Genomic DNA, 113,807 nt, shown 5'->3' on the forward strand with positions numbered 1-113,807 from the left:
GGGGGTCCCCGTATTAAACGGGTCTCACCCGGCGCTCCGGGGGGTGAGGAAAGCAGTCCGGACACGCACCTCCGCAGGCCCCGGCACCCGGCCGACGACAACGCACCCGCAACCCCGCCGGAGGCGCACCCCGGCAGCCAACCGCGAAACCGCAACCCGCACCGCAACCCCAGCCCCCGCCGGCAGGCGCACCCCCGGCGGCACGCGCAGCGCCCCCCATGCACCCGTGACCCCCGCCGCGCGCGTCCGCCCCCCACCCCCTCCCTCCCTAGTCTCAACCCCAACTCGGGCGTTCCGGGGGCCTGATGCGGGAATCAGCCCCCACCCAGCCGCGCCGACCTCGGGGAGGGGCACGTGCTCAGCACCGCACTCAGCACCGCGCACCACGCAGACGTCGTCATCATCGGAGCCGGCCTCGCGGGTCTGGCCGCGGCTCATCATCTGACCAGCGCCGGGGTGAGAGTCAGCGTCCTGGAGGCCGCCCCCCACGTGGGCGGTCGCATGGCCACCGACCGGGTCGACGGCTTCCGGCTCGACCGCGGCGGGCGGCTGCTCACCACCTCGTATCCGGAGTTGCTGCGCACACCGGGTCTGGAGGGCGCCGCCCTGCGGATGTTCTCGCCGGGTGTGGTCGTGCACAGCGACGGACGGAACTACCGGACCGGGGCCGTAGGGAGCGCGCGGAGCGCACTGACAGTGGCACGCGCCCTGGCGAGCGCCCCCCGTCCACCGCTCGGCGGCGCGGTCGACCAGGCCCGGCTGGGCGCGGTCCTGGGCCGCCTCGCGGCGACGCCGACCTCCCGGCTGCTGGCCCGCCCCGAACGCACCGCGCTGGAGGCCCTGTCGGTCCGCGGTCTGCCCGTACGTACGGTCAACGGCTTTGTCCGCCCGCTGCTGTCCGCGCTGCTCTGCGACCCGGAGCTGACGACGTCGAGCCGGTGCGCGGATCTCGCGCTGCGCGCGTTCGCCCGGGGCAGGCTGTGTGTCACCGCCGGCGGCGCCTCCGTACTGCCCGAGTTGCTGGCGCGGGCGCTGCCGGAGGGCACGGTCCGTACGGACGTGTGTGTGACAGACGCGTCGATATCCGGCGTCTCCACCAAGGAGCACGGCGAGATCAGCTGCCGCTCGCTCGTGGTGGCGACCGGCGCGCGGGCCGCGGCCGAGCTGCTGCCGGGGTTGCGGGTGCCGGACTTCCACGCGGTGACGGTGCTGCACCACACCGCGCCTACGGCCCCGTTGACCGATCCGGCGCTGCTGCTGGACGCCGACCGGAGCGGACCGGTGGCGCATACGGCCGTGATGAGCGCGGTGGACCCCTCGCGCGCGCCTGAGGGCCGCGCACTGATCTCGTCGACGGTACTCGGGCCCCCTCCTCCGGCCGCGGTTCTCGACCGCACGGTCCGCGCGCAGCTCGCGCGGCTCTACGGGACGCCGACCGACGACTGGGAGCTGCTGGCCGTCCGTCACGACCCGGAGGCGGTGCCCGCGATGCCCCCGCCGCACGATCTGCGCCGTCCGGTAAGGCTGTTGTCGGGGCTGTACGTGTGCGGCGATCACCGCGATACGAACACGGTCCAGGGCGCGCTGTTCTCGGGCCGCCGCGCCGCCCACGCGATCCTGCGCGATCTGGGCGTACGCCCCGCGTACGGACCGGCGCGGCTGACGGCGGTGGCGTAGTCCGGCCCACGCGCACCCGCGAAGGCTCCGGTCCCGTCCGGGCGCCGACTCACCTCGGACGGGACCGGCTCAACTCCGGTGAGGCGCGGCCCTGTTCAGCCGAGCGCCGCGACCCGGTCGCGGTAGTTCCGTACGGCCGCCGCGTCGCGGTACGGCTCCAGCCGTCGTTCGAAGTCCCGTACGTACTCCACCGCCCGCGCCGACCGCATCTCGGTGGCCTGCCGCGCCGCCTCCGCACCCAGCAGACATGCCTGGTCCAGCTCGCCGAGGCCCAGACGGCCGCAGGCGAGCACGACACGGCAGAAGAGACGGCTGCGCGCGAACGCCGGGGAGCGCAGCTGGAGTGAGCGCTCGGCGTGCTGCACGGCGGCGCGGTACTGCTGGAGGTCGCGGTGGCAGTGCCCGAACTCGTCGGCGAGCTGCGCCTCGTCGAAGAAGCGGGCCCAGTGCGGTACGTCGTCGCCGGGGCGCGCCGTCTCCAGCGCGCGTTCCGCCCGTACGAGCGAGGCCGTACAGGCCCGCACCTCACCGAGGACGCCGTGCCCCCGGGCCTCGGCGGAGTGCAGCAGCGCCTGGACGACCGGGGGTGCGGACGCGCCGATGCCCTGCTGGGCGACACGGGCCAGCTGGACGGCTTCCCGGCCGTGGCCGAGATAGACCGCCTGGCGGCTCATGGTGGTCAGGACGTACGAACCGTACGCCCGGTCGCCCGCCGCCTGGGCGAGCCGCAGGGCCTGGACGAAGTAACGCTGGGCGAGGCCGTGCGCGGCGATGTCGTACGAGGTCCAGCCCGCGAGCCGGGTCAGATCGGCCGCGGCGGCGAAGAGTCTGCGCCCGGTGGTCTCCCCGTACAGACCGCGCAGCATCGGCTCGGCCTCGTGCTCCAGATAGCGGACGAGCGCCTGCCGGGCGTGGCCGCCGCCATAGGCGTGGTCGAGGGTGCGGAAGAGGTCACCGACCGAGCGCAGGGCCTCGATGTCCCCGGCGGTGACCCGCTGGCCGGCGGCGCGTTCGGTGCGCTGCCGGGGGACGGCCTGGGACGCGGCTCGTCCCTGGGTGGGCACGCGGGAGCCGTTCTGCGGGACGGCGGCCGGGTGGGCCACCCGCTCGTCGGGGCGTCCGATCAGCCAGTCACGGCTGGGGACGACCAGCCCGGCCGGGGTGAACGCGATCTTGCGCAGTTCGCTGTGGCTGCCGGAGTCCTTGCGCCAGAGTCCGCCGACGATGTCGACGGCTTCCTCGGGGGTGGAGGCGAATTCGAGGCCCGCGTAGACGGGGGCGCAGGCGTCCAGGCCGAGATCCTGGGCGGAGAGCCGGCGGCCGAGACGGCGGGTGAAGACCTCGGCGATCAGTGCGGGGGTGGTGCCGCGTGGTTGCTGTCCGCGCAGCCAGCGCGTCACCGACGTCTTGTCGTACCGCAGATCGAGGCCGTGCTCAAGACCGAGCTGATCCACCCGGCGGGCGAGACCTGCGTGGGAGAAACCGGCTTCTGAGATGAGCGCGGCGAGCTGGCGGTTGGGGATGCGCTGCGGAGGTCGTTCCGACATCAGCTGTACGGTCTCCTGCCTTCCGGGCCCGGGGAGCAGCCCTCATGGAACGGCGCGAATTTAGTAGCAGTGACCCGTTTCACCGGCAGCTTCGCCCCATATTCATCCGTTCGTGTGAGGATCGATGGCGTTGCCTGACAAGCGGGCGGCGGCGGTGCGGCAGGGGCCGGGTGGGCGACCTGGCGGAGGTCCGGAGGAGGCCCGGCAGGGGCCGGCGGGGGCCCGGCCGGGGCCCGGAGGAGGCCCCATGGCGTCCGGCCGGGGACCCGGCGGGAGGTGCCCGGAAGCACCTGCCCGGCTCGCCGCCGAGGGCCCGCCGTACAGTGGCGAAGGCGCGATATGTGCACGGTGAAGGTTCTGAAGGAGGCACTGCCGTGAGTGAGCTGCGGTACATCCGCCTGGGGTTCGGCGCGGAATCCGTCGAGTACCAGGAGGCATGGCAGGAGCAGCGCCGGGTACACGCGGCCCGCTTCGCGGACGAGATCCCCGACACCTGTCTGCTGCTTGAGCATCCGCCGGTCTATACGGCCGGACGGCGTACGGCGGACAGTGAACGCCCCCTGGACGGCACCCCCGTCGTCGATGTCGACCGCGGCGGGAAGATCACCTGGCACGGCCCCGGCCAGCTGGTGGGCTACCCGATCCTGAAGCTGCCGCGCCCGGTGGATGTCGTGGCGCACGTCCGCCGGCTCGAAGAGGCCCTGATCCGTGCGGCCGCCGAGTTCGGTCTGGAGACCTCCCGGGTGGAGGGCCGCAGCGGGGTGTGGGTGCTCGGGGATCCGGTGGCGGAGCGGCCGGCCGTGGGCAGGCTCTCGCTGGACTTCGATCCACGGGTGGCGGACGAGGAGTTCGACCCGCGGCTGAACGGTCCGGAGTACGCACCGTCCAACGCGGGCCAGCGCCGGGAGGACCGCAAGCTCGCGGCGATCGGTATCCGGGTGGCCAAGGGCGTGACCATGCACGGCTTCTCGTTCAATGTGAATCCGGACAACACCTGGTTCGACCGGATCGTGCCGTGCGGCATACGGGACGCGGGCGTCACCTCGCTGGCGTACGAGCTGGGCCGGGAGATCACGGTGGAGGAGGTCGTCCCGGTGGTGGAGAGGCAGCTGCGGGACGTACTGGAGCACGCGGAGCCGAAGCCGCGCGAGCGGGAGAGCGTACGGGAGAGCGAACGCGCGAACGAACGCGCGAACGCTTAGGGCGTGCGCGGCCTGGGGCGCGCACAGCCTGGGGGTTGGGCCGGCTCCTGGGCCGACCGGGGAATGTGTCCCTCTGGCCATGGGTTGGCCACACGTAATGCCACGCAAATATCGGGCGTAACCTGGTGTTCGCCGAAGAATCGAATGCCGCGCCAGCAGAGAGAGGTGCCGGACGTGTCCGCTGTCGCACCCGACGGACGCAAGATGCTGCGCCTGGAGGTCCGGAACAGCCAGACCCCCATCGAGCGCAAGCCCGAGTGGATCAAGACCCGGGCGAAAATGGGTCCCGAGTACAAGCAGCTGCAGAACCTCGTGAAGAGCGAGGGGCTGCACACGGTCTGCCAGGAGGCGGGCTGTCCGAACATCTTCGAGTGCTGGGAGGACCGCGAGGCGACCTTCCTCATCGGCGGTGACCAGTGCACCCGGCGTTGTGACTTCTGTCAGATCGACACGGGCAAGCCGGACGCGCTGGACCGCGACGAGCCGCGCCGCGTGGGTGAGTCCGTCGTCACGATGGACCTGAACTACGCCACGATCACCGGCGTCGCGCGCGACGACCTGGAGGACGGCGGCGCCTGGCTGTACGCGGAGACCGTGCGCCAGATCCACGCGCAGACGGCGGGGCGCGAGAGCGGCGCCACCAAGGTCGAGCTGCTCGTCCCGGACTTCAACGCCGTACCGGAGCAGCTGGCCGAGGTCTTCTCCTCCCGGCCCGAGGTGCTGGCGCACAATGTCGAGACGGTGCCGCGGATCTTCAAGCGGATCCGGCCCGGATTCCGGTACGAGCGCTCCCTCGAAGTGATCACGCGTGCCCGTGAGGCGGGTCTGATCACCAAGTCCAATCTGATCCTGGGGATGGGCGAGGAGCGCGCCGAGGTCAGCGAGGCGCTGCGGCAGCTGCACGAGGCGGGCTGCGAGCTGATCACGATCACGCAGTATCTGCGGCCGTCCGTACGACACCATCCGGTCGAACGCTGGGTGAAGCCGCACGAGTTCGTCGAGCTGAAGGACGAGGCCGAGGAGATCGGCTTCTCGGGTGTGATGTCGGGACCGCTGGTGCGGTCGTCGTATCGCGCGGGCCGGCTGTACCAGCAGGCGATGGAGCGGCGCGGCGCGGCGGTCAGCGCCCAGGCCCTGTAAGGGATTCGGGCCTCGGCCAGGCTGTGTGAATCCGAGCACAAGCGACTACCCGGCAGTAGCGACGAGTCGTCCGGCGGCCCGTACTTCCCCGCAGGTCATGGGGGTGTACGGGCCGCTTCCGCGTGTGCGGGGGCGGCCCGGGGGCCGCGTCAGGGTTTCATTCGCGTTTGACCGGTCGGTCACGCACTGGTAACACCAGTGAGTGACCCTGAATACACGTTCCGCGTACAGGTGTCCGCGCTTTCGCCTCTACGTTCACGTTCGCCTTCACCGCTCCTGAAGGGACCGCCGCCATGCCGGTCGCGCCGGTACGACCCGTCACCGAAGTGGTGGCGGCAGCCACCCCCCGCACCGGCATGGTGCTGCCCTCGGTCTCCACCGCGCTGCGCGCCGTGGAGTACCTGCTCCTGAGCGGCGGCCAGCGCACGGCCCGCCGTAACGCCTGGACGGCCGTGCTGGAGGACCGCCGCAGGGCCAGGGACCGGGTCGAGGCGGAGCATGTACTGGAGGCGGTGTCGGAGGCCACTTCCCACGCCACGTAAACTTCTGGCATGGCGAGGAAGGAAAACGCAGACACTGCTGCGAACCCCGGGCGACTGAAGCAGATCGCCCTTACCTACAAGATGACCCGGCGGGCCGACTCGAAGGTCGGTCTTGTCGTCGCGGGTGTGGGAATCGTCACCTTCGGTGTCTTCCTCGCGGTCGGCTTCTTGATCAACCACCCCATCTATCTGGGCATCCTGGGCTTCATCCTGGCGTTCCTCGCGATGGCGATCATCTTCGGCCGCCGCGCCGAACGGGCCGCCTTCGGACAGATGGAGGGCCAGCCGGGAGCGGCGGCGGCCGTCCTGGAGAACGTCGGACGCGGCTGGACCACCACGCCGGCGGTGGCGATGAACCGCAGCCAGGACGTCGTCCACCGGGCCGTCGGCAAGGCGGGCATCGTGCTGGTGGGCGAGGGCAACCCGAACCGGGTGAAGGGGCTGCTGGCGGCCGAGAAGAAGCGGATGGCACGCATCGTGGTGGACGTGCCGGTGCACGACATCATCGTCGGTGACGGCGAGGGCCAGGTGCCGCTGAAGAAGGTCCGTACGACGATGCTGAAGCTGCCCCGGGTGCTGGCCGGCCCGCAGGTGACGGCGGCCAACGACCGGCTGCGGGCGATGGGCGACCTGATGAGCAATATGCCGTTGCCCAAGGGGCCGATGCCGAAGGGGATGCGGATGCCGAAGGGCGGCGGAAAGCCGCGCTGATCGCCGCGTACACGTTCAGAGGGTGGTCCGGAACGCGAGTTCCGGACCACCCTCTTCTATGTGCTCATTGGCCGGACCGGACTCTAGATCCGCACCTGTACGGCGCGGGCGAGGCGGTCGTGGAGCCCGCGGGCGTCGCGGTCCCAGATCAGCGCGGGGATGGCCAGGCAGAGCAGCACGCCGCGTACGAACGCGCGGCCGAAACCGATCCGCTCGCCGCTCTCGGTGATGACCCGCAGGCCGAAGAGGCGCTTGCCGGGTGTGAAGCCGACCGTACCGAGGGTGAGCACGCTGAGTACGAGAAGGACGCCGAGGGCCCAGTTGCCCGATGCCTGCCAGTCACCCCCTGCGAGCAGCCCGTATGCGATCAGCATGCACAGCGCCCAGTCGACGAGGAGGGCGCCGAAACGCCGGCCGAGCGGGGCGACGGAGCCCGGTCCGTGCTCCGGCAGACCGAGCCGCTCGCCCCGGTAGCCGAAGTCGACGCCCATGTCCTCGGCCGCCGCGCGCGGGCCGGAGAGCCACGATCCGATTACTCGCCTGTTGTCCACCTGTCCACGGTACTGCGACCCGTTTTCGGCCCTCGGAACGGGGGTGGCCCCGGGCCGGGAACGGGGGGTGCGCGGGCGCCGGCGGAGGCGTCGTACGCCCCGGCGCGCACCCGGGCTGGTTAACTTCGGCGAAACAAATGGGTCATGCTGGAGAAATCCCGGAAACCTATGGTCGGGTCCAGCGTGTGCCACCGCACTGGCCGCACGACCGATAACCCCCGCCCCTCCCCGGGTCGGGAGGAGGAGGAGCTGGATGTTCCAGAACGCCGACGAGGCCAAGAAGTTCATCGCGGACGAGGACGTCAAGTTCGTCGACGTCCGCTTCTGCGACCTTCCTGGCGTGATGCAGCACTTCACGATCCCGGCGAAGGCGTTCGACCCGGCTGAGGAGCTGGCCTTCGACGGCTCGTCGATCCGTGGCTTCCAGGCCATCCACGAGTCGGACATGGCGCTGCGCGCGGACCTGTCGACGGCCCGGGTGGACCCCTTCCGTCGTGACAAGACGCTGAACCTCAACTTCTTCATCCACGACCCGATCACGGGCGAGCAGTACAGCCGCGACCCGCGCAACATCGCCAAGAAGGCCGAGGCGTACCTCGCCTCCACCGGCGTCGCGGACACCGCGTACTTCGGCCCCGAGGCCGAGTTCTACGTCTTCGACAGCGTGCGTTTCAACACCACCGCGAACGAGGGCTTCTACCACATCGACTCCGAGGCCGGCGCCTGGAACACCGGTGCGCTTGAGGACAACCGCGGTTACAAGGTCCGCTACAAGGGCGGCTACTTCCCGGCCCCGCCGGTCGACCACTTCGCCGACCTGCGTGCCGAGATCTCCCTGGAGCTGGAGGCGTCCGGCCTCCAGGTCGAGCGCCAGCACCACGAGGTCGGCACGGCCGGCCAGGCGGAGATCAACTACAAGTTCAACACGCTGCTCGCCGCGGCCGACGACCTGATGCTCTTCAAGTACATCGTGAAGAACGTCGCCTGGCGCAACGGCAAGACCGCGACGTTCATGCCCAAGCCGATCTTCGGCGACAACGGCTCCGGCATGCACGTACACCAGTCCCTGTGGCAGGGCGGCACCCCGCTCTTCTACGACGAGCAGGGCTACGCGGGCCTCTCGGACACCGCCCGCTACTACATCGGCGGCATCCTCAAGCACGCCCCGTCGCTGCTGGCCTTCACCAACCCGACGGTGAACTCGTACCACCGCCTGGTCCCCGGCTTCGAGGCCCCGGTCAACCTGGTCTACTCGCAGCGCAACCGCTCGGCGGCCATGCGCATCCCGATCACGGGCTCGAACCCGAAGGCCAAGCGCGTCGAATTCCGCGCCCCGGACCCGTCCTCGAACCCGTACCTGGCCTTCTCGGCCCTCCTCCTCGCGGGCCTGGACGGCATCAAGAACAAGATCGAGCCGGCCGAGCCGATCGACAAGGACCTCTACGAGCTCGCCCCCGAGGAGCACGCGGGCGTCCCCCAGGTCCCGACGTCCCTCCCGGCCGTCCTGGACGCGCTGGAGGCGGACAACGAGTACCTCCAGGTCGGCGGTGTCTTCACCTCGGACCTGATCGAGACGTGGATCGACTACAAGCGCACGAAGGAAATCGCCCCGATCCAACTGCGCCCGCACCCGCACGAGTTCGAGCTGTACTTCGACATCTAAGAGGCGGGGCCGGGCGCCCTGGGCGGAAGTCTGGAAACCAGCTATGACCTGCGGAATCACTTCTCGGCAGTTCTCTCTGTTCCCGCTTGTTTTCCATCGCCTTGTGCACCGCGTGTGCACCCGTCCAGCCAAAACCTGACCTCCCGTCAGCACAGCAGTGGGGCCGCACTCCGTCCGGAGTGGCGGCCCCACTGGTTTGTAAGCGCCGTCAAGACAAAGAACCTGTTCGGCCTGCCTTCTTGGTCTCCTGGTAACGGGCAGGGTCAGTGACCTGCGGGGATGGGTGCCGCAGGTCGAAGTCGGGGTATTCGGTGACGCGGAGGACCTGCCCGTCGCGGTCTCGTCGGTGTCCTTGACGCGGGCGGTGCGGTCGGTCATCAGGAGGGAACGCTCCTTGAGAATGGTGCGGCCATCAAACGGCTGATCTCGGCGGCCGAGTACGAGCTCAAGAGGTGGTTGATCCGGAGCGGGCTTCTTGGGGGATGCGATCTGCTGGCTCAGTCGTGCCTCTGAGGCACCGGCACGAGCGAGCGTGGAACCTCGGCTGAAGCGTCGGAATCGGATGTGCGGACTTCGCTCTCCGAAGCGGGCTCGGACATGGGCGCTGCAAGGCGGGGAAGGTGCCGCAAGGCGGTGGGGATTCTGCCTGTCGCCAAGTAGGGGATCTGTACCACGAGGTACATCAGCGGAGCGAGGAGAAGCAGGTACTCGGCGCCGAGCCCAAGGGCCTTGAATCCCGCGATCAGCCCGACTCCGGTGAGGAAAGCCAGGAGGTGAGCCATGACCATACGCCACGGCAGTGGCCCCTCTACGGGCACGGACTCTGCAGGCGCAGATTCTGCCGAAGGGACCATGCTCAAGGGCTCCTGACGCCCAAGGGCATCGATCAGGTGCACGATGTGCTCGGCGAGCACCCTTACCTGGGGACGATCACGAAGGCTGACCTCGAATGCGCTCCCCAACTGCTGGGACATGGCCACGCACTGCGTCAACTGAGACACAGGAGAAGGAGGGAGACGGAAACTACCCGACGCCCTCGCTCGGCCAGGCCCCAGACCTTCAGCTCGGCCTCGCCCCACTGCTTTGGATGTTGGACTCCCAGCCCGTTCAGCGCGCCTTCGGCTTCGCGGATCAGAGTCCGTACCTGGGTGTCCGTGCGGCCCCGTAGGAAGGACATTTGGTTGAGCAGTCGTCCTGGCTTTCTGACAGGGCGGGCCACAAAGACGAAACCGGCCAGAACTGCGGTGGGGGTCACAACAGTGGCTAGAGCTGACATGGCCGCATAGAAGTGAAAGAGGAGCTTCAATACCGGTCCCTTTAGTCCCTACGGGGTATGGAACCCTCTACCTCCAGCCGTCGACGGAAACCTCCGGGCCTCCCGTGAGGTACCGGTGGAGGGCGCTTGAGGTGGTGTCCACGAAGTTCTCGGGGATCGAGTCGGCGTCGACCCAGCAGACCTGGGCGTGCTTGCGTGGCTCGCGGTTTTCGGGTTCGCCGGTCCACTCATGGGCGGCGAAGACGACCGTGAGGAAGCCGTTGGGGGCTTCGACGCCCCAGGCCCCGTGGATGATGTGGGCGACCTTGAGGGACCCGGGCTTCACTGTGAGGCCGGTCTCTTCGTACAGCTCCCGGACTGCGGTCTCGGTGATGGGTTCGCCGGGCTCGCTCTTGCCGACGGGGAGGTCCCACATGCCCTGGGCGAACTTGGCGTTCTCGCTGCGCTGGAGGAGGACGACGCGGTTGGTGGCCTTGTCGTGAACGATCACGGCGGCGACCAGCAGGGTCATGGATTCCATGGCGGGCTTGAGGGCCTTCGGCTGGTCGTTGGTCTGCTGGGCCACGGTGTTCCCTTCGCCGGGCGGGTTGTTGGGCATGTTAGGCGAGGGCTTCGCGGGCGCGGCGGGCGAGATCGGCGGCGCCGGGTACCTTGCGCCGCTGGTAGACCGCGACGGTGGAGCGGATCGACGTGATCGCCTTGCGGGTGCGGTCGGAGGTCGTGCCCTCCATGAGGGTCAGTGCCTGGGACCAGGCCGCTACGGCCTCGTCGGCGCGGGCCTGGGTGGCGAGGCTGTCGCCGAGGTCGGCGTGGGTGAGGGCGTGGACGCGCTTGTACTTCTTGGGGTCCCAGCGGGTGAGGGCGTCGCGGTGCTGCTGTTCGGTGCCGACGTGGTCGGCAAGGTCGGTCAGCGTGCGGGCGGTATGGCTGGCCACGGTGCCGGCGGCGGGGCCGCTGACGCGGGAGTAACTGGGCTGGGGGCCGTCGTCCCGTAGGAGCGCGTCTTCGGCGGCGAGCAGGGCACGTGCGGCCAGAGGGTTCTCGTTGATGGCGGCATAAGCGCGGGCGTGGGTGATGTGGAGTAGCGCTTCAGTCTGGCCGTCGATGTGGCCGACGCCTTGGGCGAGGGCGGCTTCGGCGAGGTCGACGCAGTGGTGGGGCTGTTTGAGGCTGAGGGCTTGGTGGGCGAGGGCGCGCATCATCCAGGCGGCGTGGCCGTGGGGGTCGGCTTCGCAGGCGAGCTGGTAGCCGACCTGGTAGTAGCGCTGGGCAGCGCCTTCGTGGCCGAGATCGTGGTGTTTCCAGCCTGTTGTCGCCGCAGAGACTGTGTCCCATGCAGGTCGTGTCGCTTTAGGGGGCGGCGGTTGCTCCAGCCCGTGTCCCGTTGGCACGGTCCATCGTGTCGCTTTCCATGGCAATGATCACCATATCAGGTGACGAAGGTCACTCTTGGTGGCCTGTCGCTGGGCGGGCTGGGAGGCCGCCCCCGCGCGCGTCGGGGGTCGCAGGCGCAGGGGCGGCCGGCCTTGGGGTCAACGCAGTGCTTGGGCGACGCGCTGGCCCAACCTCTCGTCGTGGAGGGTGCCGACCGTTCGCCAGGCAGCGTCGGAGACTTCTTCGGCCTGGAGTTCGCCGATGTCGGCGGTGGTGCGGAAGAGGAAGCGGAAGTCGAAGTGCTGGTGGGCGGGCTCACCCTTGGCGGGGTTGGCGTCGATGGGGTGGATGTCGATGTGGAGCGGAGTCTCACCGTGCGGGGTGACGACGTGGGGCGGGATGCCGGTCTCCTCTGCGAGTTCGCGGCCGGCGGCCTGCAGGAGCGTCTCGTCCGAGGGCTCCAGATGACCGCCGGGCAAAAGCCACTTCTGGGTCACGTTGTGGAGAATGTGCAGGATGCGGCCGTCGGGGCCGACGAGGACGGCCCCTGCGGTGACGTGGCCGGGCAGAGTCTTGCGGTTGGTGAGATCGTCGCCGTCGTCCAAGAGACCGAGGACGACGCCGAGTTCGCGCTTGTCCTCGGGGTGTTCGTCGAGGTAGGTGGCAATAGTGGTGCGGATGTGGTTGGCCGTGATGGTCATGGTGATCACCTGTTGAAGTAGGAGAGCCAGGTCGCCGCGATGGCTTCGCGGTCGGGTGCGGGGACCTTATGGATGCCGGGGGCGAGGTCGCCGCGGGTGAGCATCCTGATCGCGGCGAGGATCTCGGCCTGGACCAGGAAGATGAACGGCCCAACGCTGGCGCCGTGGATGAAGTTGACGGCGTTGCCGCCGTTCGCCAGATAGAAGTAGTGGCCGGTGGTCTGGTAGCGGGTGACGTGGTCGCCGACCTGGGTGCGGGTGTAGACGTCGGGGAGTCCGGCGAGGTCGAGTTCGTCCTCGCTGCTGGTGACGGTGGCGACGTAGGCGCCGTTGCGCAGGTGGGAGAAGTCCTCGCCGTGCAGGGAGACGGCGCCGGTCGCGCAGAGGACCAGGCCGGCGCCGGTCAGGGCGGCTTCGCGGTCGCGTGCGACGGCGAAGCCCTGGGAGAGGGCCTGGGTGCGGCGGACGGGGTCGATGTCGAAGACGGTGACCTGGACGCCCTTGGCATGCAGGAGCCGGGCGATCGAGCTGCCGAGCTTGCCGAAGCCGATCACCAGGGCGGGGCGGCCATGGAGGATGTCACCGCGATCGCGCATGACGGCCTCGGTGGAAAAGACGACCGACTGGCCGACGAGGAAATCCTCGGGGTCCTTCAACGGGGAGCGGGCGACGGAGACGACGGGGCAGGGCAGTTTGTCGAGGTCCTCGTAGCGGCGGTGCCCGTTCTCGGTGTCCTCGATCACCCCGGCGAGCTGGCCGGTGAACCGGCTGTGGACCTCGGCGAGGCTGGGGGCGAAGTAGCCGCCGACGTCCAGCAGGGTGACCGTCTGGTCGGCGGCACGGGATTCGAAGTAGTCCAGAGCGTAGTCGGCCTGGGCGAACATTTCGCGGGTGAGGGTGTCGACCATGTGCGTCTGCTCGACCTCGCGCTTCGCGGCCGGGTGGACGGACTTCGGCTTGGGCAGCACCGCGGTGAGCCGGGTCATCGCGGCGACAGCGCGGACGAACGCGGGACGCTCGGCCAGCAGGTGCGTGATGAGGAACGACGCCGTCTCCTCACCCGGGGCGAACTGGGCGGCGATCCGGGCGAAGTAGGCGTCCAGCCGGGCGCGTTCGAAGGTTTCCATGGCAGTTCCCTCTCATCCGTTCCGTCCGGGGGTCGTGCGAGGAGATGCGGGTTCAGCGAGTGCGGGCGCGTCCGAACAGCAGCCGGTCGGCTGCGAGCGCTGCATCCAGGTAGGCGTCGACCTTGGCGGCGCCAGCGGACTGCGGCAGGGGGTCCAGCCCGAGTAGGAGGATTGCCTCACCGCTGCGGGCGACCTGTTCGGTCCAGGACCGACGGGTGGGCAGCCGCAGCCGCCGGGAGGCGCCGGGGAAGTGCACCAGCACCTGGTCGCCGACGATCTGCAGGCAGCGCTCCAGTTCCGGGATGACCTCCCGGGCCCCGGCCAGGCCGCCCAGGCCGGCGGACAGCCGCCGCATCCGGGCCTCGGTCGTCTCAGCGGTGCCCGAGCCGGGCAGGGCCGGGGTGTGGGTGATCAGGATGTGCGCGATCTCGCGGCCGTCCGGGCGGGTGCCGGGCCAGGTCCAGGCTGCGAGCGACACCAGCAGCCGCAGCTCAGGGCCGGGCGGAGTGAGCAGGACGCTCATGCTGTCGTGCCTCCCGTGGCCTTGAAGCAGGACCAGACGATCTTCCCGGCCGGAGCGCGGTCCTCGACTCCCCAGCCGTCGGCAAGCGCGTTCACCAGGATCAGCCCGCGTCCGGAGGTGTCCGTGCCGGCGGCCTGTCGGGCTTCCGGGTGCTGGCGGCGGCTGTCGTGCACTTCCAGGCATACGACATCCTCGTCGGCGTTGAGCTTGACCAGGAAGCCGTGTCCGGGGGCAGTGCCGTGGACCAGGGCGTTGGTGGCGAGTTCGGAGACGCAGAGCCGGATGTCCTCGGCGCGGTCCGGCAGACCCCAGTCGGCCAGGGCCTCAGAGGTGAAGGACCGTGCCTGGCCGACCGACTCGGGCCGCGCGTCGAAGAACTGCTGGGTCGTCTTGGTCATCACGGTGGTCCTCATGACTCGGCGTCCAGGACGCGGGTGGTGCCGGGGTGACGGCGGCGGACGGAACCGCTGCGGGAGATGGAGTGGTGGGCCGTGCGGGGCTTGCGGACCAGCAGCAGCCGCGAGCCGACCGCCTCGATCCGCCGCCCGCGTTCAGCGGCTATGGCCTTCGGCCCCAGGTGCGACATGGCCGGGGCGATGACGCCGTAGACGTCCGGCAGCGCGAGCACGTCCAGTAGCCCGGTGAACGCCGCTGAGGCGGGCCCGGCGGACGCGTCGCGGTCGGTGAAGACGCCGGACAATTGCAGTTCGTGGCTGCGGCAGTACTCGGCGAGCGAGGCGACCAGGGCGTCCTGCCGCGCTTGGGAGACCCGCACCAGCCGCAGGAAGCCGTAAACGACCGGGCCGCTGACCGGGCGATGCTCCGTGAGGGGTTCCATGCTCAGGACCGTCCAAAAGACTCGACAAGTGATGACGCTCTGATCGTGGCGTCCGGCCAACTCGCGGCCAATCACCGGCCGTTCTACTTCCGTTCCACTTCCGTCCTGCCGACTGCACGGATCTGCTTCGATGACCGGTGGAAGGGAGTGACGCGTGGCGACCGTGCACCACTGGACCGGCCTGGAGGCCAGGGCCCTGCGGCTCGCCCTGCGACTGAGCGTGCGGGCCTTCGCCCAGCAGCTCGGCCTGGCCGTCGCGACCGTTTCCAAGTGGGAGAGCAAGCTCGCTGACACCGAGCCCAGACCCGACACCCAGGCCATCCTCGACACCGCCCTCGGCCGCGCGGACGCCGCTGTCCACCTGCGGTTCGAAACGCTCCTGTCCGAGATGACCAGCCCGGTGCAGAACGCCGGCCGACGCCGCGTCACCGCCTCCGGCCCCCGGGCCTGGGAGTACGAGTCCTGGGCCGACGACCTCGACCGCGTCGTGGTCGCCCTGTCCCGGCAGAACTTCGCCTTCGCCGACAGCCTCCTCACCCGGTGGCTGAGCCGGTTCAAGGCCCCCGAGCTGGACGAGAAGGGCCTGTATCTCTTCGCCCGCTCCACCGCCCTGCTCGGCGATCTCAAGCGCGACCAGGGCGTTGTCCTGGGCCCGCTGTCCGCCCAGCACTCCTATGCCGGCGCCCGCGCGGCCTTTACCCAGCTCGACATCCCCCGCCGCGTCGCCCAGCTCGACTTGGCCCTCGCGGTCGTCACCGAGATGTCCGGGAAGCTGGAGATCGCCGCCCGCAACTACGAGACGCTCGCCGTCGATGAACGGCTCTCCCGCCGCGACCGGGCCCGCGCGAGGCTGTGGGTGGGGACCGCGCTGAGCAAGGACGGCCAGCACGACTATGCGACCCGCGTCATGCAGGTGGCGACCCGCGACTTCGAGGACCTCACCGAACCGGACGACTGGTCGGTGGCCCACCAGAAACTCGCCCTCGCCCGCCGCGGCGCCGGCGACCTTACCCGGGCCCTGCACTTCATCGACATCGCCCGCAGCAGCGGGACGCCCGACTCACCGATGCAACGCGTGCGACTGGACACCGCTCATGGCCACATCCTGCTCTCCGATGCGGCGACCCAGGATGATGGACTCCTCGTCCTCGACCAGGCCGCCAAGGTGGCCGCGCAGTACGGACTTGTGCACCAACTGCGCAGTATCGAGGGCATCAAGGCCATGAGCGAGGGGCCGGTCGGCCCCCGGCAACGATGAACCAGGGAGAAACGCGTGAGCAACGACCAGCAGGGCATCACCGAGGACCAGTGGCGCCAGGCCAAGCTGATCTGGAACTACCACCAGATGCAGCACGAGCTGCGGCCCGTCGACGTGGCGATCGGGCTGGGCAGCCACGACCTCGGCGTCGCGGCCCACTCCGCCGAGCTGTACCGCTCCGGGCTCTTCCCGACCCTGGTGTTCACCGGCGGCAACAGTCCCACCACCGCCAAGGTCTTCCCGCGCGGGGAGGCCGTCCACTTCCGCGAGCACGCCATCGACCTCGGCGTCCCTGCCGAGGCGATCCTGCTGGAACCGAACGCGGGCAACACCGGACAGAACATCACCCTCTCGCGGGAGGTCCTCGTCGCCGCAGGCATCACCCCGGCGTCGGTGCTGCTGGTCTCCAAGCCCTATATGGAAAGGCGGTCGTTCGCGACCGCCCGCAAGCTGTGGCCCGACGTCGAGATCCTCTGCGCGTCGGAGCCGCTGGAGTTCGACGACTATCTGAAGTCCATCGGCGACGAGAAACTCGTCTTGGACATGCTCGTCGGCGACCTCCAGCGGGTCATCGAGTATCCAAAGCTCGGATTCGCCATCGAGCAGGAGGTCCCGGAGGACGTGCATGCAGCGTACGAGTCCCTCATCCGCGACGGCTTCACCAGCCGCCTCATCAACCCCTGACCTGCCCGAGCCGGGCGGGTTGTGTGCCATCCACCAGCCGAATTTCCTGCCCCGGCTGACCACGCTGGCCAAGCTGTTCGCGGCGGACTACTGGATCGTCCTGGACGACGTGCAGTTCACCCGCCGCGACTACCAGCACCGAGCCCGCCTTGCGAACCTCGACGACCCCGCCGGTCAGCAGTGGCTTACCATCCCCACCCGCCTGCCGAGCGGACGGCCCACCCTCATCCGCGACGCCGTGATCGACGACCCGGACCTGGCCCGCCGCAGGACCGAGGGGATGCTGCGGCAGCACTATGGGGCCAGCCCTCACTGGCGCGCCCTCGCCGAGGCGCTGGATCCGGTGCTGGATGCATTCGACACCGGCAAGACCGCGACGGTTGCCGAGACCTCCACCCGCGTCCTGCTGGACCTGTTGGGCTGGGAGGGCCAGGTCCTCACCAGCAGCCGTCTGTCGGCCCGGCCGGGCCGCTCCGTCCGGCTCGCGGACCTTTCCGCGGCGACCGGCGCCCGCGCGTATCTGTGCGGGACCGGTGGCATGACCTATCTCGACCCCGCCCCGTTCACGGTTCAGAACATCGCCGTGGCCTCGTTCCGGCCGCCCACCACCGGCATCTGGTCCTCCGGCCGCCGCCTCAGTGCCCTGTGGGCCTTGGCCACCCTGGGCCCGAACGCCGTAGCAGGCCGCCTCCGGGCACTCGCCGCCCACCGCGGCCGGCTCCAGATGGCAGCCGCCCCCTCCTCATGGAGGGGGGCGTACCACCGAACGTGGCCCTGGCAAGACTTCCGTGAAGCCGGGATGAGCCCCCGTGCGCCGGTAACACTCCGTCACCGGTAGTCGCAGTATCGGCGAGCGCCCCCTGGGCAGCGGTCCGCCTCAGTGATCCTCGACGATGAAGCAGGCCCGCTCGTAGAGTTCGTCGAACGTGATTACCTCGACGTCCTGGATGGATGTCCGGTATAGCTCGAAGGAGCTCATCTTCTCCGGGTTCACAGCGCCGTTGTGGGTGAACTCGCGCAGGCTCCCGATCACCACGACCTGTCGCGGGCGGGTGGTGGACAGTTCGGTGCCTGTCGGGGTGCCGTCTTCCTCGTAGATCCGGGTGAGGAACTGGCTGGAGATGAGCTGTTGGGCCTTGCTGGCCGTCTTTTGCACCTGCGCCACACCGCCGCCGAGTTCCTTGGATGCCTGGTAGACGCCCGCGCGGTACGGGGTCTTGGAGAGCAGTTCGGTGTCGTGGGTCTTGATCTCGCAGAAGAGCATGCTGCTGATCAGGCCCTTGGACCGCATGATGGCGTCGATGCGTTTCCCGGCTCCGCCGAAGATGTTGGCGCCGGTGGTGATGCGTTCCAGTTTGCCGTCGTTGATGGATTCGCAGGCGATGAGGTTGAGGCCGTAGCCGAATATCCACTGATTCGCCTCGAAGAACGCCTGCCAGACCGCCTCCGCCCCGCGTGTCGTTGCCAGGCTCTCCTCCTGCCGGAAGTAGTCCGGATCGGTCAGCAGTCGCTCGAACCTCTGGAGCTGTTCCTTGCGGTTGCTGATCAGCCGGATGTCCTCCTCTGTGAGCCCGCCGCCGATGGCTGTCCTGACCGCACCGAGAACCGTCGTCCGGTCCTGGCCGGTCAGCAGCTGTGCCAGTTGGGCCTCGTCGCCGGCCACGAGCTGGAGGGAACTGCCGGGTGTGCTCAGGTCAGTGCAGCCCTGGAGGAAGTTGATGACTTTCCAGAAGTTCTCGTGGACGTCCCCGGTGTCGACAAGCGCCTTGACGGCCCGCGTGGTCCCGGTCTCAGGCACTGTCTGCGTGGTGGAGACTTCCCCAGCCTTCTTCTTGTCCTTCTTCCAGAGCTTGATCCTCGGCGTGAAGGTGTCGCCCTTCTTGATGATGGTGACGCTGCACAGGGTCGCTACCTGCGGACGGTCGTCGAGGACGAAGTCGGTGATCATCCGGCTGGCGCGGGTGTCGTAGAGGTAGTGGAACCCGTTGCTGTCCTGCGAACCGCGGATCTCTAGGTCGGTGAAGTTCCTGCGGGTGACATCGAACTCGGTGGTGGAGAAGGGGAGCCGGATGCCTCGAACGGTGGGGGTGGCGGGCTCTGCGGCTTGGGTCCGCCAGTCCGGTGGGATGTTGGGCAGCGGACGGGTGTCGCCTTCGACCACGAGGTCCTGGACGTCGATGCGCCCGAGCTGGATGAGCACGGACCGCAGCGTCTGCCAAACCACCTCCTTCGCCTCCGGGGTGCAGTTGGGCAGAAGCTCGCGCTCCACCGTCAGGACCGCCTCGTAGGTGGCATCCGTCCAATTGTCACCAGGTATGGGATGGAAGAAGCCGCCGTCACGACGGAGGGTCAGGACCGCGGTGCGGAGCAGGTCGCGTGAGGTCTCCTCGCCAGCGCAGTCCAGGAGGCTGAAGGCCTGGCCGAGGACCAGGTCGAGCTTGCCCGTGTCCTCGTCCTCCAGCGGCAGCGGGACCAACGGGCCACTAGGCGGAACTCGTACCGGCTTATACAGGGGACGGCCCGAGAGGAACTCGTGCGCACGCAGACCCCATCCGTCCGGCGCCAGAAGCAGGTTCAGTTCCTGGACGTGTTTTGTGGCCTCCTCGACGTCAGCCGCCACTTCAGGGTGGACCACCCGTTCCAGAAAGCTGAGCAGCACCTCGTCCGGCCCGTCGGAGAGCTCCAAGCGGGAGTCCTCGAAGATCCAGTCGTCAGGCAGGTCATCGTTGTTGAACCGGTGCTGCTGGATATCGGCACGGACAGTCGGAAGCTGACTGTCGCCGACTGGAGTTCGGTCGTAGAGGCCCTCCAGGAACGTGACCTCGTCCAGTTCGCCCCACCAGGGGCGCGAGATCCCGCGCAGGTACTTGAAGATGTCACGCCGTGTCACCGCCGTGATGGTCGGCGGCTCCTTCGCTCTCGCGGGATCGGCCGAAGTCATGCGTCCAGGATGGATGGTTAGGCAGTAGGTCGCGGGATAATTGCGACTTTCACCTCGTCGAACACGCTGCCACCCACACTCGCTCCACCCGCACCGCCTCCAGGTGCGGAGACATAATCCGTACGAAGTCATCACATCCGCCGCGGGTCCCGCTACCCGTAACGGAGTGCTACCGGCACACGGGGGCACATCCCGGCTTCACGGAAATCTCGCCGGGACCCGAACGTCCCCAGTCGCATACGACTTCCTCGTGCACCATCGCGTACCGATGTCTGTGCTCAGCTGCACGATCCGAAGGGAGCTGAGCCGGGGCGGGCGGCGGGCAAACGCCGCACGTTGTCAGCTGCGGCAGCCTGCTCCCGTAGCTGTTCGATCTCCTGGTGCTGGGCGGCCAGCCGGGAGATCGCGAGGTTCTTGAAGGCCGTGAGCTCGGCGCGATCCGCGTCCCGTTCGACGACCCGTTCTTTCAGCTCGGCGACCTGAGCCTTCAACCTCTCGATCTGGGATGCCCTGGGGTCTGTGACGATCCCGGCTGCCTGGGCCTCCTTCACCCGCCGTTCGAACTCCTCCGCGAGGTGCTGATAGGGGCCGGGCCGTTCTCCCTTCGGATAGAAGCCCGTGCGAGTCACCCCTGCCTCGGCCGCCAAGGTCTTGAGATCGCACCCGCCACCTGGCGGGATCGCTCCGGCCAGCAGCCGGTCCATCGCCGCCTGGATCGCTGCTTCGTTCCGGGCGCGGGTCTCTGCTGTCAGGCGTCCCATCTCAGTCCTCCGTCCCGGCCGCGGGCGTCGGGTTCCCGCTGGCGGCGTCGATGTCCGCGAGGACCTTCTCCGCACGGATCAACTCCGCCTCCAGCCGGGCGCGTTCAGCCTTCTGCCCGCGCCCGAGCATCCCGATGAACACCTTGTTCTGCTCGACGGTCTTCTCCCAGACCGGGCGATGACGGGAGTGATGGGTGGCCTCCGGGCAGCGAGCCGAGTCGCACATGCCCATCAACGGCCGGTCTGCGGTCGGAGTCCCCGCGAGTTTCAGGCACAGTGCCTTGGCGGGGTCGGCGAACCAGCAGTAGTTCGCGGTCCCCAGGTGCAGGGTCTTGGCGCGTTTCGCGAGCATGCTGCGGACCTGCTGGTCGTTGATGATCACATTCGGTGCTGTCTGGAGCGCGTCGTCCAGCTTGCCATCCACACTCTGGAAGAACTCCAGCAGGTCACGGGCCCCATAACCGGACGGCTTGATCCCTGCGCGAACGTTCTCCCACTCCTCGGCGACGATGGCGAGGTTCCGCTTCTCCTCCTCCTTACCGACCTCTGCGAGGAATCGGGACTGGGATCCGCCGGGACGGTTCGCGTAGCCCTCGGTGGTGACCACCGACACATGCTTCAGGTGGATCTTCGCGGCGAGAGGGCCACCAGGTCGGTAGGCGAGTTCGACGGCGAGCGATCTTCTCAGCATTCGCAGATTCACCGGTCCGTCGGAGATCGGCGCGAGTCCGAGCCGCTGGCCGGACGGACTGTTCACCCAGCTGCGGAAGTGCTTGTAGGCGGAGGGGAACCCCGACACCGTGAACAGGTGCGGGCTGGAGGAGTCGTGCAGGCGCTCGGCCAGTTCGATCGCCTCGTAGACCTCCTCGGTCACCACCCATTCGTCGTCAGTGCCGCCGAGCCCTTGACCCTTGATCAGTTTGCCGCCGATCCGGAAGCGTCGCAGTCCCGGTAGGACTCCTGTGGTGGACGGCGGCACCCCATCAGGAGTTCAGCGAGCTCGCTGGCTCTCATTCCGCTAACGGCCGCCGTCAAGAGCAGGCAGGCCGACCGCATGCGCGCGACCAGAGGGCCCGCGTCCAGCTCGCCCAGCGGTGCCGTCCAGGGGACGGTTCCCTGGCCATCCGCCCTCGGAACGCGAACAGCGTCACGGCCGAACGGCGCCTCGACGCCGACCGCGGCCACGGCCCGCTCCAAGTCCTCGCGCAGAAAGTGCACCCAGGGCAGCGGGAAGCTGCCGATGCCGGCGTCCCTGGCCACGGCGGAGAAATTGACCGGCAGCAATGGGTCAGTGGAGGCGAAGGTGCCGTTGTTGCGTCGCCGTGCGATCTGGTGGGAAGGCAGCCGGTCCGGGGGCCTGCCCTCGGAGATGCGGTGCTCGATGGAGGCAAGGAGAGCGTCTCGGGTCGGAGCGTCCAGCGGGCACTGGGCGGCCCCAGGCGTGCCGTCCGTCTTCGTTGTTCGCCTCCTTCCGCTGTCGTAGACGGGTCTCGCCAGAGCGGCGCGCTCTCGGCGAGCCTCGGAGACCTGGCCGACGAGCTCGACCACATGCGGGCCGAGGGCCTGCACCAGGTAGAGGCAGGCTGCCAGCAAGGGCTGGAGGACTTCCGGAGAAACCACAGGGGTCGAGTTCTCCCCGTTGGCCGGCCGCTTCCTTCCTGCCACGAGTGATCCCAGCTGGCCGTTGAACGGCCGGAGCCCGCCGGCGAACCGGTCAGTGGTGAACAACTCGTTGTAGCGGACCACGTCGGCGATCGTCTGGGCGGCAGCGGCGGCCACACTTTCCTGACGGCCCACGACCTTGCCGTCCTTGTTCCGGCGCTGGGCTCGCTCCATGACGAACGCGGAGCACAGCTGGTCGGTCACCTCGTGCAGCGCGGTGACGCCCTGTTCCGTGAGCCAGTTCAGCCATCTGACCAGTGCATCGAACTTGAGGGCGCAGGTGGCCAGGGTCCGAGGGATTCGGTTCGCCTGGGCGAGCGTCCGTACCCGTTCGTGGTCCGGCGCCATGAGCGCGAGCAGCCGTGACGACCTCGCCGCGTTCAAGGCGGGCTGGATCGAGCAGGTCTACGCCCACCGTGTGAACCCTGCCACGTAACTCACCTCCCGATCAGGCTCCGGGGCGGGCCGGTATCTCTCGCCCGCCCCTGACGCCTCCAGCCGACCGGAGCCCCCATGAGCCGGAATCCCAGCGCCGAACTCCTCGACAACCTGTTCACCGTGGCCGGCCAGTCCACCGCCGTACGGGAGGAGGTGCGCGTGTGGTCCATGTCCGGAGTCGAGCGTGTGACGTTCCCCGACGGCACCACGGCCATCTTCAAGTACGCCAAGAGGCCGTTCGACAGCGAGGACCAGGCCCTCCGCCTGGCCCACACCCTCGGCGTTCCCGTCCCCCAGGTCCACGCCTCCGCCGTTCTGGACGGCTGGCTCGGCATGCTCATGGAGGACCTCGGGCCATCTGTCCGCGAGGCCGATGACCTGGACGGTGTCGCCGCGGCTGTGGTCCTGCACGGCACCCGTACGGCTTCCCCCTTGCCCGTCCTCGACAAGGAGCGGTTGCGCATGCTGCCGGCCCGGGCGCTGGAGCATCTCGAACGGCTGCGCAAGGCCGACCGGTGGCAGGACGCCGACGACATCGAGGACGCGCTCGACCGGATCGCCCAGGCCGCCGACGCCCGCTCGGCCGGAGCGACGCTGGCGCCCTTCGGCTGGGCGCACTCCGAGTTCCACCCCACCAGCCTCCACATCGGTAAGCACGGCTGGAGGCTGCTCGACTTCGCCCGCGCCTTCACTGGTCCCGGCCTGCTCGACCTCGCCAGCTGGCACGGCACCATCGAGCCTCCCCACCCCGTGCGCCTGCGCGTCTTCCTGGAGCGGTACGTCACCGCCGGCGGCACCCCCGACGCCCTCGCCCCGCGCGGCGGGCTCACCGCCGAGAACTGGGCCCTGGGCTGGCACCGCATGTGGGCCGTCGAGTGGTTCGTGGAGCAGTCCATCCGCTGGATCAACGACCCGGCCACCGACCCCGCCTACCTCAAGGCCGTCCGCCGCCACCTCACCGATGTCCTCCACCTCCTGGAGATCTGACGTGCTCGCCCAGGCTTCCCCATGGCACACCCACGCCTTCCAGCGCACCGCCGCCCAGCTCGCCGAACCCCTGGCCGTACCCGCCCGGATGGAGTGGACCACGAGGCCCGGCCAAGGTCCCGGCGCCGAGATCCTCGGGCCCGACCTGTGCGGCGAGCGGCTTCTAGAACTCGGTTGCGGCCCCGGCCACAACGCCGCCAACCTCGCCACCCGCCACGGGGCTCACGTCACCGGCGTCGACCTGGTTGGCCTCCAGGTTCGACGCGCCCGCTCCCACTACGGACGGCTGAACAACCTCACCTGAACACCTGGCCGCGGCCCGGGCGTGGGCGGGGCGGCTGCTCGACGTGCGGACTGGTGCGACCGCTGCTCCGGGCGGAACCGAAGCAGTCTGACGCGAATCCGTGGCAGAAGAATCGATGCCCTCGCCACGACTCATGGCGAGGGCATCTGACGGGATCAGCGGTGCCGACCGCGTTCTTCGGGCCTTACGTTCCCTGGTGCGGCCGGCTTTTGTGGCGCGGCTGACCTGGACGAGGTGCCGCCGACGGTGCTTCGCCTGCGCGCTGCTTGCACGCGCCTGTTCGGATCGGCGGTGACGCGCCACATCAGCGCCGGAGAGGTCTGCCAGCACGGGCTCGCTGGTCTGCTGGCAGCCGGTCCGCAGGTGGAGGAGCGCCTGCTCAGCTGCGGCGGCCTGCTGCTGGTGGCCACGCTGTGCGTGCCAGTTGGCGGCGGCGCGGGCCAGGTGGAGGGCGGCAAAGATGAGGGCGCTCGACGGAACGCTCCGATCGGGGCGCCCTTACGCGTCCTTGTCCAGGCGGATCACGGCCGCGGGGCAGCGGGCTGCCGCGTCGAGTACCGCCTCGCGCTGCTCGGACGGGGGGGACCTCGTCGAGTACGACGACCACGCCGTCGTCGTCCTGGTCGAACACCTCAGGGGCGGCCAGCACACAGACCCCCGCCGCCACGCACTTCTCGGTCTCGGTGTGAATACGCATCAGAGCACCTTTTCCCAGGTCACGAGGCGCGTTGCGCACCCCGCACACGATCACGTCGTTCTTGAGAGCCACGAAGTCCGGTCAGGACACCGGGCGCAGCCCGTTCAGTGGGCCGCGGGCAGTACCTCGTCCCAGGCGACCGGGAGCGCGGCGGGCCCGGTCACCACGGTGTCGGTCTTGAATTCGATCTGTTCGAAGGGAACGGCCAGCCGCAGGCTGGGGATCCGGCGCAGCAGTGTTTCGAGCACGGTCTTCAGTTCGAGCCGGGCCAGTTGCTGGCCGGCGCACTGGTGCGGGCCGTGGCCGAATCCGATGTGCCGGCCGGCCTCGCGGGTCACGTCGAGCCGGTCGGCCTCCGGGAACTGCTCCGGGTCGTGATTGGCGGACTGGATGGCGGCGATGACGAACTCGCCTGCCGCGACGGGCTGTCCGCCGATCTCGGTGTCGCGGGCGACCTCCCGCATGATGCCCACCCCGACACCGAGGAACCGCACCAGTTCCTCCACCGCGCCCGGCACCAGCCCGGGGTCGTTTCGCAGGGCCGTGAGCTGGTCGGGGTGGTGCAGGAGTGCCAGCACGCCGTAACTGATCATGCTGGCCGTGGTGTCGAAGCCCGCGACGAGCAGACCCGCCGCCGTCATGACCAACTCGGTGTCGGTGAACGGCTGGTCGCCGCGGTCGCCCCGTTCGATCAGGTTGCTGAGGATGTCACCACCGGGCTCACGTCGCCGCCGGGGCACGAGGGTGTACAGGTAGTCGAAGAGCGCATCGAATGCGGCGGCCTTCTCCTCCGGGTCGGCGGTCGCGGTGAAGAGCGCGGCCCCCGCCCTCTGGAACAGCGTGTGGTCGGTGGCGGGAACTCCCAGCAGTTCGGCGATGACGGTGGAGGTGAGCGGTACGGCGAACTGCTGGTAGAGGTCCACCGGCGGGGCCGATTCGCCGAGCGCGTCCAGCCGTTCGTCCACGATCCGCTGCACCGTGGGGCGGAGCCGTTCGATGCGTTTGACCATGGAGAGTTCGGGCCCCAGGATCCGGCGGAACCGCAGGTGATCGGCCCCGTCCATCCGGGAGAACGCGCCCTCCGTCACGGGCGCGTCGGGCGGCATGTCGGCGAGGATGTGGGCCGCCTGTCCCGAACGGTTGCTGAAGCGCTCCGGATCGCCGAGTACGTCGCGTACGTCGGCGTAGCGAGTGACGAGCCACGCCTCGATGCCCGTGGGGCCGACAACCCGCGCTACGGGGAGGTCTGTCCTGAACCGGGCGACCTCGGGCGCCGGCCGGAAGGGGCATTCCTGTTCGCGTGGCAGCGGCAGCGGGAGCGGAGCCTCGGCGCCGGAGAGGGTGTGGTGAGCGGAAACAGCCATGGCATTCCCGTCGGTCGTGGGGGTATTCATGCACGACATGAAAAATGTCTGCGGCAGACAAATTAGCACCCGTGACGGCGCTCCGCGCGAGACCGCTGAAGATGGCCGGATCAGTTGCGGCGGGGAAGGCCCGGGGGTACTTTGCGGCGATGCGTCATCCCGAGGAAAGGTCTGGGCTGTTCGTGAGGACGAATGTCCCGGAGACGGCGGGGCTGCGGGAACGGAAGAAGCTGCTCACGCGCCGGGCGCTGATGGAAGCGGCGACCGGGCTGTATGAGCGGAAGGGTTTTCACGCGACGTCCTTGGAGGACATCGCCGCGGTGGTGAATGTCTCGCCCCGGACCCTGACCCGCTACTTCGGCTCGAAGGAAGGCGTGATTCTGGGGTACGAGGACGACGACAACGCCGCCTTGCTGCGTGAACTCGCCGCGCGCCCGGCCGCGGAATCCCCGCTGGAGGCACTGCGGGCCGCCACCCTCGCCGTGATCGACGGCAGTTCAGGAGAGGACGGCGAGCGCTATCTGCGAGTCCAGCGCTTGATCATGGCCAACCCGCCCCTGCTGGCCAAAAGCCTGGAACGGACCACGGAGCAGTGCCACGTGCTGGCGGGTGTGCTCGCCGGACGCATGGGAGTGGACCCCGACACGGACATGTACCCGCGGCTGGTCGTCGGAGTGGTCGGGGCGGCGGTGCAGACCGCGAAAGAGCGCTGGCTGCGCGTGCCGGGCGAGCCGGCGGAGCGGTTGACGGATTTGTTCCGGGAGGCCCTCGACCTTCTGGGGCCATGGCCCGCTCCACCGGCGAAGGCTGCCTCGTAGGTACGGGCGACCTGGACGGGCTGTAGGGCAGGGCTGCTGTCCGCCCCGTCCCGAGCCCCGTGAGGTGTCCGGCGACCATTCGCGGTTACCTTCTACGGCTGCTCCAGATGATGGCGGCGGCCAGGATCAGTGCCGCGCGGGTGTGGTGCGATGTGGTTGGGGGCTGGTTGCGGCCGGGTTTCGTTCCGCTTGTCGCGCTATGCGGGGTGAGGCCGTCGCCCGCGAGGTTGCGCAGGATTTCGCGTCCCTGTTGAAGGCTTCCGGGAGCGGCGATCATGAGTTCGAGTGCGGTACGGGCGGCCTGCTGCTCGGAAAGGGTCTCCTGGGCGAGGCCGAACATGATGGTGCGCAGGTTCTCTTCGAAGACGTCCGTGATGGACAGTTCGGGACACAGGTGACGGATGGATCCTTCGAGGTTGGCGAAGGATTTTCCGAGGAGGGCGATGACGGGGCTGGACTGGATACCTCGGCGGGTGGCGTGGGTGAGAACGGCGGTGAGGGTGACACCGAAGTTGAGTCCTTCCAGCGAGGCGGAGGTGACCTTCGGGACGAGGGCGGCCATGTCGGTGCGGAAGCCGGCCAGGTCGGCCCAGGCGGTGGGGTGTCCCATCTCGGTCCAGGTTTTCGCCAGGCCGGTGCCGTCGTTGGCGGCCACGTTGAGCAGGGCCAGGACGAGGCTCCTGCTGACGTTGGCATCGACGCGGCCGACCATGCCCCAGTCGATCAGGTGGGCCGGGTGCCCGGGCGCGACGAAGACGTTTCCCGGGTGGGGGTCGGCGTGGAAGTAGCGGTCGAGGAAGAAGCCCCGGAACATGAACGCCATCAGGTCCCGCCCGATGCCGGTGCGCTCGTCGGTCGTGAACGTCTCGGGACCGGCGTCCCGGATCGATGTGCCGGGGGCGAGGGACTGCACCAGGACCCGCCGGGTGGGGTCGAGCAGGATCTCGGGAACGGTCAGGTGCTTGAAGTCCTCGGTCAGGCGGCGGGCTGTGCGCATGTTGGCGGCCTCCTTGCGGAAGTCGCTCTCGCCCTCCATGGCGTCGAAGAGCACACCGAGCATGGCCGGCAGGTCGATCACCGTGGTGAACCGGGGTGCGGCCCGGGCGATCATGCGGGCCGCCCGCCGCAGGACGGCCATGTCCTGGGCCATGACCGTCTCCACGCCGGGGCGCTGGATCTTCACCGCGGCCGGTGTGCCGTTGGGCAGAACGGCGCGGTAGACCTGGGCCAGCGACGCCGCCCCGAGCGGCGTACCGGTGTCGATCTCGCGGAACAGGCGCGGCCAGCGGGCGCCGAAGTCCTGGGCCAGGACGGGCTCGAACACGTGGAACGGCACCGGGGTGACCTGGTCATGGAGCTGTTCGAACTCCGCGATCATCGCAGGGGGCACGAAGTCGGGGCGGGTGGAGAGCATCCACCCCCTCCTGTGCGTCACCGGCTGGGCGTCGATCACCGACCGGGCGCCGCCGCCCGCGGTCTGGCGGGTGGCCGCCTCCCTGGAGCTGTTCCACGCCTTCGCCCTCATCCACGACGACATCATGGACAAGTCCGACACCCGTCGCGGCCGGCCCACCGCCCACCGCGCCCTGGCCGCCCACCACGCACACCACCCGGACGCCGACGCCCTCGGGGTGAACACCGCGATCCTGCTGGGCGACCTCGCCCTCGGCTGGTCCTACGAACTCCTGCACACCAACGACACCCGGCTCCACCGGACCTGGAAGCTGCTGAACGCGCTACGCACCGAAACCCTGACCGGCCAGTACCTGGACCTGACCGCGACAGGAGATCCGACGGCCGACGTGGACACGGCGTGGCGCATCATCCGCTACAAGACGGCCAAGTACACCATCGAGCGTCCCCTGCATCTGGGCGCGGCCCCGGCCGACGCCGACCCCACCCAACTGCGGTCCCTGTCCGCCTACGCGATCCCGCTCGGTGAAGCGTTCCCGCTGCGCGACGACCTCCTCGGCGTCTACGGCAACCCCGAGCAGAGCGGCAAGTCCACCCTGGACGACCTGCGCGAGGGCAAGCACACCGTGCTGGTCGCCACCGCCCTCGACCGGGCGACCCCTGCCCAGCGGCGCACTCTGAAAGGCCTCCTGGGCGCCCCCTCCCTCGACCAGGCCGCGGCGGACACGCTGCGAGCGGTACTGATCGCCACGGGGGCGGCGGCCGCCGTCGAACAGATGATCACCGACCGGCTCCACGCCGCCCAACGAGCACTGGACGGCAGCGCCCTGCGGCCCGCCGCCACCACAGCACTGTGCCGTCCCGCCGCCTCGACGGCTGTCCGTGCGTCCTGGCAAAGAGACGACGGCCCGTCTGCGATCGGCCTCACCAGCCACCTGCTCCGCGTCATGGAGTCCCCCGCCACCGAGCCGACGGAGGGTCAGACCGGCCCGGTCGCCGCGCTGCGGTCACTGATGGCCTCGGTACAGGCCGTCGCCACCCCGACCCAGCTCTCCCGGTTCGTCGAGGCCCACCGCAAATGGTTCCACGATCTGCTCTCCTACAACCGCGAACTGCTCATCGACGGAACCACCCGCAACATCGTAATGCTGCTCGCCCGCCTGAACAACTGCCCGCCCGAACAGGCCGTCCACCAAGCCGTGGCCCTGCGAGACCGCCTGACGACACTGTTCCTGCGGCTGCGCGAGCAGGAGGACCCCAAGCTGAGCGCCCCCGGAAGGGCCTACGTCGCGGACCTCGCCCACGCGATCCGGTCCAACCTCGACTGGGGCTCGCACTCCCCCCGCTACACCGTCGTGACCCCGCGTACCCAGCTCCCCCCGCCGAATCCCGCCCCCATTCCCCTGACACTCACCGACCACCCCAGCGACCCCAGCACCGAACCCCTGCCCCACCCCTCGATCGCCTGGTGGTGGCAACAACTGCGCACGTGATCGGCCCCGGAGTCCTCTCCCTGATTCCCGATGCCCCCACCAGGAACTGCCCGCGTTCAGCGGAGCTGCCGAGGATGTCAGCTACCGGGCCGGGCAGGGCCGTTGGCCGCTGGGCCCTCGATTGGGTCCGCGGGCCCTGCGTTTGGGCCCGGGCTCACCCTTAGGCTGCTGTCGCTTGGGGGAACGGGTGGTGACGTCGGCGAGGAGAGCAGATGAAGGGCTCCGGCAGGTTTCAGATATGGCATGAGCATGACGGAGCGCGAAGTGGCCGGCGGCTTGGTGGGCTTGGGGACAGAGGTCAGAGCGGTGCCGAGTACGCCGCGATGGTCGGTGTCGTCTCACTGGTCGTGGCGGCGATCGTCGGTCTGAGCGTGCCCGCCGACGAGGCGACCGGGCTGAAGAGCGCGGTGTGCCGAATACTCCACCCGCTCAGCGGCGCCGAGGCGTGCTCCACGGGCGACTACGCGGGCGACGACAGTGACGGGGGCGACGGAGGGGGTGACGGAGGCGGGGGTCCCGGCGATCCCTTCGTACCCAACGGCGACCCCTTCGAGCCCGCGAAGTGTCTCCTGTCCCAGGACCAGACCAAGGACACCGTCGTCATCCAGGTGGCCTTCATCAAGATCAGCGCCTCGGAGACGGTCAAACTCCAGCAGTGGTCCGACGGAACCGTCACTCTGGAGCGGGTGAATGAGACCGGGGGCGGGGTAACGGCCAGCATCTCCGCGGGGATTCCGGGACTGAAGGACTGGGGCGGCAGCGCTTCGCTGAGCGGCAGCTATATGGCGGGCAGCGGTAACGGCGGGCAGTGGCTGTTCAACGGGAACAAGACCGGCGATCCCCAGGCGGATCTGGCGGCCAACCTGGAGGACGCACAGCAGTTCGCCGCGTACCTCAAGGCGAACGACGGTTGCAAATACCAGAGCGGCTACAACCCCGGGGCGGCGATGGCAGCCTGCCAAGGGGACGCGGCCGCCAAGAAACCCGATCTCGCCCCGGAGTTGGCGCCGGACGTCGACATCACCAAGACCTCCACCGAGGCATCCGGTGGAGTGAGCTTCGGCAAGTCCTTCAAGAGCAACGGCAAGAGCGGCAAGGACACCAAGGGCGGTAAGGACGGCAAGGGCGCCGACGGCCCCAAGGACCTCGGCAGCATCTCCTTCGAAGGGCTGTCCGGCTCGATGACCGAGGACGTGGTCGTCATGCGCGCCAAGACCGGCCCGGACGCCGGCAAGATCACATTCGTCTACACCTTCTCCGTCAGCGGCACGGCCGGCGGCGTCGCACAGGCCAAGGGCAGCAGGATGCAGCAGGTCGCGGTCACCTACGACGCCGCCGCCTACGACCAGGAGGAGAAGGACGGCAAACCACACCGCCCGCAGAAACTGACGATCACCACCAGCCAGGAATCCGGCGACGGACCCGGCATCCAGACCGGCGCGGGAGCCAACGCCGGCCCCGTGACCATCGACATCGGCGGCGGCGGCGGAACCATCAACTCACAGATCCACACCGAGTCCGCCGAGGTCACCCTCGACAACGACGCCGACAGCACCGCCGTCGAGGACTGGCTGCGCGGACGCGGCGACACCCCCGCAAGCAACCCACTGCCCACCCCCTCCGACGCCGCCGAAGCACTGGACGACGACGCGGGCCCCATCGAACGCCTCCTGCACGACAAGGGCAAACTCACCCGCCTCGACTACAACGCCAACACCGACTGGTGGAACGCCTCACTCGGCATCGGCTTCGGCATCTCCGCCGGACAGCTCACCCTCGGCTTCAAACTCTTCGGCATCGACATCACCCATGAGCAGAAGACGCAGACGATCACCGGCGACCCGACCTACGCCACCGGCCCGCAGAGCGGCGGCGCCCGCCCCTGGATGGAGTGGAAGAACTGCACACGGACCAAGCCCATCCCCACGTGAGATCGGCACGGGCCGCGCAAAGCGCGGCCGTGCGGCCGGACCTCGCTCAAGCCATGGTCTCCGGCGCGATCTCGGCGATCAGTCCCTCGACGCGCTTCTTGATCTCGTCGCGGATCGGGCGTACGGCCTCGACGCCCCGGCCCGCCGGGTCGTCCAGCGTCCAGTTCAGGTAACGCTTGCCCGGGAAGACCGGGCAGGTGTCGCCGCAGCCCATGGTGATACAGACGTCGGACTCCTTGACGGCGTCCACGGTGAGGATCTTGGGGGTCTCGGCGGAGATGTCGATACCCACCTCCGCCATCGCCGCGATCGCGGCCGGGTTGACCGCGTCGCCGGGGTTGGAGCCCGCCGAGCGGACCTCGACGCGATCTCCGGCGAGGTGGGTCAGCCAGGCGGCTGCCATCTGGGAACGGCCGGCGTTGTGGACACAGACGAACAGCACAGAAGGCTTGTCGGACATCAGGCGGTCTCTCTTGTCTCGCATGTCTCGCGACGAGGTCAGGCGCACATGACATCAGCACCAGATGGCATCAGCCACCACCGATGTGAGAGTATCAGCCCATGATGACGTCAGTCGACACTGACCTGATCCGGGTGCTGGCAGACCCGCTCAGGCTCCGGATCGTGACCCTGCTCGCCCACGAGACCCTTTGCACCACGCACCTGGTCGAGGAGACCGGTGCCAAGCAGACCAACCTCTCCAACCACCTGCGCGTGCTGCGCGAAGCCAGGGTGGTGGAGACGGAACCGTGCGGACGCTTCACGTACTACAAGCTCCGACCGGACGTCATCGAAGCCGTGGCAGGTTCCTTCACCGATCTGGCCACGGCCGCCCGTGCCACCCGAGCGGCCGGCACGAAGAGGGCCTGTCCGTGACCAGCACCCAACCGAACACCACCGCCCCCGCCGCCCCCACCGCCCCCACCGCCCCCACCGCCCCCACCGGGACGGGAGACGACTCGGTCGTCGCGAAGCTCTCGACCCTCGACCGCTTCCTGGCCGTGTGGATCCTCCTCGCCATGGGTCTCGGCCTGGGCCTGGGCCGGCTGATCCCGGGGCTGAACGACGCTCTCGCCAAGGTGGAGATCGGCGGCATCTCCCTGCCGATCGCCGTGGGCCTGCTGATCATGATGTATCCGGTCCTGGCCAAGGTCCGTTACGACAAGCTCGACGCGGTCACCGGCGACCGCAAGCTGATGGTGTCCTCGCTGGTCATCAACTGGATCGTCGGCCCGGCCGTGATGTTCGCGCTGGCCTGGATCTTCCTCCCCGACCTGCCGGAGTACCGCACCGGCCTGATCATCGTCGGCCTCGCCCGCTGCATCGCGATGGTCATCATCTGGAACGACCTGGCCCGCGGCGACCGCGAAGCCGCCGCCGTCCTCGTCGCCCTCAACTCCGTGTTCCAGGTCATCGCGTTCGGCCTGCTGGGCTGGCTCTACCTCGACCTGCTGCCCAACTGGCTGGGCCTGGGCGGCGGTCAGAGCCTGGACATCTCGATGGGAAAGATCGCTCTGAACGTGGTCGTCTTCCTCGGCGTCCCCTTGCTGGCCGGCTTCCTCACCCGCCGTATCGGCGAGAAGAAGATGGGCCGCGAAGGCTACGAGGCGACGTTCCTGCCGAAGATCGGCCCCTGGGCCCTCTACGGTCTGCTCTTCACCATCGTCATCCTCTTCGCGCTCCAGGGGAGGACGATCACCTCGCGGCCGCTCGACGTCGCCCGCATCGCACTCCCGCTCCTGGTCTACTTCGCCGTCATGTGGGCGGGATCCTTCCTGCTCGGCAAGACGCTCGGGCTCGCCTACGACCGCACCGCCACGCTGGCGTTCACCGCGGCCGGCAATAACTTCGAACTCGCCATCGCGGTCGCCATCGCCACCTTCGGCGTCACCAGCGGCCAGGCACTCTCCGGAGTCGTCGGCCCGCTCATCGAGGTACCCGTACTGATCGGGCTCGTCTACGTATCGCTCGCCTGGCGAAAGAGATTCGCCGCCACGGCCCTCACCACCCCCGCGCGACAGTACTGACGCACGGCGCGCGCCCGGGCCGGGGGTATCCCGGGCCGGGCCGGGCCGGGCCGACCCGGGCCGGGATAGGGCATCCGTGCCCGAGTCAGCCGTGCTGGTGCTGGACGAGCTCGGGCGGTGTCCTGCTCATGTACCAGCCCTCGACACGGGGTCCGACCAGGTCGGACGGCCAGCCCGCCGTCTCGACGGCGGCATCGTAGACGGCGTCACCGAACGCCACGATGGCCTGGTGCGGGTCCGCTGTCTCCCTGAGCACGGCCCACGGCAGACGAACCAGACCGGCGTCGGGATGCCAGGCGGCGCCCTCAACACCCCAGGACCGGCCTCCGAGACCGTCCGGCTGGGGCCAGATGTACGCGTACATGCCGACGTTCGGCGCCTTGGCGTCCCCGAAGGAGAATCCCACCGACACGTACGCGTCGAGCTGGGCGTTCTGCATGAACGGCGGCTGGTGGGGCGGCGGCACGGTGGGCTGCGCCCGGAAACGCGTGGCTGACAGGTCGAAGCCGCCCCACATCACACCGACTCGGGGGCGGTGCCCCAGGAAGGGGGCCTGCCACGCCTCAAGCCCGTCAGCGGCAAGGTTCAGCGCTGTCCAGATCAGCCGGGCCGCATGGCCGTCCCAGGTGCGTTCGACCTGATCGTCCTCGAAGCGCGGCGGGGCATCCGGAATCTCACAGATCAACGAGGTGCGCGGTCGGTGGATGCCGAGCTCTTCCGCCGCGTCGCAGAACGACGCGTAGAACGTGGCGACCGATCCCTTGGACAACGGCACCGTCCGCGAGCCGTTGTCGGCCTCGATGACCACGCCACCGTCGAGCAAGTCGTAGTGCACCGCGAAGGTCACGCCTCGCTGCCGAAGGGTTGGCGTACTGAGCCCCCGGGGGGTGACATCGAGAACGATGTTTCCCCAGCCGACTTCGAAGGGCTCGTCGAGGGTGTACTTGCCCGCGACCTGTACCACCCGGTTCACGTAGTCGACCATGGGCGCCAGGTCCTCATGGACCAGCGTCGGCCACGCGTTGAGACGTTCGCTCACGGGGAGCCTCCCAGCGTGTCGATGGGATCAGCGGGACGTGGCGGCAGGCGCTGCGCCCGCTCCCACCGTGCGGCGACGGGCGGGCCTCACCGCGATCCAGTACCAATTCTCACACGCGGGTCAGGGTCCTGCCCGCTCCGTGAACAGAGCCACCACGGCCGCGGAACAGAGCCACCACGGCCGCGGCTGAACACCGACGGCGGTACTCACGCCGCGGGCTGTTTCAGCAGCTGGCCCATCGCCGCCAGGACGGACGGCGCGACGCGGTAGTACACCCAGGTCCCGCGCCGCTCCGAGGTGAGCAGGCCCGCCTCGCGGAGCTTCTTCAGGTGATGGGAGACGGTCGGCTGGGACACCCCGACGTCCGAGATGTCGCAGACGCACGCCTCGCCGCCCTCGTGCGAGGCGACCAGCGAGAACAGCCGCAGCCGTACGGGGTCGCCGAGCGCCTTGAACATCGCGGCGGTACGCACCGCTTCCTCGGCCGTGAGCGCCCGCTCGGACAACGGCGGGCAGCATGGCGCCACGTCCGGCTCGACGAGCGGCAGCACTCTCGTATTCGACATACGTCTATGTTGACACACATCGAATCAGCCGCGCCGCGACGTCGGCGCGCTCCACGGCAAATCCCCTTGCTTCGACGAATGTCTATGTTGACAGTCATCGAAACAGCTGGAACCCTGACGCCGTAAGCCATCGACAAACATCGAAACAAGAGGGAGTCGCCGTGACTGTGCCGATGACCGAGGCGCCCGCCACCGGCCTGCCCACCGTGGTGATCGGAGCAGGCCCGATCGGCCTGGCCGCCGCCGCCCACCTGGTCGCACGCGGCGTCGAGCCGCTGGTCCTGGAGGCCGGGGACGGTGCGGGCAGCGCCGTACGCGAGTGGAGCCACGTCCGCCTCTTCTCCGCCTGGGCCGAGGTGGTCGACCCGGCCGCCGAGAAGCTTCTCTCCCCCACCGGCTGGACCGCGCCCGACGGCGCCACGTACCCGACCGGCGGTGACTGGGCCGCCCTCTATCTCCAGCCGCTCGCCGACGCCCTCGGCACCAGGGTCCGCTTCGGCGCCCGCGTCACCGGCGTATCCCGCCTCGGCCGCGACCGCGTCGTGGACGCCGACCGCGAGCGGCAGCCCTTCACCGTCCACATCGTCCACACGGACGGCACCGAGGAGCGGATCACCGCGCGCGCCGTCATCGACGCCTCCGGCACCTGGTCCACCCCCGGCCCCATCGGCGGCGACGGACTGCCCGCGCTCGGCGAGCGCACGGCGGCCGACCGGATCTCCTACCGCGTCCCCGACCTCAAGTCCCCAGCCGTACGGGCCCGGTACGCGGGCAGGCGTACCGCCGTCATCGGCTCCGGCGCGTCCGCCTTCACCGCCCTGGCCTCCTTGGCCGACCTCGCCAAGGAGGCCCCCGGCACGCACGCGGTATGGATTCTGCGCCGCGGCGTCAGCGGCTCCACCTTCGGCGGCGGTGAGGCCGACCAACTGCCCGCGCGCGGCGCGCTGGGGCTGGCCGCCAAGGCGGCCGTGGACAACGGATACGCCGACGCGGTCACCGGGTTCCGTACGACGAAGGTCGAGAACGACGACGAGCAGCTTGTCCTGACCGCCGAGGACGGCCGCCGCCTCGACCCGGTCGACGAGGTCATCGTCCTGACCGGCTTCCGCCCCGACCTGACCTTCCTCGAAGAGCTGCGCCTCGGCCTGGACGAGCGGCTTCAGGCACCGGTCGAGCTCGCCCCGCTGATCGACCCGAACGTCCACTCCTGCGGCACCGTCTACCCCCACGGCGCCAAGGAGCTGTCGCACCCGGAGCCGGACGTCTATCTGGTCGGCATGAAGTCCTACGGCCGGGCCCCGACGTTCCTGGCCATGACCGGTTACGAGCAGGTCCGTTCCATCGCCGCCGCCCTCGCCGGGGACCAGGAGGCCGCCGCACGCGTCGAACTGACCCTGCCGGAGAGCGGCGTATGCGGCGGCGCGGGGCTCTTCGACGAACCCGACACGTCCGCGGCGGACGGCAACGGCGGAGGTTGCTGCGCCGCCCCCACCACACTCCGGATCGGTGCCCCGGCGCCGTCCGGCGGCTGCTGACCCCCTCACCCCCCAGCAGGAGAGGTGTACGTCGTCAAAGCCAGTGGACCACCTCCTGCTCCCGGCCCGCCGCGTCGGTCCTGGTTTCTCAGCGATCGCCGCTGAGGCGCCGGACCTTGACCGCGTTGTCCGTGCGGGTGGCCGGCCGGCCGTCGGGGGCGGTCTGGGTCCGTTCGTGTTCCTCGCTCAGAAGTACCTCCCACTGGCCGTCCGGGAGTTGGAGGGATTCCAGGACCTCGTCCGGCTTGGGGAAGTACACGGCGGGGTCGGGGTTCTGCTCCCAGGAGGGGAATCCCGCGTGCCCGGCGATCAGGAGCACACCGCCGGGGGCGGTGGCCGAGGCCGCGGTCCGCAGGACCTCCTCCCGGGACGTGTCACCGCGGAAGTAGAGGAAGTGGGCGGAGACGAGGTCGAAGGTTCCGGCGGGGAAGGAGGTGGCGAGGTCGTGTCGCCGCCAGTCGATACGGTCGCCGACCCCGGCCGCCGCCGCGTGCCGGACCGCGCGGTCCAGGGCGACCTGGGAGATGTCGGTGGCGGTGACTCGCCAGCCGCGCCGGGCGAGCCAGATCGCGTCGGCTCCCTCGCCGCAGCCGAGGTCCAGGGCGCTGCCCGGTTCCAGGGCGGTGGCTTCCCGTACCAGTACGGTGTTGGGGTTTCCGCTCCAGACGCGGTCGTTCTCGCCGTAGCGGGTGTCCCAGAACGCCTCGTCCGAGATGCTTACGTGCGTCATCGGTGTGTTCTCCTTCGTATCGGAACGCTCGCGGGTGCGGATGGGGACGCCCGCGGGCGATCCGGTCGGTGATGGTCTTCCCCGTACGGGGTCACAGCCCGTGCCCGTACGGGGTCACAGCCCGTGCCCGGAGCCACCGAGCACGCGGTGCTCCGCGGCCTCCCGCTCCCGCCTCGGGGAGAAGGGATCGCGGCGGGCGGCGACGGCCCGGCGCGTGTCCTCGGCGATCAGGTCGGCGTTGACCGCCCCGGCGGCGCGTACGCCCGTGGCGGCGGCTCCGAGGACCTGCCCCATCAGATCGGTGACATTGCCGGCCACCCACACCCCCGGCACGGCCGTCGCGCCGACCGGGTCGGAGGCGATGTACGTACCGATCAACTCGCCGTCCCTCGCCAGCTCGACGGGGGCCAGGCCCAGACTCGTGAGCAGGTCCGCACGGGCGGTGAAGCGCGGCGCGACCACCAGAGCGCGGACGGGGACCGTCCGTCCGCCGGCCAGGGTGACGCCGGTGAGCCGGTCGTCCGTCACCTCCAGACCGGTCACCTCGCCGTCCACCACCGCGATGTCACGGGCGGCGAGCTGCTCGTACTCCTCCTCGCCCGGGTCGGGCGCGGTGTGCCGGAACAACGTCACCTCGCTGCTCCACTGCCGCCACATCAGTGCCTGGTGCGCGGCGAGCCGCCCGGTCGCGAGGACGCCGATCGGCTGGTCGCGTACCTCCCAGCCGTGGCAGTACGGGCAGTGAAGCACCTCGCGTCCCCACCGCTCGGCCACGCCGGGCACCGGAGGCAGTTCGTCCACCAGCCCGGTGGTCACCAGCAGCCGTCGCGCCAGGACCGTGGTCCCGTCCGCCAGAGCGACACGGAAGCCGCCGGTGTCCAGACGCTCGGCCGCCACGGCGTCGCCCGCCATGATCTCGCCGCCGTAACCGGTCACCTCCGCACGGCCCGCGGCCAGCAGCTCCGAAGGGGGTGTGCCGTCACGCGTCAGAAAGTTGTGGACGTGGGACGCCGGGGCGTTGCGCGGCCGGCCCCCGTCGATCACCAGTACCGACCGCCGTGCCCGCGCCAGGGCCAGCGCCCCGCTCAGCCCGGCGGCTCCCCCGCCCACGACCACGACGTCATGGCGGCGCTCCCCGACCCGAGGGGCGATGGTCCCGTTCTGTCTTGTTTGATCACTCATGCGCACTATTACCTCCGTTCACTGGAGATGGTCCGCCCGCACTCCGCCCTTCGACAAACCTCTTTGCTGGTTCGGCAAAGAGGGAGGGTGTGCCGGGTGTGCTCCATGTCCGGGTGGAGGCGGGTGTCCGTTGTCAGTGGGCGCTGGCACCATGACGGCATGAAGACCTACAACTGGCGCCCTTTCCTTGAGCGGTGGAGTGCGGACTGGCTCGACTCGCCCGGCGTGCGGGGGCGCGGAGACGTGGACGAGACGGTCCTCCGGGACCGGTGGCTGGGGTTCCCTGCCGCGGGGGAGGACCGGATCACCGAGCTGGAGGCGCGGTTGGGGGTGACGCTGCCGCCCACCTTCCGGTCGTTTCTGGCGACCACCGACGGGTGGCGGCCGGCGGGGACGGCCGTGAGCCGGGTGGGCGCGGCGGAGGGCGTCCACTGGTACGGGGACCCCGACGGCCTTCAGGCGGTCGATGAGGGCGCGCTGGACGAGCATGCCTCCGAGGAGGAGGTGCTGAGGGCCGGTATGTGGGGCAGGGCGCTGCGGTTGTCCGCCGCCCCCGACACGGTCGAGGTCCTGCTCGACCCCGGCGATCCGGACGCCAATGGGGAGTGGGCCGCCTATCTCCACCGGGGCGGGGCGGGCGGCGAACGGCCCGAGCGCCACGGATCGTTCATGGATCTCATGCAGGCCCTGTTCCGTGAGTTCCACCGCGCTCAGAGTGACGGTCCGGGGTTCGTGAACGAGACGACGCGCGAACTCGACGCCGATGTCGAAGAGGCGCGGTTGGCCTGTCTGGACGGTGCGGACATCGACGGAGCGCTCGAACTGCTCACCGAGGCGGACGAGTGCGGCCGGCCCCGCGCCCGTGGGCTGCGGGTCCAGATGGAGGCGATGCTGAGTGGTGGGGGGCGCGGGGGCGTCGACCGTGCGGGCAGCGGAGGCGGCTGGGGTGATGACCGTCCGGGCAGCGGGGGCGGCGGCATCGTCGGCGAATCGACGGATCTCCGTGTCGTCGGACGGATGGACGATCCGTTGTACGCGCGCGAGCTTCTGCCGCTGGCCGCGCTTGAGCACCTACGGGTGGGCCATGACGAGGCGAAGTTCCTCCGGTCCCCCGACGGGCGTGATCACGGCGGGGACGACCGGAAGCAGGCGCTGGCCCTGCTGCGGGAGATCGATGAGCGTACGTTCAGGTACGAGGCTCCCGGGCCCTTCGGCGACGCGGTCTTCTCGGCGCGTGAACAGGCGCGATGGGGCGATACGGACGGCGCGTGGCGCACGCTGGCGGCGGCCGTGGCCGGCTGGGAGCCGTACGGCGAGGAGCACTTGGCTCCCGTCGGGCTGCTCGCCGACCCCCTCCTCGGGCCGGTGATCACCGCGGAGCGCGGGCGGTACCTCCTGGAGACTCCCCGGGCCGGCGGGCAGGGCGCGGCGGACGACGGTGATGTGCCGGCTCCCCGGGCGAGGCTGGACGGGCTCGGCTGGCTCGCCGAGGACACCCGGCCACCGGCGCCGGATGCCTATCGCTTCGTCCTCGTCCACGATGTCTCGCCGCAGGAGCTGGCCGACCGGATCGGCCAGGGGCCGCTGTTGGCGCCGTGCGACGAGTCGGAGGCGGGGCAGGCCATACGGATCGGATCATGCGGCGTCTGGGGAGCGGACTCGGGGAAGTGGAGTTTCGCGTTCGAGAGCGGGCGGAATAGTACGGAGCCGCCGAGTGAGGCGGTCTCGCGGGGCACGAAGTCGGTGACGGTGTGGTGCGAGCGCGGTGGCCGGTCCGCGGCGCTCCCCGGAATCTTCCACTTCTCCTACGCGGAGGACGGGGAGCGCGTGTACGGATTCACCGTGCGCGACGGAGAGACCGAGGAGTGGGGGGTGATTCTCGACGCGCTCGACCCCGGGCATCTCTTCCCGGACGCGGGTCCCGGCTGGGACGAGGACTCCGACGGGAACTTCGACGGGGACTCCGACAGGGACTCCGACGAGGGCTCGGAGGGCAGTTGGGCCCTGGATCCCGATGACGAGTACGAGAGTCTCGACGCCATCTCGGAGGTGTTCGGGGTCTCCTTGCCGCGCTTCGCGCTGCGCCAGGGGCGACTGCACGCGATCGCGCCCTCATGACCTCGATCAGGCCGCGGTAACCGAGCGGGACCGACGATGCCCCGCTCGGCTCCTCTCCCAGAGGTGGGAGGGAAGCCGAGCGGGGCACAACGCCCGGCCCGGACCTCGCGGTTGGGCAGGTGCTGACCGTTCTAACCGATCAGGGCTCGCACCATGCGGCAGGTGGTGTCCGACGGCGGGTGGATCCCGATCCGGGCCGCCGTCCTCCGTATCCTGCCGTTGTTCGCGTTCGCCGGGTGGTACACGCCCGAGTCGAGCAGGGCGATGGCGAGGCGCATGGCCTTGAGCCGGCGGTTATGGGTCTCGTACCACTCACGGGGCCGGCCCGCGGGCAGTGGCTTGCGCTTGAGGGTTGGCTGACTCTCGAAGGGTTTCGTCGGCATGGTGGCAACGGCCATCGGCGACCTCCCGGCGCGGTGGTTGTTCCCTCACGAACTACCTCCATTTTACCGCGCCCCACTGACAATCGCCCCTGGCCAGAGGCTATTTGACGGGTACCCCGCGACCTCCGGCTCAGGAGACTAGACGCGGTCGGCCGCGATCAGGAGGTACTGGAAGGAGCCGTCCTTGTAGGAGTTGATGAACGCTTCCTCGATGCCCGTGACCAGTGAGGACGTGGCCCGCAGCTCCCAGTAGGGCAGGGTCGCGGGAGTGAGGTCGACAACGGCCTGCGGCACGAGCCGGTTGTCGGCCATGGCGCGCAGGTACTCCCGGCGGGAGTGGATGTTGCACTCGAAGTGCGCGTTGATCTGGGACACCCACTTCGAGGGCTGGCCGTAACGCGGGTTCCAGCAGCCGGTGATGGTCACGTAGCGACCGCCGACCGCGAGGACGCGGGAGTGCTCGGCGAAGAGGTCGCCCAGGTCGACGTACATACTGGACTCGTTGTTCCAGGAGGCCGCGGCCTGCCCGGTCTCGAAGGGCGTACCGAGCATGTTGCAGACGCGGGCGCGAACGTGGTCCTCGATGCCGAGCTCGCCGGCACGCCGGTTGGCGAACTCTGCCTGTTTGGCCGACAGTGTGACGCCCTCGACCTTGCACCCGAAGCGCTGGTGGGCCATGACCATCGAACCGCCGCGGCCGCACCCGGCGTCCACGAGGGTGTCGTCACGCTCGATGGGGCCGAGGTGGTCCAGGAGGAGTTCGGCCTGTGCCGACTCCAGGCGGTGGAGCTCGGCGATCAGCTTCTTCTCGTAGGCGCTGTCCTCGACGTCGCCCAGGGCGGCATGGTCGACGTCGCCGATGCCGTAGTGGTGGTGGTAAAGACCGTCGACATCGCCGAGACGCAGGTTCACCGGCCTCGCCTCGTGGTCCCAGTAGCGGGCGATGTCCCCCTGGTAGGGCGTCGCCGGAGAGGGGATGAACACGGAGGTGCTGATGCCGGTCCGGGCGGCGACAGTGGTGGTGGTGAGCTCGGCGTTGGTCACTGATGAATCCATTCTTCTTACCAGAAGTCGGGCAGGCTGTAGCGGTAGGTATTGGTCTGGTGCCAGTAGTGGTTGCCGTCGACCCACGCGGCCACCCCGCGCAGAAAGCGCCGCACGCTCGGAACGGGGCAGGCGGCGGCCAGGGCCTCGGCTTCGGCCTCGAAGTCACGCATGAGGTCGTTGTGGACCTCGACCGCCTTCAGGTAGGCCTCGCGGTCGGAAAGGTTCTCGCGTTCGGCGACCACCACCGGCAGGTTCAGATGCCGTCCGGGGGAGGCGAGTTCCTTGGTGTACGAGTACAGGTCGTTCACGATGGTGGTGGCGTTCCCGGCGAGCGCGATGACCCGCTGCGTGGCGGGCTGGGCGTGCAGGTCAGCCGGCAGTTCGTAGCCGCCGACGGTGTCGGTGATGGTCGGGCAGGGACGGAAGTTGTTGAACTGGCGCATCGCCAGGTATTCCCACACCTCGGGGACATGGTCCTGCTGGGCCCAGGCGGCCTCGGCGAGGTACCCCATGTGCAGCCGGGCCATGTCGTGCCGGAACCGGTCGGCCTGCGAGGGGCTTGCCTTCTGGAGGAAGTACTCCATGGCGGAGCGGTAGGCACGTCGGGGCGCGTCCGAATGAAGCGACTCCGCCCACTGAGGCTGGTACTCCTTCGTCGTGTGCAGGGGGTCGAGGGCGGTGTGCGCCAGCAGAAGGCGTTCACCGAGGCCGACGGGCGAGCCTCCGTGGTCCTCGCAGTAGCAGTCGTCCACCGCGTTCTCGGCGACCATCAGGCGTGTGGCGAGCATCAGGTGGTCGACGGTGGGGGCGTCCGGATGGCAGGCGACCATGTAGCGCCCCACGGAGAAGCCGTCGAACTGGTCCTCCCAGTCGTCGGGGTACAGGTCGACCTCGTCCAACGCCCAGGCCTTGATCCTGCGGCTGACCTCCTCCACCCGCACGGGGTCGGGCTCCGGCACCGGGTGGTGGTAGAGGCCCGGGACGGGGTTGCCTTCCGCCGGAGTCGATGTCAGTGCCGGGGGCGTCGGCGGCTCCTCGTACCGGGTCAGGTGCAGGCTCGCCGTGCCGAGGCCGCTGGGGCCACGCAGGATCCGTTCCAGGACGGCGTTCGGTGTCCGCGCCCCGGCGGCAGGGACGTCCACGGGGGGCGGGCCGGTGGTGGCGGCTTCGATGTCGCGGGCGCGGGCGGCGGCGTCGGCGAGTACGTACGCCCCGAACTGGCCGGCAGCTCCAGGCAGGCTCGACTGCGGAGGAAAGAACTCAGGGTCGGGCATCCATGGTTCCTTGGTGGGTGGGGTGGGTGTCCCGGATCCCGGGCATGTTCGACCGGCCCGGAGGGTCCTGACTGTCGTGGCCGCCGGGCCTTGGCCCCCGGATCAGGGCGGGTCAGTCGTTCCTTCTGGCGATCTCTACGTTCTCCAACACGCCCAGCGCGTCGGGCACAAGGATGGCGGCCGAGTAGTAGGTGCTGACGAGGTACGAGATGATCGACTTTTCATCGATGCCCATGAAGCGCACCGACAGGCCCGGTTCGTACTCCTCCGGCAGACCCGTCTGGCGCAGACCGATGACGCCTTGGTTGTCCTCGCCAGTGCGCATGACGAGGATCGAGCTGGTCTTCTCCTTGGTGATGGGGATCTTGCCGCAGGGGAGGATCGGGACCCCGCGCCAGGCCGGGACCTGCTGTCCGCCCAGGTCGACGTGGGTCGGGTAGAGACCGCGACGGTTGAACTCACGCCCGATCGCCGCGATCGCCTTGGGGTGGGCGAGGAAGAACTTGGAGCCGCGGCGCCGGCAGAGCAGTTCGTCGAGGTCGTCCGGGGTGGGCGGGCCTGAGTGGGTCTGGATGCGCTGCTTGAAGTCCGCGTTGTGGAGCAGGCCGAACTCCCGGTTGTTGATCAGCTCGTACTCCTGGCGCTCACGCAGCGCCTCGATGGTGAGCCTGAGCTGCTCCTCGGTCTGGTTCATCGGCCCGTTGTAGAGGTCGGCGACCCTCGTGTGGACCCGCAGAATGGTCTGCGCGACGGAGAGTTCGTACTCGCGCGGTTTCAACTCGTAGTCGACGAACGCGCCGGGCAGCTCGGCCTCGCCGGTGTGGCCGGCCGACAGCGCGATCTCGGCCTCGCCGTGACGATTCTGCAGCTGGCGCGGAAGTGAGCTGAACCCCTGGATGTGTGCCTGGAGGCTCGGTGCCACGGACAGCACGGCGGCGAAGTCGGCGCGGGACAGTGTGAGCAGGGTGCCGGCGGTCTCGGCTGTGACGGTGCAGTCCCACCGGGCGTCCGCGTCCAGCAGGGCGTTCTCACCGAACCTGTCGCCGTCGGCGAGTACGGCGACGGCGACTTCGTCACCGTACTTGCCGACGGAGGTCTGACTGACGCGGCCGTGGGCGATCAAATGGATCTGCTCGGCGGGCGCCCCGCGCTCGACCAGGGTTTCGCCGGCGCGGAAGTCGCGCTGGACGCACCGGTCGGCGATCGTGGTCAGCACCTCGACATCCTCGAAGCCCCTCAGCAGGGCCAGTTCGCCGAGCTCGCGAGGGATCACCCGGACGCTGGCACCGTCCTGCACGAACTCCACGCGCCCGTCGCCGACGGTGTAGCTGAGCCGACGGTTCACCCGGTAGGTGCCGCCCTTGGTCTCCACCCAGGGGAGCGTCCGCAGCAGCCAGCGAGAGGTGATCCCCTGCATCTGCGGGGCGGACTTGGTCGTGGTGGCAAGGTTGCGGGCAGCCGCCGTGCTCAGGCTGGACTGCCCGGGCGACCCCAGCTGTGCTTCCGGGCTGGTGTCAACAGTCATGGGGCGAGCGCTCCTTCGTAAGGGCGGGCGGTGGCGGACGTGCGTGCGCGGCGCCGGGAAAGAGGAATAAAGAGGGGCAAATATCCCGGAATCCGTCCAGATCTCTGGGAACAGTAACGGCCGGTGCGCCCAGTTGGCCCCGACGAGCCGTTGACATTAACTCGATACGATGATCTTGCTTGGGTAAGGGTTTATTCGGGCGGCTGACGGTATTCAGACGCGGTCGCCGGTGCGCATGACGCGCGGAGCGACAAAGCAAGGGGCCGGCCGGCCGGTCCTCAATGACCGGCCGACCGGCCTCCGGTCGAACTGTGGGCTTGGAGGCCGCGCGGCCTCTTAGACGTCGCGCGGCCTCTTACGCGCTCAGGCGTTGATCTGCTGCTCCGCCTCCGTCAGGATCTCCGTCAGCCGGAGCCCGAACCGTACGTCGCAGGCGTGCGGCTGACCCGTACGAACCGACTCCAGCAGGGCATCGATCGCCGCCCCGAACGAGGTGACCGGGTCTCCCCAGTCCTCCGGCAGCACAGCCGTACCGTGCTCGCCCCGGAGCTCGATCCCCGTACCCGCGCCCGCCTTCGGTGCGCTCAGGCTCAGCGCCACCGAGCTGGCCGCGCCGGAGACATGCCGCAGCACGAGGTGGGTGAGGTCCGGCTCGGTGCGTACCGCCGTCACGTCGGTCACCTCGCCGAGCACCGGGATCAGCGCGGACAGCGCGTGCGGGCCGACGTCCCAGAGGCCGCCCTTCTCGCGGCGCCAGGGGGAGTCGGCGTACGGGCTGGTCTCGCCCGGTGAATAGAGGGCGCCGAGCCAGTACGCGTGGGCGGAGAACCAGCCGCCCTTCGCGGCCTGCTCACCGAGCCAGCCCGTGGTGCCCGCCGCGAAGCGCAGGGTGCAGAAGACGACGGACGAGACCCCGGTGGCCGCGGCCGCGTCCGCCACCTCACGGGCCCCCGCCACGGTCGTCGCGACCGGTTTGTCCATGAGGAGATGACAGCCCGCCGCGGCGGCGCGCGCCGCGAGCGGTGCCTGGATGTCGGGCGGCAGGGCGAACGCGACGGCGTCGCTCTCGGCGAAGAGCGCGTCGAGGCCGACCTCGCCCGAGTGGGCCGTGGTGTCGTGGGCGGCGGCGAGAGCCGCGGCGGCCTCGGGGCGCCGCCCCCAGACGCCGCTGAGTTCGAGTCCGGGATGGGCGGCCAGGGCGGGGGCGTGGGTGCGCTCCGCCCAGGGGCCGGTGCCAAGGAGTCCGATGCGTAGCTTGCTCATGACGGCCAGTGTGCCGTGTCGGTACTCGCGCCCGGAGCCGGGGACGCGGCCGGAGTCGCGGACGGGGAGAGCGCGATGCGTCGCGGTGTCGAAAACCGGTGGCCGCGCGGGCAGGGGCCGGTGTTACGTTGCACAGGCCGGCCGCGGGCCTCCGGCGCGACTTCCGGGACTTGCCTCTGAAGCAGTGATTTCGCTGTTCGCGCCTCCATTCCCCGGCCGGCATCCATCAGTGGAAAGCAGGGGGAAGCAGGGAAGCAGGGGGGAAGCGTGGCGGAGACCTTCGCCGACCTGATCGCGGCCGAGGACGTACTGCTCTTCGTGAACGCGGCTGTCACGGCGACCGGGCAGCGTGAGTTCCGCTCCGGCGCTCTCGCCCAACAGCTCTCGCTCGGCTTTCTGCACGAGTACGTACGCGTCAACTACCGGCCGGTGTACGCCGCCGCGCTCGCGCTCGACATCAACGACCACAACGCCGCCCTGATCATCGAGCAGTTGCTGCGGACGCCGGGCGAGGCGAGCCGGGAGGAGAAGCGCGCGGAGGGGCGGCTGATCGCGGCCCGGCTGACGAGGCTGCCGCCGCAGCGCGTCTACCGGCTGTTCCGCGGTCTGCGGGCCGCCGGGGTCGGCAACCGCCGTACGCGCGCGATCCTGCGCGAGTGGCTGGCGGCCCGGCCGGATCTGGGGCACGACGCGGTGAAGTACCGCGGTGGGCTCAAGTCGGCGGCGCGCCACTTTCATCTGCCGCTCGGCGGTCCGGCGGTCGGCGGTCCGGCGCCCGGGCCTTCTTCGGACGAGATCGGCGACTTCCTCTTCGCGCCGGGCCGCCGCGAGCGGTACGGCCACCCCCTCCTCGACGCGTACCGCCGCGCCCACTTCGAGCAGGGCGCGCTGTACGAGCTGCCGCTCACCGTGGCCGAGGGGTTCGCGGCCAAGCACGGCATCGGCCGCGACGCGTTCCTTGAGCGGATCGGGCCCCGGATGACCCGGCTGGAACGACTGCGGACGGAGCGCGCCGCGGAGGCCCCGGCATCGGCCCCGGCCCCCGCCCCCGTACGCCGGACCGATCTGACCGTCATGCCGCTGACCCGGCTCGCGCTCTACGTCCTGTCGCTGACGCCGGACGAGCGCGTGGCCCGCCGTGCCGAGCTGACCCGCGCGCTGCGTACGGCGGCGCTGCGCGTGGCCGGGCCGCACCGGCACACCTGGGGGCGGGTCGCCGCCGTACTGGACGACAGCTACTCCTCGTACGGCTCGGACGAGAAGCGCCGTCGTCCGCTCGGAACCGCTCTGGCCTGCCACTTCCTGCTGGAAGCGCTGGCGGCGCCGGGGGCGTACGCCGCGCTCTGGACCTCGGGGTGCACCGATCCGCTGCTGGTGCGCCCCCAGGGACCGACGCCGCTCGGCACCCGGATCATCGACGCGCTTGAGCATGCGCCCGACCGGCTCGTCATCGTCTCGGACGGCTGGGACAACGCACCTCCGGGGCTGGCCGGCGAGGTCCTTCGGGTGTGGCGTACCCGGCTCGACCGGGAAGGGAGGACGAATGTGGTTCATCTGAACCCCGTATACGACGCGGACGGATTTGACGTACGCCGGCTGGCCGCGAGCGTTCCGACGGCGGGGATACGGGACGCCGAGGATCTGCCGGCGCTGGTGGAGGTCGCGCAGTTCGCGGAGGGCCGTACCGGACTGGCGGAGCTGCGGGCGTATCTCGACGGGCGCGTGCGGCGCTTCGTGGACGACGATCCGTTCTGCCGCTTCCCCGGCGAGACGGTTGCCGACCCGGCCGAATCCGACCCGGCCGATTCCGACCCGGCTGATTCCGACACGACCGATTCCGACCCGGCCGCGCCGGAAGGACGACAACGATGACCCGGCTCGATCTCACCGGTCTGACGACGCGCCCCGCCCAGGTCTGGGGCGGTATCCGTCTCGTACCCCTGGTGCGCGAGGAGCCGATGCCCGGTCTGCGGCTGCAGCCCGAGATCTACGGAGCCTTCGGCGAGGTCCAGGTGGATCCGCGCACCCGCTATGTCTCCTACATCCCGCACGGATTCGTCGCCGACTGGTCGGGCGACGGCGGTGAGGGAGCCGCGTACGGCACCCAACTCGGTGCCCGGGACAGCGGCACCCGGGACGGCGGCATCCGGGACAGCGGCACCCGGGAAGACCGCCGCCCCGAGACCGTGCCCGTACGCCGTCACCACCGGATGGTGAAGCGCGCGAAAGGCCGGAAGAGCGGTGCGGCGGCGGCCACCCGCTGCCGGTTCCTCCCGCTCCATCTGGCGATGGAGGGCTATCTCGCGCTGCACTTCGGCGGGCCGTCCATCGCCTGGGACGAGTGGTCCCGGCAGGCGGTACGGCAGGGACTGTCGCCGCGCGCCGAGGACGCTTATCTCGGGCTGACTGTCCGGGGGCTCGCGGACGCGCTGCGCGTCTTCGAGATCCATCCCGGGCAGTGCGGGGTCATGGTGTACACGGCGGATTCGCTCGCCGCGGCCTTCGTCGTGCCGCACCCCGACGACTACCGGCTTCTGCACCCGACCCTGTTGCAGGACATGTACGGGGAACTGGTGCACCAGTACGCGTTCTTCGGCGGCCCGGTGCCGGAGTTCGAGGCGCGTATCCGCGACGGCCGGTGGCTGGAGACACTCGCCGATCTGCGGGCGGCGGCGCGGGAGCGGGAGCGGGCGTGGAGCGAGGCGCACGAGACGCTGCTCGCCCGTGAACTCCTCGCCACGTCCTACTCCTTCGAACGGGTCTACCGCATGGGCCCGTACGAACTGCACCGCTTCCTGCCGCCGTTCCACCGGCCCGGCGCGGGGCAGCGGGAGACGGAGCAGCACATCGGTGAACTCATCAGTGACCACAAGGGGCGTACGGCGTATCTCAAAACGTTCCGGCTGTCGGACGCGCAGATCAGGCGGGGGCATCTGCTGAGCCGGCTGGCCGCCCACGAGTGGCGGCTCGACCGTACGGCCGAGGCGTTGGGCACCACCTACGCCGAACTGGTACGCCGGATCCGCGCCGCCGGATTCGACGCGCTGCTCAACGCGCACGCGGTCGCGCGCACGACCGCGTGCGCCGCCTCCCGCCCCGCCGCCGGACCCGCTACCGCGACAGCTACCGGACCAGCTGACGCAACAGCCGCTGAAACAAAGGAAACCTGAGTAACGCGTGGTTCACAGCAGGGCAACAACCGGGAAATCACAGATTGCGAAGCTTCGGGGCATACCTGCTGCACCCGCAAAGGATGAGGCCCGTGACCTTCAAGGCTGAGTACATCTGGATCGACGGCACCGAGCCGACCGCCAAGCTGCGCTCGAAGACGAAGATCCTCAACGATGGCGCGGAGCTGCCCGTCTGGGGCTTCGACGGGTCGAGCACCAACCAGGCCGAGGGTCACGCCTCCGACCGGGTGCTCAAGCCGGTCTTCTCCTGCCCCGACCCGATCCGGGGTGGCGACGACGTCCTCGTCATGTGCGAGGTCCTGAACATCGACATGACGCCGCACGAGTCCAACACGCGTGCGGCGCTGACCGACGTCGCGGAGAGGTTCGCGGGCCAGGAGCCGGTCTTCGGCATCGAGCAGGAGTACACCTTCTTCAAGGGCGCCCGTCCGCTGGGCTTCCCCGAGGGCGGCTTCCCGGCCGCTCAGGGCGGCTACTACTGCGGTGTCGGCGCGGACGAGATCTTCGGCCGTGACATCGTCGAGGCGCACCTCGACAACTGCCTCAAGGCGGGTCTTGGCATCTCCGGCATCAACGCCGAGGTCATGCCGGGACAGTGGGAGTTCCAGGTCGGCCCGCTGGCTCCGCTGGAGGTGGCGGACCAGCTGTGGATCGCCCGCTGGCTGCTCTACCGCACCGCCGAGGACTTCGACGTCTCCGCGACGCTCGACCCCAAGCCGGTGAAGGGCGACTGGAACGGCGCGGGCGCGCACACCAACTTCTCGACCAAGGCGATGCGCGAGGGGTACGACGCGATCATCACCGCGTGCGAGTCGCTGGGCGAGGGCTCGAAGCCGCTCGACCACGTCAAGAACTACGGCGCGGGCATCGACGACCGGCTGACCGGGCTGCACGAGACCGCCCCGTGGAACGAGTACAGCTACGGCGTCTCCGACCGCGGCGCCTCGGTCCGTATCCCGTGGCAGGTCGAGCAGGAGGGCAAGGGGTACATCGAGGACCGCCGCCCGAACGCCAACGTCGACCCGTACGTGGTGACGCGGCTGATCGTCGACACCTGCTGCACCGCGCTGGAGAAGGCCGGCCAGGTCTGACCCGTCGGGTCGTACTCAGCTCATCGCGCTCCCCGAGGGGGCGGCCGCCGTACGGGGGCCGCCCCCTCGTCGCGTTTCCCGCCGCGCGGTGTGTCGGCTGTCACGGGACCGCGCCGTATCGACAGCCGAAAGGGACCTGCTGCGCCCTTCCGGTATCTGCTTCAATGGAGGCATGGCCAGCTTCCAGCACCCCGCGACAGGTCGCTCCGACCTTGAGCCGTTCTGGCCGTCCCGGCAGCATCACGACTTCGACCGGGTGTGTTGCCGCGCGTGGAACGCGTCGGCCCTCTAAAGCCTTCTTTCCGGCCTTCGGCCGACGCGCATGACGTACATCCCGTCCGTCCCGTCGATTCGACGACTCCTCCGCGCGAAAGAGCTGACCTCCCATGGCGAATCCCCGCCCCCTCTCCTCCGCGTCCGCGTCGGCGAGCGCCACCGCGTCCGCCACCGCCACCGCGGCCGCACTGAACCAGAAGCAGCCCGCGCCGGGCCGGCACCGGCTCCGGGCCGTCGACCGCGACGAGACCGCCCCGGTCACCCGCCAGGCCCTCCCGACTCTCCCGGCGCTCCCGGCGCTCCCGGCGGGGGTGACCGCAGGGCAGGTCGTGGACTTCCTGCCGCCCGGCGCGACCTGGCTGCCCGCGCCCCAGCACACCCTGCCCTCGCTGCCGGGACATCCGCCGATGGTCGGCTATCTCGTCCTCGTACCGGCCGATCAGCACGCGGCGGTACTGGCGGCGGCCTCGGCGCCGCCCCTCACCACCGCGGAGACCGCGGGCAGCGGCGCCGGGCCCGGGTCCACCGGGTCCTTCGGGTCCGGGGCCTTCGGGTCCGGTTCCGGGTCCGGGTCCCTGGATGCCGACAGCGGGCCCGTGTCGATCGACAGCGTCCAGCGGACCGCCGTCGTGGACGGACAGCAGCTGGACCTCACGTATCTCGAATTCGAACTGCTCGCGCATCTGGTGGCCCATCCCCACCGGGTGCACACCCGCGACCAGTTGGTGACCACGGTCTGGGGCTACGGGCATGTGGGCGACGGGCGCACCGTCGATGTCCATGTGGCACGGCTGCGCCGCAAGCTGGGGACCGCCCACCGCCACAGCATCCAGACGGTACGGCGGGTCGGGTACAAGTACACGCCCTGACAGGAGCGATACGGGGAGCCCCGCCGAGCCCCGCCGAGCCGGCGGTCGGCAGGGGCTCCCCGCGAACCCGTCAGGTACGGGCCGTACGGGCCGTACCGTCTGTACGGGCGCGAGCGCGGGCCCGCAGGGCGAGCAGGCCGTCCAGCGCCAGGAAGACCAGCAGGCTGATGCCCAGCAGCGGCAGGAACCAGCCGATCAGCGCCACGGCCGCCGCGAGTGGCAGCAGCACGGTCACGGGCACCTTGCGCCAGGCACCGCGCGGTATGGCCCTGCCCGCGCTCAGCTTCCGGTCCTTGGTGGGTCGGCGCAGCCACCACATCCGGTAGCCCCAGCAGATGATCAGGATCAGCGAGAGGGCGAGCACCGCGAGTGCCAGTTGGTTGACGACCCCGAGGAAGACGCCCATATGGGCGTCGATGCCGAAGCGGGTGAGCTGGGCGAGCAACGGGTAGTCGGCGAACCGCAGTTCGTCCATGACCATGCCGTTGGCGGGGTCGATGGCGACCGAGTCGAGCCGTACCGGGAACTGGGTGTCGGTCTGCGCGACCACATAGCCGGTGCCCTCCGTCGGCAGGGTCACCGAGACCGGTCCGTCGAGACCGGCCTGACGGGCGGCGACGACCGCCAGATCGATACCGACGTCCCCACCGCTCATGCCCTCCATCCCCGGCATGTTCTCCATACCGGGCATCGACTCATGGCCCTCGTGACCGCCGCCGCCCGCTCCGCCGGTGCCCCCTTCGAGCGCGGCGGAGACGACGGGAGTGCCGCCGCCCAGCTGGTCCTTGACCGAACCGATGTGCTCGCCCGCGTACTTCGACCAGGTGAGCCCCGTGGCGGAGAGCATCACCAGCCCGGTCACGGCCCACAGTCCGAGTGACCCGTGCAGGGAGAGCGTTCTGCGCCGGCCCGTGGCCCCGCGCTCGGGGGTGAGCAGCGCGCGCTTCGAGGTGCGTTTGCGGGCGAGCCAGAGCAGTACGCCGCCGAGGGCCACCACCCACAGCCAGCTGGCGGCGAGCTCGCTGTAGACGCGCCCCGGCTCGCCGAGGTGCAGATGGCGGTGCAGCTCGGATATCCAGGTGCGCAGCGGGAGGGCGCCCGAACTGCCGTAACTGGTCAGCTCTCCCCGTACCTCCGCGGTGTACGGATTCACGAAGACTGCGAGGGACTTGCTCTCCTCGGCGTCGGGCGTGCTCATCAGGACCTGGGTGGTCGCGCCGTCCTCGGACGGCAGGCGTACGGAGGTGACCGTGCCGTCCGGGCGGGCGGCGCGGGCGGCATCGAGCTGTTCGGAGAGCGGAAGGGTGCGGTCGCCGACCGGGACCCGCAGCTCGTGGCGGTAGAGGACCTTCTCCGCCTGGAAGGAGAGCGCGTAGAGGAATCCGCTGGTGGCGGCGATCAGCAGCAACGGGGCGATGAGCAGGCCGGCGTAGAAGTGGAGCCGCAGCACGAGGGGCCGCAGGGAACTCCAGACGGAGGGGGTGCCGGCGCTGTTGCCGGTTTCGGCGTCTGTCGCGGTCTCCGGGGCTTCGCCGGGCGGGGCGGCCGGCCGGTCGTCGGTCTCGGGCCCCTGTACGGGGTCGTCAATGGCCATGACTGTCCTAGGTGTTGGCGTGGGCATGGGAAAGCGGACCCCGGGCCCGCCCGCCTACCTGCCTGCCTGCCTTGCCTAAGGTCGGACAGTGGTGGTGATGAGGGCCGTTGCCGGGGCCGTGGCGCGAGAGGTACGGCGCGCGGGCGGGCCCCGCCGCGACAAGGTGTGCGCGAGTACGACGCCCCGGAAGCGGTGCGCCGCGGGGGCGTCGGCGGCGGGCCGTACCGCCCCTTCCGGCAGCGCCGCGACGGGCAGCCGGGCCGAGGTCAGCAGCAGCCGGAGCGGGGAGAGGGCCAGGGCGCCGAGGGAGGTCGCGAGCCGGAAGAGCGCGGCCTCGCCCTGGGCCAGCCAGAGCGCGCAGACGGCCGCGGCGAGGAGATGGGCGGCGATCATCCCCGCCGGACCGTCCAGGCCGAAGGGGATACCGGTGTCGATGGGGAGGACGCCGGTCCCGGAGTGCTCTCCCATGGGCGCGCCCGCGCCGACTCCCGTCTCCATGCCCGTACCGGTGCCGATGCCCGTACCGGTGGCGGTGGCGGTGGCGCCGGTCGCGCCGTCGGTTCCATGGGTTGTGTGGCCCGGCGACACCGCGCCGCCGAACGGCAGCGCTCCGGCGAAGATCAGGTGCAGTGCGCCCTGGACGGTGAGCAGCCCGGCCCCGATCGCGCGGAACCCGCGCCGCCGGCCGCCCGCGAGCCAGGCCGCGCCGGCGGTCACTCCGAACGCCGTCCACAGCGCACCGAGCGGGATCTCATGCCCGGATGTGAACGAATGCCCCACCGCCGCCAAAGTCACGCATACCGCAGCGAAAGCGGCGGCCCTCAGGGCGCGTATCGGTGACCTGGCGTCTGTCATGGTGAGCACATGCTGCCATCCACTTGGGTGCGTACGGCAGATCCAGGAGATCCATGATTCTTCTGGCAGCGAATTCGGCTGGCCCCGAAGCGGGCACGGCGGCACAGTCGGTGCCATGAGACTCCTCATCCTCGGTGGTACGGAATTCGTCGGCCGCGCGGTCACGGAGGCGGCGCTCGCGCGCGGTTGGCGGGTGACCGTCTTCCACCGCGGCCATCACGAGGCGCCCGCCGGTGTGACCACCCTGCGCGGCGACCGCACCGCCCCCGGCGGCCTCGCGGCCCTCTCGAACCTCCCGAACCTCTCGAACCTCTCGAACCTCCCGGACCTCTCGGATCTCTCGGATCTCTCGGACGGAGCCGATGCCTGGGACGCGGTCGTCGACACCTGGTCGGCCGCGCCGTCGGCGGTGCTCTCCACCGCCCGGCTGCTGGCCGGCCGCGTCGGACGGTACGCGTACGTCTCCAGCCGCTCGGTGTACGCGAACCCCGCCCCCGCCGGACTTCCGGAGGACGGCCCCCTGGTGGAAGGCGCCTCCGCGGCCGCCGGGCAGACCGCGTACCCCCAGGACAAGCGCGGCGGCGAGCTGGCCGCCGAGGCGGTCTTCGGCGACCGGGCGCTGCTGGTCCGTGCCGGGCTGATCCTCGGGCCCGGGGAGAACATCGGCCGGCTGCCGTGGTGGCTGGGGCGGATCGCCCGGGGCGGACCCGTACTGGCGCCGGGGCCGCGCGACAACCCCTTGCAGTACATCGACGCGCGTGACCTCGCCGAATGGACCCTGGACGCCGTACGGGACGGCCTGGGCGGCCCGTACAACCTGGTGAGCCCGGCCGGGCACACCAGCATGGGTGAGCTGCTTGACGCCTGCGTACGTGTCACCGGGTCCGACGCCGAACTGCGCTGGACGGACCCCGGGACGATCCTCGCCGCCGGGATCGAGCCCTGGACCGACCTGCCGGTCTGGATCCCGCCGGGCGAGATGCACGACACCATGCACGGCAGCGATGTCTCCAAGGCGCTTGCCACGGGCCTGCGCTGCCGCCCGGTGGCCGAGACGGTGGCGGACACCTGGTCCTGGCTCGGCTCGATCGGCGGCCGGGCCCCCCAGCGGCCGGACCGCCCGCCGGTGGGCCTGGCACCGGAGCTGGAGGCCAGGGTTCTGGCCCAACAGGGCGTGGACTAAGGGCTGTCCGTCGTCCCGTTCGTCGGGCCCGCTACTCCTTCCTCCGTCCGGCTATCGCCGCCGTCAACGCGCCCCGCAGCTCGGCGACTCCGTGGTGCCACGCGCCGTCCTCGCCGTCCGCCTTGACCCAGCGGTCGCGCACTTCGGACCCGGCCACGCTCACCCGGTCCAGGGCCAGGACCGCGAGCTCCCGCAGCTCCTCGGGAAGCCGGGGCAGCGGCTCCTCAGGGCCATAGATCGACTCCACCGGCGGCCCGCCGGGGCACTGCGCGGCGACCAGCGCGGCCGCGGCGACGGCGACCGCCCCCACATCACCGTCCAGCCAACCGCCCGCACCGTCCCCGCCGTTCCCGCCGTTCCCGCCAACCCCGCCGACCCCACCATCCCCGCCGACCGCGCGCAGCAGCGCCGCCCGCACGATCTCCGTACGCCCCTCGACGGTCACTTCGTCCAGGTCGGCCGAGAAGTCCACCGCGGCGTCGTTGTCGAAGTGGCCGGTGTCCCACGTGCCCATGGTCTCCCCCTGGTCGTTCCATATCCCGCTCATCCCCGTTGCACCGATCGTGCCAGGTACCACTGACAATGCCCGGTGCCCGTCCGGGGTGTACCCAGCACCACCCCGCACCGGGGGCCGACCGGCTGCCGCCGCGGAACCTCGCGGGTCAGACTGGGTGCCAGGTCCGGCGGTCGGACCGCCGGGGGGCCGTCTGGCCGTCGGGCCGCGAAGGAGAGAAGAACGCCATGGACAGCGGTACGAGGAAGCCGGGCCCGCTGGTGTCCGCCGGGCGGGGACTGATGCTGTCGGTCGTCTCGCTCGCCGGATCGATCACGCTCTTCGTGCTGTCGGTGCTCTCCCTCGTCTTCATCCTGCTGGGCTTCGGGGTCTTCACCACGCCCTGGGTACTGACGATGGTCAGGGCGCATGCCAATCAGCGCCGGCTGCTGGCCTCGCGGTGGTCGGGCGTACGGATCCCGGTCCCGTACCGCCCCTTCCCGCCGGACGCGCGCACCGGCGTCACCGGCCGGGTGGAGCGCTGCTCGCTGATGCTGAAGGACCCGGCCACCTGGCGCGATCTCCAGTGGCTACTGGTCGACATGACGGCGGGCTTCATCACCGCCGTGCTGTCCTGGGGTCTGCTCGTCTACGCGCTGGAGGGGTTCGTACTCGCCGCGGGCCTGTGGCGGGTGTTCACCGACGACCGGTACTGGTACGGGTTCGTCCCGGTCAGCAGCCAGGCGACCGGGCTCGCCGCGGCGGGTCTCGGGGCGGTCCTGCTCGGACTCGGACTGCGCTACGACGCGGACCTGCTGCGCGGCCATTTCCTGCTGGCCAAGGCGCTGCTCGCACCCGGCAGTGACCAGGAGATGGCGCTGCGGATCGAGCGGCTCACCGAGTCCCGGCACGACGCCGTGGACACCTCGGCCGCCGAACTGCGCCGTATAGAGCGCGATCTGCATGACGGGGCGCAGGCCAGGCTGGTCGCCGTGGGTATGGACCTGGGCACCGTCGAAGCGCTCATCGAGAAGGACCCGGCCAAGGCCAAGGCGCTGATCGGCAAGGCCCGGCAGTCCTCCGCCGAGGCGCTGACCGAACTGCGCGATCTCGTACGGGGTATCCATCCGCCCGTACTGGCCGAGCGCGGTCTCGGGGACGCCGTGAAGGCGCTGGCGCTGCGGCTGCCGGTGGAGACGGAGATACAGGTGGAGCTGACGGGCCGCGCCAACGCCCCGGTCGAGTCGGCGGCGTACTTCGCGGTGAGCGAGGCGCTGACCAATGTGGTCAAGCACGCGGGCGCCGACCGGGTGTGGGTCGACATCTCGCACACCGGGGGAATGCTGCGGATCGCCGTCACGGACAACGGCGGCGGGGGCGCGGCGGTCGGAGCCGGCTCTGGGCTGAGCGGGCTCGAACGCCGACTCGGTACATTCGACGGCGTCCTGGCCGTCAGCAGTCCAGCGGGCGGTCCCACCATGGTCACCATGGAGATCCCTTGCGAGTTGTCCTAGCCGAAGATCTCTTCCTGCTGCGCGACGGTCTGGTCCGGATGCTGGAGGCGTACGACTTCGAGATCCTGGCGGCGGTGGAGAGCGGGCCCGAACTGACCAGGGCCCTGGCGGAACTTGAGCCGGATGTCGCCGTGGTCGACGTCCGGCTTCCGCCGTCCCACACGGACGAGGGCCTTCAGTGCGCGCTCGCGGCGCGCCGCGCCCGGCCCGGTCTGCCGGTCCTCGTACTGTCGCAGCATGTCGAGCAGTTGTACGCGCGCGAGCTGCTGGCGGACGGCGACGGCGGCATCGGCTATCTGCTGAAGGACAGGGTCTTCGACGCGGACCAGTTCATCGACGCCGTACGCCGGGTCGCGGCGGGCGGTACGGCGATGGATCCGCAGGTGATCTCGCAGCTGCTCTCCCGGCGGGCGCGGGACAAGCCGATCGGCGGGCTGACCCCGCGCGAGCGCGAGGTGATGGAGCTGGTGGCGCAGGGCCGCTCGAACGCCGCCATCGCCGCCCAACTCTTCGTCACGGAGCGGGCGGTGGCCAAGCACACCTCGAACATCTTCGCCAAGCTGGATCTGCCGGTGTCGGACGACGACAACCGCCGGGTGCTGGCGGTTCTCGCCTATCTGGACCGCGGCAGGTGATTGGGGGGCATCCGCCCGGTTTGGTGCTGGAGATTTCTATGAATTCCCCCGGCGGCTGAACACCCCGTAGCCGAGGTCCGTATGGAACGGAGCGCTTCGCTTCTCCCCTGCCGCGCTTTCCCGTAACCGGCGACGAAGCTTGAGGAGTTCCATGCCACGCACATCGAGAAAACGCTCCACACTGGCAAACCGGGCGATTGTCGCCTCGGCTGCCTTGCTCCTGGGCGGGGGTGGGCTGGTAGCGGTCAATGTCTACGCATCCGCGGGTGAGGGCGACTCCAACCGGTCCGCCCCCAGGAGCCAGAATGCCGCGCAGTCGATGTCGACCATCGACTGCCCGGATGTGGCGACCCAAAGCCAGTTGGCGAATGTGCCGGACGCGGCGCGTTCCGAGGTCGACCGGAATCTCGCCCTCATCGACAGCCAGATCACCGAGGCGTACAAACGGTTCGCCGATGAGAAGGCCCAGATCGAGCGGGATCCGCGATTCGCCGACAATGCCGTTCTCAATCCGCTGAAGGACAAACGGGCGGCCACTCTTGAGCGGATCGCCCTCTCGATCGGCAGGGTCGCGGAGCGGCCGCAGGGACTGGAGGGTCTCGCGCCCTGCACCTTGCGGGCCGGCACCTCCCCCGCTCAGGGCGGCCAGGGCCAGAACGGCGGGCAGAACGGCGGCCAGAACGGTGGTCAGGGTGACGGCCAGAACGGTGGCCAGCAGGGCCAGAACGGCGGCCAGGGCGACGGGCAGAATGGCGGTCAGGACGGCGGCGGCCAGAACGGTGGTCAGGACGGCGGGCAGGACGGCGGTGGTCAGGACGGCGGCCAGAGCGGCGGCGGCCAGGCCGGCAACGGCCCCGAGGCCTCCGACTTCGTCGACATCACCACCGTCCGGCCCAATGTCCAAAAGGCCAGGACCGCCCGCGGCGGCTCGAAGGGAACCTTCACCACCGACTGCGGGGTCAACGAGGCCGGAAAGTTCAATTCGGACAATGTCATCGTCGCCCCAGGTGTGAGCAATGGCGCTCACCATATGCACGACTATGTCGGCAACCAGGCCAATGACGCGTTCGCGACCGACGACTCTCTCGCGGCCGGTGAGACCAGCTGCCGTAATCAGGGCGACAAGTCCACTTATTACTGGCCGGTGCTGCGCCTCCAGAACGGCCAGGAAGAGGCCGACGCCAATGTGGACGGCGGCGGCAAGGAAGGAAATGTCGGCGAGATCCAGACGCCGTCCCAGGTGACCCTGACATTCGCCGGCAGCCCGAAGTCCAAGGTCACCGCCATGCCGCGGTTCCTGCGGATCATCACCGGTGACGCCAAGGCATTCACCAATGGTGACGCCAACGCGAATGCCTCATGGAGCTGCACCGGATTCGAGAACCGTCAGCTCAAGGACAAATACCCGATCTGCCCCGAGGGCAGCCAGGTGGTCCGCACGTTCAAGTTCCAGAGTTGCTGGGACGGCCAGAACGCGGACAGCGCCAACCACCGCACCCATGTGGCGTTCGCCGATCGGAACGGCCGCTGCCAGAACGGTTTCAAGGCGATCCCGCAGCTCCAGCAGCGCGTGGTGTACGACGTACCGCCGGGGCCCGGCTTCGCCGTGGACTCCTTCCCGGAGCAGCTGCACAAGCCCGTCACCGACCACGGCGACTTCATCAACGTCTTCGACGACAACCTGATGAAGAAGGTCGTGAACTGCGTCAACGGCGGACGCAGGTGCAGGTGAGCCGACGGCCCGCCGGCCGCTGACCCGGACGCGGGGGCCCCGGCCTCGTCCCCGGCCGGGGCCCCCGCCCCCGCCCCTCGCCTTCCCATCCCCCGCCTCCCGTACCAACCCCGTCCCCCCACATCCGCGCTGCGCGGTCAGCCCGTGCGGTGACCGGAGTGCTCCTCGTCTCCCCCACCGCCACCGCTTCCCCCCGAGTGGTGCGACGAGCCGGCCTCCACGGTCCCGCCGAGCCGGCCGCGCAGCGCCGTCACCACCTTCTGGTCACCGACCGCGATCCATTTCCTGCCGACGAGATACGAACCGCCGTAGTCCTTGGCCTCGTTGATCCACTCGCGCAGACCGCGGTCGGTGGCGAAGGTGACCAGCACGTACTTCCCGTCGTCCGTCGTGCAGTTGCCCTGCCGCAACTCGTCGGCGTCGGTCTGGATGTTCGGCTCGCACTCCGCCTTCGAGGCGATCTGTTCGAGGCTTCCCGTCGCCGTGTCCGGCGTCGTGGGAGCCTTTTCGTCGTTGCCGCCGCAGCCCGCCGTCAGCGCCAGGGCCAGGGCCGCGAGCACCACCAGGGATCGTTCTGTACGCATGCGGCCATCGTCCCCCGACACCCCGTCGCCGCGCGGCGGAACGGCCGGATTCCGGGGTGACCATCGGACCAATCGCTCGTTCTGCTCAACGTGCCCCCAGACAGCGCCGACACCTCCTCGACCGCCACATCCGCAGCCGTTCCCGCGGATACGTCCGTGACGGATGCGTCCGTGACGGATGCGTCCGTGTCCGGCGCGGCTCCTCTCTCCGCCCTCGCCGCCCTCGGCGTCGAGCAGGCCGAGGCGGCTCTCGTCGAGCACTACACCCGTCTCGTACGCCTCGCCTATCTCGTGCTGCCGCCGTCGCTCGGCCGCAACCGGCGCGTACTGACCGCGCACGCGCTCGTGCAGCGCTCGCTGCCGCGCGGGCGTACGGCGGCCCCGGCCGAGCGGTCCGCGATCCCCGCGCAGAACCGCGCCGAAGGGACCGATGGGACCGAAGGGTCCACTAGGTCCACTAGGTCCAATGGGGCCGTTGGGGCTGTTGGGGCCGTTGGGGCCATCGGCCGGACCCCGACCGGGGCGGGGCGGAATCCGGGGTACGCGTACGTACGGGGGCGCGTGCTGCGCCAGGCGCTGGACGCCGGGCGGCCGTTGCGCCGGCTCGCCCGGCCACGGCGCGCCCAACTGCCGCCGCTGCTGCCGCGCATCTGGGGGCTGCGGCTGTTCCCGCGCTCGGGCGGCGCCGATGAACTCGCCCTGGACCAGCGGCTCTCCGGTCTCTCTGGACCGGCTCGCGCGGCGTTCGTGCTGCGCGGTCTGGAGCTGCTGACCGACGAGGAGGTACGTCGGCTGCTCCACGCGGCCGGGGTCGAGGACACGGAGACCGCGCTCACCGAGGCGGCCGACGCCGCCGGGCAGCGGATCGGTACGGCGGACCCCGTCGAGCTGTTGCGCTCACCCGAGTTCGACCCCTGCTCGCTCCAGGCCAGGCCCACCGATCTGATGCGCCGCCGCCAGTACGGCAGGGCCGCGCTCGCCGCCGCCGCTGCCCTGGTGGTGTGCGGGACGCTCCTCGGCCTGCCGGGCGGCGGCCGGGGCGCGGACGACGACGCGGATTCCCCGTACGGCGGGAGCGCGGCGGTCGCGGCGGCCCTCGACCCGGCGAGGGTGCGCCGGATCGCGCCCGCCGCGTGGCAGGACTCCGCCCGTACGGACTTCTCCGTCTGGCCCGCGCGCGGGCCGCTGGCCGAGGACCGCGCGCTGCTGCGCCGGGCGTTGACGGCCTGGGCCGCGCCCGGCGCCTCCGTACAGATGTCGGCGACGCCCGCCACCCCCTCGGGCCCGCCCTTGGGGTCGCCGCAGCTGCTGTACGCGGGAAAGGTGGACGCGGCGCGGGTGGTGCTCTTCCACGACGGCCTGCGGGTCGTGCGCTACGCGGAGCCCGCGACCGGCGGGGAGGGCGTGGCCGCCCTCGACTTCGCGCGGGTCGACGGCGCGGACGCCGCCACGGCGGGGGCGCTGGTGGTCGGCCGCTCGGACGGCAATGTGCGCTATCTGACCGCGCCTTGGGTGCGCGGTACGTCGGTACGCGATCTGCTCGACCCGGCGGGGCCCGTGCGGCCTCTGCGGCGCGACGCGGACGGCGTGACCGATCCGATGGCGAGCCCGGCGATGGCCCGCGACTGCCGCGCCTGGGACACGCTTTCCGTGCGCGACGACAGCGCGAGCCCGGACAGCGCGAGCCCCGACGGCGCGAGCCCAGACAGCGCCAGCCCCGACAGCGTGACGGACGCGCGCGCCACGGACGCGGGCGCCACGGACGCGGGCGCCACGGACCGGCTGCTCACCGACCTCGGCGAACTGACACCCGCCCGGCTGACCTCGGGGCCCCCGTCGCACCCCGGCGACGTGTCGGCGCCGGCCGACCGCGCCGCCTGGGCCAGGACCGCCTGTCTGCTGCCCGCGATGCGCTCCCACGGCGTACGGTCCGTGAACTCCTGGCCGTACGCGCGGCAGCCGCTGCCCGAGTCCAACGGCACCGCGACCTGGTTCTGTACCCGCGCGGAGACCTGGCGGGGCCCGGGCAGCCGGGTGCTGGCGCAGTTCCAGGCGCCGTCGGAGAGCGCGGCGCCCGGGGCCGTCGCGGCGCGGGCGGAGAACTCACCGGCCTGCGGGGTACGGGAGTCGCGGGTGCTGGCGGGCGTGCTGTGGAAGTCACGGGGCGGCACGTGGTACGTGCTGGCCGCCGGGAGCGGCCGGCTGGAGTCGGTCGAGGTGTCGGGCGGCGTGCGGGGCAGCGGGCCGGGGAACCTGCTGGCGGTACGGGCGAAGGAGGGCGCGCGGGCGGAGCTGTACGGCAGGGCTCCGGACGGGACGCGGGTGGACGCGCTGCGCTGACGGCCCCACGGACGCGGCCTCCCGCACCCCCGGGCCACAACCCCCTGCCCCCAATCTCAGGGCAGCAGCAGCCAGTCCGCCCCCAGCGCCGCCACCAGACCCGCGCCCAGCAGCCATGTGCCCAGCCGCGTACGGCCGTGGCGGCTCAGTTCGATCACCACACCGCACAGGATCATCGCGAGCCCGTACACCCCGACCACCAGGACCGAGGTCCGTTCCGCGAGCCGGACCGCCAGCAGAGCGGCGAGACCGACCAGCAGCACCGACGCCAACGCGATCCGCACCGCGCGCGCCTGACTGGGGGTCAACCCGCCGTCGTAGGGCTCCGGTACCGGCGTGTCCATGGCCTCGTCCTGGTCAGATGCGCTCATGGTCCGGGAGCGTAACGGACACCCATCGGAGACCGCCCGTTAGGCTGTTCGTATGACGACCGGGGTGCGCCGCAGGATGGGCGTGGAAGAGCGGAAACAGCAGCTGATCGGCGTGGCGCTGGAGCTGTTCAGCCACCGCTCTCCCGAGGATGTCTCGATCGACGAGATCGCGGCCGCCGCCGGTATCTCCCGTCCGCTCGTCTACCACTACTTCCCCGGCAAGCAGAGCCTGTACGAGGCCGCCGTGCGGCGCGCCGCCGACGATCTGGCGACCCGCTTCCTGGAGCCGCGCGAAGGACCCCTCGGGGCGCGGCTGCACCGGGTCATGGGGCGCTTCTTCGACTTCGTCGACGAGCACGGCGCCGGTTTCTTCGCGCTGATGCGCGGCGGCCCCGCCGTGGGCTCCTCGACGGCCAACGCGATGATCGACGAGGTGCGGCAGGCCGCGTACGAACAGATCCTGGCCCATCTCGGGGTCGGGGACCCGCCCGCGCGGCTGGAACTGGTCGTACGGTCCTGGGTGTCGCTGGCCGAGACGAAGGCGCTGATCTGGCTGGACGGGCGACGCGTCCCGCGCGGCGAGCTGGAGTTGCAGCTGGTGCACGACTTCGCCGCGCTGGCCGCCGTGAGCGCCGCGTACGACGAGGAGATGGCGACGATCCTGCTGGGACTCGTCGCCGACGAACCGGCCGACGGCGCGTTCGGCGATCTGCTCGGCCGGCTCACGATGCTGAGTACGGAAATGCCGCCCGCCCAGCGGACTCAGGCGTAGCCCACGAGGCCGTCCGGCCGGGGCTCCTCGCGCGACTCAGGGGCTGCTCACGCATCCCGCCGGCAGGGGGCACCGGTGTGCATGCTGGACGAGGCGCCGTCGATGACGGAGCTGAGTCGGTCGCGGGCGTGGGCGAGGTCTGCGATGCGCCGGTCGAGGTGCTCGCGTTCCGCGGCCAGGCGCTGGAGGAGCTCGGGGGTGGCCTTGCCGTCGATGACGCAGGGCGTCAGTTCGGCGATGGCCTTGCTGCTCAGTCCGGCGGCGTACAGCTGGCGGATGAGGCGGATCCGGTCGACGGCGCTCTCCGTGTAGTGGCGCTGGCCGCTGCCGCTGCGCTCGGCGGTGAGCAGGCTCTGTTCCTCGTAGTACCGCAGGGCCCGGGTGGTGACGCCCGTGCGGCGGGCGAGTTCCCCGATCCGCATTCCCGCCCCCTCTCCTTCATGTGTTGTGGCTCACACGCACTTGCCTTTTACGTCAACGTCAAGTTTTACGGTAGCTCATGCGCCCACCAGTGGGCGAACAGTCCAGTTGCATCCCGTATCGGGATGAGTTGAACGACGAACGGAGTGTCCATGAGTGAGGACACTGGACCGACCCGGCGGGTGATCGGCGTCGAGGAACACGCCTGGACCCCGGACCGGCGAGACGTTCCTCGACCGCGTCAGCTTCCGCCCTGTATTCGAGGCGGCGGCCCACCTCGGTGTGCCGCTGTACATCCACCCGGCCATGCCGCCCCGAAAGCTCATCTCACCGAACCGGACCGGGACAAGCTCGGCCACCTCAACGCCGAAGGCATTCTCGGCCTCCCCCGAACCACCTCCCGCTGAAAGGCAGACACACGCATGACCACGCATCCCACGACCGGCCTCGCCGGTCCTGCCCTCACCACCACCGTGTCCGTCAAGCCGCTCGTGCTGAGCGCCCCACAGCGCGGTGAGGACCTGCACGTCCGCGTCACCGCCCCCACCACCGGTACCAGCCTGCCCGTCGTGCTCTTCGCCCACGGCTTCGGCTCCGACCTGGACGGCTACGCGCCCCTGGTCGACCACTGGGCATCCGGCGGTTTCGTTGTCATCCAGGCAACCCACCTGGACTCGAAGCGGCTCGCCCTGGCCGCCGATGACCCCCGCCGGCCCCAGATGTGGCGCTACCGAGTACAGGACATGCGGCGCATCCTCGATGAGCTCACCACCCTGGAGGCGGCCGTGCCGGGCCTGTCAGGCCGCATGGACCACAGCCGCGTCGTCGCGGCCGGGCACTCTTTCGGCGGCCAGACCGCCGGCATCCTGGTGGGCCTGCGCGTCACCGACCCGCGGACCGGCACCGCCGAGGACCTCTCCGATGCCCGGGTCATGGCCAGCATCCAGCTGGCCACCGCAGGCAAGGGCGGCGACGAGCTGACCCCCTTCGCCCACGACAACCTCCCCTGGCTGCGCGACCAGGACTTCTCCCACATCACCGCCCCCGGCCTCGTCGTCGCCGGAGACAAGGACGACCTCCCGCTCTCCACTCGGGGCCCGGCATGGACAACCGACCCCTACAGCCTCAGCCACGGCGACAAGAGCCTCCTGACCGTCCACGGCGGAGAGCACTTCCTCGGCGGCATCTCCGGCTACCAGGCAGCGGAGACCACCGACGAGAACCCCGACCGTGTCGCCCTCGTCCAGCAGGTCACCCTCGCCTACCTGCGCCACATCACCGGAACCGACCGCACCGACTGGAAGAACGCCCAAACCGTCCTCGCGTACGGCCACCCGCTGGGACACCTCGAATCCAAGTGACCCCGCCACCCTCGGACGCGCCGTCCTACCGCCCCTGATGATGACCGGAACACGACTGCTCATCCCTGGCCGTCGTCGTCCTCGTCCAGCTCCGGCGCGTCCGGGTCGCGTAGCGGGCGAAGGGCGCCGGCGGCCGGGGTCGATGCGCTGAAGCTGTAGCGGCCGAGCAGGTTCAGGTTGCGGTGCTTGAGCGGGGACAGCCGGGCGATGTCCTCCTCCCGGAGCTCGCCACGAGGCCGTCCGGCCGGGGCTCCTCGCGCGACTCAGGGGCTGCTCAAACGTCCACGCCGCGGTGAGAGACCCATGAGTGGGCCGCATCGACCATGGCCCTGAGCCACGACGCATCCGGCTTGCGCTCAGCGAAGGCACGATGCATACGCAACGTGGCGGCGGCGAAGGCATCGATCGCTTTCGGGTCGGCGTCCATCCAGGCCGCACAACGGGACGCCCAGGATTCAGCGTCCTCGGCATCATGTCCCGCCGAGATCAATTGCACGACCAGGCAAGCTGGATCGATGAACGCCGCGCCACGAGTGGGCCACGACCAGTCGACCGCCCATGTGCCTCGATCTCCGATGAGCAGGTTGCTCGGGTTGATATCGGTGTGGAGCAGCGCTTCACCCCGGAAGTGAGCGGCGTCGGCCTCACCGGAGGCGAAGCGGTTCCAGCGAGTCTCCGGCCAGTCGTGGGCCACCTCTGGTAGATCCAGTTCCCCGATCCGGTTGAGGATGTCAACCATCGCGGGGAGATCCGGTGAGCCCGGAGCGAAGTCGGCACCCCGTCCGTCGACCCAATCGAAGCCGAGCACGTTCCACGTGCCATCTTCCGCGTGCCATCGCACAGCCGGGGAGATGGGACATACGACCGGGTTGATCAGCCTTTCCCTGATGATCGAGTCACGCCGGCCTCCAGGGCGGTTACGTACGGCCTTGACGAAGAACCGGCCCTTCTCGCACTCGACCAGGGCTGTGACATCCGAGCTGAACCCACGCGCGGTGGGCCGGAAGTCGGTCAGATCTCCTGTGTGCGGGTGGAGCAGGCTCCAGAACCCCGCCCCCGGGTCGTTGCGATTCATGAGCCCTTCAGTTCCTTGGGGTGCACTCACTGCCCGGGAAGCCGGGGCTGCATTCGTCATCGTTGTCGTCGTCATCATCGTCACCCCCGGTCTCAGCCCGGATGGATGTGTTTGCCCGCCTCATGGTGGCGCCGCTCAGGACAGTGGCCAGGGGGGCGCTCATGACGTTGCCGACGCTCATCCAGCCGGAGAAGACGCACGGAGAGACCTCGCCAGTGGGAGTGATAGCTGCCCTGCCGACGCCGCATCGGCCACAGAGGTTCGCCATGTCCGGGGCCTGCCCCTGTGCGCCCCGTCCGAAGGGGCGGACGCCGTCAACGCCGATCCGGCGGACGCCCAGAGCTTCAAGGTCTCGCCGTGTCTCGGTGACAGGCTGCCCTTCTGCGCTGTTGATGATCCCGACCCGAAGGGGGATGCCCAGGCCAACGGCCCGTTCGATGTTGGTCCGGGTCCGTTCGTGGCTTCGGCGGCCGGTCATCGCCTCATGTTCCTCGGCGCGGTCCGAGTAGTACGACGTGGCGAGACTGAGTCCCTTGCTCTGAAAAAGGTCCCAGCATTCGTTCGAGACGTGTACCAGGTTGCTGTAGACCTCGACGTTCAGTCCGATGGTCAGAGCGTGGTCCACCAGGTCCGTGAAGTTCGGATGCATGGTCGGCTCGCCGCCGATGAACTGGATGTTGCGCACTCCGTAGGCGGCGGCTTGGTCGAGGACGCTGATCCAGTCCTCGCGAGTCATGATCCCGTGGGTGCCGTCAGGCCCTGACGCGTTGTAGCAGTGAGTGCAGTTGAGCTGGCACTTCCGCGTCAGGTCCAGCCATAAGAGCCGAGTAGCGGTCTTCTCGACCGACGTGGCTTCGATGCTCGTTGTCACTGTCATGACCCTTCTTGTTGGATTGTGCACTGTGCTTATGAACCGGCCCCCACCGCTCACTTGGGGCCCTCCTCCAGCCCGACCGTCTCGCGCTCCTTCGGCCGGTACATACGGAGCGGGCCGGTCATGCGCCAGGGAGGACGGCTGTCGAGGATCAGCAGCTTCTCGCCGAAGCCGACGTCCCTCATGTCTTTGATCGGGTAGTACACGCCTTCGAGGAGGATGTGGTCCCCCAACCGCACCGACTGGGGGTGCAGATCGATGGCGAACGTGTCGGTGGGCGTGCGAGTTGTGCGAGCCCAGTCCTGGTAGCTCACCATCCGAGCCACACCGCCAGCACGAGGGCGCAGCCGAGAGCGCCAACGGTCATCACGTAGGCGGTCCGCTCCGCGCGCGGGCTCACCGGTTGCCCTCCACGGCTCGCCTCTTCCTGTCGCGATCCATGTGACGGAGCCGGTAGACAGCGACAGTCGTACGGGTGGCCAGGGCCAAGCTCCGCATGTGTTCGTACGCGAAACCGGGGGGGCGTCTCCGTGGGGCGGACGTCGTCCCGGGGCAGTTCTCGGGCCTCTTTGAGTAGCGCCCGCGACTGGGCAGTCTCGATGCCCCAGATTTCGTGGGACTCAACTCCTCCGACTGCCGCACTGCCGTGCTGCGCTTGGACTCGGAAGTCTCGATGTCTACTCTCGCCTGTGACTCGATGCTCACGCTGAACCCCTTGCCTGGAGTTTGCAGTTCAGGGCGACCGCTTGGTCACTCCAGTTACTCGCTCGATCACCTTCTGTAACCAGTGAACCGCGCTGGACCAAGATCAGTTCACACAGAACTTGCACAACGGCTGTGCCGTTCAGTGCAGTTGGGGATCGCACCCACCGGCAATGGGAAGGTGGGATACATGGAGAGCACGAGCGCCGGCGAGAACATCGCCGTACTTCGCAAAGCGCGGGAGATGTCGCAGGCTCAGCTAGGCCGGGCCGCGGGGCTGAGCGTTTCCTACGTCAGCAAAATCGAGACCGGGCTTCGGCCGGTCACGCCGCCCGTCGCAGCCGCCTGCGCGAAAGCCATGGGCGTCACCACGGCTCGCATCTATGGTCAGCCTTTCCGTGACCGCCCCCTTACCGAGGCCGAGCGGCTTGACGCGCTGCGAACCGCTGTACGTCGGCACACCCTTCCCAAGGAAGACGTGCCGGACCCCAAGGTGCTGGCTCGCGACTTGAAGAAGGCAGCAGATCTGCGGGCGCAGGCTCAGTACCTCGGATTGCTCGACGTCCTGCCGAAGCTGCTTGGTCAAACGACGGCGACGGCGTTCGCCGCTGGTGGCGACGCCGTCGCGTGGGGACAGGTCGCCGACCTCTACGGCTGTGCCTATGCCGTTGCTCACCGGCTTGGGGAGCCCGACCTCGCAGACATGATCGTCTCGCGTCAGCAATGGGCTGCTCACCAGACATGGAACCCAGACGCGGAAGCCGCCGCGTCGTGGAACGAGGCCGGCACCTACCAGTCCGCCGGCCACTACGACGATGGACTCACCATCGTGGACCGAGCCATCGTCCAGTACGAGCGTCTCGACAGCAACGCAGCCTCTCGCGCGGTAGTCCTTGGTTCACTTCACCTGCGCGGAGTGGTTCTCGCCTCTCGGCACAAGGACGCCACCGCCACCGAGGCCCACCTTGTCCGGGCTCGCGACCTTGCCGCGAAGCTCCCTCAGACAGGCGATGCGCTCTTGCACAACCTGACCTTCGGGACGGGGAACACCGCGCTGTACGCGTTGGCAGCACACATCGAGCTGGACCAACCGGACCGTGCCGTCAGCATGGCTGTGCCCCTTCTGAAGAAGCCACCGGCTGGATTGAAGCCAAACCGGATAGGGCGTCTCCACATCGATGTGGCGAGGGCGCGACTGGCCGTTGGAGACGTGGCGGGCTCAGAGGAGTCCCTGAAACGGGCCTTCAAGGTCGCGCCAGAAATGACCGAGGTACACCCCATGAGCCGAGAAGTGCTCAGGGTTCTCTTCGTCATGCACCAGAGGACTCGGCCGGACCTGATGGAGATGGCGAAGCGGGTGGGGTTGACCGACTGACGCCGGTGCTCTCGACTGCCACGAGAGAAGCGAACTTCGGCCGCTCCTCGCGCAGCGGGTTCAGGCGTAACCCCTCCGTCCTCCTCCTCAGGCGTAGACCACCGTCACCTCCGTGAACCCGAGGGAACGCAGCAGGCCCTGGAGCATGCCTGTGGTGTTCTTCTCGGCGCGCGCGGTGAGTTCGCTGTCCTTGGCCGCGTCCCCGATATGGCGGGCGGCGAGCTTGTTCACGGCGTGCTCGTCGGCCGGGTTGTCGGAGAAGAGGTCCCCGAGCCGGTCGAGCAGCCCCCGTTCCTTGGACACGGCGTACGAGCGCTCCGGATCGAGCGCGGGCTCGCCGAGCCGCGCGTGCGGCAGCCGGATCGTGGCGGCCGTGCGCTCCTCGTTGACCTGGACGTTCTTCTCGCCGAGGCCACTGAAGTCGACGTAGGAGGAGACGGTGCCCGCGCCCACATAGAGGGTGCGAGTGCCCCGGATCGCGTCGGGGAGGTACTTGGCGTCCTTCTCCAGGTCTACGACGACCTGGAAGTTTCCGGAGGCCGCCTCGTACCGGTCCAGGTCCTGGATGGATTCGAGCAGGGTCGGTCCCGTGCGGTCGTTGGTCTCCTCACCGAAGAGATCACCGAACCCGGGTATCAGATCGAGCCGGCTGCCCGCGAAGAGCAGCGCAGCCACGACGACGAGTACGAGCGGCACCCGTACGCGGCTGCCCCACCGGGACAGCCGCGTACGGCTCCGGGCCTTCTCCGGATGCGCGTCGGTGGACGTCATACCTAACGGATTGCCCGTACGGCCGGGTTCACACCGCGATCCGAGCAACCTCAGGTGCGGGCAAGATCGAACCCGATCTCACAAACGAGATACCGGGGCCCTTTGCGTTGGGTCTACCGCAACGTCACTGGCCGACCGGAAGCCCAAAGCGCGGACACGTGGCCTGCGAAGCGGTCGTACAGACCGTCGTCCCCGAGCCTCCGCAAGTGCAGCATGGGCGACTCATGCCCAAGCAGACTGGACAGGTGCGGGGTGACCAACATTTCGTCGTCGAACATGAAGACGGACAGCGCAATGTGCTCGTCTGAGAAGCGAGCCTCGACGCCCGGAGCCTCCCCGAGCCTCTTGAGCGCGTCCAGGGTGATCCGGATGCGCGTCCCGACGGTAAGCGGTACACCCTCGATCTCCTCGCGGCGCCGCGTGACCTCCGAGTCCGGATCCCCGACGAGGAAGCGCACGGAACACCCGGACGCGGCCTTGGACTTGAGCCGGTCGGACAGTCGCGGGTGCTCCTGCCAGATGAAGTAGTTGGTGTACCCCGCGAACACGATGGACGTGCGCGCGTCGTCGATCAGCCGTGCCCACACCGACGTCGGGCACGCGTTCCGGTACGGGTAGGCCGACACGATCTCTCGTTCCGGGCCTACCTTGACGGCGCTACGGATAGCCTTCGGCCACAGCACGTCCGCACTCACTCCCAACGCGTCCGACACGTCTTGACGCGTCTCCGGGTGTGGGACACGGGTCGGGTCGGACAGCCATCGCTCAACCGTTTTGCTCGTCACGCCAACTGTACGAGCGAGCTTGCTACGGGTCATATTCGCGTTGGAAATAGCATCTCGTAGCGTCGTGTTCAAGGCTTCCCCCGGGGACGTTTGGGCCTCTTAGGACGATAACCCGTGGGAAGCCGAGACGTCCTCGATCTGTCGGTTCTTGTGTCCCTGGTTTTCGTCGGCTGTCTAGCTAGACAAACGGCGGAGAAACACCGCCAGCCGGACGCAAGCGTCCCGGCGCCGCACGAACGGCCCGGGACTTGGCCGACGCTGCGAGGAGCGACGACATGGAGAACATTAGCCACCGGAGGGCGAGTGCGGAACTTGAGTTGACGGGGCCCGTTCTGGCGCACGCACGGCTCATAGAGGGCGGTGTCCTGCGGGCGTACAACGCCTTCATCCGCCACGCATCGGAGTGCGGCCCCTGCAAGGCCCTCGGCGTGGACTGCGACGAAGCGGTGAGGCTCCGGCAGTCCTGGCGACAGGCCAAGGAACGGGCGGCCCAATGATGTGGATGCGGGTCTACCGGACCAACAGCACCACCGGGGATCGAACCGTCGTCAAGCCCCGCCGCCCGGTGAAGCCGGCGGAGAAGCCTGACAAGTCCTCACGATTCCCCACGTGCGGCTGCCCCCTCCACCGGAAGGATGGAGGGGCGTCCCGTGACACCTAGGACGATCATCCGGTCGGTCATGTGGACGCTCCGACAGGACACGTCCCGTGGCGCACCGGTCGCCCCCGTGTACCAGTCCGAATGCGGGACGTGCGGTGAGCGGTCCGAGGCCGAAGAGGGGTCTCGTGTGGGTTCGGAGGTGTGGGCGCTGATCCACACCGGGAGGAACCCCAGCCACCGGGACTACCGGGCTACGGTCACCACGATGTGGCGAGCGTTCCCGTCGGACCCGGCCGTCAGCGCGGACAAGGTACCCGCGGAGCTCCCGGAGCCTCCGCTCACCCCTCGTCAGACCGCAGACGCGTGGGTGCGACGCGTACGGAAATGGGCCCACGCGCAGGGCTTCTACGTGTCCGACGGCGGGGTGCTGCCGCACCTGATCACGCACGCCTACGTCACCGAGCACCCCGACGATCCGCGACCGCCACTGAGGCGCCCGTGAAGCAGTCCGACAAGGCGGCGTTCATGCCGCTTCTCAGGTGTTGCGCGGGCGTGTGGCTGCTGATCGTGGCACTCGTCGCAATGGTCCTGGCAACCGCCGCATGGCTGGTCCGGGACTGACACACAGGACTCCGTACTCCCCGCCGCCGTGGGAGCACGGACAGGGGAGGGGCCGACGCCTCGTCACGGTCGTCGGCCCTTCCCCCACACAAGCCCCCGCTCGACGTCGCGATGGGCGTCGCGCGAGGAATGGGGTCGCGTCGGCTATAAACCCGCTCACGCCCCCCGCGCCGCGAAGACCGCCACCGTCCGCGCGGGCACGGTGAACGTCCCCGAACTCCGCTCGTAACGGGACTCCTTGACCGTACGGTCCGCTCCCCCGGCCTGGATCCCGTGCAGCGCGTACGACCGACCCGCGAGCGAGGCCACCCGCTGGTCCGTCGCCGTCGGGGTCGCGTTGAAGACCACGACCAGATCACCGAGTCGCATGGTGATCACGCCCGGTGTCTCGTCGGGCCCGGACAGCGGGAAGGTCAGCGCGGACCGGACCGCGTCCGTGGAGGCGAGGCTGAACGCCGGTTCCGTGGCGCGGATCCGCAGCAGATCCTGGTACGCGGCGGAGGCGCCGTTGATCTGCGCGCAGCCGGGCGTGAGCGCCGGAGCCGTCAACAAGGGCTTGGCGTAGGGCCACTTGTCCTCGTTGTCGGCGGCGGGCGGCAGCCCCCGGCCGAAGCCGTTGCCGTCGCGGCAGTCCCAGTGGATCGCGTTGAACCAGTCCCCGCTGTCGTACGAATTGCGGTCCAGGGACTTGGAGCGCAGCAGGTCCGTGCCCGCCTGGGAGAGGGCCGGGCCCTGGGAGAGCGTGGCGGTCGCCATCGCGAGGACCTGCGCCCTCGCCCGGTCGGCGGCCGGGACCGACGGGGGCAGCTTGAAGGCGAGCGTGTCGTAGAGGGATTCGTTGTCGTGGGCGTCCGCGTAGGCCAGCGCGTCGCCGGGGACGGCCGCGTAGCCGGCCGGTGCGCCGTTGTAGTCGACCTCGGAGCCACGGACGGTACGGCCGGAGGTGTCGGTGAAGGTGTAGTCCGCGAGGCTTCCGGTCAGGCCCACCTTGATCAGGTCCTGGTAGTGCAGCAGCCGGGCCTTCTGCTCGGCGGGTGTGCCGTTGGCGGCGGAGGAGTTGGGGTCGGTGTAGAGACCGGAGGCGAAGCCCTGGACTCCGGGGTCCTCGTCGAAGGGGCTGCCGCCGCGCACCGCGTCGCGGGCCCGGTCGGAGAAGGTGGCGATCCCGGTCCCCGCCATGTTCTTCTGGGTGGCCTGGACGAAGCGGGCGTCGTCGGCGATCTCGCCGAAGTTCCATCCCTCGCCGTAGAGGATGATCTTCTTGCCGTCGACTCCGTCCTTCGCCATGGTCAGCGCGTCCAGCGCCTTCCGTACGGCGAGGATATTGGCCTTCGGGTGGTGGCCCATCAGATCGAAGCGGAAGCCGTCGACCTTGTACTCCCGGGCCCAGGTGACGACCGAGTCCACGACGAGCTTGCCCATCATGGCGTTCTCGGGCGCCGTGTTGGCGCAGCAGGTGGAGGTGGCGACGGAGCCGTCCGCCAGCAGCCGCTGGTAGTAGCCGGGCACGATCTTGTCGAGGACGGACTTGTCGGCCTGTCCGCTCGCGACGGTGTGGTTGTAGACGACGTCCATGACCGTGCGGAGCCCGGTGCCGTTCAGCGACTGCACCATCCGCCGGAACTCGACCGTACGAGGGGTCCCCTCCGGGTCCGAGGCGTACGAGCCCTCCGGCACGGTGTAGTGGAGCGGGTCGTAGCCCCAGTTGTACGCGTCCTTCGCGGCGGTCCGCGCCACGCACGCCTGCTGTTCGGCCGAGTCGGGCGCGTACACCTTCAGGTCACAGCCGGGGGTGGCCTGTTCGGAGGCCCGCTCCGGGATCGTGCCGATGTCGAAGGCCGGCAGGAGATGGATGTACGACGTGCCGGAGTCCGCCAGCCGCGCCAGCCGCTTCATGCCGTCGGAATCGCGGTCCGTGAAGGCCAGATACCGGCCCGGGTGGTCCGAGGTGCGGTCCGCGACCGAGAAGTCGCGGATGTGCAGCTCCTGGATCTGCGCGTCGCGCGGCGGGACGGCGGCGGGCTTCTTGAGCGTGGACCAGCCCCGCGGCGCCAGCTTCGGATCGGCCAGATCCACTACGAGGCTGCGGGCCGAGTCGGTGGTGAGCGCGGTCGAGTAGGGGTCGGTCACCTTGTTGGTGACGACCTTCTGGACGCTCGGCGCCCAGACGGTCACGGCGTAGCGGTAGGGCAGGCCCGCCCAGCTCCGCTCGCCCTGCACCGACCAGACGCCGGAGGCCGCGTCGCGCTTCATCGGGACCGTACGGCCGTCGAGTTCGAGCGCGACGCGCTGTGCGGTCGGTGCCCAGAGGGAGAGGACGGGACGCCCGCCGGTGAAGACCGGGCCGAGCGACGCCTTGACCGCCCGCGCGCTGTAGAGGTCGTCGAGGACGCCCTGTGTCTGTACGCCGGTGGCCGCGAGCAGCGCGCCATTGGCGGCCCGCTGGGTGGCGATCAGCTGTCCGGAGAGCGATTCGCGGGCTCTGTCCCGGTCGCGTACGTCCACGGTGAAGGCCGGATAGTCCTTGAGGTGCGGATACGCGGCCTTCTGCGCGTCGGTGAGGGCGGCGGGCGAGAGCCGCAGCCACTGCCCTTCGTCGGACAGCGCGCCGTCCTCGACGGTGATGCCGCCGTCGCGCGCGTACACCAGCTGCTGGCTGGTCGCGGCGGTCGCCTTGACCTTCCAGACGACGGTGTCCGTGTCGATCCACTGTGCCTCGGCCTTGGTGAGGTCGAGGCTCGGGCCCGAACCGAACTGCGGCAGCAGGTACTTCGGCTGTCCGGCGAGCAGCCACACCTCGTTGCCGTAGGTCGCGAGGTCCAGGGACTGGTCGGTGGGGAGGTCCTTCTCGTCGCCCTTGTGGAGGATGTAGCTGAGCGAGGTGGCGCCGGCGGCGAGCGGGACCTCGAAGGTCACGCCGTACGCGTCCGCCCGTACGGGCTGGAGCGGCTTCGACCAGTCGGTGGGCGAGGCCGCGCCCGTCCAGGTGTGCAGCCCCCAGCCGTCGTAGTCGCCGTCCGCGCGGCGGTAGTGGACGGTCGCCTTCGTGGTGTCCTGCGGCGGGTAGGCGCCGTCGGGAGCCTGCTCGGACTGGCCGTCCGCGCCCTGGGTGATCCATACCTCGCCGGTGCGCGCGAGCTCGATGGTGCGCGGCGGGCCGTCGTCCGGGGCGTCGTCCGGGGCGCCGGACTTCTCCACGGTGTACGGGAGGCTCGACGCGCCCTCGGGGACCTTGATCCAGGCGAAGGCGCCGTAGGCGTCCCGGCCGGTGAACGCGGCGGTCGTGGAGCCGGACGTCAGCCGCCAGCCCTCGTAGTCGCCGTCGGGCCGCTGGTAGTGGACGACGGCGTAGTCGCGCTCGACCGCGCTCGGCTTCTCGGGCGCGGGCGTCTGTCCGGCCGTCGAGGCGGCGGTCGCGCTCGCGGTACGGCCCGCGCTGTCGACGGCAACGGCCTTGTAGCGCAGGGGCGTTCCTGCGGCCGTGTCGATGTGGTCGGTGACCCGGTACGGGGCGTGGTCGGCGGTGCCGAGGGTCCGCCACTCGCCATTGCCGGTCTGGGCGGCGAAGACGACCCGGTTGAGCTGTCCGCCGGTGACGTCCGCGGCCAGTTCGACGGTGCCGGTGGCGCCGGGAGCCGGGGCCTTGAGGGTGATCGCGGGCTTGGCGGCGGGGGCGGGCAGCGGCTTCGCCGCCCTCAGCACGAGCGAGGAGAGCGCGGGTACGGTCACCTTCACGGTGCCGCCGCCTCCGGCGCGCACCGTACCGGCGCCGCTGCCGGTGTCCGAACCGCCGTACAGCGTACGGAAGTCGGTGCCCGCGGCCGAGCCGACCGGGATCTCGACGGTCTTGGCGTCGGCGGCGTTGTTCACGGCGACGACGTACTCGGTGCGCGCCTTGGCGTCCGTACGGGAGTCCGTGCGGGAGTCCGTGCGGGAGAAGGCGTAGACGGAATCCTTCGCGTACCGCTCCGTCTGGACTCCGTCCCGCAGCGCGGGGTGGGCCTTGGTGAGCTTCGAGAGCGCGGCGATCGAACGGTACAGCGGGTGCGCCGGGTCGTAGGCGTCCGAGGCGTGCGTACGGTCCGTCCCCAGCTGGTCGTCGTCCAGATAGTCGGCGGTCTTCGAGCCGAAGAGCGTCTGGCGGGCGTCCTTGTCGCCGCCCGCGCCCGTGAAGCCCTGCTCGTCGCCGTAGTAGATCACCGGGTTGCCCCGGGACAGGAACATCAGCTCGTTGGCGAGCCGGGCCCGCCCGACCAGTTCGGCGTCGTCGGCGCCCGGGTTGTCCTGGGCGAGGAAGGTGCCGATCCTGCCCATGTCGTGGTTGCCGAGAAAGGTCACCTGCTCATAGGCGTTGGCCTTGTCGGTGGTGTAGCGGTAGTCGTCGGCGAAGACCTTCGAGAGCCGATCGGCGGACGCGCCCTGCGAGGCGTAGGCGCGCGCCGCGTCCTGGAAGGGGAAGTCGAGTGTGGCGTCCAGCCGCCCCCGGGTCACATACGGCGAGGTGACGGCGGTGTCCGACGAGTAGATCTCGCCGAACATGAAGAAGTCGTCCCGGCCGCGCTTCGCCGCGTAGGCGTCGAGCGCCGTGGCCCACTGCGTCCAGAAGTCCAGATCGACGTGTTTGACGGTGTCGATACGGAAGCCGTCGATGTCGAAGTCGCGGACCCACTTCTCGTAGATCTTCTCCATCCCGGAGACGACCTCGGGGCGCTCGGTCCACAGATCGTCCAGCCCGGAGAAGTCGCCGTACTCACCGCTCTCGCCCGCGAAGGTCGAGTCGCCGCGGTTGTGGTACATCATCGGGTCGTTGAGCCAGGCGGGGACCTTCTTCTCGCCCGTACGCACGACAGGGGTGTACGGGAAGGAGTCCGCGTCGGCCTTCGCGAAGTCCTCGCGCGCGCTGTCACCTCGGTCGTCGAAGGGGCGGCCGTCCTTGTCGAGATACGGATAGGCGCCCTTGGGCCGGTAGCCGTACTCCTTCTCGGCGTAGTCGACGGTGTCGGCGGTGTGGTTGGTGATGACGTCGAAGAAGACCTTCATGCCCTTGTCATGGGCCTTGTCGATCAGCTTCGTCAGTTCGGCGTTGGTGCCGAAGTGCGGGTCGACCTGCGTGAAGTCCGTGATCCAGTAGCCGTGGTAGCCGGCCGAGGCGTCCTTGCCCTCCCCCTGCACCGGCTTGTTCTTGAAGATCGGCGCGAGCCAGATCGCGGTGGTGCCGAGCCCCTTGATGTAGTCGAGCCGGTCGGTCAGGCCCTTGAGGTCGCCGCCCTGGTAGAAGCCCTTGTCGGTGGGGTCGTATCCGGTGGATGTCCGCGAACCGGTCAGCCCGCCGCGGTCGTTGGTCCTGTCGCCGTTGGCGAACCGGTCGGGCAGGACGAAGTAGAACTGCTCACGGGTCAGATCGTGGCGCGCGGGCTCGGCGGCGAGCCGCGCGTCCGACGGCGGGGCGGGCGGCGCGGACGCGGCGGGCCGCTCGGCCACCGACGCGGCGGCGGGCAGGGCGGGCACCAGCGCCGCGCACAGGGCGGCGGCGAGGACGGCGGTGGCCGTTCTTCGCAGGGGCGGGCGTTTCACGCGGGATCTCCTCGGATGTGCGGGATCAGGGGATCAGGGAGAGGTCGGGGATACGGCGAAGGGGCCGTCCGGCGACGGGGGAGGCGGTCGCCGGACGGCCGTTTTTCCGGTGCGTCAGCGGCTGTGTCAGCGGCTCAGCGCGGGCAGCCGCTCAGCGCGGACCGGTTGTCGGCGCGGACCGGCGGTCAGCAGTTGCGGGCGCCGGTGTGCAGCGCGACCGCCGTGTTCGAGCCGAGCGTCGCCGTGAACTGTCCGGAGCCGTTCACCGTCACCGTCCTGCCGTTCTGCACATCGCAGTACGTACCACCCGGCAGCGAGGTCTGGAAGGTACGGGTGAGCGAGGAGCCCTCGTGGTTGATGGCCACATAGCCCGCCGAGCCCCGGCCGAAGGCGATCTGGTCGCCGCCGTTGTCCCACCAGTTGGTGACGGCCTGGCCGCGCGTGGTGTTGCGGAAGGCGACCATGGACGAGATCTCGCGCCAGGCGTGCTGGCACTTCCACCCGCCGCTGTAGCAGGCGTTGACCGTACCGCCGTTGGGCGGACCGGCGTCCTTGTCGCTCCACTCGTAGCCGGAGTGCACATCGGGCGAGCCGTACGGCCAGGCCAGCATGAAGACATTGGCGAGCGTGTAGTTCGCGCCGTCCTTGTAGCTGAGGGTGTCGCCGCCGCGCTCGGTGTCGTGGTTGTCGACGAAGACGGCGGACTTGCCGGACTCCATGTAGCCCCAGCCCTCGCCGTAGTTCTTCAGATAGGCGAGGTTCTCGTTGTTGAAGACCCGCTTGAGGTCGCGGGCGTACCGGAACTCCTGGACGTCGCCGTTGCCGAGGTACTCGCTCGGCGAGACGGCCTCGCCCGCGCCGTAGATGACCTCCTGCTTCCAGTAGACGCCCGGATTGCTCAGCCTGCTCTTGATGTTGGCGAGGTCGACGGCCGGCATGTGCTTGGCGGCGTCGATCCGGAAGCCGTCGACGCCGAGCGACAGCAGGTCGTTGAGATACGCGGCGATCCGGCCGCGTACGTACTCCTCGCCGGTGTCCAGATCGGCGAGCCCGACCAGTTCGCAGTTCTGTACGTTGCCGCGGTCGCCGTAGTTGCTGATCTGCGAGCGGCAGTCGTCCATGTCGAAGCCCGAGTAGATGCCGGGGTAGTTGTACTTGGTGTACGAGGAGCCGCCGGTGCCGGTGCCGTCGCCGGCCGCCATGTGGTTGATGACGGAGTCGGCGACGACCTTGACGCCCGCCGCGTGGCAGGTGTTCACCATGTTCGAGAAGGCGGCGCGGTCACCGAGCCGCCCGGCGATCTTGTAGCTGACGGGCTGGTACGAGGTCCACCACTGGCCGCCCTGGATGTGCTCCTGGGGCGGTGAGACCTGTACATAGCCGTAGCCGGCCGGGCCGAGGGTGTCCGTGCACGCCTTGGCTATGGAGTCGAAGCGCCACTCGAACAGTACGGCGGTGACGTCCTTGCCGCCGGGCGGCGCCGCCTGGGCGGTCCCGGCGGGGACCGTGAGCGCGACCGAGGCGCCGGCCACGAGGGCGAGCGTGGCGGCCAGAGTTCTGCGAGCCATTCGGTTCCTCCAACAACACTGGTGGGGGGAGGTGCGGGTGACGGTGGTGCGGCCTCGCACGGCGATGTGCGGTGAATGCCCTGAAGGCCCCTTGCGGTTGGTGCCTTTGGTACGCGTGGTGCGGGTGGTGCGGCTCTCGGTACATCCTTTGGTGCGGGTGGTGCGGGTGGTGCGGAGAAGGGTCAGTGGTGCCGGGGTACGCGCGCTCCGGCGGTGGAGCCGCGTACCACCAGCTCGGGCTGGAAGACGTACTCGGTGCGCTGCATCGGGCTGCCCGCCATCTCCTCAAGCAGCGCGGCGACGGCCGCCGCGGCCATCGCCCGTACCGGCTGTCTGACCGTGGTCAGCGGAGGGTCGGTGAAGGCGATCAGCTGCGAGTCGTCGTACCCCACGACCGAGACGTCGGACGGCACTCCGAGCCCGCGCTCCCTGGCCGCCCGCACCACACCGAGCGCCATCAGATCGCTGCCGCAGACGATGCCGGTGCAGCCCAGTCCGAGCAGCGCGCCCGCCGCGACCTGCCCGCCCTCGACGCCGAACAGCGTGGAGCACACCAGCTCCTCGGCCTCGCCCCAGGCCAGCCCCAGCAGCCCGACGGACGCGTCGAGGAAGCCCTCGCGCTTGCGCCGGGACGGTACGTAGCGCTGGGGTCCTGTCGCGAGCCCGATCCTGCGGTGTCCCAGCTCGGCGAGATGGCCGACGGCCATTCGTACAGCCGCGTGGTCGTCCGCCGAGACGAAGGGCGCGCTGACGCGCTCGTTGTAGCCGTTGATCAGTACGTACGGCACACCGCGCGCGGCGAGCGCGGCGTAGCGCGCCGGGTCGGCCGAGGTGTCGGCGTGCAGCCCGGAGAGGAAGATGATGCCGCCGACGCCCCGCTCCACGAGCTGTTCGACCAGCTCGTCCTCGGTGGCGCCGCCGGGCAGTTGGGTGCAGAGCACCGGGGTGTGGCCGTGTCCGGCCAGGATCTGTTCGACGGCCTGGGCGAAGGCGGGGAAGACCGGGTTGGTGAGTTCGGGGGTCACCAGCCCGATCAGCCCGGCGCCGCGCTGCTTCGGGCCGCGCGCGGAGCGCTCCTGCCGTATGCCCCGTACGTCCAGTGCGCCCCGTGCGCCCCGTGCATCCTGTGCGCCCCGTAAATCCCGTGCGTCGCGCTCGTCACGCTCGTGTCCGAGGGTGTCGAGCGCCGCGAGCACCCGCTGACGCGTCGTGTCCGCGACGCCCGGCCTGCCGTTCAGAACCCGGCTGACGGTCGCCTCACTCACCGACGCCCGGCCCGCTATGTCAGCGAGCCTCGGCGTACCGGCGATGATCCGTTGTCCGTCGCCGCCCGGCGGCAGGAGGTCGGTCACACCGTCCACCACACCGTGGTGTCGGCGGGCAGTTCGGCCTCGGAACCGTCCACCGACACCGGTCCGCTGGCCACCAGCACCCGGCCGTGCGCGGGGATCCGTACCGCCGTGTCCGTCGTGTTGACGGTGCAGACGAAGCCGGGCCTGGCGAAGGCCAGCACCCCTTCGGGCGCGTCCAGCCACCGCACCGAGTCACCCGCGCCCAGACCGGGGTGCTCCTTGCGCGCGGCCAGCGCCGCCCGGTACAGCTCCAGGGTGGAGCCGGGGTCGCCGGTCTGCGCCTCGACGCTGAGCTCGCCCCAGCCCTCCGGCTGCGGCAGCCAGCTGCCCCCGCCGCCGAAGCCGTACGAACTGCCCTCGCGCGTCCAGGGGATGGGCACGCGGCAGCCGTCGCGGAAGCCGTCCTGGCCGTCCGCGCGGAAGTACGACGGGTCCTGTCTGGCCTCGTCGGGCAGGTCGGTGACATCGGGCAGCCCCAGTTCCTCGCCCTGGTAGACATAGGCGGAGCCGGGCAGGGCCAGCATCAGCAGGGTCGCCGCGCGCGCCCGGCGCAGTCCGAGCGTGCGGTCGCCGGCCTCGCGGGTCTGGGTGGCGCCGCCGGGCGGGCTCGCGAAGCGGGTGGCGTGCCGGGTGACATCGTGGTTGGAGAGCACCCAGGTGGCGGGGGCGCCGACGGGGCGCATCGCGGCGAGCGAGACATCGATGACCTCGCGCAGCTCGGCGCCCACCCATGACGTGCTCAGATACTGGAAGTTGAACGCCTGGTGCAGTTCGTCGGGGCGTACGTAGTTCGCGGTGCGCTGGACGGTCGGGGTCCATGCCTCGGCGACGCCGATCCGGTCGCCGGGGTACTCGTCGAGGATCCTGCGCCACTGCCGGTAGATCTCGTGCACACCGTCCTGGTCGAAGAACGGTGTGCCGCCGTCGGCGCTGCCGAGCAGCCTGAGCTGGCCGGGGCCGCCGACGTCGGGCAGGCCCTCGGCCTTGACCAGGCCGTGGGCGACATCGACGCGGAAGCCGTCGACGCCCATGTCCAGCCAGAAGCGCAGGATCGAGCGGAACTCGTCGGCGACGGCCGGGTGGTCCCAGTTGAAGTCGGGCTGCTCGGGGGCGAAGAGATGCAGATACCAGTCGCCGGGGGTGCCGTCCGGGTCGGTGGTCCTGGTCCAGGCGGGGCCGCCGAAGATGGACTCCCAGTCGTTGGGCGGGAGTTCGCCGTTCGCGCCCTTGCCGGGACGGAAGTGGTAGCGCTCGCGCAGCGCGGATCCCGGTCCTTCGCGCAGGGCGCGCTTGAACCACTCGTGTGTGTCCGAGGAGTGGTTGGGGACCAGGTCGACGATGACGCGCAGATTCAGCTCGTGGGCGTCACGGATCAGCGCGTCGGCGTCCAGCAGGGTGCCGAACATCGGGTCGATGGCCCGGTAGTCGGCGACGTCGTAGCCCGCGTCGGCCTGCGGGGAGGCGTAGAAGGGGCTGAGCCAGACGGCGTCGACGCCCAGGTCCCTGAGATACGGCAGCCGGCGGCGTACCCCGTCGAGATCGCCCATTCCGTCGCCGTTGCCGTCGGCGAAACTGCGCGGATAGACCTGGTAGATCACCGCGTCCCGCCACCAGCCGTGGCGGTGGCCCGGGGCGTCGTCGGACGTGCCGGTCAGAGGGGCAGCGAGGTGCTGGGTCATGTCGTCCCTGTGGTGTCTGGGGGTGGGGAGCGGCGCGCGGCCCGTCAGGTCCTGCGCGCCGCCGTCGTCGTACGGACTCGGTGGTAAGGGCAAGGCCGCTCAGCCCTTGACGGCACCGGCTGACATGCCGGTGACGAGATGGCGCTGCGCGAAGAGGAAGACCAGCGCGGCGGGGATGGCGATGAGGACGGACGCGGCGGTCATCGGGCCCCACTGGGCGCCGTACTGGTTGACGAACTTCTGGAGGCCGCCCGCGAGCGTGAGGTTCTCGTCGCCGACCATGAAGGCGGAGGCGTAGGCCACTTCGCCCCAGGCGGTGATGAACGAGTAGAACGCGGTCACCGCGAGCCCCGGTTTGGCGAGCGGCAGGATCAGCCGGTAGAAGGTGCCGAAGGGGGTCAGCCCGTCCACCATGCCGGACTCGTCGATCTCCCGGGGGATGGTGTCGAAGAAGCCCTTCATCATCCAGGCGCAGAACGGTACGGCGATGGTGAGATACGTGATCACCAGACCGGCCGACTGATTGAGCAGCCCGAGGCCCGCCATGATGTTGTAGATCGGCACGATCAGGACGGCGACCGGGAACATCTGGGTGACCAGCAGCGTCCACATCAGTCCGCGTTTGCCGGGGAAGCGGAAGCGGCTGACGGCGTAGCCGGTGGTGGCGGCGACGAACACCCCGAGCAGGGTGGTGAGTCCGGCGATGAGCAGCGAGTTGCCGAACCAGGTGAGGAACGGGGTGTCCCGCAGCAGGTTGGTGTAGTTCTCGAACGTCGTCTCTTTGAAGAAGTCCGTGGTCGTGGCGTAGCTCGCGGGCTTGAGTGAGGTCAGGAAGACCCACAGCACCGGGAAGACGGCGATCACGGACGCGACGATCAGGGTCGCGTGCAGTGCGACCGAGGCCAGCGGCGAACGGCGGCCGCGGCGCGGGGCGTTGACGGCCCGTTCGGGGGCCGGGGCGGGGGCTGGGACGGGGGCCGGGGCGGGGGCGGTAGCGGTCACCACGTATCTCCCTGCTTGCGGAGGACGCGCCGGTAGACGGCGGCGAAGAGCATCAGGAGGACGAGGATCAGGACGCCCCAGGTGGAGGACTGCGCGAAGTCGCGGGGGCTGATCTCGAAGGAGAACTTGTACGCCTGGGTGACCAGGATCTGGGTGGCCTCACCGGGTCCGCCGCGGGTCAGCAGGAAGATCACCGGGAACATGTTGAAGGTCCAGATGGTGGAGAGCAGGATCACGGTCGTACTGACGGAGCGCAGTCCGGGCATCGTGATGTGACGGAACCGCTGCCAGGCGTTGGCGCCGTCCATCTCGGCCGCCTCGTACATCTCCCCCGGGATGGACTGGAGTCCGCCGAGGAGGGCGACCATCATGAAGGGCACGCCGAGCCAGATGTTCACGGCGATGACCGAGAACTTCGCCCAGGTCGGGTCGTTGAGCCAGGGCACGGCGTCGATACCGCCGTCCGCGAGCAGCTTGTTGAGGAAGCCGCGGTCCTCGTTGTAGAGGAAGCGCCAGGCGAAGACGGAGACGAAGCCGGGGACGGCCCAGGGCAGGATCAGCAGCATCCGGTAGAAGGAGCGGCCGGCGATCCGGCGGTTGAGGATATTGGCGAGGCCGAGCCCGAGCGCGAAGGTGACGCTGACGCAGGAGACCGTCCACACCAGCGTCCAGCCCAGGGTGCCCAGGAACTGATCGCCCGTCAGCGCGTCGGCGTAGTTGTCGAGGCCGACGAACTCGTAGGTGGCGGGCAGGTGGTTGACGCCGATGCTGCGCTCGACATTGCGCTCGTTGGCGTCGGTGAGCGACAGATAGATACCCCGGACCAGCGGGTATCCGATGATCACGCCGATCACGGCCACCACCGGGGCGACCATGGCCCAGGCGTACCAGTGGGTCGAGACACCGCGCCGGAGTCTCGTCGACACCCGCAGCCCGCCGGGTGCCTTGCCAGTGCCGCGGCCACGGCCACGGGCGAGGTCATCGCCCGCGGCCGACGCCACCGACTGGCTGGTGTGGACAGCCATCAGCCGGCCCGCCTTCCTTCCCGTTACCTGTTACTTCCAGCCCTTGAGCAGCTCGCGGTAGGCGTCGCCGGTGTCCTTGGCTCCCTTGGCGGGGTCGCTCTGACCGGTGAGGACCTTGGTGTACTCGGTCACCAGCGGCGCGAAGAGGCTGCCGGTCTCCGGGATCCAGGGGCGCTCGACGGCCTTGTCCACGACGGGCTTGAAGAAGCCGACGATCTCGTTGTCCGCGACACCCGGCCGCGCGTAGACGGACGTACGGGTCGGGAGCAGGCTCAGCTCCTCGGCGACCTTGGCCTGGCTCTCGGCGGAGGTCATGTACTCGGTGAACGCGTAGGAGGCGTCCAGGTTCTTGGAGCCGGCGTAGACGGCGAGGTTGTGGCCGCCCTGCGGGGAGCCCTGGCCGACGGAGCCGGCCGGTACGGGGGCGATGCCCAGGTTGGCCTTGTCCTTGAACTGCGCGCCGCCGTAGGTGTCGGCGACGGCCCACGGACCGTTGATGATCATCGCGACATCGCCGTCCTTGAAGGCCGACTGCATGTTCTCCCAGCCGTCGGTGGCGTCGGTCTTGGCGGCGCCGGAGTCGACCAGGTCCTTGACGACGGTCATGGCCTTGACGCCGGCCGGGTTGTCGACGGTGACGGTCTTGTTCTCCGCGTCGACCAGGTTGCCGCCCTCGCCGTAGAGGAAGGACAGGAACCAGTAGGCGTCGTCGCCGCGCAGGTAGAGACCGGTCTTGCCGGTCTTGTCCTTGATCTTCTTCGATACGGTCTTCAACTCGTCGACGGTCGTGGGGACTTCGACGCCCGCGTCCTTGAAGATCTTCTTGTTGTAGAAGATCCCCATGGAGTCGATGACCTGCGGCACGGCATAGGTCTTGTCGCCGTACTTCGTGGAGGCGGCGGCCTGCGCGAGGAAGTCCTTCTCGTCCTTGAGCGCCGGGGTGCCGTCCAGCGGGGCGAGATAGCCGAGATCGGCGAACTCGGGGGTCCAGGCGACCTCGGAGCGGATCACGTCGGGCGCCCCGGAGCCGGACTGCGCGGCGTTCTTGAACTTGTTCTGGGCGTCGCCGAAGGGCACGTTGACATATTTGACGTCGACCTTCGGGTGCTTCTTCTCGAAGCCCTCGGCGAGCTGCTTGAAGACCTTGTCCTCGCTGCCCACGGTCGAGGTGTCCCACCAGGTGACCGTGCCCGAGAGCTCGCCGCCCGAGCTCTTGCCGCTGCCTGAATCGCTGTCACCGCCGCAGGCGGTCGCCGCGAGGGCCAGGGTCGCGGCCAGGGCGGTGGCCGTTATGCCACGTCGCATCCGAACTCCTTCAACTGCCGTACCGCTCCGTCGCGGCGCCGGGTCGGACGTGAACGTAACAGCCTTGCAAGATGGCCGAAAGACCTTGCGGAATATTTCTGCAAGGAGGATCGATCGTTACCGGCATGTGTCCTGTCGCTTGCAGGCCAACCCCTTGGCCGGGACCCACAAGAGCCGACAGAGGCGGAAACCGCAGGTCAGTGCTGGTTCCGGGCGGATCGCGGCCCCCTGCGGCGGCACGGCGGGAAGGCTTCGCAAGATCTTGCAAGGGCTTGCCGCCGGGCCCCGGCACCGGGCACGGTGGGCAATCCGACATACGCCCGGTACAGTCCACTCACATGACCGCACGGCTTGCCGATATCGCAACTCAGGCGGGGGTCAGCGAAGCGACGGTCAGCCGCGTACTGAACGGCAAACCCGGGGTTGCCGCGACCACCCGCGAGTCCGTACTCGCCGCGCTCGACGTGCTGGGTTACGAACGTCCCGTACGGCTGCGCCGGCGCAGCGCGGGGCTGGTCGGACTGATCACCCCCGAGCTGGAGAACCCGATCTTCCCGGCCCTGGCGCAGGTCATCGGCCAGGCGCTGACGCGGCAGGGCTACACACCGGTGCTGGCGACCCAGACCCCCGGCGGCTCCACCGAGGACGAGCTGACGGAGATGCTCGTCGAGCGCGATGTCTCCGGCATCATCTTCGTCTCGGGACTGCACGCCGACACCTCAGCCGATATGCGGCGCTACGAGAAGCTGCGCGCCCAGGGCGTGCCGTTCGTACTGGTGGACGGTTTCTCGCCGAAAGTCCAGGCGCCCTTCATCTCTCCCGACGACCGGGCGGCCATGCGGCTCGCGGTCACCCATCTCGTCTCGCTGGGCCATCAGCGGATCGGTCTCGCCGTCGGCCCCCGGCGCTTCGTGCCCGTCCTCCGCAAGATCGAGGGTTTCCGCGCCACGGTCCAGGAGTTGCTGGGGCTGTCCGCCGAGGAGGCGGACGAACTGATCCAGCAGTCGCTGTTCACTCTGGAGGGCGGCCAGGCGGCGGCCTCCGCGCTGATCGAACGCGGCTGTACGGCGGTGGTGTGCGCGAGCGACATGATGGCGCTCGGCGCGATCAGGGCGGCGCGACGGCTCGGTCTCGACGTGCCCCGGGACCTGTCGGTGGTCGGCTTCGACGACTCGCCCCTCATAGCCTTCACGGATCCGCCGCTGACGACGATCCGCAAGCCGGTGCCCTCGATGGGCCAGGCCGCGGTCCGTACGCTTCTGGAGGAGATCGGCGGTACGCCCGCCCCGCACAGCGAGTTCGTCTTCATGCCCGAGCTGGTGGTACGCGGTTCAACCGCCTCGGGTCCCGCCCCGGGACCCCAGGGAATATCAGGGTCGCGAAGTCGTCCGTAGGGTGTAGCGAATGCGGCCCGAACCCGTCCGGGGGATGATCGGTCGGGAACGGGAATCTGGCAGACTCTCTCGCTATGGGTGAATCGACCGTGAAGACACAGGAAGGCCTGAGCGGCCGTACGGCGACCCCGTCACCCATCCCTGAAGAGGAGACGGTCGCGGGCGCGGGCAACGAGGTGGCGGCGGCCCCGGAGGCCGCCGAGGACCGCACCTGGCTCCAGCACCTCAGAGCGCCCCGCCGTCCACGCATCTGGTTCGAAATCCTGCTGATCGCGGTGAGTTACTGGACGTACTCCCTCATCCGCAACGCGGTCCCGGAGCAGAAGGCCAAGGCCCTGCGGAACGCGGACTGGATCTGGGAGGCGGAGAAGACCCTGGGCATCGCGGTCGAGCAGACCATCAACCACGCGATGAATTCGGTGACGTGGCTGATCGTCGGCATGAACTACTACTACGCGACGCTGCACTTCATCGTCACGATCGGGGTGCTCGTCTGGCTCTTCCGCCACCATCCGGGCCGGTACGCCGCCGCCCGGCTGGTGCTCTTCGCCACCACGGCCGTCGCACTGCTCGGTTACTACCTGTATCCGCTGGCGCCGCCGCGGCTGATGAACGGGCAGCAGTTCATCGACACGGTTCTGCGCCACGAGACCTGGGGCTCGATGGCCTCCGGTGACCTCAAACACATGTCGAACCAGTACGCGGCGATGCCGTCGATGCATATCGGCTGGTCGCTGTGGTGCGGGCTGATCATCTTCGCGTTCGCCTCGGCGCCCTGGGCGAAGATCCTCGGTCTGCTCTATCCGACGCTCACATTGCTGGTGATCGTCTCCACCGCGAACCACTTCTGGCTGGACGCGGTGGGCGGCATGCTCTGCCTGGCGTTCGGCATGGCGCTCTCGTACGCCTGGTACGGCTCGCCGCCGTACCGGCTGCCCCGCCAGGTCGACGACGAACGGCCACGCCGCCGACCACAGGCCGCCTGAGGGGCGGTACGGCCTCAGGTCGCCGCCCCGTAGAACAGCTTCTCCATCACCGCCCGCGCCCTGCGCGTCGTACGGCGGTAGTCGTCCAGCATGTCGCCGACATGTCCCGGCCCGTACCCCAGATAGCGGCGCATCGCGCCCAGTTCGCGCCCGTCCGACGGGAAGGTGTCGCCCGGCCTGCCCCTGACCAGCATCACGCCGTTACGGACCCGGGTCGCCAGGACCCACGCCTCGTCCAGGATCTGCGCGTCCTCCGTCGAGAGCAGTCCCGCCCCGCGGGCCGCCGCCAGGGCCTGCCGGGTACGGGTGGTGCGCAGGCCGGGTTCCACCCAGCCGTGCCGCAGCTGGAGCAGCTGGACCGTCCACTCGACATCGGAGAGCCCGCCCCGGCCCAGCTTGGTGTGGAGGGTCGGATCGGCGCCGCGCGGCAGCCGTTCCGTCTCCATCCGCGCCTTGAGCTTGCGGATCTCCCGTACCGCGTCCTCGCCCAGGCCCTCCGCCGGATACCGCAGCGGATCGACCAGTTCGACGAAGCGGCGGCCGAGCTCGGCGTCCCCCGCCATCGGCTCCGCGCGCAGCAGCGCCTGGCTCTCCCAGACCAGCGCCCAGCGCCGGTAGTACGCCGCGTAGGAGGCGAGCGTACGGACCATCGGGCCGCTCTTGCCCTCCGGCCGCAGATCCGCGTCGATCAGCAGCGGCGGGTCGGAGGTGGGGACTTGAAGCAGCCGCCGCATCTCGGCGACCACCTCGTTCGCGGCGCGCGCCGCCTCGTGCTCGCTGACGCCCTCGCGCGGCTCGTGGACGAAGAGCACATCCGCGTCGGAGCCGTAACTCAGCTCTTGGCCGCCGAACCGCCCCATGCCGATGACCGCGAAGCGGGTGGGCAGCGTGTCGCCCCACCGCTCGCGTACGACGGCGCGCAGGGCGCCCGCGAGGGTCGCCGCGTTCAGATCGGTGACCGCGTTGCCGACCCGGTCGACCAGCGCCCCCGGGTCCTCCTCGGCCGGGCTGTCCTCCGTGCCGTACGAGCCGATGATGTCCGCCGCGGTCGTGCGGAACAGCTCGCGCCTGCGCATCCCCCGGGCCGTGGCGACCGCGCCCTCCGCGGTCTCCGCGCGCCCGACCGCCGCCAGGACCTCCTGCTCCAGCGGCTCACGGCCGCGCGGAGCGAGCCCCTGGGGGTCGCCGAGGATGGCCACCGCCTCGGGCGCGCGGAGCAGCAGATCGGGGGCGAGCCGGCCGGCCGAGAGCACCCGCGCGAGATTCTCCGCCGCGGCTCCTTCGTCGCGCAGCAGCCGCAGATACCAGGGCGTCTTGCCGAGCGCGTCCGACACCCTGCGGAAGCCGAGCAGCCCGGCGTCGGGGTCGGCGGAGTCCGCGAACCAGCCGAGCAGCACAGGCAGCAGCGTCCGCTGGATCGCCGCCTTGCGGCTCACCCCGGACGACAGCGCCTCCAGATGCCGCAGCGCGGCGGCCGGGTCCGCGTAGCCGAGCGCTTCGAGCCGCTGCCCGGCCGCCCGCGGACTGAGCCGGATCTCGCCGGGCGCGAGCTGGGCGACCGCGTCGAGCAGGGGCCGGTAGAACAGCTTCTCGTGCAGCCGCCGTACGACCGAGGCGTGCCGCCTCCAGGTCCGGTTCAGCTCGGCGACGGGTTCGCCGCGCAGCCCGAGCGAGCGGCCGAGGCGGCGCAGATCCGCCTCGTCCTCGGGCACCAGATGGGTACGGCGCAGCCGGTAGAGCTGGATGCGGTGCTCCATGGAGCGAAGAAAGCGGTACGCCTCGTCCAGCTGCGCCGCGTCCGCCCGGCCCACATAGCCGCCCGCCGCCAGCGCGGCCAGCGCTTCGAGGGTCGAGCCGCTGTGCAGCGTGGCGTCGCTGCGGCCATGGACCAGCTGGAGGAGCTGTACGGCGAACTCGACGTCCCGCAGCCCGCCGGGACCGAGCTTCAGCTCACGGTCCACCTGGCCCGGCGGGATGTTGTCGACGACCCGGCGGCGCATCTTCTGTACGTCGGAGACGAAGTGCTCGCGCTCGGCGGCCTGCCACACCAGCGGAGACACCGCCTCGATGTACTGGGCGCCGAGCATCGGGTCGCCCGCCACGGCGCGGGCCTTCAGCAGCGCCTGGAACTCCCAGGTCTTGGCCCAGCGCTGGTAGTACGCGAGATGGCTGCTCAGCGTCCGTACGAGCGGCCCGTTACGGCCTTCGGGACGCAGATTCGCGTCGACCGGCCAGATGGAGCCCTCGATGTTCGACTCGGAGCAGATCCGCATCAGATGGGACGCCAGCCGGGTGGCCACCTGGATGGCCTTGCCCTCGTCGATGCCCTCGGCCGCACCGCCCACCCCGTCGGCCGGCTCACCGACGAAGATCACGTCCACGTCCGAGACGTAGTTCAGCTCATGGCCGCCGCACTTGCCCATCGCGATCACCGCGAGCCGGCACAGCGCGGCGTCCTCGGGCGCGGCCGCCTTGGCGATCGCGAGGGCGGCGCGCAGGGTCGCGGTCGCCAGATCGGCCAGTTCGGCGGCGGTCTGGGCGAAATCCGCCGTCCCGCAGACGTCCCTGGCGGCTATGGCCAGCAGACAGCGGCGGTAGGCGACCCGCAGCGAGACCGGGTCGGTCGCCTCGGCGAGTCCGCGCTCGAACTCCTCGACGCCCGGGTGCAGATCGGCCAGCTCGTAGGTGACCAGCACATGCCAGTCCCCCGGGTGCCTGACCAGATGGTCACCGAGCGCCTCCGACGAGCCGAGCACCCCGAGCAGCCGGTCCCGCAGCGGCTTCGCCGTGACCACGGTGTCCAGCAGCACCCGCAGCTCCTCGGGCCGCTGCGCCTCCGCCAGCCTGACGAGCCCGCGCAGCGCGAGATCGGGGTCCGCGGTGGCGCCGAGCGCGTCGAGGAGCATCGGATCGGACCGTACGAGTGACATCGCGGGCACATCGAGCAGCCGCTCGGCGGCGGAGGGATCGGTGAAGCCGTGCCGCAGCAGGCGGGTGAAGGTACTGCTCCTGCGTCCCGGCAGCGCCATATTCGCCGTCTCCTGTCCACGACCCCGTCCGACCAAGCTCAGGAAATGAGCCTAGGCCCTGTCCGGGGGAGCGGATCCGGGCCGGCGGTACGAAGCCCCCGCCGGCCCGGATCGGATCACACCTACGGCCCCTACAGCACCGGCAGGTTCTTCTTCAGCTCGAAGGCCGTGACCTCGGAGCGGTACTCCTCCCACTCCTGCTTCTTGTTGCGCAGGAAGAAGTCGAAGACATGCTCGCCCAGCGTCTCCGCGACCAGTTCGCTGCGCTCCATCAGGGAGATCGCCTCGCCCAGGTTCTGCGGCAGCGGCTCGATGCCCATCGCGCGGCGCTCCGCGTCCGAGAGGGCCCAGACGTCGTCGTCGGCGCCCGCCGGGAGTTCGTAGCCCTCCTCGATGCCCTTGAGGCCCGCGGCGAGCAGCACCGCGTAGGTCAGATACGGGTTGGCGCCCGAGTCGATGGAGCGGACCTCGACCCGCGCCGAGCCGGTCTTGCCCGGCTTGTACATCGGGACGCGGATCAGCGCGGAGCGGTTGTTGTGGCCCCAGCAGATGTACGAGGGGGCCTCGCCGCCCGAGCCCGCGGTGCGGGAGGAGCCGCCCCAGATGCGCTTGTACGAGTTGACCCACTGGTTGGTGACGGCCGAGATCTCGGCCGCGTGCTTGAGCAGCCCGGCGATGAAGGAGCGGCCGACCTTCGACAGCTGGTACTCGGCGCCCGACTCGTAGAAGGCGTTGCGGTCCCCCTCGAAGAGGGAGAGATGGGTGTGCATGCCCGAGCCCGGGTATTCGGAGAACGGCTTCGGCATGAACGTCGCCTGCACGCCCTGCTCCAGCGCGACCTGCTTCATGACCAGGCGGAACGTCATGATGTTGTCGGCGGTGGAGAGCGCGTCCGCGTATCGCAGATCGATCTCCTGCTGGCCGGGGGCGCCCTCGTGGTGGCTGAACTCGACCGAGATGCCCATGGATTCGAGCATCGTGATCGCCTGGCGCCGGAAGTCCATGCCGACGTTCTGCGGGGTGTGGTCGAAGTAGCCGGAGCTGTCGGCGGGCGTGGGGCGTGTGCCGTCGACCGGCTTGTTCTTCAGCAGGAAGAACTCGATCTCGGGGTGGGTGTAGAAGGTGAAGCCCAGATCCGAGGTCCTGGCGAGGATCCTCTTGAGCACATAGCGCGGGTCCGCGAAGGACGGCGAGCCGTCGGGCATCAGGATGTCGCAGAACATCCGCGCCGTACCGGGAGCCTCCGCGCGCCACGGCAGTATCTGGAACGTGCCCGGGTCGGGCTTGGCGATCATGTCGGACTCGTACACCCGGGCGAAGCCCTCGATCGCCGACCCGTCGAAGCCCATGCCCTCGTCGAAGGCCTGCTCCAGCTCGGCGGGCGCTACGGCAACCGACTTCAGGAAGCCGAGCACGTCGGTGAACCACAGGCGTACGAAGCGGATGTCGCGCTCTTCGAGCGTGCGGAGCACGAATTCCTGCTGCTTATCCATATTAGCCGTCCTACCCATCCTTGCTGGTCAGGCCACCTGCTCCCATGCCGCGGGGCACCCCGGGGGCACCCGAGCATCCCACCACACGATTTCCGGCGCGTTGCGAACCCCCGTCCAACGCTTCGCGTCGTGCGTGTGTACGGGCTTGCGGCCCATAGTGCCTGTTCGTCCGATGCCCATGAAACAGGCGGCCGCAACCCATTGTGCGCGAGATCGGCGCCGAAGATCGACTCTGACGCCTGTCAGCCACCACTGTGCCGGACGGTGGTGTCCGACCAGCCCAGCGGGTACGGCTCCGTGTCCTCGCCCGGTACCGCCGGCTCCCCGCCCGCCTCGGTGAACGCGGTGAGCGCGCCGACCAGGGCCGTGCGCTGCTCGGGCGTCAGCCGCTCGACGATCATCGAGATCTCGCGGTGGCGTACGGCGGTGACGCGGTCGACGAGCGCCCGGCCCTCCGGGGTCAGCCGCAGCATCGTCTCGCGGCGGTTGCACGGGTTGCTCTGCCGGGTCGCCAGGCCCGCGACGATCAGCCGGTCGAGCATCCGCATGGCGGTCGACGGATTCACCCCCAGCCGGTCGGCGATATCGACCAGTTTGGCGTCGCCGTGGGCGGCGAGGACCGCGAGGAGCCGGAACTGCGGCAGGGTGACCGGTTCCGCGACGGCCGCGAGGGACCGCGCCGAGACCTTCACCAGGAGCCGGGACGCGCTCAGCACGGCGTGCGTCACCGCGTCGACATCGGCCGGCCCCTGGGGGGACCGCGGCTGCGGCTGTCCATGCGGCTGTCGATGCGACTGCGGATCCTCGACCATGCCTCTTTGTACCCCGGCGATGCCCGGTTCGTACCCGTCCGGGGTCCCGGAGGGGAACCGGAACCGGTTCCTCACTGCTGCCGGCGGGGGTGTACGCACTACGATCTGCGCTCATGGGGGGATCGCGGCCCGGCCACATACGCATCACGCGTCCCGCGGCACTGCTGAGTGCCGTGGCGACGCTGTTCGCCGCGCTCTTCATCTGTCTGGGTCCTGACCCGGGCGGGACCGGGGTCCACCACAAGGACGGTTCGGTGACAGCGGCGAACGGCGCCACGCACGGCCCGCCCGCCGGGACCTCGGTCCGGGACCGGGCCGAGGCCGAGGCCCGTTACACCTGCCCGTACGACAAGAGCGACTGCGGGCTCTTCCCGAACCAGAGCCCGGCCGTGCTCACCGTCCCGCCGCCGGCCACCCCGTTCGCCGGCGATGTCCAGCCCTCGCACCTCGAACCGCCGTACCCCACCGGCCAGGTGCCCCGCTCCGGAGCGCTCGCCCGCGCCCCGGATCTCCACGTCCTTCAAGTACTGCGGACGTAGCCGGGCCCGCACCCGCACCGGGCCACCCCCCGCGCCGGGTTCCCGAATATCCCGAACCACGTTCCGTGGTCACGCAGTTGTCCGCGTTCCGCAGTTATCCCAGAAGGACACACATCATGGCTTCCAAGTCCCAGTCCGCCGAGCGCAAGGCCCGAATAGAGGAGATGCGCCGCGTCGAGCGGGCCCGCGAGCGGCGCAGTCGCATCATCACGATCACGGCGAGCGCCGTCGTGGTGGCCGCCCTCGTCGCCGGTGGCGCCTACCTCCTCAACAAGGAGTCGGACAAGAAGGAGCAGGAGCAGGCCGCGGCCAAGGCGCCCGTGAAGGACGAGAAGTCCTGGGACGCCAAGGAGCTCGGCCGTAACCATGTCACCGAGCAGGTCAAGTACCCGATGACCCCGCCCGTGGGCGGTGACCACAACCAGGTCTGGATGAACTGCCAGGGGGACGTCTACGAGGAAGCCGTCCCGGACGTGAACGCGGTGCATTCACTGGAGCACGGCGCGGTCTGGGTCACGTACAACGACAAGGCATCCGAAGCCGATGTGAAGGCGCTCGGCGAGAAGGTGAAGAAGACCCCCTACTCGATGATGAGCCCGGTGCAGAACCAGTCGGGCGCCATCATGCTGAGCGCGTGGGGCAAGCAGGTCTCGGTGGACAGCGCCACGGATTCGCGCGTGGACCAGTTCTTCACGAAGTACGTGCAGGGCGCACAGACCCCTGAGCCGGGCGCCGCCTGCACGGGCGGAATGGGCGCGCAGTGACGGCGGAGAGCGCCCCGGACCCGACGGCCACCGCGGATGCGGCCGACGCGGTCGACGCCGCCGACACGTCCGATACGGCTCGTCCGGCGCGCAAGGTGACGCGCACCCAGTGGGCGGCGATCACCGCCGTCGTCCTGGCGCTGGTCTTCGCCGGTACGGCGGCGGTGGCCTCGGCCGGGCGTGACGGCGGCTCCGCCGCGCCCAGTACCCCCACGGCGGACTCGGCGGACGCGGGCTTCGCCCGTGACATGGCGGTCCACCACCAGCAGGCGGTGGAGATGTCGTTCATCGTGCGGGACAGCACGGACGACGAGGAGGTGCGCCGGCTGGCGTACGACATCGCCAACACCCAGGCGAACCAGCGCGGGATGCTGCTGGGCTGGCTGGACATGTGGGGGCTGCCGAAGGTCGAGTCGGGCCGTGGGCCGATGGCCTGGATGTCCATGGACAAGACCATGGACCACGGCAGTGGCAGCGGTATGGACATGGACATGGGCTCGATGGATCACGGCGACGCGGGCCATCGGGCCGAGGACGGCTCGCTGATGCCGGGCATGGCCACGAAGACGGAGCTGGACCAGCTCCGCGACGCCCGTGGCAAGGCGGCCGAGATCCTTTATCTCCAGCTGATGACCGACCACCACAAGGGCGGGGTCGCCATGGCCCAGGGCTGCGTACAGCTGTGCGCACCCGGTACGGAGAAGAACCTCGCCGAGGGGATGGTCGCGGCGCAGCGGTCCGAGATGGCCCTGATGGCCGACCTGCTCACGGCGCGCGGCGCGAAGCCGCGTACCGGCTGACGCGCGGGGCCGCCGGTTCCCCGGGGACCCGGCGGCCCCGGCTCAGTCGTGGGCCGCGCGGTCCCGGCCGCTTCCTCGGTCCCGGCCGTCTCCTCGGTCCCGGCCGTCCCCCCTGTTCGGGCGCTTGCGGTCGCGTCACCCGAACGGGTCCACGATGATGGATCTGGCTCGGGGTGGACGGCACTCAGGAGGCAGGAAACCCATGACTACCGCCAAAGACATCATGCACCCCGGGGCTCAGTGGCTCCCCGCCCACGAGACCCTGGACCGCGCCGCCCAGCTGATGCGTGAGCTGGATGTGGGCGCGCTCCCCATCGCCGACTCGGAGGACCGGCTGACCGGCATCCTCACGGACCGCGACATCGTCGTCGGGTGTGTGGCGATGGGCCATGACCCGGCGCAGACGACCGCCGGAGAGATGGCGCACGGCACCCCTCGCTGGATCGACGCGAACGCGGACGTGGACACCGTCCTGTACGAGATGCAGAGCCACCAGATTCGCCGGCTGCCGGTGATCGAGAACAAGCGTCTCGTCGGGATGATCAGCGAGGCCGATCTGGCCCAGCACCTCACCGACGGGCAGCTCGCCTCCTGGATGGAGCAGGTCTACGCGCACGGCTGAGCCCCGGCTCACGTACCGCGCGTACCGCCGGCACCCGGCGTACCGCCCGCACCCGGCGGGCGGCCCCGGCCGAGTGGGCGGCCCCGGCCGAGTGGGCAGCCCCACACGCACACCCCAGGACATCGCGTCAGTCAGACGATTACACTGGGTCCCGTGCCTCAACTACGTCTCGCTCTGAATCAGATCGACTCGACCGTCGGCGATATCGCCGCGAACGCCGAGGCGATCGTGCACTGGACCCGGCACGCCGCCGAACAGGGAGCGCATGTCGTCGCGTTCCCCGAGATGGTGCTGACCGGCTACCCCGTCGAGGACCTTGCCCTGCGGTCGTCCTTCGTCGAGGCGTCCCGGGCCGCCGTGCGCGCGCTCGCGGTGCGGCTCGACGAGGAGGGCTTCGGCGAGCTGCCCGTCGTCGTCGGCTATCTGGACCGCTCCGAGTCGGCCCAGCCGCGCTACGGCCAGCCCGCCGGTGCCCCGCGCAACGCCGCCGCCGTACTGCACCGGGGCGCGGTCGTCCTCAACTTCGCCAAGCACCATCTGCCCAACTACGGCGTCTTCGACGAGTTCCGGTATTTCGTACCGGGCGACACCATGCCCGTCATCCGGGTCCATGGCATCGACATCGCGCTCGCGATCTGCGAGGACCTGTGGCAGGACGGCGGCCGGGTCCCGGCGGCCCGGTCCGCGGAGGCGGGACTGCTGCTCTCGATCAACGCCTCGCCGTACGAGCGCGAGAAGGACGACACCCGCCTCGACCTGGTGCGCAAGCGCGCCCAGGAGGCCGGCTGCACCACCGCGTATCTCGCGATGATCGGCGGCCAGGACGAGCTGGTCTTCGACGGTGACTCGATCGTCGTGGACAGGGACGGCGAAGTCGTGGCGCGCGCACCGCAGTTCGCCGAGGGCTGTGTGGTCCTGGACCTCGATCTGCCGGCCGCCTCGCCGCAGGCCCCGACCGGGGTCGTGGACGACGGGCTGCGGATCGACCGGGTCATTCTCTCCGAGGACCCGCTGCCTGCCTACGAGCCCGAGCTGGCCGGTGGCTACGCCGAGCGCCTGGACGACGACGAGGAGGTGTACTCGGCGCTGGTGGTGGGCCTGCGCGCGTACGCCGCGAAGAACGGTTTCCGGTCCGTGCTGATCGGTCTCTCCGGCGGTATCGACTCCGCGCTCGTCGCCGCCATCGCCTGTGACGCGGTCGGCGCGGGGAACGTGTACGGCGTCTCCATGCCGTCGAAGTACTCGTCCGGCCATTCCAGGGACGACGCGGCCGAGCTGGCCCGCCGTACCGGGCTCAACTTCCGTACGCACCCGATCGAGCCGATGTTCGACGCGTACATGGGCGCGCTCGGGCTGACCGGGCTCGCGGAGGAGAACCTTCAGTCGCGGCTGCGCGGCACGATGCTGATGGCGCTCTCCAACCAGGAGGGTCATATCGTTCTCGCGCCGGGCAACAAGTCCGAGCTGGCCGTGGGCTATTCGACGCTCTACGGCGACTCCGTCGGCGCGTACGGCCCGATCAAGGACGTCTACAAGACCTCCGTCTTCCGGCTCGCCCGCTGGCGAAACCGCGTCGCCGAGGAGCGCGGCCAGACCCCGCCGATCCCGGAGGCCTCGATCTCCAAGCCGCCCAGCGCCGAGCTGCGCCCCGGCCAGATGGACACGGACTCGCTGCCCGACTACGACGTACTGGACCGGATCCTGGAGCTGTACGTCGACCGCGATCAGGGCAGGGACGCGATCGTCGCGGCCGGCTTCGACGCCGAACTGGTCGCCAGGACGCTGCGGATGGTGGACACGGCGGAGTACAAGCGGCGCCAGTACCCGCCGGGCACCAAGATCTCGGCGAAGGGCTTCGGCAAGGACCGGCGGCTGCCGATCACGAACCGCTGGCGCGAACTCCCCCTCCTTCGCGGCTAAACCGCTGCCGCTCTCGCGGAGGTGGTTGCTCGCCGTCGTGGTTCCTCACTTGATGGTTGCGCGATTGGTCGCTCCGTACAGAGAGGTCACGCAGGCGTCCCGCACACCCGTACGGCGTCAGCCGACCCGTTCCGTCGTCGCCCCGGTCGTCGTCCCGGTCGTCGTCGCGGCGGAGGCGACGACCCGCGATGCCTCCGGTCCCTTGTCGCCCCGGTCACCCCGGTCAAGCAGCCCCGCCGTCACCGCGATCGCCAGGCCGACGACCGCGAGCACCGCGCCGACCAGGGTCGGGGACAGCCAGCCCCAGCCCGCCGCGATCGCCACGCCGCCGAGCCAGGCGCCACCCGCGTTGGCCAGGTTGAAGGCCGAGTGGTTCGAGGCGGAGGCGATGGTGGGGGCGTGCCTGGCCTTCCGCATGACGAGCATCTGGAGCGGAGTGGTCGTCATGAACCCGACCGCGCCGAGCACCACGACCGTCACCAGCGCCGCCCACTGGATGTGCGCCGTGAACCGGAAGGCGAGCAGCACGACAGCGAGCGTGCCGAGCGAGGCGTACAGGGTGGGCCGCAGCGCCCGGTCGGTCAGCGGCCCGGCCGCCAGCGCGCCCAGCGTCATTCCGATGCCGAAGAGCGCGAGCACCAGCGTGACGGAGGACTCGCCGAAGCCCATCACCTCGGTCGTGATCGAGGCCAGGTACGAGTAGACGGCGAAGACCCCGGCGAAGCCGAAGACCGCGGTCGCGAGACCGAGCAGCACCTGACGGTCGCCGAGGGCGCGTATCTCACGGCCCACGCTCTGGTGCGCCTCAAGCGGTATGTACGGGACGAGCCGGGCCAGCGCCGCGAGCGCGATCAGGCCGATCACGGTCACCACCAGGAAGGTGGCGCGCCAGCCGAGGTTCTGGCCGAGCAGGGTGGCCGCGGGGACGCCGACGATATTGGCGACGGTCAGGCCCAGGAACATGGTCGCGACGGCCCGTGCCTGCCGGCCCTCGCGCACCAGCCGGGCGGCGACGACCGCGCCGACGCCGAAGAACGCGCCGTGCGGCAGTCCGGCGAGGAAGCGGCCCGTCAGCAGCCAGCCGAAGCCGGGGGCGAGCGCCGAGCCGAGGTTGCCGATGACGAAGAGCCCCATGAGCAGGAGCAGCATCCGTTTGCGCGGGATACGGGAGCCGAGGGCGGTGAGCAGCGGGGCACCGACGACGACACCGATCGCGTAGGCCGAGACCAGATATCCGGCGGTCGGCACGGACGTACCCAGATCGTCCGCGACATTGGGCAGCAGGCCCATCATCACGAACTCTGTCGTCCCGATGCCGAAAGCACTGACGGCCAGGGCGAACAGGGCGAGGGGCATCGGGAGAGACCTTCCGTGGAGATGTGGTTCAGGGGTGAGGAAACACTATTAGTACCCCCACGGAACAAAGTCTCTCAGGTCTTCTATTCCGGCAGATGAACTCCGGATTGCGCCCAGCGCTCGGCTCAGCGCGGCACGGTTCGGACCGGCACGGTTCCGGTTCGGACCGGCACGGTTCCGGTTCGGACCCGCGCTCCGGTCAGCGCAGTTGCACCCTCGCCGCGATCGGCAGATGGTCGCTGTCCGTCGCGGGAAGAGTCCAGGACGAGGTCGGTTCGACGCCCTTCACCAGGATCTGGTCGATCCGGGCCAGCGGGAACGACGTCGGCCAGCTGAAGCCGTAACCGTGCCCGGCCGCGCCCTGCGTCGAGCGCATCTGGGCGGTCACGGCGTTGAGCGAGCGGTCGTTCATGGTGCCGTTCAGATCGCCGAGCAGGATCACCCGGCTCAGCGTCTCGTCGGCGATGGCCTCGCCCAGCGCGTCGGCGCTCTTGTCGCGCTGGTTGGCGGTGAAGCCCGCGTTCAGCTTGACGCGTACGGAGGGGAGATGCGCCACATAGACGGCGACCCTGCCGTCCGGCGTGCTGATGGTGGCGCGCATGGCCCGGACCCAGCCCAACTTGATGTCGACGGGCTCGACCCCGGCCATCGGGTACTTGCTCCACAGTCCGACCGTGCCCTGCACCGAGTGGTACTTGTACGTCCCGGCCAGCGCCTCGACATAGGTCTCCACGGCGCTGGCCTTCAGCTCCTCCAGCGCCACGACATCGGCCCCGGACTCCGCCAGCTTGCGCGCGGTGCCCTCCGGGTCGGGGTTGTCCGCGTTGACGTTGTGGGTGGCGACCATGAGGTCACCGCCGCCGCCGGACTTGTCGGTGAGGAGCCCGCCGAAGAGATTGACCCAGACCACCGCGGGCAGCAGTACGGCGACCAGCGCGGTGGCGGAGCGCCGCACCAGCGCCAGGACGAGGATCAGCGGAACGAACACACCGAGCCAGGGCAGGAAGGTTTCGGTGAGACTCCCCAAGTTGCCGATCTTGTTGGGGATCTGCGCGTGCAAGATCATCAACAGCGCGACCACCACGGCGAGCAGCGCGAGCACGATGCCGCGCCGCCAGATACCCGGGTCGCCCCGCCAACGGCCGAGCAGGGCTCTGACGCGGGAGTCGGTGCGGGGGTCCTCCCCGCCGTCCGTCACCGAATGCGCCGTGTACTCCTGCGTCATATGCGCTGCCCTCACTGCCTTGCTGTGCACGCCCGCCCCCGACCCTAGGCGATGTACGGACACTTTCTCGCCGTCCGGGGACAGCCGTTCTCGCACGGAGACGAAGAGGGAGGGTCCAGAGGTTCCGATCAAGAACGAAAGAGCGGTGGGTGTGACAGATCCCGCACCGCCGGGCGGGGTGGTCCGCGTCGCGCACTGACAGGGCGTTCCGCATCGCGCGCCGGCAGGCTTTCACGTCGAGCGCCGGTCCGGTACGGGGAATCACACGCGCCGGTCACTCGCGCGGGCGCAGTCCCTGGAGCACGGCGCTGATGATCCGGTCGGGAAGATCCTCCTCCAGCGGTGCGCCGGGCCGGTGCAGGGTGCGCATGAGCATGGGGCCGACCAGCAGTTCGTGCATCAGCTCCACGCTCAGGTCGTCCCGTAGCTCACCGGCGGCGACCCCGCGCCGGATCAGGTCCATCGTCATCGCGCGCCGGGGGTCGATGACCGTCCTGTGGTACTCCGCCCAGAGTTTGGGCTGACTCTTCATCCCGACGACGACGTTGTGCAGCAGGACCGAGGAGCGCTGGGCGAGACCGCGCCGGCGCATCGACTCCAGCACGACCCTGAGATCGTCGAGCGCCGAGGTGCCCGGCAGTTCGGGCTCGGGCGGCTCGATCTCCCGCAGGACGTCGAGGAATAGCTCCTCCTTGCCCTGCCAGCGCCGGTAGATGGTCGCCTTGCCGACGCCCGCCGTACGGGCGATGCGTTCGACGGAGAGCGCGCCGAGCGGCACACCCTCCTCCAGCAGGGTCACGACGGCTTCCAGGATCGCCCGCTCGACCGCCTCACTGCGTGGCCTGCCGCGCCGGTGTTCCTTCTCGTGACCCTGCTCCCGCACCTGTCTCCGCCTCTCGCCGCCGTGGAACCTGGCCGCCGTGTACGCCGCGCCGCGCTTCCGCCGCACCAATTCTCGTACACGGCGGCTCGCCGTACGCCGTCCCACCGCACGCCGTCCCGCGCGTACGCCGTCCCGCGCGTACGCACGTGCACGGCGTACAGGGCGTAGCTGTCAGCCGCGGACGGCGGTCGCGGGTTCGGGCGTCTCGTCCTCGCTCCCCGCGAGCTTCCGCGGCTCCTGCCGGTCCGGCCGGCCCGGCAGGAAGAGCGCGACCACCGCGGTGCCGATCAGCGCGACGGCCGCGGAGCCGAGGGCCGTGACATGCATGGCGTCGAGGAACGCGTCGTAGGCGGAGCTGATCAGCGGCCGGCCCGCCGGACCCATCTTCTCCGCGACGCCGATCGTCGCCTCGATCGACTCCCCCGCCGCGTCCCGCGCGCCGGCCGGGACCGCGCCGAGGTGTCCCTCGATCCCGCCCCGGTAGGTCGCGGAGAGCACCGAGCCGAGCACGGCGATCCCGAGGGCGCCGCCGACCTGGCGGAAGGTGTTGTTGATGGCGGAGCCGGAACCGGCCTTCTCCCGGGGCAGCGCCTGCATGACCGCGACGGTGACAGGCGGCATGATGTGCGCCATTCCGGTGCCCTGGACGAAGAAGACGAGGCACAGCACCCAGACCGGCGTGTCCGTGCCGAAGAGGGCGAACGCCGCGAGTCCGGCGGCGACCAGCAGCATGCCGACCGTGCAGACCGCGCGGGCACCGAACCGGTCCACCACCAGCCGGGCACGCGGCGCGAAGATCATCTGGGCCGCGGCCAGCGGCAGGATCAGCAGTCCGGACTGGAGCGCGCTGTAGCCGCGCACGCTCTGGAGGTAGAAGGCCGAGAAGAAGGTCACGCCCATCAGCGCGAAGAAGACCAGCGCGATGGCGGCGACGGCGGCCGCGAAGGCCGGCTTCCTGAAGTACGAGATGTCTATGGCCGGATGGCTGCTGCGCTTCTCGTGCCAGACGAAGAGGGCGAGTACGGCCACGCCGCCGATGAGCGGGGCGAGCACGCTCGCGCCGGTGAAGTCGGCCAGCTCGCCGCCGCGGATGATGCCGTACACCAGCAGGACGAGTCCGACGATGGAGAGCGCGACGCCCAGCGGGTCGAGCCGGCCGGGCCTGGGGTCCTTGGAGTCCGGGACCAGCAGCACCATCGCGATCAGCGCGACCACGGCCACGGGGACGTTCACGAGGAAGATGGAGCCCCACCAGAAGTGTTCGAGCAGCAGACCGCCGGTGATCGGGCCGATGGCGATGCCGAGGCCCACACTGCCCGCCCAGATGCCGATGGCCTTGGGCTGCTCCTCGCGCTCGAAGACGTTCATCAGCACGGCGAGGGTGGCGGGCATCACGAAGGCGGCGCCGAAGCCCATCAGGGCGCGGTAGCCGATGAGTTCGGCGGGCGATCCGGACAGGGCGGCGAGCCCCGAGCCGAGGCCGAAGACGGCGATGCCGAAGAGGAGCACCTTCTTGCGGCCGATGCGGTCACCGAGCAGCCCGGAGGTGAAGAGCAGTCCGGCGAAAACAAGCGTGTAGGAGTTGATGGCCCACTCCAGCTCGCTCTGGGTGGCGCCGATGCCGGTGGGCTCGGGGGCGGCGATCGTCTTGACCGCCACGTTCAGGATCGAGTTGTCCAGCACGACGATGAGCAGGCTGAACATCAGGACACCGAGGATGGCCCAGCGACGGCGGTGGACCGCCTCCGGGACACGGGACTCGGGTATGCGGGGTGCGGCGCCGGTGGCGCCGGACGGTGTGGACATGACGTACACCCTAGGCCACTTTCAATACGGGACCGTCTCGTATTGGAAAGTCTTTGCACACGGCCCCCACTTCCCGTGACCGGTCCCGGGATGCCACCATGGAACCGGTCCGGGGACACCGTCAGGGTGCCTCGAGATGACGAAAGGGCCTTTGGCCATGACTGTTCAGACCGAGGCTGCTCAGAAGCCGCCCGCGGGACGCCCGGCCGGCCCCGAAGCCGGCGCCAAGGCGCTGTACGGCGGCAAGAGTTCGCGGCGTATCACCGTCCATGACATCGCCGCCGCCAAGGAGCGCGGCGAGAAGTGGCCCATGCTCACCGCCTATGACGCGATGACGGCGTCCGTGTTCGACGAGGCCGGTATCCCGGTCATGCTCGTCGGCGACTCGATGGGGAACTGCCATCTCGGGTACGAGACGACCGTGCCCGTCACGCTGGACGAGATGACGATGCTCGCCGCAGCTGTCGTACGGGGCACGAAGCGCGCCCTGATCGTCGGCGACCTGCCGTTCGGCTCGTACCAGGAAGGGCCGGTCCAGGCCCTGCGCAGCGCCACGCGGCTGGTGAAGGACGCGGGTGTGGGCGCGGTCAAGCTGGAGGGCGGCGAGCGCTCGCACACCCAGATCGAGCTGCTGGTACAGGCCGGCATCCCGGTGATGGGACACATCGGGCTCACGCCGCAGTCCGTCAACACCCTCGGCTACCGGGTGCAGGGCCGCGGCGAGGAAGCCGCGCAGCAGCTGCTCCGTGACGCCAAGGCGGTACAGGACGCGGGGGCGTTCGCGGTCGTGCTCGAACTGGTCCCCGCCGAGCTGGCCGCCGAGGTCACCCGCATCCTGCACATCCCGACCATCGGGATCGGCGCGGGACCGGAGACGGACGCGCAGGTGCTCGTCTATACGGACATGGTCGGGCTGACCGGAGGGAAGGTACCGCGCTTCACGAAGCAGTACGCGAATCTCCGGCAGACGCTGGGGGACGCGGCGAGGAAGTTTGCGGACGAGGTCATTGGAGGAACGTTCCCTCAGGAGGAGCACACGTTCCACTAGGCGGATTCACCTCCGCCCCGGAAGCCGACCACGGCCCAAGCCCAAGAAGCCACTGCCCGCACGGACGACAGCCCGCCGATCTTCCCCCGTCGGCGGGCTGTCGGTTTCTCCGACTCCTCCGGCTTCCCGGACTTATCGGATTTCTTCGACTTCTTCGACTTCTTCGACGGTGGACCGACGGCCGCCCGAAGGCGCCCCGACAGCCTCCCGACAGCGGCTTGTCGGCAGCTTGTCGGTGGATTGTCGGTGGCGGCTGGTCCACTGGTGTCATGACTCGAATCGACAACAACCCCAACGGCAGCCGCACGGGCAATGCCGTCGAGGTACGGGGGCTGGTCAAGCACTACGGCGGACCACAGGGCACCCGGGCTCTCGACGGAGTGGACCTGGATGTGCGCGAGGGCACCGTCCTCGGTGTGCTCGGGCCCAATGGCGCCGGCAAGACAACGCTCGTCCGTATTCTCTCCACGCTCGTCCAGCCGGACGCCGGGACCGCGATGGTCGCCGGGTACGACGTGCTGCGCCAGCCGCGCCAGCTGCGCCGCACCATCGGTCTCACCGGCCAGTACGCCTCGGTCGACGAGAAGCTCTCCGGCTGGGAGAACCTGTACATGATCGGCCGGCTGCTCGATCTGTCCCGCAAGGACGCCCGCCGCCGCGCCGACGAACTGCTGGAGCGCTTCTCCCTCACCGAGGCGGCGAAGAAGCCCACGATGCAGTACTCCGGCGGCATGCGGCGCCGGCTCGACCTGGCGGCGTCGATGATCGGCCGGCCGGCGGTGCTGTATCTGGACGAGCCGACCACCGGTCTCGACCCCCGTACCCGCAACGAGGTCTGGGACGAGGTGCAGCGGATGGTCGCCGAGGGGGCCACCGTCCTGCTCACCACCCAGTACATGGAAGAGGCCGAGCAGCTGGCCAGCGAGCTGACGGTCATCGACCGCGGCAAGGTCATCGCCAACGGCAAGGTGAACGAACTGAAGGCGAAGGTCGGCGGCCGCACGCTCCAGATCCGGCCCACGGACCCAGCCCAGCTCCCGGCGATGGCGCGGGCGATCGCCGAGACCGGGCTCGACGGCCTGGCCGGCACCCAGGCCGTCCCGGACGAGGGCCTGCTGTACGTGCCGATCCTGAGCGATGAGCAACTGACCGCGGTTGTCGGCCTGCTGGGCGAGCGCGGCTTCGGGATCGCCCATATCGGCACCCATCTTCCGAGCCTGGACGAAGTGTTCCTGGCCATCACCGGCCAGAAGACGGCCTCCGTGTCCGACACCACACCCGAGGAGGTCGCGGCATGAGCACGACCACACTGCCCACGTCCGCACCCGAGAAGGCACCCGCGCCGTCGCGCGCCACCGTCGCCGCCGAGGGCCGGATCGGACTGCGCGCCAATCTGCGGCACATCGGCGCGCTGGTGCGCCGCAACGCCCTCCAGATCAAGCAGGACCCCGAGTCGATGTTCGACGTCCTGCTGATGCCGATCATCTTCACGCTGCTGTTCGTGTACGTCTTCGGCGGCTCCGTGGGCGCGAGCCTCGGCGGCAGCCGCGAGCAGTATGTGAACTATGTGATCCCCGGTCTGATGGCGATGATGGGCATGAACATCGCGATGGCCGTCGGCACGGGCGTGAACGACGACTTCCGCAAGGGGGTCATGGACCGGTTCCGTACGATGCCGATAGCCCGGTCCTCCGTACTGATCGCCAAGATCGTCGTCGAGATCGGCCGGATGCTGGTCGCCACCGCCGTCCTGCTCGGCATGGGCTTCCTGCTCGGCATGGAGATCAAGACGTCGGTGCTCGAACTGCTCGCCGCCGTCGGCCTGTCCCTCGCGTTCGGCGCCTCGCTGATGTGGATCTTCATACTGCTGGGGCTCACCATGAAGACGGCGCAGGCCGTCCAGGGGGTGGCGATGCTCGTCCTGATGCCCCTGCAGTTCGGCTCGTCGATCTTCGCCCCGCCGTCCACGATGCCCGGCTGGCTCCAGGCGTTCACCGACTACAACCCGCTGTCCAATCTCGCGGACGCGGCGCGGAGTCTGATAAACGGCGGCCCTGTCGCGCACTCCGTGTGGATGACGCTGGTGTGGGCGGCGGCGATCACGCTGGTGACGGCGCCGCTCGCGGTGGCCAAGTTCCGCAAGAAGTCCTGAGGCCCGGGGGCCGGGCTTGCCGGACCGACGGATTCAGGATCTGCCGCATTCAGCGTCCGGCGAGGGCGGTGGCCTCCTCCAGCGTGAGGCCGCCGCCCTCGGCGTGGGCCCGCTCGAACGCGGCCTCGCCGAGCAGGCCCACCACAACGCCGCGCGCCCGCACCAAGTTGTCCCGCTCCACGAACGTCCGGAAGTGTCCGACGGGCAGCAGTCCCTCGTACGCGCCGATCAGCCGGGCCGCGTCCCGCGCCCGCTCCGGTTCGGTGCCGGTCGCCGCCAGGCCGCCCAGTGCCCAGGCCGCCGTCAGGAGATGGAGGGGGACCATATCCGGAGCCATCGTCATGGACAGCGGCGACAGCGACATGCGCAGGGCCACGCGGACTTCCGCCAGTCCCTCGGCGTACTGGCCGGCAAGGCAGTCCAGCCAGGCGAAGGTCCCCTTCACCAATCCTTCGAAGACCGCCAGCGTCTCGGAGCGGAACGTGTCGAGCAGGAGCCCCAGTTGCTCCCTGGCCTCGGCCTCGCGTCCCGTACTGCCCAGCCACAGCCCGAGATAGAGCCGGGCCGGCAGCGACTCGTGCCACGCGTCGTGGCCCTCGGCCAGCAGCTCGCGGAGGATGCTCTCGCCCTTCTCGCCCTCGCCCGTCTCGAACATGGTCGCCGCCAGTCGGGAACGCAGCAGAAAGACCTGGCTCTGCGCGCCAAGCCCCTCGGCATGGGCGATGGCGGCCCTGTAGTCCTCGGCGGCCAGGGCGTGCTGACCGGCCTTCTCCCTGGCCTCGCCGCGCGCGGAAAGCGCCTCCGCCGTGCCCCAGGCATCCCCGATCCGGTGGTAGATCTCCAGGCTGCGGTCGGCGTCACGCCTCGCGTCCTCCGCCGAATCGCTGTGGTTCGCGAGCATATTGGCCCGTGCGTGCAGCGCGGCGGCCAGCTCCCACTCGTAGCCCAATTCCTCGCAGGCCCGTACGGTCTCGTCCAGGACCAGCCTCAACTGACCGGCGTCACCGATGAGCAAGATCGCGAGGAACCACAGGGTGGCGGGGAAGCGGCAGGTCTGCGGCAGTCCCGGCCGGTAGACGGTGACCACCGCGTCCAGCCAGGCGAGCCGCAGGGGCGTGGTCCAGTCGTCCTCGTCGAGGTTCATGCTGATCATCTCGATCAGCCGCACCTGGCGCCGGGCCTCCTGAAGCATCTCGGGGGCCATGGGCGGCGGCGCGTCGGTGCACCGCCGCGCGATGGGGGGAGCGGGCTCCACCGGCGGGGCGAACGGATCGGGTCCGAGACCCGCGGTGGCCCCCGCCCAGTGGTGCGCGTCGGCGGAAAGATCGAGCATCTGCCAGAACCAGCAGAGGGAGAGTACGAGACAAAGCGCCTCCTGCTCGTCCCGGGCGGCGACGGCACGGCGCAGCGCGGTGCGCAGATTCTCGTACTCCAGCTGGAAGCGTGCGATCGCGGCGTGCTGGCCGGGGCCGCGCAGTACGGGGTCGGTGGTACGGGCCAGCTCCCGGTGGTACACGAGATGACGGCGCTCGGCCGCGGCGCGGTCACCGGCCTGGTCAAGCCGCTCGGCGGCGTACTCCGCGACGGTTTCCAGCAGCCGGTAGCGCATGTCGCCGTCGGGCGCCGGGGCGGCGACGACGAGGGATTTGTCGATGAGCGAGCCGAGGAGCCCGGCGACGTCATGGGGCGCGACGACGTGGGTGGCGACGCCATGGGGCGCGACGACGTGGGTGGCGGCCGGGGCGTCCATACCGTCCGGGCCGTCCGGCCCATCCGCGCAGACCGACTCGGCGGCCGTCAGCCCACAGCCGCCCGCGAAGACCGACAGCCGCCGCAGTACGGCGCGTTCGGACGCGTCCAGCAGGTCCCAGGACCAGTCGACGACAGCACGCAGCGTCTGCTGGCGCGGCAGGACCGTCCGGCTCCCGCTGGTCAGCAGCCGGAAACGGTCATCGAGACGATCCGCGATCTGACGCGGAGTCAGCATCCGCAACCGCGCCGCCGCCAGCTCGATCGCCAACGGCAGACCATCCAGCCGACGGCAGATCTCCGCCACCGCCTCCGGATCCCCCGCCGGATCGAACCCCGGCCGCACCGCACGAGCACGCTCCGCGAACAACCGATGCGCCGGATCCGGCGGCAACGGCTCCACCGGCCGCACCGACTCACCCGGCACCCCCAACGGCTCACGGCTGGTCGCCAGGACAGTCAGCTCCGGGCAGCGGGCGAGCAGTTCCTCGGCGAGGGCGGCGGCAGCGCCGATCACATGCTCGCAATTGTCGAGGAGCAGCAGCATGCGCCGGCGCGCGCAGTGCTCGGCCAGCCGTACGATCGGCTCACCGGCGTGCCGATCTGCGGCCCGCAACTCCTCTGCCCCGGCGCCCCGCAGCACGGTCTCCCGCGCCCCGAGCGCGGTCAGTACGGCCTCGGGCACGGTCTCCGGATCGTTCACGGGCGCCAGTTCGGCGAGCCATACGCCGTCGGGCCACTCCTCGGCCATCCGCTCCGCGGCCTCCTGCGAGAGCCGGGTCTTCCCCGCTCCGCCGGGGCCGAGCAGGGTGACGAGCCTGGCGCCGCGCAGATCGTCGCGGATGGCTTCGATATCGCCTTCCCGCCCCACAAAGCTGGTCAGCCGTGCGCGGAGGTTGCCGGGGGGCGTGGCGGCCGTACGGTCGGAGCGCGCGCCGCCTCCGGCTCGCCCCTCGCCGCCCCCGGCCCGCCCCTCGGCGCCCCCGGCCCGCTGATCCCCGTTGGCGCGCCCGTCGGATCCGTCGGCGCCCTGAAGCAACTCCTCGTGCAGGGCACGCAGTTCGGGGCCGGGGTCGGTGCCCAGGCGGGCCGCCAGCGCGCGGCGCACCCGGTCGTACGCGGCCAGGGCCTCGGCCGGGCGTCCCACGTCGCGCAGGGCGCGGATACGCAGCGCCTGAAGCGGCTCGTCGAGCGGGAACTCACCGCAGAGCGCGGCCAGTTCGGGCAGCGCCTCATCGGCACGGCCGAGGGCGAGCCCGGCCGTGAGCCGCGCCCTGCGGGCCTCCAGCCGACGGGTCTCCCAGCGGGCCGCCTCGGTCGTACGGTCGGGGAGGTCGGCCAGCGCGGGACCGCGCCAGAGCGCCAGCGCCTCGTCGAGCAGGCCCGCCGCCTTGGTCGCGTCACCGTCCGCCAGGGCCCGCGCGCCCTCCCCGGCGAGCCGGCCGAAGCGGTGGAGATCCACGTCCTCCTCGTCGGCGCACAGCAGGTAGCCGCCCTCCACGGAGGAGACGGCCGCGGGGCCGAGCGCCCGTCTCAGCCGCCCGACCAGCGCCTGGAGCGCCCCCACCGCGTCGGCGGGCGGATCGCCGTCCCAGACCTCGACGACGAGCAGGGCGACCGGAACCGTACGGCCGGGCCGCAGTGCGAGCACCGTCAGCAGCGCACGCAGCCGCGCACCGCCGAGGGCGACGGGGGTGCCGTCGTCATGCAGTGCCCGTGTGGTGCCGAGGAGCCGGTAGCGCATCCGCCCATTGTCCGTGAAGGCCGTCAGTAAGGCCGCCCGGACCTCTTCCGAAGGGCTCACCCCGGCACTCCATCCGCCGGCTGCCGTACCTGATCTTCCACAGCGCCAGGCGACCAGCCGTTCCGGAACCGGGAACCGTTGGCGAGACGTTATCCGCCTGCCGGACGTTTCCGTTCTGCCGACTGTACGGTCGGGCGACGCCGACCGTAGTCCCGCGCCGCTCATGGCCGGGCACCGACCGCCGTACCGAGCCCCACGCCCCCGAGGAGACCACCCATGACCACCGCCTCCTCCCGCCGCGCCGACCGGCGGATCTCCCCCGTCTTCCTGGGGATCGCCGCTGTCACGGCGGTCTCGGGCTGGGCCGTGTGGACGGACTTCGCGGCGAACATCCGGATCGCCGTCTTCCTGTTCGTCACCGGCGCCTGGATCGTCTCGCTCTGTCTGCACGAATACGCGCACGCCCGTACCGCGCTGCACAGCGGGGACATCTCGGTCGGGGCGAAGGGCTATCTGACGCTCAACCCCCTCAAGTACACGCACGCGCTGCTCTCCATCGTGCTGCCGGTGATCTTTGTGATCCTGGGCGGTATCGGTCTGCCGGGCGGCGCGGTCTTCATCGAGCGCCACCGCATCCAGGGCCGCTGGCGGCACAGCCTGATCTCCGCGGCCGGGCCGCTGACGAACGTACTGTTCGCCGTCGTCTGCACCGCGCCCTTCTGGCTGGACGCCCTGTCCGGCGTCCCGACGGGCTTCCGCTACGCCCTCGGCTTCCTCGCCCTGCTCCAGGTCACCGCGGCGATCCTGAACTTCCTGCCGGTGCCGGGCCTCGACGGCTACGGAGTGGTCGAGCCCTGGCTCTCCGACAAGTTCCGCCGCCAGGTGGAGCCGTTCGCCCCGTACGGACTGCTCGCCGTCTTCGTCCTGCTCTTCTTCATCCCCGAGGTGAACGCGGCCTTCTTCGACCTGATCCACGCGATTCTGCGCGGGCTGGGAGTCTCGGAGCTGGACAGCTACTGCGGACGCGATCTCTTCAGCTTCTGGACCACGAAGGACGAATTCATCTGCGGCCCGGTCGGGCGGTAACGACCACCTCGACCGGCCCGCTGGATGGCTAACGGAGCGCGTCGATCCAGTTGTCGCCGGCGGGCGGGACGAAGTAGTACCCGCCGCCGGTGGTCAGCAGATATTTGGCCATGGCCTCACCGGCCAGCCGCTTCTGCACGGCCTCGAACCCCCTGGCCAGATCGCGCTGGAAACACGAGAAGACCAGCCCGGTGTCGCCGTCGCCCCGGTCGTAGCTGTAGCTGCGCCGTACCAGCGGCGGCGGTTCACGGCGGTCGGGCACGGCGAGCCGTACGTGCGAGTCGAGCGGGGTGAGCCGGCCCTTGGGGTCGGCCGCGAAGTTCGGCTCTTCGTCCGTGGGCGCCCCGTCGAGCCATCGCCCGTCGCGGCGGCGCCCGATGATCCGCTCCTGCTCGGGTATGGAGTCCTTGTCCCACAGGGCGGTCGCGAACCGGATGATCCGTACGACCTGATAACTCCCACCCACGGCCCAGTCCGGCTCGCCCTGACCGGCCCGTACGAGAGCGCGATCCGCCGTCTCCCGGTCACTGGCCGGATTGCCGAACCCCTCGGTGAAGTGGAAGGGATTACGGGCCAGCCCCCGGCCGTCCTCTTCCCGGTTCTCTGCCCGGAACCCCTCGATCCGCCACCGCTCCCGCCACCCCGGAACGGCCGACAGCAGCCGCTCGACCGCCGCCCGCACATCGGCGGCCCGCTCCCCGGCGACCTGCACGAGCACATCACCGTGCGACTGGGCCGGATCCAGCAGATCGCCGGGGAAGGACGGCATGTCAACAAGCTGACGCGGACGGTTGGCAGCCGCCCTGAAGACACTCACTCCCAGCCCCACCCCCACGGCGAGACCGGGCCCTTCCAAAGCGCGCACACTGCTGACCAACTCCCGCAACGCGCCCCGCGATCCACCCCCGCCCGGCACACGGTCCAGCACGACCATCACAACCCGACCCCCCGGCAGAACACCCCGCAGCTGCGCCGGCATCGACGCTCCCGGCCCCCCGCTCAGGCTCCCGGCACCGACATCGCCACTCTCGCCCCCGGCCCGCACGCCATAGACAACAGCGCCCCCCACCGCCAGCCCAGCCGCTGAAGAAGCAAGCAGCAAAGATCTCCGTCTGACCACGCGCATTCTCCCCTGGACACGATTCACCGCACCGAACAACGGAAACCAACCCCTGCGCGATTTCGGAAATCGCTCCAAGACCTTCTCGCACCTCAAGAGCTCGCCGTGATTCGGGTCCAGCAGTCCCTGTAGTCCCGCAATCACTTCAACCAGCCCCTGTGCGGCTAGCGCCTACCTCAAGACACCTTCCCGAACCAGCCTTTACCCAAATCACGGAATTCCGAGTCACGATGTCGAAATCCGCGAGCACCTTACCGCCCGGCCCTAAATATTAATCCCGGGAGCTCGAACATGCCCAGGATATCGAGCATTTGGGAATTTACTGCTCAATGACGAACGATCCGACCTTCCCAGCAACCGCCCTTTCCGTAATATCTCACATAAAGCACAGCTCCACATTCTTTTGCACGCAAACTCGGAGCACGGCGACGAGATCGCGAAGTTCTCTGGTCTGATTCCGGATCTCAGAGTTCGAATCTGGACCCAGCATCCAATCCGCCAGCACACCCTCAAGGTGCGGCAAAATCAGCCTGCATTCTTCGGATGAAAAATTTCTCCCGTGATCGTCCGGGTGGTTGAGTAGCGGTTCAAGAACCGTGGTGACATCACTCCACAAAGCATTGCCACCAAATCCCTGCATATCATCCAGAGAAAACCCTTCCCCCGAAGCCAGACGTCTACGAAACGAGGCGAATTCCTGGTACGAAAAACAGGCGTCCGGTCCATCAATTTCCCCATCACCGGGAAACAGGCACAATCCCATCGGGATCCCTTCCAATAACATCCGGTGCACCCTTCCTCGATCGCCGGCCGATCGAGGAAGGGTGCACCAGCACACCTAAACACTACCCCGACTCACAGAAGAAAGTCCCACGACGGCACCACAATCCGGCAGGCAGGGCGATCTCACGCGAGCATCACGACCGCGGGATGACTTCCCACGGAATACCCTTCTTGTCGAACCAAGACGTAAATTCAGCCGGGATCGAATTCTCGGAAATTATCCGATAATCAATCCCCTTCGCTTGCGCTATCGCAAGCTTCTCTCCCTCTACACCCTTGAACTTCGCCAAGCGCTTGGGGTCGGCTAGCGTGTCCACCCAGAATCTTCCGGATTTCGCCTCGTACCACGTACCGCGACCTGTGCTACTGGAAATGAATGCGCCGTCAAATTGACGAGTGTTTCCGCCAGACAGCTTCCTCTCAAAGAACCCGCCTCCGCCACCGAGGTGGTTCACGAGGAAGTCCTCATAAGAGTCACCGGATTCCTGAGCCAGGCGGCCTCCGCTGACTCCACCACCTGCAGGACAATTGTGGACGAGGACCGGCGTGGCCCCGGCCAGCGCATAGTACGTGTGCTACGCGAAGCCTTTGACC

General features: G+C 69.8%; 95 protein-coding genes and 5 pseudogenes. 44 read left to right on the forward strand and 56 right to left on the reverse strand.

Translation table 11 applies throughout. The annotated features are described in order from the left end of the window. Positions 1–354 precede the first annotated feature (354 nt). Positions 355–1,677, forward strand: coding sequence for an NAD(P)/FAD-dependent oxidoreductase (locus ACFRMN_RS00005; protein WP_383010782.1), 1,323 nt, complete (start codon positions 355–357; stop codon positions 1,675–1,677). Between the two features lie 95 nt (positions 1,678–1,772). Here the strand turns inward: ACFRMN_RS00005 and ACFRMN_RS00010 are convergent, their stop codons facing one another. Continuing rightward, positions 1,773–3,224 (reverse strand): regulator, encoded by a 1,452-nt coding sequence (locus tag ACFRMN_RS00010; RefSeq protein ID WP_383010785.1) that lies wholly within the window; start codon positions 3,222–3,224, stop codon positions 1,773–1,775. Positions 3,225–3,598: 374 nt separating this feature from the next. Here ACFRMN_RS00010 and lipB point away from each other — a divergent pair, with 374 nt between their 5' ends. The 4 genes from lipB to ACFRMN_RS00030 all read left to right on the forward strand — a co-directional run bounded on the left by lipB (position 3,599) and on the right by ACFRMN_RS00030 (position 6,819). Next, a complete protein-coding gene (gene lipB, locus ACFRMN_RS00015; RefSeq protein ID WP_383010788.1) occupies positions 3,599–4,426 on the forward strand; it encodes a lipoyl(octanoyl) transferase LipB in 828 nt (275 codons plus the stop codon). A gap of 174 nt (positions 4,427–4,600) precedes the next feature. Further along, a complete protein-coding gene (gene lipA / locus ACFRMN_RS00020) occupies positions 4,601–5,566 on the forward strand; it encodes a lipoyl synthase (RefSeq protein WP_383010791.1) in 966 nt (321 codons plus the stop codon). A 356-nt stretch (positions 5,567–5,922) separates the two neighbouring features. Beyond that, positions 5,923–6,108: a hypothetical protein gene (locus tag ACFRMN_RS00025; protein WP_383011983.1), complete on the forward strand. Its 186-nt coding sequence runs from the start codon at positions 5,923–5,925 to the stop codon at positions 6,106–6,108. 9 nt (positions 6,109–6,117) lie between these two features. Next, positions 6,118–6,819 carry a DUF4191 domain-containing protein gene (locus tag ACFRMN_RS00030; protein WP_383010794.1) on the forward strand — a complete coding sequence of 234 codons (702 nt, stop codon included), beginning with the start codon at positions 6,118–6,120 and terminating at the stop codon, positions 6,817–6,819. Positions 6,820–6,902: 83 nt separating this feature from the next. Here ACFRMN_RS00030 and ACFRMN_RS00035 read toward each other — a convergent pair whose 3' ends face one another. Further along, a complete protein-coding gene (locus ACFRMN_RS00035) occupies positions 6,903–7,370 on the reverse strand; it encodes an RDD family protein (protein WP_383010797.1) in 468 nt (155 codons plus the stop codon). 253 nt (positions 7,371–7,623) lie between these two features. Here ACFRMN_RS00035 and glnA (ACFRMN_RS00040) point away from each other — a divergent pair, with 253 nt between their 5' ends. Further along, a complete protein-coding gene (glnA, locus tag ACFRMN_RS00040) occupies positions 7,624–9,033 on the forward strand; it encodes a type I glutamate--ammonia ligase (RefSeq protein WP_383010800.1) in 1,410 nt (469 codons plus the stop codon). 1,343 nt (positions 9,034–10,376) lie between these two features. On the opposite strand, the gene ACFRMN_RS00045 is transcribed toward glnA (ACFRMN_RS00040), so the two are convergent. The 7 genes and pseudogenes from ACFRMN_RS00045 to ACFRMN_RS00075 form a co-directional block, all read right to left on the reverse strand. After that, complete coding sequence (locus tag ACFRMN_RS00045) at positions 10,377–10,907, reverse strand: NUDIX domain-containing protein (protein ID WP_383010803.1); 531 nt, start codon at positions 10,905–10,907, stop codon at positions 10,377–10,379. A 1-nt stretch (position 10,908) separates the two neighbouring features. Then, a pseudogene (locus tag ACFRMN_RS00050) lies at positions 10,909–11,622 on the reverse strand (hypothetical protein); the annotation flags it as partial. 219 nt (positions 11,623–11,841) lie between these two features. Beyond that, positions 11,842–12,384, reverse strand: coding sequence for an NUDIX hydrolase (locus ACFRMN_RS00055; protein ID WP_383010806.1), 543 nt, complete (start codon positions 12,382–12,384; stop codon positions 11,842–11,844). A 5-nt stretch (positions 12,385–12,389) separates the two neighbouring features. Further along, positions 12,390–13,511 carry an adenosylhomocysteinase gene (locus ACFRMN_RS00060; RefSeq protein ID WP_383010809.1) on the reverse strand — a complete coding sequence of 374 codons (1,122 nt, stop codon included), beginning with the start codon at positions 13,509–13,511 and terminating at the stop codon, positions 12,390–12,392. A 52-nt stretch (positions 13,512–13,563) separates the two neighbouring features. Continuing rightward, complete coding sequence (locus ACFRMN_RS00065; RefSeq protein WP_383010812.1) at positions 13,564–14,034, reverse strand: hypothetical protein; 471 nt, start codon at positions 14,032–14,034, stop codon at positions 13,564–13,566. Beyond that, the gene (locus ACFRMN_RS00070; RefSeq protein WP_383010815.1) at positions 14,031–14,432 is read right to left on the reverse strand and encodes an ATP-binding protein; all 402 of its coding nucleotides are present in this window, start codon (positions 14,430–14,432) and stop codon (positions 14,031–14,033) included. The genes ACFRMN_RS00065 and ACFRMN_RS00070 overlap by 4 nt, the downstream gene beginning before the upstream one ends. An 11-nt stretch (positions 14,433–14,443) precedes the next feature. After that, a complete protein-coding gene (locus tag ACFRMN_RS00075; protein WP_383010818.1) occupies positions 14,444–14,872 on the reverse strand; it encodes a hypothetical protein in 429 nt (142 codons plus the stop codon). Positions 14,873–15,026: 154 nt separating this feature from the next. On the opposite strand from ACFRMN_RS00075, the gene ACFRMN_RS00080 reads away from it, so the two are divergent. From ACFRMN_RS00080 to ACFRMN_RS00090, 3 genes are read left to right on the forward strand one after another with little or no spacing between them, the layout of a single operon-like run. Continuing rightward, entirely contained in the window at positions 15,027–16,130 is a 1,104-nt protein-coding gene (locus ACFRMN_RS00080) for a hypothetical protein (protein ID WP_383010821.1), read from the forward strand. A gap of 15 nt (positions 16,131–16,145) precedes the next feature. Next, positions 16,146–16,814 (forward strand): YdcF family protein, encoded by a 669-nt coding sequence (locus tag ACFRMN_RS00085; RefSeq protein ID WP_383010824.1) that lies wholly within the window; start codon positions 16,146–16,148, stop codon positions 16,812–16,814. After that, positions 16,756–17,652 carry a WbqC family protein gene (locus ACFRMN_RS00090; RefSeq protein WP_383010827.1) on the forward strand — a complete coding sequence of 299 codons (897 nt, stop codon included), beginning with the start codon at positions 16,756–16,758 and terminating at the stop codon, positions 17,650–17,652. Before ACFRMN_RS00085 ends, ACFRMN_RS00090 begins: the two co-directional genes overlap by 59 nt. 39 nt (positions 17,653–17,691) lie before the next feature. Here ACFRMN_RS00090 and ACFRMN_RS00095 read toward each other — a convergent pair whose 3' ends face one another. The 4 genes from ACFRMN_RS00095 to ACFRMN_RS00110 form a co-directional block, all read right to left on the reverse strand. Further along, positions 17,692–19,755, reverse strand: coding sequence for a Shedu anti-phage system protein SduA domain-containing protein (locus tag ACFRMN_RS00095; RefSeq protein WP_383010830.1), 2,064 nt, complete (start codon positions 19,753–19,755; stop codon positions 17,692–17,694). Between the two features lie 278 nt (positions 19,756–20,033). Continuing rightward, entirely contained in the window at positions 20,034–20,516 is a 483-nt protein-coding gene (locus tag ACFRMN_RS00100) for a hypothetical protein (RefSeq protein ID WP_383010833.1), read from the reverse strand. A 1-nt stretch (position 20,517) separates the two neighbouring features. Continuing rightward, a complete protein-coding gene (locus ACFRMN_RS00105; protein WP_383010836.1) occupies positions 20,518–21,390 on the reverse strand; it encodes a hypothetical protein in 873 nt (290 codons plus the stop codon). 41 nt (positions 21,391–21,431) lie between these two features. Further along, the gene (locus ACFRMN_RS00110) at positions 21,432–22,526 is read right to left on the reverse strand and encodes a hypothetical protein (protein ID WP_383012057.1); all 1,095 of its coding nucleotides are present in this window, start codon (positions 22,524–22,526) and stop codon (positions 21,432–21,434) included. Between the two features lie 165 nt (positions 22,527–22,691). Between ACFRMN_RS00110 and ACFRMN_RS00115 the strand changes: the two genes are divergently transcribed. Both ACFRMN_RS00115 and ACFRMN_RS00120 read left to right on the forward strand, forming a co-directional pair. Beyond that, positions 22,692–23,603, forward strand: coding sequence for a phosphotransferase family protein (locus tag ACFRMN_RS00115; RefSeq protein ID WP_383010839.1), 912 nt, complete (start codon positions 22,692–22,694; stop codon positions 23,601–23,603). 1 nt (position 23,604) lies between these two features. Continuing rightward, positions 23,605–23,904, forward strand: a pseudogene (locus ACFRMN_RS00120) (class I SAM-dependent methyltransferase); the annotation flags it as partial. Between the two features lie 158 nt (positions 23,905–24,062). On the opposite strand, the pseudogene ACFRMN_RS00125 reads toward ACFRMN_RS00120, so the two are convergent. The 3 genes and pseudogenes from ACFRMN_RS00125 to ACFRMN_RS00135 form a co-directional block, all read right to left on the reverse strand. Beyond that, positions 24,063–24,375: pseudogene (locus tag ACFRMN_RS00125) on the reverse strand (hypothetical protein); the annotation flags it as partial. Between the two features lie 30 nt (positions 24,376–24,405). Further along, positions 24,406–24,604: pseudogene (locus tag ACFRMN_RS00130) on the reverse strand (ferredoxin). 104 nt (positions 24,605–24,708) lie between these two features. Next, positions 24,709–25,968, reverse strand: coding sequence for a cytochrome P450 (locus tag ACFRMN_RS00135; protein WP_383010842.1), 1,260 nt, complete (start codon positions 25,966–25,968; stop codon positions 24,709–24,711). 182 nt (positions 25,969–26,150) lie between these two features. On the opposite strand from ACFRMN_RS00135, the gene ACFRMN_RS00140 reads away from it, so the two are divergent. After that, entirely contained in the window at positions 26,151–26,786 is a 636-nt protein-coding gene (locus tag ACFRMN_RS00140) for a TetR/AcrR family transcriptional regulator (RefSeq protein WP_383010845.1), read from the forward strand. An 85-nt stretch (positions 26,787–26,871) separates the two neighbouring features. On the opposite strand, the gene ACFRMN_RS00145 is transcribed toward ACFRMN_RS00140, so the two are convergent. Next, positions 26,872–28,200 carry an ABC1 kinase family protein gene (locus tag ACFRMN_RS00145; protein WP_383010848.1) on the reverse strand — a complete coding sequence of 443 codons (1,329 nt, stop codon included), beginning with the start codon at positions 28,198–28,200 and terminating at the stop codon, positions 26,872–26,874. On the opposite strand from ACFRMN_RS00145, the gene ACFRMN_RS00150 reads away from it, so the two are divergent. Next, the gene (locus ACFRMN_RS00150) at positions 28,190–29,692 is read left to right on the forward strand and encodes a polyprenyl synthetase family protein (protein WP_383010850.1); all 1,503 of its coding nucleotides are present in this window, start codon (positions 28,190–28,192) and stop codon (positions 29,690–29,692) included. The genes ACFRMN_RS00145 and ACFRMN_RS00150 overlap by 11 nt on opposite strands. Before the next feature lie 323 nt (positions 29,693–30,015). Continuing rightward, positions 30,016–31,623: a hypothetical protein gene (locus ACFRMN_RS00155; RefSeq protein ID WP_383010853.1), complete on the forward strand. Its 1,608-nt coding sequence runs from the start codon at positions 30,016–30,018 to the stop codon at positions 31,621–31,623. 46 nt (positions 31,624–31,669) lie between these two features. On the opposite strand, the gene ACFRMN_RS00160 is transcribed toward ACFRMN_RS00155, so the two are convergent. Then, entirely contained in the window at positions 31,670–32,083 is a 414-nt protein-coding gene (locus ACFRMN_RS00160; protein WP_383010856.1) for an arsenate reductase ArsC, read from the reverse strand. Between the two features lie 101 nt (positions 32,084–32,184). On the opposite strand from ACFRMN_RS00160, the gene ACFRMN_RS00165 reads away from it, so the two are divergent. Both ACFRMN_RS00165 and arsB read left to right on the forward strand, forming a co-directional pair. Then, the gene (locus ACFRMN_RS00165; protein ID WP_383010859.1) at positions 32,185–32,499 is read left to right on the forward strand and encodes an ArsR/SmtB family transcription factor; all 315 of its coding nucleotides are present in this window, start codon (positions 32,185–32,187) and stop codon (positions 32,497–32,499) included. Next, a complete protein-coding gene (arsB, locus tag ACFRMN_RS00170) occupies positions 32,496–33,650 on the forward strand; it encodes an ACR3 family arsenite efflux transporter (protein ID WP_383010862.1) in 1,155 nt (384 codons plus the stop codon). Before ACFRMN_RS00165 ends, arsB begins: the two co-directional genes overlap by 4 nt. 85 nt (positions 33,651–33,735) lie before the next feature. Here the strand turns inward: arsB and ACFRMN_RS00175 are convergent, their stop codons facing one another. Both ACFRMN_RS00175 and ACFRMN_RS00180 read right to left on the reverse strand, forming a co-directional pair. Next, positions 33,736–34,689 carry a DUF5996 family protein gene (locus ACFRMN_RS00175; RefSeq protein ID WP_383010865.1) on the reverse strand — a complete coding sequence of 318 codons (954 nt, stop codon included), beginning with the start codon at positions 34,687–34,689 and terminating at the stop codon, positions 33,736–33,738. A 206-nt stretch (positions 34,690–34,895) separates the two neighbouring features. Beyond that, a complete protein-coding gene (locus ACFRMN_RS00180) occupies positions 34,896–35,255 on the reverse strand; it encodes an ArsR/SmtB family transcription factor (RefSeq protein WP_383010868.1) in 360 nt (119 codons plus the stop codon). Between the two features lie 173 nt (positions 35,256–35,428). Between ACFRMN_RS00180 and ACFRMN_RS00185 the strand changes: the two genes are divergently transcribed. Then, a complete protein-coding gene (locus ACFRMN_RS00185; protein ID WP_383011986.1) occupies positions 35,429–36,790 on the forward strand; it encodes an NAD(P)-binding domain-containing protein in 1,362 nt (453 codons plus the stop codon). Between the two features lie 88 nt (positions 36,791–36,878). Here the strand turns inward: ACFRMN_RS00185 and ACFRMN_RS00190 are convergent, their stop codons facing one another. Both ACFRMN_RS00190 and ACFRMN_RS00195 read right to left on the reverse strand, forming a co-directional pair. Beyond that, positions 36,879–37,520 carry an SAM-dependent methyltransferase gene (locus ACFRMN_RS00190; protein ID WP_383010871.1) on the reverse strand — a complete coding sequence of 214 codons (642 nt, stop codon included), beginning with the start codon at positions 37,518–37,520 and terminating at the stop codon, positions 36,879–36,881. A 114-nt stretch (positions 37,521–37,634) separates the two neighbouring features. Beyond that, positions 37,635–38,702, reverse strand: a complete 1,068-nt coding sequence (locus ACFRMN_RS00195; protein ID WP_383010874.1) for an NAD(P)/FAD-dependent oxidoreductase — start codon at positions 38,700–38,702, stop codon at positions 37,635–37,637. 159 nt (positions 38,703–38,861) lie between these two features. Between ACFRMN_RS00195 and ACFRMN_RS00200 the strand changes: the two genes are divergently transcribed. Further along, complete coding sequence (locus tag ACFRMN_RS00200) at positions 38,862–40,820, forward strand: SMI1/KNR4 family protein (RefSeq protein WP_383010877.1); 1,959 nt, start codon at positions 38,862–38,864, stop codon at positions 40,818–40,820. A 131-nt stretch (positions 40,821–40,951) separates the two neighbouring features. Here the strand turns inward: ACFRMN_RS00200 and ACFRMN_RS00205 are convergent, their stop codons facing one another. From ACFRMN_RS00205 to ACFRMN_RS00225, 5 genes are all read right to left on the reverse strand, one after another. After that, positions 40,952–41,218, reverse strand: coding sequence for a hypothetical protein (locus ACFRMN_RS00205; protein WP_382873906.1), 267 nt, complete (start codon positions 41,216–41,218; stop codon positions 40,952–40,954). A gap of 123 nt (positions 41,219–41,341) precedes the next feature. Then, complete coding sequence (locus tag ACFRMN_RS00210; protein ID WP_383010881.1) at positions 41,342–42,259, reverse strand: geranyl diphosphate 2-C-methyltransferase; 918 nt, start codon at positions 42,257–42,259, stop codon at positions 41,342–41,344. A gap of 5 nt (positions 42,260–42,264) precedes the next feature. Then, complete coding sequence (locus tag ACFRMN_RS00215; protein ID WP_383010884.1) at positions 42,265–43,524, reverse strand: family 2 encapsulin nanocompartment cargo protein terpene cyclase; 1,260 nt, start codon at positions 43,522–43,524, stop codon at positions 42,265–42,267. A 112-nt stretch (positions 43,525–43,636) separates the two neighbouring features. Beyond that, positions 43,637–45,049, reverse strand: coding sequence for a family 2B encapsulin nanocompartment shell protein (locus ACFRMN_RS00220; protein ID WP_383010887.1), 1,413 nt, complete (start codon positions 45,047–45,049; stop codon positions 43,637–43,639). Positions 45,050–45,412: 363 nt separating this feature from the next. Next, positions 45,413–46,312 (reverse strand): Gfo/Idh/MocA family protein, encoded by a 900-nt coding sequence (locus tag ACFRMN_RS00225; protein WP_383010890.1) that lies wholly within the window; start codon positions 46,310–46,312, stop codon positions 45,413–45,415. A gap of 267 nt (positions 46,313–46,579) precedes the next feature. On the opposite strand from ACFRMN_RS00225, the gene ACFRMN_RS00230 reads away from it, so the two are divergent. The 4 genes from ACFRMN_RS00230 (at position 46,580) to ACFRMN_RS00245 (ending at position 51,739) form a co-directional block, all read left to right on the forward strand. Next, on the forward strand, positions 46,580–48,184 hold the full coding sequence (locus ACFRMN_RS00230; protein ID WP_383010893.1) for a hypothetical protein: 1,605 nt from the start codon (positions 46,580–46,582) through the stop codon (positions 48,182–48,184). After that, positions 48,181–49,482: a hypothetical protein gene (locus tag ACFRMN_RS00235; RefSeq protein WP_383010895.1), complete on the forward strand. Its 1,302-nt coding sequence runs from the start codon at positions 48,181–48,183 to the stop codon at positions 49,480–49,482. Before ACFRMN_RS00230 ends, ACFRMN_RS00235 begins: the two co-directional genes overlap by 4 nt. Before the next feature lie 92 nt (positions 49,483–49,574). Then, entirely contained in the window at positions 49,575–50,594 is a 1,020-nt protein-coding gene (gene glnII / locus ACFRMN_RS00240) for a glutamine synthetase (RefSeq protein ID WP_383010897.1), read from the forward strand. Positions 50,595–50,980: 386 nt separating this feature from the next. Further along, the gene (locus ACFRMN_RS00245; RefSeq protein WP_383010900.1) at positions 50,981–51,739 is read left to right on the forward strand and encodes a winged helix-turn-helix domain-containing protein; all 759 of its coding nucleotides are present in this window, start codon (positions 50,981–50,983) and stop codon (positions 51,737–51,739) included. Positions 51,740–51,809: 70 nt separating this feature from the next. On the opposite strand, the gene ACFRMN_RS00250 is transcribed toward ACFRMN_RS00245, so the two are convergent. Then, on the reverse strand, positions 51,810–53,333 hold the full coding sequence (locus ACFRMN_RS00250; protein WP_383010903.1) for a PepSY-associated TM helix domain-containing protein: 1,524 nt from the start codon (positions 53,331–53,333) through the stop codon (positions 51,810–51,812). 75 nt (positions 53,334–53,408) lie between these two features. Then, a complete protein-coding gene (locus ACFRMN_RS00255; protein WP_383010906.1) occupies positions 53,409–54,113 on the reverse strand; it encodes a hypothetical protein in 705 nt (234 codons plus the stop codon). Positions 54,114–54,303: 190 nt separating this feature from the next. Here ACFRMN_RS00255 and ACFRMN_RS00260 point away from each other — a divergent pair, with 190 nt between their 5' ends. Next, complete coding sequence (locus ACFRMN_RS00260; RefSeq protein WP_383010909.1) at positions 54,304–55,371, forward strand: NAD-dependent epimerase/dehydratase family protein; 1,068 nt, start codon at positions 54,304–54,306, stop codon at positions 55,369–55,371. 31 nt (positions 55,372–55,402) lie between these two features. On the opposite strand, the gene ACFRMN_RS00265 is transcribed toward ACFRMN_RS00260, so the two are convergent. After that, positions 55,403–55,918, reverse strand: coding sequence for a DUF4259 domain-containing protein (locus tag ACFRMN_RS00265; protein WP_383010912.1), 516 nt, complete (start codon positions 55,916–55,918; stop codon positions 55,403–55,405). Between the two features lie 194 nt (positions 55,919–56,112). On the opposite strand from ACFRMN_RS00265, the gene ACFRMN_RS00270 reads away from it, so the two are divergent. The 3 genes from ACFRMN_RS00270 (at position 56,113) to ACFRMN_RS00280 (ending at position 59,745) form a co-directional block, all read left to right on the forward strand. Continuing rightward, positions 56,113–57,378 (forward strand): sensor histidine kinase, encoded by a 1,266-nt coding sequence (locus ACFRMN_RS00270; RefSeq protein ID WP_383010915.1) that lies wholly within the window; start codon positions 56,113–56,115, stop codon positions 57,376–57,378. Continuing rightward, on the forward strand, positions 57,363–58,013 hold the full coding sequence (locus tag ACFRMN_RS00275) for a LuxR C-terminal-related transcriptional regulator (protein WP_383010918.1): 651 nt from the start codon (positions 57,363–57,365) through the stop codon (positions 58,011–58,013). The genes ACFRMN_RS00270 and ACFRMN_RS00275 overlap by 16 nt, the downstream gene beginning before the upstream one ends. Positions 58,014–58,164: 151 nt before the next feature. After that, complete coding sequence (locus tag ACFRMN_RS00280; protein WP_383010921.1) at positions 58,165–59,745, forward strand: DUF1996 domain-containing protein; 1,581 nt, start codon at positions 58,165–58,167, stop codon at positions 59,743–59,745. Between the two features lie 137 nt (positions 59,746–59,882). Here the strand turns inward: ACFRMN_RS00280 and ACFRMN_RS00285 are convergent, their stop codons facing one another. Beyond that, positions 59,883–60,329, reverse strand: coding sequence for a hypothetical protein (locus tag ACFRMN_RS00285; protein WP_383010924.1), 447 nt, complete (start codon positions 60,327–60,329; stop codon positions 59,883–59,885). A gap of 171 nt (positions 60,330–60,500) precedes the next feature. On the opposite strand from ACFRMN_RS00285, the gene ACFRMN_RS00290 reads away from it, so the two are divergent. Then, entirely contained in the window at positions 60,501–62,669 is a 2,169-nt protein-coding gene (locus tag ACFRMN_RS00290) for a hypothetical protein (protein WP_383010927.1), read from the forward strand. Between the two features lie 56 nt (positions 62,670–62,725). Here ACFRMN_RS00290 and ACFRMN_RS00295 read toward each other — a convergent pair whose 3' ends face one another. After that, positions 62,726–63,040 (reverse strand): hypothetical protein, encoded by a 315-nt coding sequence (locus ACFRMN_RS00295; RefSeq protein ID WP_383010930.1) that lies wholly within the window; start codon positions 63,038–63,040, stop codon positions 62,726–62,728. Positions 63,041–63,092: 52 nt separating this feature from the next. Between ACFRMN_RS00295 and ACFRMN_RS00300 the strand changes: the two genes are divergently transcribed. Beyond that, on the forward strand, positions 63,093–63,812 hold the full coding sequence (locus tag ACFRMN_RS00300) for a TetR/AcrR family transcriptional regulator (RefSeq protein ID WP_383010932.1): 720 nt from the start codon (positions 63,093–63,095) through the stop codon (positions 63,810–63,812). Positions 63,813–63,859: 47 nt separating this feature from the next. On the opposite strand, the gene ACFRMN_RS00305 is transcribed toward ACFRMN_RS00300, so the two are convergent. Then, positions 63,860–64,234 (reverse strand): MerR family transcriptional regulator, encoded by a 375-nt coding sequence (locus ACFRMN_RS00305; protein ID WP_383010935.1) that lies wholly within the window; start codon positions 64,232–64,234, stop codon positions 63,860–63,862. Between the two features lie 420 nt (positions 64,235–64,654). Here ACFRMN_RS00305 and ACFRMN_RS00310 point away from each other — a divergent pair, with 420 nt between their 5' ends. Continuing rightward, positions 64,655–65,593: an alpha/beta hydrolase family protein gene (locus ACFRMN_RS00310; RefSeq protein WP_383010938.1), complete on the forward strand. Its 939-nt coding sequence runs from the start codon at positions 64,655–64,657 to the stop codon at positions 65,591–65,593. A 274-nt stretch (positions 65,594–65,867) separates the two neighbouring features. Here ACFRMN_RS00310 and ACFRMN_RS00315 read toward each other — a convergent pair whose 3' ends face one another. Genes ACFRMN_RS00315 through ACFRMN_RS00325 form a run of 3 tightly spaced genes read right to left on the reverse strand, consistent with a single transcriptional unit; the run spans position 65,868 to position 67,859 of the window. Then, positions 65,868–66,668: a hypothetical protein gene (locus ACFRMN_RS00315; protein ID WP_383010941.1), complete on the reverse strand. Its 801-nt coding sequence runs from the start codon at positions 66,666–66,668 to the stop codon at positions 65,868–65,870. A gap of 7 nt (positions 66,669–66,675) precedes the next feature. Then, the gene (locus ACFRMN_RS00320; RefSeq protein ID WP_383010944.1) at positions 66,676–67,545 is read right to left on the reverse strand and encodes a radical SAM/SPASM domain-containing protein; all 870 of its coding nucleotides are present in this window, start codon (positions 67,543–67,545) and stop codon (positions 66,676–66,678) included. A 50-nt stretch (positions 67,546–67,595) separates the two neighbouring features. Further along, entirely contained in the window at positions 67,596–67,859 is a 264-nt protein-coding gene (locus ACFRMN_RS00325) for a hypothetical protein (RefSeq protein WP_383010947.1), read from the reverse strand. A gap of 575 nt (positions 67,860–68,434) precedes the next feature. On the opposite strand from ACFRMN_RS00325, the gene ACFRMN_RS00330 reads away from it, so the two are divergent. Next, positions 68,435–69,619 carry a helix-turn-helix domain-containing protein gene (locus ACFRMN_RS00330; RefSeq protein WP_383010950.1) on the forward strand — a complete coding sequence of 395 codons (1,185 nt, stop codon included), beginning with the start codon at positions 68,435–68,437 and terminating at the stop codon, positions 69,617–69,619. A gap of 87 nt (positions 69,620–69,706) precedes the next feature. On the opposite strand, the gene ACFRMN_RS00335 is transcribed toward ACFRMN_RS00330, so the two are convergent. Then, the gene (locus tag ACFRMN_RS00335) at positions 69,707–70,390 is read right to left on the reverse strand and encodes a DUF4230 domain-containing protein (RefSeq protein ID WP_383010953.1); all 684 of its coding nucleotides are present in this window, start codon (positions 70,388–70,390) and stop codon (positions 69,707–69,709) included. Positions 70,391–70,503: 113 nt separating this feature from the next. Then, positions 70,504–71,073: a DUF5919 domain-containing protein gene (locus tag ACFRMN_RS00340; RefSeq protein ID WP_383010956.1), complete on the reverse strand. Its 570-nt coding sequence runs from the start codon at positions 71,071–71,073 to the stop codon at positions 70,504–70,506. 377 nt (positions 71,074–71,450) lie between these two features. Here ACFRMN_RS00340 and ACFRMN_RS00345 point away from each other — a divergent pair, with 377 nt between their 5' ends. From ACFRMN_RS00345 to ACFRMN_RS00355, 3 genes are all read left to right on the forward strand, one after another. Further along, the gene (locus ACFRMN_RS00345; RefSeq protein ID WP_383010959.1) at positions 71,451–71,672 is read left to right on the forward strand and encodes a hypothetical protein; all 222 of its coding nucleotides are present in this window, start codon (positions 71,451–71,453) and stop codon (positions 71,670–71,672) included. A gap of 291 nt (positions 71,673–71,963) precedes the next feature. Continuing rightward, positions 71,964–72,278, forward strand: a complete 315-nt coding sequence (locus ACFRMN_RS00350) for a hypothetical protein (RefSeq protein WP_383010961.1) — start codon at positions 71,964–71,966, stop codon at positions 72,276–72,278. Further along, entirely contained in the window at positions 72,275–72,397 is a 123-nt protein-coding gene (locus tag ACFRMN_RS00355; protein ID WP_383010964.1) for a hypothetical protein, read from the forward strand. Before ACFRMN_RS00350 ends, ACFRMN_RS00355 begins: the two co-directional genes overlap by 4 nt. Before the next feature lie 156 nt (positions 72,398–72,553). Here the strand turns inward: ACFRMN_RS00355 and pulA are convergent, their stop codons facing one another. The 7 genes and pseudogenes from pulA to ACFRMN_RS00390 all read right to left on the reverse strand — a co-directional run bounded on the left by pulA (position 72,554) and on the right by ACFRMN_RS00390 (position 85,902). Beyond that, positions 72,554–77,971 (reverse strand): pullulanase-type alpha-1,6-glucosidase, encoded by a 5,418-nt coding sequence (gene pulA / locus ACFRMN_RS00360; RefSeq protein ID WP_383010967.1) that lies wholly within the window; start codon positions 77,969–77,971, stop codon positions 72,554–72,556. Between the two features lie 188 nt (positions 77,972–78,159). Further along, positions 78,160–79,539, reverse strand: a pseudogene (locus ACFRMN_RS00365) (alpha-amylase family protein); the annotation flags it as partial. 182 nt (positions 79,540–79,721) lie between these two features. Beyond that, positions 79,722–80,903, reverse strand: coding sequence for a LacI family DNA-binding transcriptional regulator (locus ACFRMN_RS00370; RefSeq protein ID WP_383010970.1), 1,182 nt, complete (start codon positions 80,901–80,903; stop codon positions 79,722–79,724). After that, positions 80,888–82,570 carry a glycoside hydrolase family 13 protein gene (locus tag ACFRMN_RS00375; protein ID WP_383010973.1) on the reverse strand — a complete coding sequence of 561 codons (1,683 nt, stop codon included), beginning with the start codon at positions 82,568–82,570 and terminating at the stop codon, positions 80,888–80,890. The genes ACFRMN_RS00370 and ACFRMN_RS00375 overlap by 16 nt, the downstream gene beginning before the upstream one ends. Before the next feature lie 99 nt (positions 82,571–82,669). Continuing rightward, complete coding sequence (locus tag ACFRMN_RS00380; protein ID WP_356507501.1) at positions 82,670–83,476, reverse strand: sugar ABC transporter permease; 807 nt, start codon at positions 83,474–83,476, stop codon at positions 82,670–82,672. Between the two features lie 92 nt (positions 83,477–83,568). Next, positions 83,569–84,597 (reverse strand): carbohydrate ABC transporter permease, encoded by a 1,029-nt coding sequence (locus tag ACFRMN_RS00385; RefSeq protein ID WP_383010976.1) that lies wholly within the window; start codon positions 84,595–84,597, stop codon positions 83,569–83,571. Between the two features lie 30 nt (positions 84,598–84,627). After that, on the reverse strand, positions 84,628–85,902 hold the full coding sequence (locus ACFRMN_RS00390; RefSeq protein ID WP_383010979.1) for an extracellular solute-binding protein: 1,275 nt from the start codon (positions 85,900–85,902) through the stop codon (positions 84,628–84,630). 338 nt (positions 85,903–86,240) lie between these two features. Here ACFRMN_RS00390 and ACFRMN_RS00395 point away from each other — a divergent pair, with 338 nt between their 5' ends. Next, complete coding sequence (locus ACFRMN_RS00395; protein WP_383010982.1) at positions 86,241–87,296, forward strand: LacI family DNA-binding transcriptional regulator; 1,056 nt, start codon at positions 86,241–86,243, stop codon at positions 87,294–87,296. A 74-nt stretch (positions 87,297–87,370) separates the two neighbouring features. Continuing rightward, the gene (locus ACFRMN_RS00400; RefSeq protein WP_383010985.1) at positions 87,371–88,282 is read left to right on the forward strand and encodes a phosphatase PAP2 family protein; all 912 of its coding nucleotides are present in this window, start codon (positions 87,371–87,373) and stop codon (positions 88,280–88,282) included. A gap of 14 nt (positions 88,283–88,296) precedes the next feature. Here the strand turns inward: ACFRMN_RS00400 and ACFRMN_RS00405 are convergent, their stop codons facing one another. The 3 genes from ACFRMN_RS00405 to ACFRMN_RS00415 all read right to left on the reverse strand — a co-directional run bounded on the left by ACFRMN_RS00405 (position 88,297) and on the right by ACFRMN_RS00415 (position 93,616). Next, entirely contained in the window at positions 88,297–91,311 is a 3,015-nt protein-coding gene (locus ACFRMN_RS00405; RefSeq protein WP_383010988.1) for a bifunctional [glutamine synthetase] adenylyltransferase/[glutamine synthetase]-adenylyl-L-tyrosine phosphorylase, read from the reverse strand. Between the two features lie 131 nt (positions 91,312–91,442). Next, on the reverse strand, positions 91,443–92,804 hold the full coding sequence (glnA, locus tag ACFRMN_RS00410; protein WP_383010991.1) for a type I glutamate--ammonia ligase: 1,362 nt from the start codon (positions 92,802–92,804) through the stop codon (positions 91,443–91,445). Between the two features lie 242 nt (positions 92,805–93,046). Further along, complete coding sequence (locus ACFRMN_RS00415) at positions 93,047–93,616, reverse strand: MarR family winged helix-turn-helix transcriptional regulator (RefSeq protein WP_383010994.1); 570 nt, start codon at positions 93,614–93,616, stop codon at positions 93,047–93,049. Positions 93,617–93,729: 113 nt separating this feature from the next. On the opposite strand from ACFRMN_RS00415, the gene ACFRMN_RS00420 reads away from it, so the two are divergent. The 5 genes from ACFRMN_RS00420 to ACFRMN_RS00440 all read left to right on the forward strand — a co-directional run bounded on the left by ACFRMN_RS00420 (position 93,730) and on the right by ACFRMN_RS00440 (position 98,261). Next, positions 93,730–94,155: a hypothetical protein gene (locus tag ACFRMN_RS00420; protein ID WP_383010997.1), complete on the forward strand. Its 426-nt coding sequence runs from the start codon at positions 93,730–93,732 to the stop codon at positions 94,153–94,155. 116 nt (positions 94,156–94,271) lie between these two features. After that, positions 94,272–94,919 carry a DUF3105 domain-containing protein gene (locus ACFRMN_RS00425; protein ID WP_383011000.1) on the forward strand — a complete coding sequence of 216 codons (648 nt, stop codon included), beginning with the start codon at positions 94,272–94,274 and terminating at the stop codon, positions 94,917–94,919. Between the two features lie 95 nt (positions 94,920–95,014). Then, positions 95,015–95,719: a DUF305 domain-containing protein gene (locus tag ACFRMN_RS00430; protein WP_383011989.1), complete on the forward strand. Its 705-nt coding sequence runs from the start codon at positions 95,015–95,017 to the stop codon at positions 95,717–95,719. 202 nt (positions 95,720–95,921) lie between these two features. After that, the gene (locus ACFRMN_RS00435; RefSeq protein WP_383011003.1) at positions 95,922–96,341 is read left to right on the forward strand and encodes a CBS domain-containing protein; all 420 of its coding nucleotides are present in this window, start codon (positions 95,922–95,924) and stop codon (positions 96,339–96,341) included. Between the two features lie 153 nt (positions 96,342–96,494). Then, a complete protein-coding gene (locus ACFRMN_RS00440; protein ID WP_383011006.1) occupies positions 96,495–98,261 on the forward strand; it encodes an NAD+ synthase in 1,767 nt (588 codons plus the stop codon). Between the two features lie 117 nt (positions 98,262–98,378). On the opposite strand, the gene ACFRMN_RS00445 is transcribed toward ACFRMN_RS00440, so the two are convergent. The 4 genes from ACFRMN_RS00445 to ACFRMN_RS00460 all read right to left on the reverse strand — a co-directional run bounded on the left by ACFRMN_RS00445 (position 98,379) and on the right by ACFRMN_RS00460 (position 103,531). Continuing rightward, positions 98,379–99,617, reverse strand: coding sequence for an MFS transporter (locus ACFRMN_RS00445; RefSeq protein WP_383011009.1), 1,239 nt, complete (start codon positions 99,615–99,617; stop codon positions 98,379–98,381). Positions 99,618–99,816: 199 nt separating this feature from the next. Next, positions 99,817–100,842 (reverse strand): endonuclease/exonuclease/phosphatase family protein, encoded by a 1,026-nt coding sequence (locus tag ACFRMN_RS00450; protein WP_383011011.1) that lies wholly within the window; start codon positions 100,840–100,842, stop codon positions 99,817–99,819. Positions 100,843–101,116: 274 nt separating this feature from the next. Beyond that, on the reverse strand, positions 101,117–101,725 hold the full coding sequence (locus tag ACFRMN_RS00455) for a TetR/AcrR family transcriptional regulator (RefSeq protein ID WP_383011014.1): 609 nt from the start codon (positions 101,723–101,725) through the stop codon (positions 101,117–101,119). Between the two features lie 171 nt (positions 101,726–101,896). After that, on the reverse strand, positions 101,897–103,531 hold the full coding sequence (locus ACFRMN_RS00460; protein ID WP_383011017.1) for an MFS transporter: 1,635 nt from the start codon (positions 103,529–103,531) through the stop codon (positions 101,897–101,899). 157 nt (positions 103,532–103,688) lie between these two features. Here ACFRMN_RS00460 and panB point away from each other — a divergent pair, with 157 nt between their 5' ends. The 3 genes from panB to ACFRMN_RS00475 all read left to right on the forward strand — a co-directional run bounded on the left by panB (position 103,689) and on the right by ACFRMN_RS00475 (position 106,731). Next, a complete protein-coding gene (panB, locus tag ACFRMN_RS00465; protein ID WP_383011020.1) occupies positions 103,689–104,579 on the forward strand; it encodes a 3-methyl-2-oxobutanoate hydroxymethyltransferase in 891 nt (296 codons plus the stop codon). A 269-nt stretch (positions 104,580–104,848) separates the two neighbouring features. Next, entirely contained in the window at positions 104,849–105,877 is a 1,029-nt protein-coding gene (locus ACFRMN_RS00470; protein WP_383011023.1) for an ATP-binding cassette domain-containing protein, read from the forward strand. Beyond that, complete coding sequence (locus ACFRMN_RS00475; RefSeq protein WP_383011026.1) at positions 105,874–106,731, forward strand: ABC transporter permease; 858 nt, start codon at positions 105,874–105,876, stop codon at positions 106,729–106,731. The genes ACFRMN_RS00470 and ACFRMN_RS00475 overlap by 4 nt, the downstream gene beginning before the upstream one ends. 49 nt (positions 106,732–106,780) lie before the next feature. Here the strand turns inward: ACFRMN_RS00475 and ACFRMN_RS00480 are convergent, their stop codons facing one another. Next, positions 106,781–110,224 (reverse strand): tetratricopeptide repeat protein, encoded by a 3,444-nt coding sequence (locus ACFRMN_RS00480; RefSeq protein ID WP_383011992.1) that lies wholly within the window; start codon positions 110,222–110,224, stop codon positions 106,781–106,783. Between the two features lie 276 nt (positions 110,225–110,500). Between ACFRMN_RS00480 and ACFRMN_RS00485 the strand changes: the two genes are divergently transcribed. Beyond that, positions 110,501–111,310 carry a site-2 protease family protein gene (locus ACFRMN_RS00485; RefSeq protein ID WP_383011029.1) on the forward strand — a complete coding sequence of 270 codons (810 nt, stop codon included), beginning with the start codon at positions 110,501–110,503 and terminating at the stop codon, positions 111,308–111,310. 28 nt (positions 111,311–111,338) lie between these two features. Here ACFRMN_RS00485 and ACFRMN_RS00490 read toward each other — a convergent pair whose 3' ends face one another. The 3 genes from ACFRMN_RS00490 to ACFRMN_RS00500 form a co-directional block, all read right to left on the reverse strand. Beyond that, on the reverse strand, positions 111,339–112,244 hold the full coding sequence (locus ACFRMN_RS00490) for a Dyp-type peroxidase (RefSeq protein WP_383011032.1): 906 nt from the start codon (positions 112,242–112,244) through the stop codon (positions 111,339–111,341). 562 nt (positions 112,245–112,806) lie between these two features. Continuing rightward, positions 112,807–113,214 (reverse strand): hypothetical protein, encoded by a 408-nt coding sequence (locus ACFRMN_RS00495; protein WP_383011035.1) that lies wholly within the window; start codon positions 113,212–113,214, stop codon positions 112,807–112,809. 133 nt (positions 113,215–113,347) lie between these two features. Then, a complete protein-coding gene (locus tag ACFRMN_RS00500) occupies positions 113,348–113,668 on the reverse strand; it encodes a hypothetical protein (protein ID WP_383011038.1) in 321 nt (106 codons plus the stop codon). Positions 113,669–113,807: the final 139 nt, after the last annotated feature.

Source organism: Streptomyces sp. NPDC056835 (assembly GCF_042789485.1).
Lineage (GTDB): Bacteria > Actinomycetota > Actinomycetes > Streptomycetales > Streptomycetaceae > Streptomyces.

What these genes read in the sequence shown, in the direction of transcription:
- ACFRMN_RS00010 (WP_383010785.1), bottom strand. Translation starts at nt 3,224, where the DNA reads ATGTCGGAACGACCTCCGCAGCGCATCCCCAACCGCCAGCTCGCCGCG.
- ACFRMN_RS00025 (WP_383011983.1), top strand. Translation starts at nt 5,923, where the DNA reads ATGGTGCTGCCCTCGGTCTCCACCGCGCTGCGCGCCGTGGAGTACCTG.
- ACFRMN_RS00030 (WP_383010794.1), top strand. Translation starts at nt 6,118, where the DNA reads ATGGCGAGGAAGGAAAACGCAGACACTGCTGCGAACCCCGGGCGACTG.
- glnA (WP_383010800.1), top strand. Translation starts at nt 7,624, where the DNA reads ATGTTCCAGAACGCCGACGAGGCCAAGAAGTTCATCGCGGACGAGGAC.
- ACFRMN_RS00045 (WP_383010803.1), bottom strand. Translation starts at nt 10,907, where the DNA reads ATGCCCAACAACCCGCCCGGCGAAGGGAACACCGTGGCCCAGCAGACC.
- ACFRMN_RS00055 (WP_383010806.1), bottom strand. Translation starts at nt 12,384, where the DNA reads ATGACCATCACGGCCAACCACATCCGCACCACTATTGCCACCTACCTC.
- ACFRMN_RS00060 (WP_383010809.1), bottom strand. Translation starts at nt 13,511, where the DNA reads ATGGAAACCTTCGAACGCGCCCGGCTGGACGCCTACTTCGCCCGGATC.
- ACFRMN_RS00065 (WP_383010812.1), bottom strand. Translation starts at nt 14,034, where the DNA reads ATGAGCGTCCTGCTCACTCCGCCCGGCCCTGAGCTGCGGCTGCTGGTG.
- ACFRMN_RS00070 (WP_383010815.1), bottom strand. Translation starts at nt 14,432, where the DNA reads ATGACCAAGACGACCCAGCAGTTCTTCGACGCGCGGCCCGAGTCGGTC.
- ACFRMN_RS00075 (WP_383010818.1), bottom strand. Translation starts at nt 14,872, where the DNA reads ATGGAACCCCTCACGGAGCATCGCCCGGTCAGCGGCCCGGTCGTTTAC.
- ACFRMN_RS00090 (WP_383010827.1), top strand. Translation starts at nt 16,756, where the DNA reads ATGCAGCGTACGAGTCCCTCATCCGCGACGGCTTCACCAGCCGCCTCA.
- ACFRMN_RS00095 (WP_383010830.1), bottom strand. Translation starts at nt 19,755, where the DNA reads ATGACTTCGGCCGATCCCGCGAGAGCGAAGGAGCCGCCGACCATCACG.
- ACFRMN_RS00100 (WP_383010833.1), bottom strand. Translation starts at nt 20,516, where the DNA reads ATGGGACGCCTGACAGCAGAGACCCGCGCCCGGAACGAAGCAGCGATC.
- ACFRMN_RS00110 (WP_383012057.1), bottom strand. Translation starts at nt 22,526, where the DNA reads ATGGCGCCGGACCACGAACGGGTACGGACGCTCGCCCAGGCGAACCGA.
- ACFRMN_RS00115 (WP_383010839.1), top strand. Translation starts at nt 22,692, where the DNA reads ATGAGCCGGAATCCCAGCGCCGAACTCCTCGACAACCTGTTCACCGTG.
- ACFRMN_RS00135 (WP_383010842.1), bottom strand. Translation starts at nt 25,968, where the DNA reads ATGGCTGTTTCCGCTCACCACACCCTCTCCGGCGCCGAGGCTCCGCTC.
- ACFRMN_RS00145 (WP_383010848.1), bottom strand. Translation starts at nt 28,200, where the DNA reads ATGCTCTCCACCCGCCCCGACTTCGTGCCCCCTGCGATGATCGCGGAG.
- ACFRMN_RS00155 (WP_383010853.1), top strand. Translation starts at nt 30,016, where the DNA reads ATGGTCGGTGTCGTCTCACTGGTCGTGGCGGCGATCGTCGGTCTGAGC.
- ACFRMN_RS00160 (WP_383010856.1), bottom strand. Translation starts at nt 32,083, where the DNA reads ATGTCCGACAAGCCTTCTGTGCTGTTCGTCTGTGTCCACAACGCCGGC.
- ACFRMN_RS00165 (WP_383010859.1), top strand. Translation starts at nt 32,185, where the DNA reads ATGATGACGTCAGTCGACACTGACCTGATCCGGGTGCTGGCAGACCCG.
- ACFRMN_RS00180 (WP_383010868.1), bottom strand. Translation starts at nt 35,255, where the DNA reads ATGTCGAATACGAGAGTGCTGCCGCTCGTCGAGCCGGACGTGGCGCCA.
- ACFRMN_RS00185 (WP_383011986.1), top strand. Translation starts at nt 35,429, where the DNA reads ATGACCGAGGCGCCCGCCACCGGCCTGCCCACCGTGGTGATCGGAGCA.
- ACFRMN_RS00190 (WP_383010871.1), bottom strand. Translation starts at nt 37,520, where the DNA reads ATGACGCACGTAAGCATCTCGGACGAGGCGTTCTGGGACACCCGCTAC.
- ACFRMN_RS00195 (WP_383010874.1), bottom strand. Translation starts at nt 38,702, where the DNA reads ATGAGTGATCAAACAAGACAGAACGGGACCATCGCCCCTCGGGTCGGG.
- ACFRMN_RS00200 (WP_383010877.1), top strand. Translation starts at nt 38,862, where the DNA reads ATGAAGACCTACAACTGGCGCCCTTTCCTTGAGCGGTGGAGTGCGGAC.
- ACFRMN_RS00205 (WP_382873906.1), bottom strand. Translation starts at nt 41,218, where the DNA reads ATGGCCGTTGCCACCATGCCGACGAAACCCTTCGAGAGTCAGCCAACC.
- ACFRMN_RS00210 (WP_383010881.1), bottom strand. Translation starts at nt 42,259, where the DNA reads ATGGATTCATCAGTGACCAACGCCGAGCTCACCACCACCACTGTCGCC.
- ACFRMN_RS00215 (WP_383010884.1), bottom strand. Translation starts at nt 43,524, where the DNA reads ATGCCCGACCCTGAGTTCTTTCCTCCGCAGTCGAGCCTGCCTGGAGCT.
- ACFRMN_RS00220 (WP_383010887.1), bottom strand. Translation starts at nt 45,049, where the DNA reads ATGACTGTTGACACCAGCCCGGAAGCACAGCTGGGGTCGCCCGGGCAG.
- ACFRMN_RS00225 (WP_383010890.1), bottom strand. Translation starts at nt 46,312, where the DNA reads ATGAGCAAGCTACGCATCGGACTCCTTGGCACCGGCCCCTGGGCGGAG.
- ACFRMN_RS00235 (WP_383010895.1), top strand. Translation starts at nt 48,181, where the DNA reads ATGACCCGGCTCGATCTCACCGGTCTGACGACGCGCCCCGCCCAGGTC.
- ACFRMN_RS00245 (WP_383010900.1), top strand. Translation starts at nt 50,981, where the DNA reads ATGGCGAATCCCCGCCCCCTCTCCTCCGCGTCCGCGTCGGCGAGCGCC.
- ACFRMN_RS00250 (WP_383010903.1), bottom strand. Translation starts at nt 53,333, where the DNA reads ATGGCCATTGACGACCCCGTACAGGGGCCCGAGACCGACGACCGGCCG.
- ACFRMN_RS00260 (WP_383010909.1), top strand. Translation starts at nt 54,304, where the DNA reads ATGAGACTCCTCATCCTCGGTGGTACGGAATTCGTCGGCCGCGCGGTC.
- ACFRMN_RS00265 (WP_383010912.1), bottom strand. Translation starts at nt 55,918, where the DNA reads ATGAGCGGGATATGGAACGACCAGGGGGAGACCATGGGCACGTGGGAC.
- ACFRMN_RS00270 (WP_383010915.1), top strand. Translation starts at nt 56,113, where the DNA reads ATGGACAGCGGTACGAGGAAGCCGGGCCCGCTGGTGTCCGCCGGGCGG.
- ACFRMN_RS00280 (WP_383010921.1), top strand. Translation starts at nt 58,165, where the DNA reads ATGCCACGCACATCGAGAAAACGCTCCACACTGGCAAACCGGGCGATT.
- ACFRMN_RS00285 (WP_383010924.1), bottom strand. Translation starts at nt 60,329, where the DNA reads ATGCGTACAGAACGATCCCTGGTGGTGCTCGCGGCCCTGGCCCTGGCG.
- ACFRMN_RS00295 (WP_383010930.1), bottom strand. Translation starts at nt 63,040, where the DNA reads ATGAGCGCATCTGACCAGGACGAGGCCATGGACACGCCGGTACCGGAG.
- ACFRMN_RS00300 (WP_383010932.1), top strand. Translation starts at nt 63,093, where the DNA reads ATGACGACCGGGGTGCGCCGCAGGATGGGCGTGGAAGAGCGGAAACAG.
- ACFRMN_RS00305 (WP_383010935.1), bottom strand. Translation starts at nt 64,234, where the DNA reads ATGCGGATCGGGGAACTCGCCCGCCGCACGGGCGTCACCACCCGGGCC.
- ACFRMN_RS00310 (WP_383010938.1), top strand. Translation starts at nt 64,655, where the DNA reads ATGACCACGCATCCCACGACCGGCCTCGCCGGTCCTGCCCTCACCACC.
- ACFRMN_RS00315 (WP_383010941.1), bottom strand. Translation starts at nt 66,668, where the DNA reads ATGAATCGCAACGACCCGGGGGCGGGGTTCTGGAGCCTGCTCCACCCG.
- ACFRMN_RS00320 (WP_383010944.1), bottom strand. Translation starts at nt 67,545, where the DNA reads ATGACAGTGACAACGAGCATCGAAGCCACGTCGGTCGAGAAGACCGCT.
- ACFRMN_RS00325 (WP_383010947.1), bottom strand. Translation starts at nt 67,859, where the DNA reads ATGGTGAGCTACCAGGACTGGGCTCGCACAACTCGCACGCCCACCGAC.
- ACFRMN_RS00330 (WP_383010950.1), top strand. Translation starts at nt 68,435, where the DNA reads ATGGAGAGCACGAGCGCCGGCGAGAACATCGCCGTACTTCGCAAAGCG.
- ACFRMN_RS00335 (WP_383010953.1), bottom strand. Translation starts at nt 70,390, where the DNA reads ATGACGTCCACCGACGCGCATCCGGAGAAGGCCCGGAGCCGTACGCGG.
- ACFRMN_RS00345 (WP_383010959.1), top strand. Translation starts at nt 71,451, where the DNA reads ATGGAGAACATTAGCCACCGGAGGGCGAGTGCGGAACTTGAGTTGACG.
- ACFRMN_RS00375 (WP_383010973.1), bottom strand. Translation starts at nt 82,570, where the DNA reads ATGACCCAGCACCTCGCTGCCCCTCTGACCGGCACGTCCGACGACGCC.
- ACFRMN_RS00385 (WP_383010976.1), bottom strand. Translation starts at nt 84,597, where the DNA reads ATGGCTGTCCACACCAGCCAGTCGGTGGCGTCGGCCGCGGGCGATGAC.
- ACFRMN_RS00390 (WP_383010979.1), bottom strand. Translation starts at nt 85,902, where the DNA reads ATGCGACGTGGCATAACGGCCACCGCCCTGGCCGCGACCCTGGCCCTC.
- ACFRMN_RS00395 (WP_383010982.1), top strand. Translation starts at nt 86,241, where the DNA reads ATGACCGCACGGCTTGCCGATATCGCAACTCAGGCGGGGGTCAGCGAA.
- ACFRMN_RS00400 (WP_383010985.1), top strand. Translation starts at nt 87,371, where the DNA reads ATGGGTGAATCGACCGTGAAGACACAGGAAGGCCTGAGCGGCCGTACG.
- ACFRMN_RS00405 (WP_383010988.1), bottom strand. Translation starts at nt 91,311, where the DNA reads ATGGCGCTGCCGGGACGCAGGAGCAGTACCTTCACCCGCCTGCTGCGG.
- glnA (WP_383010991.1), bottom strand. Translation starts at nt 92,804, where the DNA reads ATGGATAAGCAGCAGGAATTCGTGCTCCGCACGCTCGAAGAGCGCGAC.
- ACFRMN_RS00415 (WP_383010994.1), bottom strand. Translation starts at nt 93,616, where the DNA reads ATGGTCGAGGATCCGCAGTCGCATCGACAGCCGCATGGACAGCCGCAG.
- ACFRMN_RS00420 (WP_383010997.1), top strand. Translation starts at nt 93,730, where the DNA reads ATGGGGGGATCGCGGCCCGGCCACATACGCATCACGCGTCCCGCGGCA.
- ACFRMN_RS00425 (WP_383011000.1), top strand. Translation starts at nt 94,272, where the DNA reads ATGGCTTCCAAGTCCCAGTCCGCCGAGCGCAAGGCCCGAATAGAGGAG.
- ACFRMN_RS00435 (WP_383011003.1), top strand. Translation starts at nt 95,922, where the DNA reads ATGACTACCGCCAAAGACATCATGCACCCCGGGGCTCAGTGGCTCCCC.
- ACFRMN_RS00445 (WP_383011009.1), bottom strand. Translation starts at nt 99,617, where the DNA reads ATGCCCCTCGCCCTGTTCGCCCTGGCCGTCAGTGCTTTCGGCATCGGG.
- ACFRMN_RS00450 (WP_383011011.1), bottom strand. Translation starts at nt 100,842, where the DNA reads ATGACGCAGGAGTACACGGCGCATTCGGTGACGGACGGCGGGGAGGAC.
- ACFRMN_RS00460 (WP_383011017.1), bottom strand. Translation starts at nt 103,531, where the DNA reads ATGTCCACACCGTCCGGCGCCACCGGCGCCGCACCCCGCATACCCGAG.
- panB (WP_383011020.1), top strand. Translation starts at nt 103,689, where the DNA reads ATGACTGTTCAGACCGAGGCTGCTCAGAAGCCGCCCGCGGGACGCCCG.
- ACFRMN_RS00470 (WP_383011023.1), top strand. Translation starts at nt 104,849, where the DNA reads ATGACTCGAATCGACAACAACCCCAACGGCAGCCGCACGGGCAATGCC.
- ACFRMN_RS00475 (WP_383011026.1), top strand. Translation starts at nt 105,874, where the DNA reads ATGAGCACGACCACACTGCCCACGTCCGCACCCGAGAAGGCACCCGCG.
- ACFRMN_RS00480 (WP_383011992.1), bottom strand. Translation starts at nt 110,224, where the DNA reads ATGCGCTACCGGCTCCTCGGCACCACACGGGCACTGCATGACGACGGC.
- ACFRMN_RS00485 (WP_383011029.1), top strand. Translation starts at nt 110,501, where the DNA reads ATGACCACCGCCTCCTCCCGCCGCGCCGACCGGCGGATCTCCCCCGTC.
- ACFRMN_RS00490 (WP_383011032.1), bottom strand. Translation starts at nt 112,244, where the DNA reads ATGGTCGTGCTGGACCGTGTGCCGGGCGGGGGTGGATCGCGGGGCGCG.
- ACFRMN_RS00495 (WP_383011035.1), bottom strand. Translation starts at nt 113,214, where the DNA reads ATGTTATTGGAAGGGATCCCGATGGGATTGTGCCTGTTTCCCGGTGAT.